Annotated in this window: 99 protein-coding genes, 1 tRNA gene and 1 riboswitch (2 of these 101 running past the window's edge); of the genes, 31 read left to right on the top strand and 69 right to left on the bottom strand. The window is 50.3% G+C overall.

Going from position 1 to position 115,343, the window contains the following annotated elements; genetic code table 11:
• A protein-coding gene (locus EZJ44_RS03430; RefSeq protein WP_131280112.1) for a TerC/Alx family metal homeostasis membrane protein crosses the window boundary here: on the top strand, positions 1-183 show its 3' end. The gene continues 819 nt to the left of window position 1, outside the view; only the last 183 of its 1,002 coding nucleotides appear in the window; its start codon lies beyond the left edge, outside the window; it ends in the stop codon at positions 181-183.
• A 66-nt stretch (positions 184-249) separates the two neighbouring features.
• Here EZJ44_RS03430 and EZJ44_RS03425 read toward each other — a convergent pair whose 3' ends face one another.
• Together EZJ44_RS03425 and EZJ44_RS03420 are read right to left on the bottom strand one after the other, a co-directional pair.
• Positions 250-1,239 carry a bile acid:sodium symporter family protein gene (locus EZJ44_RS03425; protein WP_131280110.1) on the bottom strand — a complete coding sequence of 330 codons (990 nt, stop codon included), beginning with the start codon at positions 1,237-1,239 and terminating at the stop codon, positions 250-252.
• Between the two features lie 75 nt (positions 1,240-1,314).
• Positions 1,315-1,602 (bottom strand): YciI family protein, encoded by a 288-nt coding sequence (locus EZJ44_RS03420; RefSeq protein ID WP_206661836.1) that lies wholly within the window; start codon positions 1,600-1,602, stop codon positions 1,315-1,317.
• 95 nt (positions 1,603-1,697) lie between these two features.
• Between EZJ44_RS03420 and uvrA the strand changes: the two genes are divergently transcribed.
• From uvrA to secG, 9 genes are all read left to right on the top strand, one after another.
• On the top strand, positions 1,698-4,589 hold the full coding sequence (uvrA, locus tag EZJ44_RS03415) for an excinuclease ABC subunit UvrA (RefSeq protein WP_131280359.1): 2,892 nt from the start codon (positions 1,698-1,700) through the stop codon (positions 4,587-4,589).
• A gap of 2 nt (positions 4,590-4,591) precedes the next feature.
• Positions 4,592-6,595, top strand: coding sequence for an excinuclease ABC subunit UvrC (gene uvrC, locus EZJ44_RS03410; RefSeq protein ID WP_131280107.1), 2,004 nt, complete (start codon positions 4,592-4,594; stop codon positions 6,593-6,595).
• A gap of 86 nt (positions 6,596-6,681) precedes the next feature.
• Positions 6,682-7,626 carry an RNase adapter RapZ gene (rapZ, locus tag EZJ44_RS03405; protein ID WP_131280105.1) on the top strand — a complete coding sequence of 315 codons (945 nt, stop codon included), beginning with the start codon at positions 6,682-6,684 and terminating at the stop codon, positions 7,624-7,626.
• 4 nt (positions 7,627-7,630) lie between these two features.
• Positions 7,631-8,590 (top strand): gluconeogenesis factor YvcK family protein, encoded by a 960-nt coding sequence (locus EZJ44_RS03400; protein WP_131280103.1) that lies wholly within the window; start codon positions 7,631-7,633, stop codon positions 8,588-8,590.
• A gap of 83 nt (positions 8,591-8,673) precedes the next feature.
• Entirely contained in the window at positions 8,674-9,663 is a 990-nt protein-coding gene (gene whiA, locus EZJ44_RS03395) for a DNA-binding protein WhiA (RefSeq protein WP_131280101.1), read from the top strand.
• Positions 9,664-9,940: 277 nt separating this feature from the next.
• Positions 9,941-10,945, top strand: coding sequence for a type I glyceraldehyde-3-phosphate dehydrogenase (gene gap / locus EZJ44_RS03390; protein WP_131280099.1), 1,005 nt, complete (start codon positions 9,941-9,943; stop codon positions 10,943-10,945).
• Between the two features lie 88 nt (positions 10,946-11,033).
• Positions 11,034-12,227, top strand: coding sequence for a phosphoglycerate kinase (locus EZJ44_RS03385; protein ID WP_131280097.1), 1,194 nt, complete (start codon positions 11,034-11,036; stop codon positions 12,225-12,227).
• A gap of 1 nt (position 12,228) precedes the next feature.
• Complete coding sequence (gene tpiA, locus EZJ44_RS03380) at positions 12,229-13,005, top strand: triose-phosphate isomerase (RefSeq protein WP_131280095.1); 777 nt, start codon at positions 12,229-12,231, stop codon at positions 13,003-13,005.
• Between the two features lie 110 nt (positions 13,006-13,115).
• Positions 13,116-13,361 carry a preprotein translocase subunit SecG gene (gene secG / locus EZJ44_RS03375; RefSeq protein WP_131280093.1) on the top strand — a complete coding sequence of 82 codons (246 nt, stop codon included), beginning with the start codon at positions 13,116-13,118 and terminating at the stop codon, positions 13,359-13,361.
• Positions 13,362-13,485: 124 nt separating this feature from the next.
• On the opposite strand, the gene tal is transcribed toward secG, so the two are convergent.
• Entirely contained in the window at positions 13,486-14,583 is a 1,098-nt protein-coding gene (tal, locus tag EZJ44_RS03370; RefSeq protein ID WP_131280091.1) for a transaldolase, read from the bottom strand.
• A 15-nt stretch (positions 14,584-14,598) separates the two neighbouring features.
• The gene (tkt, locus tag EZJ44_RS03365) at positions 14,599-16,674 is read right to left on the bottom strand and encodes a transketolase (RefSeq protein ID WP_131280089.1); all 2,076 of its coding nucleotides are present in this window, start codon (positions 16,672-16,674) and stop codon (positions 14,599-14,601) included.
• Between the two features lie 129 nt (positions 16,675-16,803).
• Between tkt and xerD the strand changes: the two genes are divergently transcribed.
• Genes xerD through der form a run of 7 tightly spaced genes read left to right on the top strand, consistent with a single transcriptional unit; the run spans position 16,804 to position 24,141 of the window.
• Positions 16,804-17,748 (top strand): site-specific tyrosine recombinase XerD, encoded by a 945-nt coding sequence (gene xerD, locus EZJ44_RS03360; protein WP_191088399.1) that lies wholly within the window; start codon positions 16,804-16,806, stop codon positions 17,746-17,748.
• 31 nt (positions 17,749-17,779) lie between these two features.
• Positions 17,780-18,637 carry a ParA family protein gene (locus EZJ44_RS03355; RefSeq protein WP_131280087.1) on the top strand — a complete coding sequence of 286 codons (858 nt, stop codon included), beginning with the start codon at positions 17,780-17,782 and terminating at the stop codon, positions 18,635-18,637.
• Entirely contained in the window at positions 18,621-19,532 is a 912-nt protein-coding gene (locus EZJ44_RS03350; RefSeq protein WP_131280085.1) for a segregation and condensation protein A, read from the top strand. Before EZJ44_RS03355 ends, EZJ44_RS03350 begins: the two co-directional genes overlap by 17 nt.
• Positions 19,529-20,095, top strand: coding sequence for an SMC-Scp complex subunit ScpB (scpB, locus tag EZJ44_RS03345; protein ID WP_131280083.1), 567 nt, complete (start codon positions 19,529-19,531; stop codon positions 20,093-20,095). Before EZJ44_RS03350 ends, scpB begins: the two co-directional genes overlap by 4 nt.
• Positions 20,092-20,847, top strand: coding sequence for a pseudouridine synthase (locus EZJ44_RS03340; protein WP_131280081.1), 756 nt, complete (start codon positions 20,092-20,094; stop codon positions 20,845-20,847). Before scpB ends, EZJ44_RS03340 begins: the two co-directional genes overlap by 4 nt.
• Entirely contained in the window at positions 20,847-22,640 is a 1,794-nt protein-coding gene (locus tag EZJ44_RS08990) for a prephenate dehydrogenase (RefSeq protein WP_165496094.1), read from the top strand. Before EZJ44_RS03340 ends, EZJ44_RS08990 begins: the two co-directional genes overlap by 1 nt.
• 25 nt (positions 22,641-22,665) lie before the next feature.
• Complete coding sequence (gene der / locus EZJ44_RS03325) at positions 22,666-24,141, top strand: ribosome biogenesis GTPase Der (protein WP_131280352.1); 1,476 nt, start codon at positions 22,666-22,668, stop codon at positions 24,139-24,141.
• 104 nt (positions 24,142-24,245) lie between these two features.
• Here the strand turns inward: der and EZJ44_RS03320 are convergent.
• Positions 24,246-24,319, bottom strand: a tRNA-Pro gene (locus EZJ44_RS03320).
• A gap of 121 nt (positions 24,320-24,440) precedes the next feature.
• On the opposite strand from EZJ44_RS03320, the gene pepN reads away from it, so the two are divergent.
• From pepN to EZJ44_RS03295, 5 genes are all read left to right on the top strand, one after another.
• Positions 24,441-26,981, top strand: coding sequence for an aminopeptidase N (gene pepN / locus EZJ44_RS03315; protein WP_131280079.1), 2,541 nt, complete (start codon positions 24,441-24,443; stop codon positions 26,979-26,981).
• Between the two features lie 111 nt (positions 26,982-27,092).
• Positions 27,093-27,551 (top strand): FHA domain-containing protein, encoded by a 459-nt coding sequence (locus EZJ44_RS03310; RefSeq protein WP_131280076.1) that lies wholly within the window; start codon positions 27,093-27,095, stop codon positions 27,549-27,551.
• Positions 27,548-28,297, top strand: a complete 750-nt coding sequence (gene ftsR / locus EZJ44_RS03305; RefSeq protein WP_131280074.1) for a transcriptional regulator FtsR — start codon at positions 27,548-27,550, stop codon at positions 28,295-28,297. The genes EZJ44_RS03310 and ftsR overlap by 4 nt, the downstream gene beginning before the upstream one ends.
• A 238-nt stretch (positions 28,298-28,535) precedes the next feature.
• Entirely contained in the window at positions 28,536-29,057 is a 522-nt protein-coding gene (locus tag EZJ44_RS03300) for a MerR family transcriptional regulator (RefSeq protein WP_131280350.1), read from the top strand.
• Between the two features lie 249 nt (positions 29,058-29,306).
• Entirely contained in the window at positions 29,307-29,666 is a 360-nt protein-coding gene (locus tag EZJ44_RS03295) for an RNA polymerase-binding protein RbpA (protein ID WP_131280071.1), read from the top strand.
• 90 nt (positions 29,667-29,756) lie between these two features.
• Here the strand turns inward: EZJ44_RS03295 and lnt are convergent, their stop codons facing one another.
• The 6 genes from lnt to EZJ44_RS03265 form a co-directional block, all read right to left on the bottom strand.
• Positions 29,757-31,343 (bottom strand): apolipoprotein N-acyltransferase, encoded by a 1,587-nt coding sequence (gene lnt, locus EZJ44_RS03290; RefSeq protein ID WP_131280069.1) that lies wholly within the window; start codon positions 31,341-31,343, stop codon positions 29,757-29,759.
• Between the two features lie 254 nt (positions 31,344-31,597).
• Positions 31,598-34,210 (bottom strand): DEAD/DEAH box helicase, encoded by a 2,613-nt coding sequence (locus EZJ44_RS03285; protein ID WP_131280067.1) that lies wholly within the window; start codon positions 34,208-34,210, stop codon positions 31,598-31,600.
• A gap of 7 nt (positions 34,211-34,217) precedes the next feature.
• Positions 34,218-35,129 (bottom strand): diacylglycerol/lipid kinase family protein, encoded by a 912-nt coding sequence (locus EZJ44_RS03280; RefSeq protein ID WP_131280065.1) that lies wholly within the window; start codon positions 35,127-35,129, stop codon positions 34,218-34,220.
• Positions 35,126-35,497 (bottom strand): hypothetical protein, encoded by a 372-nt coding sequence (locus EZJ44_RS03275; RefSeq protein WP_131280063.1) that lies wholly within the window; start codon positions 35,495-35,497, stop codon positions 35,126-35,128. Before EZJ44_RS03275 ends, EZJ44_RS03280 begins: the two co-directional genes overlap by 4 nt.
• On the bottom strand, positions 35,494-36,471 hold the full coding sequence (locus EZJ44_RS03270; protein WP_131280061.1) for a helix-turn-helix transcriptional regulator: 978 nt from the start codon (positions 36,469-36,471) through the stop codon (positions 35,494-35,496). Before EZJ44_RS03270 ends, EZJ44_RS03275 begins: the two co-directional genes overlap by 4 nt.
• Positions 36,471-37,478, bottom strand: coding sequence for a WYL domain-containing protein (locus tag EZJ44_RS03265; protein ID WP_131280060.1), 1,008 nt, complete (start codon positions 37,476-37,478; stop codon positions 36,471-36,473). The genes EZJ44_RS03270 and EZJ44_RS03265 overlap by 1 nt, the downstream gene beginning before the upstream one ends.
• Positions 37,479-37,509: 31 nt before the next feature.
• Here EZJ44_RS03265 and EZJ44_RS03260 point away from each other — a divergent pair, with 31 nt between their 5' ends.
• Positions 37,510-38,607: a DUF3866 family protein gene (locus EZJ44_RS03260; protein ID WP_131280058.1), complete on the top strand. Its 1,098-nt coding sequence runs from the start codon at positions 37,510-37,512 to the stop codon at positions 38,605-38,607.
• Between the two features lie 114 nt (positions 38,608-38,721).
• On the opposite strand, the gene hisG is transcribed toward EZJ44_RS03260, so the two are convergent.
• From hisG to EZJ44_RS03090, 34 genes are all read right to left on the bottom strand, one after another.
• Complete coding sequence (hisG, locus tag EZJ44_RS03255) at positions 38,722-39,567, bottom strand: ATP phosphoribosyltransferase (RefSeq protein WP_131280056.1); 846 nt, start codon at positions 39,565-39,567, stop codon at positions 38,722-38,724.
• 17 nt (positions 39,568-39,584) lie between these two features.
• Positions 39,585-39,848 carry a phosphoribosyl-ATP diphosphatase gene (locus EZJ44_RS03250; protein WP_131280054.1) on the bottom strand — a complete coding sequence of 88 codons (264 nt, stop codon included), beginning with the start codon at positions 39,846-39,848 and terminating at the stop codon, positions 39,585-39,587.
• A gap of 34 nt (positions 39,849-39,882) precedes the next feature.
• Positions 39,883-40,887: an ABC transporter substrate-binding protein gene (locus EZJ44_RS03245; protein ID WP_131280052.1), complete on the bottom strand. Its 1,005-nt coding sequence runs from the start codon at positions 40,885-40,887 to the stop codon at positions 39,883-39,885.
• A gap of 8 nt (positions 40,888-40,895) precedes the next feature.
• On the bottom strand, positions 40,896-41,666 hold the full coding sequence (locus EZJ44_RS03240; protein WP_241658568.1) for an ABC transporter permease: 771 nt from the start codon (positions 41,664-41,666) through the stop codon (positions 40,896-40,898).
• A gap of 64 nt (positions 41,667-41,730) precedes the next feature.
• Positions 41,731-41,859: riboswitch (FMN riboswitch) on the bottom strand.
• 94 nt (positions 41,860-41,953) lie between these two features.
• Complete coding sequence (gene rpe / locus EZJ44_RS03235) at positions 41,954-42,619, bottom strand: ribulose-phosphate 3-epimerase (RefSeq protein WP_131280050.1); 666 nt, start codon at positions 42,617-42,619, stop codon at positions 41,954-41,956.
• 27 nt (positions 42,620-42,646) lie between these two features.
• Positions 42,647-44,086, bottom strand: coding sequence for an RsmB/NOP family class I SAM-dependent RNA methyltransferase (locus EZJ44_RS03230; RefSeq protein ID WP_131280048.1), 1,440 nt, complete (start codon positions 44,084-44,086; stop codon positions 42,647-42,649).
• 5 nt (positions 44,087-44,091) lie between these two features.
• On the bottom strand, positions 44,092-45,021 hold the full coding sequence (gene fmt / locus EZJ44_RS03225) for a methionyl-tRNA formyltransferase (protein WP_131280046.1): 930 nt from the start codon (positions 45,019-45,021) through the stop codon (positions 44,092-44,094).
• 108 nt (positions 45,022-45,129) lie between these two features.
• A complete protein-coding gene (locus tag EZJ44_RS03220) occupies positions 45,130-47,226 on the bottom strand; it encodes a primosomal protein N' family DNA-binding protein (protein ID WP_131280044.1) in 2,097 nt (698 codons plus the stop codon).
• Between the two features lie 57 nt (positions 47,227-47,283).
• Complete coding sequence (gene metK, locus EZJ44_RS03215) at positions 47,284-48,477, bottom strand: methionine adenosyltransferase (RefSeq protein WP_131280042.1); 1,194 nt, start codon at positions 48,475-48,477, stop codon at positions 47,284-47,286.
• A gap of 60 nt (positions 48,478-48,537) precedes the next feature.
• Positions 48,538-49,932, bottom strand: a complete 1,395-nt coding sequence (locus tag EZJ44_RS03210; RefSeq protein ID WP_241658567.1) for a bifunctional phosphopantothenoylcysteine decarboxylase/phosphopantothenate synthase — start codon at positions 49,930-49,932, stop codon at positions 48,538-48,540.
• Positions 49,932-50,198 carry a DNA-directed RNA polymerase subunit omega gene (gene rpoZ, locus EZJ44_RS03205; protein WP_131280040.1) on the bottom strand — a complete coding sequence of 89 codons (267 nt, stop codon included), beginning with the start codon at positions 50,196-50,198 and terminating at the stop codon, positions 49,932-49,934. The genes EZJ44_RS03210 and rpoZ overlap by 1 nt, the downstream gene beginning before the upstream one ends.
• Before the next feature lie 52 nt (positions 50,199-50,250).
• Positions 50,251-50,817 carry a guanylate kinase gene (gmk, locus tag EZJ44_RS03200; RefSeq protein WP_131280037.1) on the bottom strand — a complete coding sequence of 189 codons (567 nt, stop codon included), beginning with the start codon at positions 50,815-50,817 and terminating at the stop codon, positions 50,251-50,253.
• An 81-nt stretch (positions 50,818-50,898) separates the two neighbouring features.
• Positions 50,899-51,210: an integration host factor, actinobacterial type gene (mihF, locus tag EZJ44_RS03195; RefSeq protein WP_131280035.1), complete on the bottom strand. Its 312-nt coding sequence runs from the start codon at positions 51,208-51,210 to the stop codon at positions 50,899-50,901.
• Between the two features lie 225 nt (positions 51,211-51,435).
• On the bottom strand, positions 51,436-51,930 hold the full coding sequence (gene nusB / locus EZJ44_RS03190) for a transcription antitermination factor NusB (protein WP_165496093.1): 495 nt from the start codon (positions 51,928-51,930) through the stop codon (positions 51,436-51,438).
• Positions 51,931-51,950: 20 nt separating this feature from the next.
• Complete coding sequence (efp, locus tag EZJ44_RS03185) at positions 51,951-52,508, bottom strand: elongation factor P (RefSeq protein WP_131280031.1); 558 nt, start codon at positions 52,506-52,508, stop codon at positions 51,951-51,953.
• 190 nt (positions 52,509-52,698) lie between these two features.
• Entirely contained in the window at positions 52,699-53,274 is a 576-nt protein-coding gene (locus EZJ44_RS03180; protein WP_131280029.1) for a hypothetical protein, read from the bottom strand.
• Positions 53,271-54,851 carry a 3-dehydroquinate synthase gene (aroB, locus tag EZJ44_RS03175; RefSeq protein ID WP_206661835.1) on the bottom strand — a complete coding sequence of 527 codons (1,581 nt, stop codon included), beginning with the start codon at positions 54,849-54,851 and terminating at the stop codon, positions 53,271-53,273. Before aroB ends, EZJ44_RS03180 begins: the two co-directional genes overlap by 4 nt.
• Positions 54,851-56,065, bottom strand: a complete 1,215-nt coding sequence (gene aroC, locus EZJ44_RS03170; RefSeq protein WP_131280024.1) for a chorismate synthase — start codon at positions 56,063-56,065, stop codon at positions 54,851-54,853. The genes aroB and aroC overlap by 1 nt, the downstream gene beginning before the upstream one ends.
• 45 nt (positions 56,066-56,110) lie before the next feature.
• Positions 56,111-56,770 carry a hypothetical protein gene (locus tag EZJ44_RS03165; RefSeq protein ID WP_131280022.1) on the bottom strand — a complete coding sequence of 220 codons (660 nt, stop codon included), beginning with the start codon at positions 56,768-56,770 and terminating at the stop codon, positions 56,111-56,113.
• A 205-nt stretch (positions 56,771-56,975) separates the two neighbouring features.
• Positions 56,976-57,824, bottom strand: a complete 849-nt coding sequence (locus tag EZJ44_RS03160; protein ID WP_131280020.1) for a shikimate dehydrogenase family protein — start codon at positions 57,822-57,824, stop codon at positions 56,976-56,978.
• 9 nt (positions 57,825-57,833) lie between these two features.
• The gene (mltG, locus tag EZJ44_RS03155; RefSeq protein WP_131280018.1) at positions 57,834-58,958 is read right to left on the bottom strand and encodes an endolytic transglycosylase MltG; all 1,125 of its coding nucleotides are present in this window, start codon (positions 58,956-58,958) and stop codon (positions 57,834-57,836) included.
• Entirely contained in the window at positions 58,951-59,451 is a 501-nt protein-coding gene (ruvX, locus tag EZJ44_RS03150) for a Holliday junction resolvase RuvX (RefSeq protein WP_241658566.1), read from the bottom strand. The genes mltG and ruvX overlap by 8 nt, the downstream gene beginning before the upstream one ends.
• On the bottom strand, positions 59,448-62,120 hold the full coding sequence (gene alaS / locus EZJ44_RS03145) for an alanine--tRNA ligase (RefSeq protein ID WP_131280017.1): 2,673 nt from the start codon (positions 62,118-62,120) through the stop codon (positions 59,448-59,450). The genes ruvX and alaS overlap by 4 nt, the downstream gene beginning before the upstream one ends.
• 54 nt (positions 62,121-62,174) lie before the next feature.
• On the bottom strand, positions 62,175-62,615 hold the full coding sequence (locus EZJ44_RS03140; RefSeq protein WP_131280015.1) for a DUF948 domain-containing protein: 441 nt from the start codon (positions 62,613-62,615) through the stop codon (positions 62,175-62,177).
• A 72-nt stretch (positions 62,616-62,687) separates the two neighbouring features.
• On the bottom strand, positions 62,688-63,308 hold the full coding sequence (gene rpsD / locus EZJ44_RS03135) for a 30S ribosomal protein S4 (RefSeq protein ID WP_131280013.1): 621 nt from the start codon (positions 63,306-63,308) through the stop codon (positions 62,688-62,690).
• A gap of 113 nt (positions 63,309-63,421) precedes the next feature.
• Complete coding sequence (locus EZJ44_RS03130; protein ID WP_131280012.1) at positions 63,422-64,762, bottom strand: replication-associated recombination protein A; 1,341 nt, start codon at positions 64,760-64,762, stop codon at positions 63,422-63,424.
• A 102-nt stretch (positions 64,763-64,864) separates the two neighbouring features.
• Complete coding sequence (locus EZJ44_RS03125; protein ID WP_131280010.1) at positions 64,865-65,293, bottom strand: type II toxin-antitoxin system VapC family toxin; 429 nt, start codon at positions 65,291-65,293, stop codon at positions 64,865-64,867.
• On the bottom strand, positions 65,293-65,541 hold the full coding sequence (locus EZJ44_RS03120) for a type II toxin-antitoxin system Phd/YefM family antitoxin (protein WP_131280008.1): 249 nt from the start codon (positions 65,539-65,541) through the stop codon (positions 65,293-65,295). Before EZJ44_RS03120 ends, EZJ44_RS03125 begins: the two co-directional genes overlap by 1 nt.
• A 96-nt stretch (positions 65,542-65,637) precedes the next feature.
• Complete coding sequence (locus EZJ44_RS03115) at positions 65,638-66,126, bottom strand: hypothetical protein (protein WP_131280006.1); 489 nt, start codon at positions 66,124-66,126, stop codon at positions 65,638-65,640.
• 32 nt (positions 66,127-66,158) lie between these two features.
• Positions 66,159-69,281: a type I restriction endonuclease subunit R gene (locus tag EZJ44_RS03110; RefSeq protein ID WP_131280004.1), complete on the bottom strand. Its 3,123-nt coding sequence runs from the start codon at positions 69,279-69,281 to the stop codon at positions 66,159-66,161.
• Positions 69,278-70,450, bottom strand: coding sequence for a restriction endonuclease subunit S (locus EZJ44_RS03105; RefSeq protein WP_131280002.1), 1,173 nt, complete (start codon positions 70,448-70,450; stop codon positions 69,278-69,280). Before EZJ44_RS03105 ends, EZJ44_RS03110 begins: the two co-directional genes overlap by 4 nt.
• Complete coding sequence (locus EZJ44_RS03100) at positions 70,447-72,012, bottom strand: type I restriction-modification system subunit M (RefSeq protein WP_131280000.1); 1,566 nt, start codon at positions 72,010-72,012, stop codon at positions 70,447-70,449. Before EZJ44_RS03100 ends, EZJ44_RS03105 begins: the two co-directional genes overlap by 4 nt.
• 135 nt (positions 72,013-72,147) lie before the next feature.
• Positions 72,148-72,552, bottom strand: a complete 405-nt coding sequence (locus EZJ44_RS03095) for a type II toxin-antitoxin system VapC family toxin (protein ID WP_131279998.1) — start codon at positions 72,550-72,552, stop codon at positions 72,148-72,150.
• Complete coding sequence (locus EZJ44_RS03090) at positions 72,549-72,788, bottom strand: FitA-like ribbon-helix-helix domain-containing protein (RefSeq protein ID WP_131279996.1); 240 nt, start codon at positions 72,786-72,788, stop codon at positions 72,549-72,551. Before EZJ44_RS03090 ends, EZJ44_RS03095 begins: the two co-directional genes overlap by 4 nt.
• 240 nt (positions 72,789-73,028) lie before the next feature.
• Between EZJ44_RS03090 and EZJ44_RS03085 the strand changes: the two genes are divergently transcribed.
• On the top strand, positions 73,029-75,419 hold the full coding sequence (locus EZJ44_RS03085) for an MMPL family transporter (RefSeq protein WP_165496092.1): 2,391 nt from the start codon (positions 73,029-73,031) through the stop codon (positions 75,417-75,419).
• A gap of 64 nt (positions 75,420-75,483) precedes the next feature.
• On the opposite strand, the gene EZJ44_RS03080 is transcribed toward EZJ44_RS03085, so the two are convergent.
• Both EZJ44_RS03080 and aspS read right to left on the bottom strand, forming a co-directional pair.
• Positions 75,484-76,317 carry a GNAT family N-acetyltransferase gene (locus EZJ44_RS03080; protein WP_131279992.1) on the bottom strand — a complete coding sequence of 278 codons (834 nt, stop codon included), beginning with the start codon at positions 76,315-76,317 and terminating at the stop codon, positions 75,484-75,486.
• Between the two features lie 87 nt (positions 76,318-76,404).
• Positions 76,405-78,198: an aspartate--tRNA ligase gene (gene aspS / locus EZJ44_RS03075; RefSeq protein ID WP_131279991.1), complete on the bottom strand. Its 1,794-nt coding sequence runs from the start codon at positions 78,196-78,198 to the stop codon at positions 76,405-76,407.
• 196 nt (positions 78,199-78,394) lie between these two features.
• Here aspS and EZJ44_RS03070 point away from each other — a divergent pair, with 196 nt between their 5' ends.
• A complete protein-coding gene (locus EZJ44_RS03070) occupies positions 78,395-79,876 on the top strand; it encodes an MFS transporter (RefSeq protein ID WP_131279990.1) in 1,482 nt (493 codons plus the stop codon).
• Between the two features lie 240 nt (positions 79,877-80,116).
• On the top strand, positions 80,117-82,087 hold the full coding sequence (locus tag EZJ44_RS03065; RefSeq protein ID WP_241658565.1) for a DEAD/DEAH box helicase: 1,971 nt from the start codon (positions 80,117-80,119) through the stop codon (positions 82,085-82,087).
• Positions 82,088-82,187: 100 nt separating this feature from the next.
• Here the strand turns inward: EZJ44_RS03065 and EZJ44_RS03060 are convergent, their stop codons facing one another.
• From EZJ44_RS03060 to EZJ44_RS03045, 4 genes are all read right to left on the bottom strand, one after another.
• Positions 82,188-83,855 carry a GTPase gene (locus tag EZJ44_RS03060; RefSeq protein ID WP_131279989.1) on the bottom strand — a complete coding sequence of 556 codons (1,668 nt, stop codon included), beginning with the start codon at positions 83,853-83,855 and terminating at the stop codon, positions 82,188-82,190.
• Between the two features lie 3 nt (positions 83,856-83,858).
• Positions 83,859-85,625, bottom strand: a complete 1,767-nt coding sequence (locus EZJ44_RS03055; protein WP_131279988.1) for a dynamin family protein — start codon at positions 85,623-85,625, stop codon at positions 83,859-83,861.
• Positions 85,625-86,962, bottom strand: a complete 1,338-nt coding sequence (hisS, locus tag EZJ44_RS03050) for a histidine--tRNA ligase (protein WP_131279987.1) — start codon at positions 86,960-86,962, stop codon at positions 85,625-85,627. Before hisS ends, EZJ44_RS03055 begins: the two co-directional genes overlap by 1 nt.
• 174 nt (positions 86,963-87,136) lie before the next feature.
• Positions 87,137-87,859: an MBL fold metallo-hydrolase gene (locus EZJ44_RS03045; RefSeq protein WP_131279986.1), complete on the bottom strand. Its 723-nt coding sequence runs from the start codon at positions 87,857-87,859 to the stop codon at positions 87,137-87,139.
• Between the two features lie 124 nt (positions 87,860-87,983).
• On the opposite strand from EZJ44_RS03045, the gene EZJ44_RS03040 reads away from it, so the two are divergent.
• A complete protein-coding gene (locus EZJ44_RS03040; RefSeq protein ID WP_131279985.1) occupies positions 87,984-89,327 on the top strand; it encodes a DUF349 domain-containing protein in 1,344 nt (447 codons plus the stop codon).
• 146 nt (positions 89,328-89,473) lie between these two features.
• On the top strand, positions 89,474-90,073 hold the full coding sequence (locus tag EZJ44_RS03035; protein ID WP_131279983.1) for a hypothetical protein: 600 nt from the start codon (positions 89,474-89,476) through the stop codon (positions 90,071-90,073).
• On the opposite strand, the gene EZJ44_RS03030 is transcribed toward EZJ44_RS03035, so the two are convergent.
• From EZJ44_RS03030 to thrS, 16 genes are all read right to left on the bottom strand, one after another.
• On the bottom strand, positions 90,030-92,336 hold the full coding sequence (locus EZJ44_RS03030; RefSeq protein ID WP_241658564.1) for a RelA/SpoT family protein: 2,307 nt from the start codon (positions 92,334-92,336) through the stop codon (positions 90,030-90,032). The genes EZJ44_RS03035 and EZJ44_RS03030 overlap by 44 nt on opposite strands.
• Before the next feature lie 178 nt (positions 92,337-92,514).
• Complete coding sequence (locus tag EZJ44_RS03025; RefSeq protein ID WP_131279981.1) at positions 92,515-93,063, bottom strand: adenine phosphoribosyltransferase; 549 nt, start codon at positions 93,061-93,063, stop codon at positions 92,515-92,517.
• Positions 93,063-94,184, bottom strand: a complete 1,122-nt coding sequence (gene secF / locus EZJ44_RS03020) for a protein translocase subunit SecF (protein ID WP_131279979.1) — start codon at positions 94,182-94,184, stop codon at positions 93,063-93,065. The genes EZJ44_RS03025 and secF overlap by 1 nt, the downstream gene beginning before the upstream one ends.
• Positions 94,184-96,112: a protein translocase subunit SecD gene (gene secD / locus EZJ44_RS03015; RefSeq protein ID WP_131279977.1), complete on the bottom strand. Its 1,929-nt coding sequence runs from the start codon at positions 96,110-96,112 to the stop codon at positions 94,184-94,186. The genes secF and secD overlap by 1 nt, the downstream gene beginning before the upstream one ends.
• An 81-nt stretch (positions 96,113-96,193) precedes the next feature.
• On the bottom strand, positions 96,194-96,580 hold the full coding sequence (locus tag EZJ44_RS03010) for a preprotein translocase subunit YajC (protein ID WP_131279975.1): 387 nt from the start codon (positions 96,578-96,580) through the stop codon (positions 96,194-96,196).
• Positions 96,581-96,638: 58 nt separating this feature from the next.
• The gene (ruvB, locus tag EZJ44_RS03005) at positions 96,639-97,655 is read right to left on the bottom strand and encodes a Holliday junction branch migration DNA helicase RuvB (protein ID WP_241658563.1); all 1,017 of its coding nucleotides are present in this window, start codon (positions 97,653-97,655) and stop codon (positions 96,639-96,641) included.
• 2 nt (positions 97,656-97,657) lie between these two features.
• Positions 97,658-98,245 carry a Holliday junction branch migration protein RuvA gene (gene ruvA, locus EZJ44_RS03000; RefSeq protein WP_131279971.1) on the bottom strand — a complete coding sequence of 196 codons (588 nt, stop codon included), beginning with the start codon at positions 98,243-98,245 and terminating at the stop codon, positions 97,658-97,660.
• Between the two features lie 77 nt (positions 98,246-98,322).
• Positions 98,323-98,952 (bottom strand): crossover junction endodeoxyribonuclease RuvC, encoded by a 630-nt coding sequence (ruvC, locus tag EZJ44_RS02995; RefSeq protein WP_131279969.1) that lies wholly within the window; start codon positions 98,950-98,952, stop codon positions 98,323-98,325.
• A 6-nt stretch (positions 98,953-98,958) separates the two neighbouring features.
• Positions 98,959-99,720 (bottom strand): YebC/PmpR family DNA-binding transcriptional regulator, encoded by a 762-nt coding sequence (locus tag EZJ44_RS02990; RefSeq protein ID WP_131279967.1) that lies wholly within the window; start codon positions 99,718-99,720, stop codon positions 98,959-98,961.
• Positions 99,721-99,867: 147 nt separating this feature from the next.
• Complete coding sequence (locus tag EZJ44_RS02985) at positions 99,868-100,491, bottom strand: NUDIX hydrolase (RefSeq protein ID WP_241658562.1); 624 nt, start codon at positions 100,489-100,491, stop codon at positions 99,868-99,870.
• On the bottom strand, positions 100,472-101,623 hold the full coding sequence (locus EZJ44_RS02980) for a PrsW family intramembrane metalloprotease (protein WP_131279965.1): 1,152 nt from the start codon (positions 101,621-101,623) through the stop codon (positions 100,472-100,474). The genes EZJ44_RS02985 and EZJ44_RS02980 overlap by 20 nt, the downstream gene beginning before the upstream one ends.
• A 5-nt stretch (positions 101,624-101,628) precedes the next feature.
• Positions 101,629-102,261 (bottom strand): hypothetical protein, encoded by a 633-nt coding sequence (locus tag EZJ44_RS02975; RefSeq protein WP_131279963.1) that lies wholly within the window; start codon positions 102,259-102,261, stop codon positions 101,629-101,631.
• A 12-nt stretch (positions 102,262-102,273) separates the two neighbouring features.
• Positions 102,274-103,398 carry a glycosyltransferase family 4 protein gene (locus EZJ44_RS02970; RefSeq protein ID WP_131279961.1) on the bottom strand — a complete coding sequence of 375 codons (1,125 nt, stop codon included), beginning with the start codon at positions 103,396-103,398 and terminating at the stop codon, positions 102,274-102,276.
• 5 nt (positions 103,399-103,403) lie between these two features.
• Complete coding sequence (locus tag EZJ44_RS02965; RefSeq protein WP_131279959.1) at positions 103,404-104,378, bottom strand: phosphatidylinositol mannoside acyltransferase; 975 nt, start codon at positions 104,376-104,378, stop codon at positions 103,404-103,406.
• A 13-nt stretch (positions 104,379-104,391) separates the two neighbouring features.
• Positions 104,392-105,021 carry a phosphatidylinositol phosphate synthase gene (gene pgsA, locus EZJ44_RS02960; protein WP_131279957.1) on the bottom strand — a complete coding sequence of 210 codons (630 nt, stop codon included), beginning with the start codon at positions 105,019-105,021 and terminating at the stop codon, positions 104,392-104,394.
• Positions 105,022-105,095: 74 nt separating this feature from the next.
• A complete protein-coding gene (gene thrS / locus EZJ44_RS02955) occupies positions 105,096-107,099 on the bottom strand; it encodes a threonine--tRNA ligase (protein ID WP_131279956.1) in 2,004 nt (667 codons plus the stop codon).
• A 281-nt stretch (positions 107,100-107,380) separates the two neighbouring features.
• Between thrS and EZJ44_RS02950 the strand changes: the two genes are divergently transcribed.
• The 3 genes from EZJ44_RS02950 to carB all read left to right on the top strand — a co-directional run bounded on the left by EZJ44_RS02950 (position 107,381) and on the right by carB (position 113,296).
• The gene (locus tag EZJ44_RS02950) at positions 107,381-108,748 is read left to right on the top strand and encodes an L-serine ammonia-lyase (protein ID WP_131279954.1); all 1,368 of its coding nucleotides are present in this window, start codon (positions 107,381-107,383) and stop codon (positions 108,746-108,748) included.
• A gap of 87 nt (positions 108,749-108,835) precedes the next feature.
• Positions 108,836-109,966 carry a glutamine-hydrolyzing carbamoyl-phosphate synthase small subunit gene (gene carA / locus EZJ44_RS02945; RefSeq protein ID WP_131279952.1) on the top strand — a complete coding sequence of 377 codons (1,131 nt, stop codon included), beginning with the start codon at positions 108,836-108,838 and terminating at the stop codon, positions 109,964-109,966.
• 81 nt (positions 109,967-110,047) lie between these two features.
• Positions 110,048-113,296: a carbamoyl-phosphate synthase large subunit gene (gene carB, locus EZJ44_RS02940; RefSeq protein WP_131279950.1), complete on the top strand. Its 3,249-nt coding sequence runs from the start codon at positions 110,048-110,050 to the stop codon at positions 113,294-113,296.
• 117 nt (positions 113,297-113,413) lie between these two features.
• Here the strand turns inward: carB and EZJ44_RS02935 are convergent, their stop codons facing one another.
• Together EZJ44_RS02935 and EZJ44_RS02930 are read right to left on the bottom strand one after the other, a co-directional pair.
• The gene (locus EZJ44_RS02935) at positions 113,414-114,541 is read right to left on the bottom strand and encodes a hypothetical protein (protein ID WP_131279948.1); all 1,128 of its coding nucleotides are present in this window, start codon (positions 114,539-114,541) and stop codon (positions 113,414-113,416) included.
• An 85-nt stretch (positions 114,542-114,626) separates the two neighbouring features.
• A protein-coding gene (locus tag EZJ44_RS02930; protein WP_131279946.1) for a DUF6531 domain-containing protein crosses the window boundary here: on the bottom strand, positions 114,627-115,343 show its 3' end. It continues 4,695 nt past the right edge of the window; the window shows 717 of its 5,412 coding nt (coding positions 4,696-5,412); its start codon lies beyond the right edge, outside the window; the stop codon is at positions 114,627-114,629.

The following is a 115,343-nucleotide window of genomic DNA, read 5'->3' as shown; positions in this document are numbered from 1 at the left end:
GGCTTTATCGCCTTGAAGCTTGTGCTTCATGCTTCACACGGTTACGGATACCTTGAAGCCATCCCTGAACCGTCGATTATCTTCTCGGTAGCATTTATTATTGTGGCAATTCTGATCACGGTGATTGTGTCTGTGCTTGGAGCGAAACGTATCGAAGCTCGTAGTTCTAACACTGCGGAATAAGAACCTTATTCCCACAGCAGTAGAGGACTGAAACGTATTCAGTAGTTTTCTGAGGTGCTACGTTCCCTAGAACGTAGTGCTTTGAGCAAGACGGCGAGCAATAATTGCGCACACGAACAACTGAATTTGGTGGAAGAGAATTACTGGGACTACCAGTGTAGCAACGGCTGGACCTGCGAAGAGAGCTTTGGCAATCGGCAGGCCACTGGCTAGAGACTTCTTCGAGCCGCACATGAGCAACACCACGCGCTGTGGATATGCGAACTTCAGTGTTTTTCCACCAAGCCAAGTAATCAACAGCATCAGTGCAAGTAACACAGCGAGGATTGCAACAAGGTATATCAGTTGTACGGCGGTTATTGCCGTCCACACACCTTCATTACTTGCGCTGGTAACAGCCGAAAAAACTACGATAATAATGGCGAGATTGTCCGTTACCTTGGTAATCGCACGGTGTTTACGCATCAGCTCACCCAAGAAGGGCTGGAGCAGCTGCCCCACAGCGAAGGGCAATAACAGCTTGATAAGCACCGAAGAAAAACCTTGTGTGCTTGCGGCTTGCGTACCCATGAATACAAACACCAAGAATGGAGTTAGGAATATTCCTAAAATATTCGAGATGGTAGCAGCGCACACCGCGCCTGCGACGTCACCACGTGCGATCGAAACAAATGTAACGGAGGACTGCACCGTAGAGGGAAGCAGACTCAAAAAGAAAATTCCGAGCGCGAAACTTTCGCCAATAATTGGGGAAAGCAACCAATACGCCGTCATACCGCAGATAGGAAAAACGACGTACGTACTGGCCAGCACTGAAAGCTGCAGTTTGAGATCCCGCAAGCCGCGTAGCACTTCCGCCGAATGCAGACGCATACCGTAAAACAGGAAAACGAGGGCAACGGCGGCGTCGCCCACGCGCGATAGAACGGTCTCATATCCTGCACTTACCGGAAAAACGATACCGATAATAAATGCAACAATTATACCACTAACGAGGAAATCGAACTTAAACTTCACAAGAATTTCGCCAAGAGAGTCTCCGCGTAGCTTACACATAGCACATGGCACACATGCCTATATGCGGTGTGTGCCAGCTATATGCAAGCAGACGCAGGAACAGCAAAAACCAGATTAGGATGCCCAAGGCCCCAAAACTGGATCCCATAGCAATGCTTTGCGTTCGATAATAATTCCCTCAATATTGAGTGGATCGTTTTCCAGCAAAGCGAGCGCTGCATCGGCGTCTTCGGCACGAACGATCAAGAGAGCACCGCCGTCTACAAACGGACCCGAAGCCAAGAGCTCACCGTTGTTGAGCAGCCCTCGCAAAAACTCGCGGTGCGCCGGGCGGGCATGGGTAAGATCCTCAGGGCGGGCAGGGTCATAAGTGTAAAATACTGCTGCAATATTCATAGCCATGTTGCTATTTTAGTGCCTTTACGCCAATTGGGAAAGAGGAATGTGATATCGGCATTATCGCTCTCGAACGTTTGTTTGTATTGCGCGAGAAGATTATGCTCAATGTTGTGCATGATTCGATTCATATTCAAGGCGCCCGTGAGAACAACCTAAAAAATATTACGGTTGATATCCCGCGCGATCAGCTCGTCGTTATTACTGGCCTGTCCGGCTCAGGAAAGTCGTCTATTGCTTTTGACACGATCTTCGCTGAGGGGCAGCGCCGATATGTTGAGTCTTTGAGCTCTTATGCACGCCAGTTTCTTGGGCAAATGGACAAGCCCGACGTCGATTTCATCGAAGGCCTCTCACCTGCGGTATCGATTGACCAAAAATCCACCAACCGCAATCCACGTTCTACGGTCGGAACAATCACCGAAGTATATGATTACCTGCGATTACTATATGCCCGTGCTGGTACACAGTACTGCCCGGTGTGCGACGAGAAAATTGAAGCACAATCGGCAGAGCAAATCGTCAATCGGCTCGAAAAGATTGCGCAGGGAACCAAGTTTCAGATTCTTGCACCAGTAATTCGTGGGCAAAAAGGTGAGCACGCAGACGCGCTTGCGGAGTTAATCAAAGATGGCTATTCGCGCGTCGTCATTGACGGCGAGGCCGTGCGATTAAGCGACGTTCCGAAACTTGCCAAAACAAAGAAACACTCAATCGACGTCGTAGTAGACAGAATCGCTATGAAAGATGGGATTCGTTCGCGACTAACCGATTCTATTGAAACCACCTTGCATCTCTCGGGAGGTATCGCCGTCATTGAATTCGTCGATAAGGACGACGACGATCCCGCACGTTATATTCGTTTTTCTGAAAAGCGTGCCTGCCCAAACGATCATGCGCTTGAACTCGATGAAATCGAACCACGTACTTTTTCGTTTAATGCGCCTTATGGAGCATGCCCCGATTGCGAAGGCATTGGCTACAAATCGCAGGTATCTGAAGATCTAGTGATTCAAGATCCGCAGCTTTCTATCACTGACGGAGCGATAGTGCCTTGGACCGTTACCGCATCGGCGTCGGCGAAGGAATACCATATGCGTCAGCTTGAGTCTTTGGGCGAAGATCTTGGTTTCGACCTCACAACTCCGTGGCAAGACATTCCCGCCCCTGCACGCAAAGCAATCTTGCATGGTCATGACTTCAAAGTGAAGATGAAGTACCGAAATCGCTGGGGTAGAGAGAAGACGTATTCCTCCGGTTTTGAGGGCGTTTTACACTTCGTAGAACGCAAATTTACCGAAACCGATTCAGAGTATGCAAAAGAGCGTTACGCAGGCTTTATGCGCGATATTCCGTGCAAAACCTGTGGTGGAGCGCGCCTGAAGGCGGAAGTGTTGGCAGTGCGCGTTGGCTCTGCGAATATTTCGGAATTGACCAATATGCCGATATCCGAATCACTCGACTACGTGCGCAATCTTGAGTTAGGCCAACGCGAACACAAAATCGCAGAGCAAATCTTGCGTGAAATTCTCGAACGTTTGAATTTTTTGGTGACGGTCGGGCTAGGATATCTGACTTTAGCGCGTTCTGCCGGCAGTTTGTCGGGAGGTGAAGCACAGCGAATCCGACTCGCAACTCAGATCGGTTCTGGCTTAGTCGGCGTACTCTATGTGCTTGACGAACCTTCTATCGGCCTCCACCAACGTGATAACGATAAACTTCTCGAGGCCTTGTTCCGCCTGCGCGACCTTGGCAACACGCTCGTCGTCGTCGAACATGACGAAGACACGATCCGACGCTCAGATTGGCTGCTCGATATCGGACCTTACGCCGGCGAACATGGCGGCGAGGTAGTCTACTCTGGGCCACCTGAAGGGATAGTTGACGCTCCACGCTCGATAACCGGCGCATATTTGAGCGGCAAGCGTGAAATAAGTGTGCCGAAAAAACGTCGTAAAATTGATAAAAAGCGACAAATCACGGTAGAAGGAGCCGAGGAAAACAATCTTCGCAACGTCACCGTAAAATTCCCTATAGGCGTGTTTACTGCGGTTACCGGCGTTTCTGGCTCTGGTAAATCTTCACTCGTTAATTCAATTCTCTATCAGGTATTGGCAAATAAGCTCAATCGCGCGCGTCATTTGCCTGGTAAGCACCGTCGCGTTACAGGTCTTGAAGAACTCGATAAAATCGTTCATGTCGATCAATCGCCGATTGGTCGCACGCCACGCTCAAATGCCGCGACTTACACAGGCATGTGGGATCAGATCCGTACGCTCTTTGCCCAAACTCCTGATGCGAAAATTCGCGGCTACGGTCCTGGTCGCTTTTCGTTCAACGTAAAAGGCGGCCGTTGCGAGGCATGCCACGGTGACGGCACGCTCAAGATTGAAATGAACTTTTTGCCCGATGTGTACGTACCGTGCGAGGTTTGCCACGGCGCGCGCTACAATCGTGAAACCTTGGAAGTGCAGTACAAAGGTAAGAATGTTGCCCAAGTGCTCAATATGACGATTTCCGAAGCCAAAGAGTTTTTCACATCTGTTCCGCGAATCACGAAATACCTTGAATTGCTCGAATCCGTGGGGCTCGGTTATATCCGCCTTGGTCAGCCCGCGCCTACGCTTTCAGGAGGCGAAGCGCAGCGTGTGAAGCTCGCATCGGAATTGCATAAACGATCTACCGGCAAAACCGTGTATTTGCTCGATGAACCCACGACGGGTCTGCATTTTGAGGACGTGCGCAAACTTCTGCAAGTTCTGCAAGGTCTTACCGACAAAGGCAATACTGTAATCGTGATTGAGCACAATCTTGACGTTATCAAAACGGCTGATTGGGTGATTGATCTCGGTCCAGAAGGCGGCAAAGGGGGAGGCCTCGTCGTCGCAGAAGGAACACCTGAACACGTCGCGGGTATTGCAGATTCATTTACTGGCAAGTATCTCAAGCCCATGCTCGATAAGGCAGGTACCTTAGGAACGAAAGCGCGCTGACAATGGCTGATCCGCAGTCGTATCGCCCGCGCACGCAGGATATTCCGGAAAATCCGGGAGTCTATCGTTTTATTGACGACGACGGTCGGGTCATTTACGTTGGCAAGGCGAAGAATCTTCGCAAACGTTTAGTTTCGTATTTCCGCGATCCAATAGTATTGCATCCACGTACCCGACAGATGGTATTCACTGCGGTGCGTGTGGTTTGGGTGGTCGTCCAGTCGGAGCTAGAAGCCCTTACCTTGGAATACGCATGGATCAAAGAATACGATCCACGTTTTAACGTGATGTATCGCGACGATAAATCCTATCCGTACCTCGCTATTACCGTCAGTGAAGAGTATCCACGTTTGATGGTTACCCGCGATTCTCGTCGAAAAGGTATCAGATATTACGGGCCATACACACAAACGTGGGCAGTGCGTGAATCTCTCGATCTGCTTTTGAGAGTTTTTCCAGTACGATCTTGCACCAAAGGAGTTTTCAATAATGCTCACAGGGCGGGACGGCCCTGTTTGAATGGATATATCGATCGGTGTAGTGCACCATGTATAGGCAGAATTTCCGCAGCTGAGCACCGTGAACTTATCAGCGCTGTCGTGAAGTTTCTCGATGGCACCGGCGATGACCTAATTAAGCTCAAAAGCTCCCAAATGAAAGAGGCAGCGCAGTGCCTCGACTTTGAACTTGCAGCTAAACTTCGAGATCAGGTACAAGCACTGCAAACAATTTCAGAGAAAAATACCGTGGTGCTCGATTCTGATGTTGATGCGGATGTTTTTGGACTCGAATTTGACGAAATCGAAGCCAGCGTACAGGTGTTTTATGTCCGAGGTGGCAGGATCCGTGGCCAACGAGGATGGGTGAGCGAAACCGCTGGTGTGGATGCAGATGAGCTACTATCTGATCTCTTGCTTCAAGTTTATGGAGCGTACGCTCCCACGAGTAATCCGCGAATAAAGGAAGACGCGAAATCCGTAGACGACGTAGCACATACCGCAACGACGGCGATCCCACGCGAAATTTGGCTACCGCAGATTCCTGCTGAATGGCAAACTTTAAGCGATTGGCTTTCCTCGCTTAGGGGAGCGAATGTGCACATCAAGAATCCGCAAAAAGGTCTGAAAGCAAATCTTATGCGCACAGTGCATCTCAATGCTGTACAAGCACTTCAGCGCCACAAATTGCACCGTTCGGGCGATATTACCGAGCGCTCTCAAGCTCTCGAAGAACTGCGCGTTGGCTTGAACTTAGAGCGTGCTCCTTTGCGCATCGAATGTTACGACGTCTCGCATACGCAGGGAACTCACCAAGTTGCCTCAATGGTAGTGTTCGAAGACGGTTTAGCAAAGAAACAAGACTACCGGCACTTTATTGTGCGAGGTCCCGATGGCCACGGTACCCGCGACGATACGGCGGCTATGGACGAAGTGTTGCGGCGTCGTCTGTTGCGTTTGGCAAGCGGTGCGGACGCTAACGATGCATCGGATGATGAACCGCTATCTGGTCCTGATTCAGAGGATATCCAGCGCCCACGGAAGTTCGCCTACCGACCTGATCTCATCGTCGTCGACGGCGGTTTGCCACAGGTAAATGCGGCGCAGCGAGTTGTCGATGAACTCAATGCCGATGTGACTGTGATCGGATTGGCTAAACGTCTTGAGGAAGTGTGGATTCCGGGTCAAGATTTTCCACTGATTTTGCCGCGAACGTCGCCAGCTTTGCGGTTATTGCAGTATTTGCGAGATGAATCGCATCGCTTCGCAATTACTTTTCATCGTAAGAAACGCTCCAAGGCCATGACTCGTTCGATTCTCGACGATATTCCCGGTCTTGGGCCGAGCCGTCAAAAGGCGTTGCTTAAACACTTCGGTTCGGTGGCGCGGATCCGGCAAGCTTCTCTGACAGAGCTATGCGAAGTTCCCGGAATCGGCTCGGCTTTTGCACAGACTATTCACGATGCGCTCCGTCCAGATTCCGACGCCGATTCACCCGTTTCAAAGTGACCTCCGCCTTATTTTTTGAGAACGTCTCATGAGCTGGCTACAAATCCGCCTAGGCATGATGCGCCACTACATGGCACGATAGAGGTATGAGCGAAACTTTCGACATCAACGACACCGGCAGAATCCCAGTCGGTATTGCCAAACTTGATTTGCAATCAGAACTCCCTGCCGCAGATGTACCAGAAATCATCATTATCACTGGTATGTCTGGTGCTGGGCGAACTCGCGCTGGCGCTACCCTTGAGGATCTCGACTGGTATGTAATCGACAACCTTCCGCCAAGCCTTTTGCCTGCAATGGCGCGATTAGTGACTGCGCAGAGTGGTGTAAAGAAGCTCGCCTGCGTTGTTGATGTGCGAACACGAGAGTTTTTCCAAGAGCTCATGGGCGTGTTGAAAGAACTGGACGATTCCAATACGAACTATCGCATACTGTTCTTGGACGCGAGCAACGAAGAATTGGTGCGACGCTACGAATCGGTACGCCGTCCACACCCGTTGCAAGGCAAAGGCCGGTTATTGGATGGAATCGTGCACGAGCGCAACGTGATCGAAGGCTTGCGCCTCCGCTCCGACGTCGTCATCGACACTACAACTCTCTCCGTACACGATCTCGCCCGTAAAGTTCGCGAACTCGTGAGTTCAGAACAAGAGGCACGCGTACACCTAACGGTGATGTCATTCGGATTCAAATATGGCTTGCCAGTGGATGCCGATCATGTGGTGGACGTACGATTTTTGCCAAATCCTTATTGGGTGACAGAGCTTCGGCATCTCACCGGAAAAGATGAGCCAGTACGAGATTTTGTACTATCGATTGATGGCGCACAGAGCTTTGCAGACAAGTACGTCGATCTGCTTGCAGATATTGTCCACGGCTACGAACGCGAACTCAAACCCTATGTCACAATTGCAGTAGGATGCACCGGCGGAAAACATCGTTCAGTGGCAATGGCTGAGGAAATTTCTGCTCAGTTCAGTGCACGAGGCTTACCTGTGCGAACGCTCCACCGTGATTTGGGTCGGGAGTAAACTCATGCCTAGCTCTGCTATTGGTTCGCGCGGACAAAAGGTTGTGGCACTCGGCGGTGGGCATGGTCTATACGCTTCGCTCTCAGCACTAAAAATTTTGACACGCAATATCACCGCTATCGTCACTGTGGCTGACGACGGCGGATCGTCTGGTCGCTTACGCGAGGAACTTGGCGTCTTGCCTCCAGGCGATTTACGTATGGCGCTTTCGGCGTTGTGTGACGACGGCGAATGGGGTCAGACTTGGCGCGACGTGCTGCAACATCGTTTTTCCTCGCAAGGGCCACTGAATGGTCACTCTCTTGGCAATCTTTTGATTACTGGACTATGGGAACTTTTGGATGATTCCATGGCCGGTTTGGATTGGGTTGGGCGGTTGCTCGACGTGAAGGGTCGAGTTGTGCCGATGGCGGCTGTTCCGATCGATATTGAGGCTGATGTCCGCACAAAAAACGGATTGGAAACGATTCACGGACAGGTTTCTATTGCGCGCTCGCACGCTGATATTGAGGCAATTCGTATCTCACCAACCAATCCACCGGCAGTGTCCGAAGCTCTAGAAGCGATTTCGGCCGCTGACTGGGTGATTTTCGGGCCCGGGTCGTGGTACACGTCCGTGATTCCACATTTGATGGTGCCAGAAATCCATCGCGCTCTTATTGAATCACCTGCTCGTAAAGCCTTGGTTATTAATCTCGTGGCTGACGCAGAAACAGTAACGATGACTCCCGCAGATCATGTGCGTAGTTTCCACGATCATGCCCCTGATTTGCGCCTTGATGCAGTCATTATGGATGCCAGTGCAAAATGTGACTGGAATGAACTCGATTCTGCCGCGGCATTGTGCGGTGCAAAAGTATTTGCGCACCATGTAGCGGACGTAAAACATCGAGGCTGCCACGATCATCTCAACCTTGCCGCCGCTTATCGACAACTGTTTGTAGATTTCGCTGTGAGTGACTAGTCTACATTTAGTATTTTGCAATTTATGGAACATATTGATTATTCGGCAATCACACAGAATTGCACGGAGGGAAAGTTAGAACAATGCCAGCATTAACTCAGCCTGTTAAGGATGAAATCGCAGGTGTGTATCCACAGCTTGCGTCGTCGATGGTGGCTGAAATTTCTACGATGTTTCGATTTGCAGGCGGACTGCACATCAATTCTGGAATTGTCACTTTACAAGCAGAACTAACTCATCCTGGCGCTGCTCGGCATCTGTGGGAGCTCATCCACAAGATCTATCGCATTGAAGCTGAGCTCATTGCGGTAAAAAATTCCATGAAAAACGGCAACCACTACATTTTAAGAATTGCACAAAATGGCGAGCGTATTGCCCGTAGACTTGGACTTCTCGATCCGAAAGGACGCCCGGTGCGGGGGTTACCGCCACAAATTGTTGGTGGTTCGAAAGCCGATGCTGCCGCTGCTTGGCGAGGCGCATTTTTGGCTCGTGGCACGCTTTTAGAGCCAGGTCGCAATGCAGCTTTGGAAGTTACCTGTCCTTCACTTGAAGCGGCGTATGCTATTGGTGGGCTCGCGCGCCGCCTAGATATTCCATACCGCGCACGCGAATCGCGAGGTGCTCATCGCGTAGATATCCGCGAGGGCGATGCCATCTCGGCGATGCTTGCGCGGATGGGGGCCAGCGATGCCGTATTGCGTTGGGAAGAACTGCGCACAGAACGAGAAGTAAATGGCAATGCAAACCGTTTGGCGAACTTCGACGACGCCAATATGCGTCGGAGTGCTGATGCAGCGGTAGTTGCAGTCATTCGCGTCAAACGCGCCTTTGAAATTTTGGGCGACGACGTTCCCGCCAATTTGCGTGAAGCAGGCGAGTATCGCATCAAGTATCCCGAAGATTCTTTGAATTTGTTGGGGGAGCGCCTCAACCCACCTGCCACGAAAGACGCCGTTGCTGGACGGCTTCGCCGTCTGAACACGATGGCAGATAAACGCGCAACTGAGCTAGGAATCCCGACGACGCTCGATGTCGTATCTGAATCAGGTGCCAACTCTTACTTGGATTAGGCCGCTTCAAGTCAATTCTGATCGGCCGAGATTATTGGTCTTGTACCCAATGTTTCAAGGCATATCGACGGTAATATGCTTTCGGTGAAAGTCGTACGTAAAAATTCCCTTTGGTCCTGTGAAATAGTTAAAGATCACGGTAGTATTAAGGACGGATCGGGAACGTTCGACGTTTACAGATATCATCGGTAAACGCAAGCGTTTTCGTGAGATCGCGGAATCAGTCCGCGATGCAATCTCATACTACGTACACATCTGTGTACAAGGAGGATTAAGAGTGACTATTCGCGTTGGAATCAACGGATTTGGCCGCATTGGCCGCAACTTCACCCGTGCAGCATTGGCTGCAGGTGCAGATTTCGAGATCGTGGCAGTAAACGATCTTACTGACAACAAGACTCTTGCACACTTGCTCAAGTACGACTCAATCCTCGGCAAGCTTGACGAAGAGGTAACCTACACCGATGACTCCATCTCCATTGGTGGCAAGGAAATCAAGGCTCTTGCTGAGCGCAACCCAGCTGATCTTCCTTGGGGCGAGCTCGGCGTGGACATCGTTATCGAGTCCACCGGTCGTTTCACCAACGCTGAGGACGCTAAGGCTCACATCGAAGCTGGAGCTAAGAAGGTTATCATTTCCGCTCCTGCAAAGAACGAAGACGCAACGTTCGTTCTCGGTGTAAACGACAAGGACTACGACGCAGAGAAGCACAACATCATCTCGAACGCTTCTTGCACCACCAACTGCCTCGCACCTTTGGCTAAGGTTCTCCATGAGGAGTTCGGTATTGTGAAGGGTCTCATGACCACCGTTCACGCTTACACCGCTGATCAGAACCTACAGGATGGTCCTCACTCGGATCTTCGCCGCTCGCGCGCTGCTGCACTGAACATCGTTCCTACCAAGACCGGTGCTGCACAGGCTGTTGCTCTCGTACTTCCAGAACTCAAGGGCAAGTTCGATGGCTACGCACTTCGCGTTCCAACACCAACCGGTTCCGCAACCGACCTCACCTTCGAGGCTGCACGCGAAGTGACCGTTGAAGAGGTTAACGCTGCAGTTAAGAAGGCTGCTGAAGGCGAGCTCAAGGGAATCTTGGCTTACACCGAGGATCCAATCGTTTCGAAGGACATCGAAACCGATCCACACTCCTCGATCTTCGACGCAGGTCTCACCAAGGTTATTGGCAACCAGGTTAAGGTTGTTTCTTGGTACGACAACGAGTGGGGTTACTCCAACCGCCTCGTTGATCTTACGTCGCTCGTTGCTTCGAAGCTCTGATCTGACGTGTCATGAAAATTGGTTGAGTGCCCGTGCATCTGTGTGCGGGCACTCGCCATCTCAAGCCACAACCTATTAAGGATTTTTTATGCGGACTATCGATACACTCGGCGATCTCGCCGGCAAGACTGTGTTTGTACGCTCAGATTTCAACGTTCCACTTGATGCACAGAAGAATATCACCGACGACGGTCGTATTCGTGCTGCACTTCCTACCATTAACAAGTTGCTTGCTGCCCAAGCAAAGGTTGTTGTAGCTGCCCACCTCGGACGTCCAAAGGGCGAAGTTAATCCTGAGTTCTCACTCGCGCCTGTTGTTGGACGTCTGTCTGAACTTCTCGGTGTAGACGTTAAGCTCGCGCAGGACACCGTTGGCGACAGTGCACACAAGCTCGTGGCCGAAATGAAACCAGGCGACGTCGTTCTTTTGGAGAACGTGCGTTTCGACAAGCGTGAGACCTCAAAGGACGACGCCGAGCGCGAGGCTCTCGCCAAAGAATACGCCTCGCTGGCAGATGTTTTCGTGTCTGATGGTTTCGGTGTTGTACACCGCAAGCAAGCTTCGGTTTATGACATCGCGAAGGAGCTTCCATCAGCAGCAGGCGAGCTCGTTTTCAAGGAAATTGATTCCCTCTCGAAGGCAACCAACAATCCTGAGCGTCCTTACACGGTAGTACTTGGCGGTTCGAAGGTATCGGATAAACTCGGCGTCATCAATAACCTCATTGAAAAAGCTGATCGCCTTCTTATCGGCGGCGGAATGGCATACACATTCCTCAAGGCTAAGGGCTACGAAGTCGGCACGTCGTTGTTGGAAGAAGATCAGGTTGAGACCGCTAAGCAGTACATCGAAAAGGCAGCTGCAAACGGCGTTGAGCTTCTCCTTCCTGTAGATAACGTAACTGCTAAGGAGTTCAAGGCAGATGCAACGCCATCTGTGCACGACTCTGAGTCGATTCCTGCTGACGAAATGGGCCTCGATATTGGTCCAAAGTCTGCTGAGCTATACTCACAGGCTGTGGCTGATTCCAAGACAATTGTGTGGAATGGCCCAATGGGTGTATTCGAGTTTGAGAACTTCTCAGCTGGAACTCGCGCAGTAGCGCAAGCGATGCAGGATGCCGACGGATTTACGATTGTCGGCGGTGGCGATTCAGCAGCAGCTGTTCGCACCCTAGGCTTCGACGAATCAAAGTTTAACCATATTTCAACTGGCGGCGGCGCTTCCCTCGAATACCTCGAGGGCAAGGTACTGCCAGGCATCTCAGTTTTGGAGGACTGAAATGACACGTACACCACTGATGGCCGGTAACTGGAAGATGAATCTCGATCATCTTGAGGCTACCGCGCTCGTACAAAAGCTGGCTTGGACGCTCAAGGATCTCAAGCACGACTTCGCCGCTGTTGAAGGTGCCGTTATTGTGCCTTTCACTGATATCCGTTCAGTACAGACGCTGATCGAAGCCGACGAGTTCGAAATCAAGTACGGAGCTCAGGACGTTTCCGTTCACGATGCAGGTGCTTACACTGGCGAAATCTCGACCGCTATGCTCACGAAGCTCGGCGTTTCGTACGTGGTTGTTGGACACTCCGAGCGTCGTGAATACCATGGCGAAACGAGTGCTCTCGTTGGACAGAAGGCAAAGAAAGCTCTCGACGCAGGCATTATCCCGATCATGTGCTGTGGTGAGGCTCTCGATATCCGCAAGGAAGGCACCCACGTTGAATACGTGCTTGGCCAGATCGAAGAGATGCTCGCTCCACTTTCTGCCGAAGAAGTAGCTAAGTCGGTCATTGCTTATGAACCAATCTGGGCAATTGGCACTGGCGAAGTAGCAACTCCTGAGAATGCTCAAGAAGTCTGTGGTGCAATCCGTTCCAAGATTGCTGAGCTTTTCGATGCTCCTACCGCAGAAGCTGTTCGTATTCAATACGGCGGTTCAGTGAAGTCTTCGAACGTTCAGGAAATCATGGCTCAGCCTGATGTCGATGGTGCACTCGTTGGTGGTGCTTCATTGCAGGCTGATGAATTCGCGAAGATTGTTACATATCAGGCGTGATTGTCTTGTTTGTGGGTTACGAATAGATTTTCGTAACCCACAAACATCTTGTAAGATGTGGCTAGTGCCATCAGACAGCGCATACACATTATTCTGAAAGTAGTGGACTGTTGAAAACCATTTTGATTATTTGCTCGGTTCTTCTTGTAATCACCAGCCTTTTGCTTATTGCAACCGTGCTTTTGCATAAGGGTCGTGGTGGCGGTATTTCAGATATGTTTGGCGGTGGGCTTTCCACCTCAATGCGATCGTCTGGTGTAGCAGAACGCAACTTGAATCGAATCACTATCGGTGTGGCAATCACCTGGTTCATCGTCATTGCGTTGATCGGATTGATCACCAAGTTTGGTGGCTGAAATATATAGCTGATCTCGCAGTATCGACTTATAGTGGTGGGGCGGTTTCTAACGCTGTAACGCGTGTTAGAAACCGCCCCACCAGTCTACTCAGGCAATGCCCGATTTAGGCTCAAATGCCCAATTATCTCATTGCCTTCTCAACAGTTTCGATAAGTTCATTCCAGGCAATTTCAAACTTTTCAACACCGTCATTCTTGAGCTTGATCATTGCTTTATCGAAATCAACACCCAAGCGGATAATCTTCTCGATAGTGCGCTGTCCAGCATAAACGGAGTCGCGAATAGTGTCACCTGTAATGTTGGCAGACTCGATAGTGGCATGTAGCGTCGCCTCCGGCATTGTATTAACCACATGCTTTGATACAAGTTGATCAACATACATCGTAGGGGAGTAGTTCGGATTTTTTACCCCAGTGGATGCCCAGAGCGGTCTTTGTACATTTGCACCCAGCTCATGCAACTTGCTAAATTCTTCGGATTCTTCGAAGATCTCCATAAACGCTCCATAAGCCACCCGAGCATTAGCTAAACCAGCGCGACCTCGCATGGCCAGTGCATCTGGCGATCCCATGGCTTCTAGCTGAGCGTCAATCTCTGAATCAACGCGCGAAATAAAGAACGAAGCAACAGAATGAATCTTTGATAGATCTAGACCGACCTCATGTGCCTGGCGTAAACCGGCAATATAAGCGTTGGCAACCTCACGGTAGCGCTTTTCTGAGAAAATCAGCGTCACGTTTACCGAAATTCCTTCGGAAATTGCCCGAGTGATCGCAGGCAAACCCTCCTTAGTGGCTGGAATCTTGATCATCAAATTTGGACGATCAACAATCTCCCAAAGTTTCTTGGCTTGCAAGTATGTTTGCTCGCCCTTTCGCGCCAAACGCGGATCAACTTCAATTGAGACGCGACCATCCACGCCACCAGATTCTGCGTAAATCTGGGCGAAAACATCGCAAGCCTGACGCACGTCGTCGGTAGTAAGTTGAAAAATCACGTCTTCAACATTCTTGCCTTGAGAAGCAAGCTCCTCAATCGCGCTACCGTAGCCATGACCATGAGAAATCGCAGCTTGGAAAATTGCTGGATTGGTAGTGACACCAACCACACCGGCAGTCTCAATAAGATGAGACAAGTTACCGCTATTCAAGCGTTCGCGTGAGAGGTCATCGAGCCAAACAGATACGCCTTCGTGGCGAAGTTCATCAATTTTTCCCATGTCGTGCTCCTGTGATTACATGTTTACTGATGCAAGCGAATCTTTTGCTGCCGCAACTACCGCTTGAGCAGTGATTCCATATTTTTCAAACAGGCGGTTGCCAGCAGCGGATTCTCCAAAATGATCCACGCCAACGCTACGACCAGCATCTCCGACGATGCCTGCCCAGCCGAACGTGGAACCTGCTTCGACCGAAACTCGCGCTTTGATCGTCGTCGGAATTACTTCCTCCTGGTATTCCTTCGATTCCTGCCGGAACCACTCGAGGGACGGCATCGAAACGACGCGAGCTGAGATGCCTTCAGCAGCAAGCGCTTCACGAGCTTCCAGCGCAACTGGCACCTCCGAGCCGGTGGCGATGAGTACGACGTCGGAACCATCAGCGAGCACATACGCACCACGCAACGTTCCTTCTGCCGAAGCGTACTCCGCATCACCACGCTCAATCACTGGGAGATTCTGGCGCGTAAGCACGAGTCCTGCTGGACGGTCCGTGCGCTCCAAAATACCGCGCCATGCATACGCAGTTTCATTAGCATCAGCTGGGCGCACCACATCGAAATTCGGAATCGCACGATATGCCCACAGATGTTCAATTGGCTGGTGGGTTGGACCATCCTCGCCAACTCCAATAGAGTCATGAGTCCATACGAAGATCGAAGGAACGTTCATGATCGCCGCAAGGCGCACAGCTGGGCGCAGATAATCTGCAAACACAAAGAATGTTCCACCATAAACACGGGTTAGACCGTGCAAGGTAATTCCATTGAGAATAGAACCCATGGCGTGCTCGCGAATACCGAAGTGCAAGGTACGTCCATATTCATTTCCTGAGAACGCAGCCGACGAACGCTCTGCCGGCAAGAATGAAGGCTCACCTTTCATTGTGGTGTTGTTTGACCCAGCGAGATCGGCCGAGCCACCCCACAGCTCTGGTAGCACGTCTTTGATTGCCGAAAGCACTTCGCCAGATGCCGCGCGTGTTGCTATCGACTTACCCGCTTCAAATACGGGGAGTTCAGCCTCCCAGCCTTGCGGTAATTCATGCTTGAGCAATCGCTCCAGCAATGCAGCGCGCTCAGGATTTGCCGATTTCCATGCGTCAAACTTTGCGTCCCAAGCTGTGCGAGCTACTTGGGCGTTGTGTGCTGCTTGAGCGCGAGTGTGCTCAACAACCTCTGGCGCAACGCCAAAATCAACATCCGGATCAAGGCCGATGATCTCCTTGAGAGCGCGGATTTCTTCTGCACCAAGGGCATTGCCGTGGGCGCTTGCAGTGTTTTGCTTAGTTGGTGCAGGCCAACCAATGATCGTCGAAAGCTTAATAATAGACGGCTTGTCAGTGACCGACTTCGCCTCTTGAATCGCTGCGTAAAGCGCATCTAGGTCTTCTTCGTAACCGCCCTCTTTGCGCCAGTTCACAGCCTGAGTGTGCCAACCATAAGCTTCGTATCGCTTCAAAACGTCTTCGGAGAACGCGATCTTCGTATCGTCTTCAATCGAAATTTGATTCTCGTCGAAAATTAGGATCAGATTTCCAAGATTCTGCGTACCTGCCAAGGAGCAGGCTTCCGAAGTCACGCCTTCCTGGAGACATCCCTCGCCAGAGACCACATAAACAAAGTGGTCAAAGGGGCTTTCGCCCGCAGGAGCGTCTGGGTCAAGCAAGCCGCGTTCTCTGCGTGCAGCCATTGCCATACCGACGGCGGAGGCGAGACCTTGTCCCAAGGGACCGGTCGTCATTTCCACGCCCTTCGTGTGCTTGTACTCTGGGTGTCCAGGTGTAAGCGAACCTTCAGTGCGCAGAGCTTCAAGATCAGTGAGTTCCAAACCATAGCCGGCAAAATACAGTTGGTTGTACAGCGTAAGCGAGGAATGTCCTGCAGAAAGCACGAAACGATCGCGACCCAGCCATTCGGCGTCGGCAGGATCGTGACGCATCACTTTTTGAAACAACATGTAAGCCAGCGGTGAGAGTGAGATTGCTGTACCAGGGTGTCCATTGCCCACCTTTTGCACAGCATCAGCCGCCAAGGCGCGACCAGTTTCAACTGCGCGCTGATCAAGTTCTGTCCAGTTTAGCTTTTCCATGTATTGGCTCCTGACAACCATGCGAATACGCAGGTTAAATTGGCTTATAATGAATGTCTTCCACTAATAAGGATATAGTCTTGTCGGGGAATATGCGTAGGACTTTAAGAAATTCGAAAGGTGTGTCTGATGCCAACAGCTAGCGATGTACCTTCGACTGCATTGACCAAGCCAGTGAGCCAATATATCGCCCATTTACGGGTTGAACGCGCCTTATCAAAGCACACAGTTGCGGCTTATTCGGCCGATCTCAAGCTCTATCTCGATTTTGTGCATGCACGGCGAATATCGAGCTTTGTTGACGTATCTGAATCAGATGTTGAGTCCTTCCTCGAAGGCTTGCAAACCGGATTTTCCGGTAAAACGCTTTCGGCAGCAAGCGTCAATCGTGTTCTTGCTTCGGTGAGAAATTTTCATAAGTTCTTGGTGCTTGATGGAATTAGTCCACATAATCCGGCCAAGGACGTGCACCCACCCAAAATGCCGAGCCGCTTACCGAAAGCGATCTCCATCGCTCAGATGCAAAAACTCATTGATGCCACAATGATTGGCGACGACGCAATTTCCCTACGCGACCACGCTCTCTTTGAGCTCTTGTACGGTACTGGCGCACGTATCTCAGAAATAACTGCTTTGAGCATTGACGACATCGATTTCGACCAAGCGGCTATTCGTCTCTTCGGCAAAGGGCGCAAAGAGCGAATCCTGCCTTTAGGCTCCTATGCACTCGACGCGATAAAGCAGTATTTGGTGAGGTCACGTCCAATCCTGGCGAACAAAGGAAAAGGAGCCTCCGCCGTCTTCCTGAACAAACGAGGTCAGCCACTCTCACGCCAATCTGCATGGGGGATTATCCAAGAAGTTGCGCAGCGTGTTGATATCACGGGTATCTCTCCTCACACTTTCCGCCACTCGTTTGCAACTCATCTGCTACAAGGCGGAGCAGATGTAAGAATCGTCCAAGAAATGCTCGGTCACTCCTCGGTCACAACCACACAGATTTACACAAAAGTCAGCCTCGATACCGTGCAAGAAGTCTATGCCAATGCGCATCCACGGGCTCGGCATAAATGAGTATTCGAAAAATTTCGGGTAGATTATTACTGTGAGTTCAGAACAGACATCTTTTCTAGACGAGATTAATCAGGAGCGAGATTTCCCATTGCCACCTGATATTAACGGGCACGGTCCTGCCCGCATTATTGCCATGTGCAATCAGAAGGGCGGCGTTGGAAAAACGACCACCTCGATTAATCTAGCTGCTGCATTGGCAGGTTATGGCCGCAAAGTGCTTCTCGTTGACTTCGATCCACAAGGGGCTGCTTCAGCAGGCCTTGGGATTAACGCAAATGCTCTCGAACGCACGATCTACAACGAAATGATTGCTGCGAAGCCGAATGTACGCGAAGTTATCTGCCAAACATCGGTTCCAAGTCTCGATATTGTTCCGGCAAATATTGAACTCTCAGCTGCAGAAATCCAACTTATCAACGAAGTGGCGCGCGAGCAATCGCTCACTCGGGTGTTGCGTCCGGTGCTTGACGAATACGACGTCATCATTGTCGATTGCCAACCATCCTTAGGTCTGCTCACGGTCAATGCTCTTACTGCCGCACACGGCGTCCTTATCCCGCTTGAAGCAGAATTTTTTGCTATGCGCGGTGTGGCGCTTTTGGTTGACCAAATTGAGCGCGTCCAAGATCGCCTCAACCCACGGCTGAAGATCGACGGCGTACTGCTCACGATGGTCGATACCCGCACGATCCACGCGCGTGAGGTTATCCAGCTGGTCGAAGAGCGGTTTGGCGAGCTCGTTTTCGATACCAAGATCGCACGCACCGTGAAATTCCCAGATGCGACTATCGCCGCCGAGCCAATCACGACTTTTGCACCGTCACATCCAGGCTCACTCGCATACAAGCGGCTGGCACGAGAGCTGATCGCTCGTGGTGCCAGCGCCTAGTAACGCACCTGTTCAGGAAGATCTCTTCACTGAAACTAAAGATACTTTTGCCGTTGATCTGGATGTTTTTCAAGGTCCATTTGACGTGCTTCTTTCGCTGATCGCTCGACATCGGCTCGATATTACGGATGTGGCGCTCGCACAGGTAACGGACGAATTTTTGGCATTCGTGGCAAAACAAGAGGAACTTGATTTATCAGGTGCTTCCGAATTTCTGGTAGTCGCGGCTACTTTGTTGGATCTGAAAGCTGCCCGTCTCCTTCCGCACGAAGAGGACGACGCCGAGACAATCGAGCTACTTGAGGCGCGCGATTTATTATTTGCAAAGTTACTCCAATATCGAGCCTTTAAAGAAGTTGCTGTTGATATCGCGGTGAGGTTCCAGCAGCAATCACTATCCTTTCCGCGAATTGTTGATCTTGAGCCACATTTTCGGAGTATGCTGCCGGAACTAGAATTCAACGTGGATGCTACAGATTTAGCTATATACGCAGCTCAGGCACTAACACGAAAATCTGCTGGGGTAACATTAGATCATCTGCACGATCCCTTGGTTCCGGTAGATTCTCAGGTGATACTGTTGCGTGAACGGTTACTTATCGGCGATAGAATTTCCTTTACACAGGTGTGCGCCGACGCGCGAAATATCCCAACTGTCGTATCTCGTTTTCTGGCAGTATTAGAGCTCATCCGTGCTGGTGAGCTTGCCATTGAACAAGATTCTCCACTTGGCACTTTGGTGTTGACCCGCATTGAGCCTGCCATGAGTGGAACCCAAATATCGCCTGACGGCGCAGACACACCGATTTCACAGGCGTCCCGTTCCGCTTCATATCCAGCAGATTCATATCCAGCAGACGCAGTAGACTCACACGACATAGCGGAGGTTCCATGAGCGATAGTTCGTTCCTCAAAGGCGCACTTGAAGCAATCTTGATGGTTGCTCAAGAACCAATCACAACATCCGCATTGGCACAGGCATTGGGCATTACCGAGGCGGAAACCGACACTTTACTTCGTGCACTTGCTCACGAATATGAGTCAGATTCCGCAGTCGCTCGTGGCTTTATTTTGCGCGAAGTCGGGGGAGGCTGGCGCTATTATTCACACCCGCGATACGCGGACATCGTGGGAAACTTTGTAACGGCGGGGCAATCCAATAAACTTTCAGTACAGGCATTGGAAACCCTCGCAGTAATTGCTTATCGGCAACCGGTAACACGTGCACAGATTGCGGCAATTCGCGGAGTTGAGGTAGATTCGGTAGTTCGAACATTGCAAACTCGCGGGCTTGTTGAGCAAGTTGGCACAACAGCTGCAACTGGTGCCAGCCTGTATGGAACTACTGATTACTTTTTGGAACGAATGGGTATGAATTCTTTGGCGGAATTAGCACCTCTCGCACCTTATTTGCCCGACAACGAAGACTTAGAAGACGTCGAAAAGGAAATACGATGAGCCGATTTACGCAAAATTTACATGATCCTGAGGGGGAGCGTCTCCAGAAAGTCTTAGCGCATGCCGGAGTTGGTTCGCGGCGCGCCTGTGAAGAACTTATTGAAGAAGGTCGCGTGAGCGTTGATGGACATATCGTAACGCAGCTCGGTATCCGTGTTGATCCAAGCCGTGTAGCGATCCATGTAGACGGAAACCGCATACAAGTTGACGAATCAAAACTTACGGTAGCACTGTACAAGCCACCGGGCGTAGTCTCAACCATGCAAGACGATCAGGGACGCAAGACCTTGCAAGATTTTGTACAAGACCGAGCCGAACGTCTTTTTCACGTTGGACGCCTTGACGTCGATACCGAAGGTTTGATTTTGCTGTCGAACGACGGCGAGTTGACGCATCGTTTGACGCACCCTTCCTTCGAAGTGCCAAAGACGTACATCGCTCGAGTAGAGGGCACTGTTACCCGAGGTCTCGGTAAAGTTCTCGAGAAGGGAATTACGCTTGAAGATGGTCCAGTTAAAGTTGATGAATTCGTCCTGCGCGAATCTGCACGTAAGAACTCTATTATTGAGGTCACGTTGCATTCGGGAAGAAACCGTATCGTGCGCCGCATTATGGACGAAGTGGGGCATCCAGTAATGGAATTGGTGCGCACCTGCTTTGGCAACATCACAATTGGTCGTCTCAAGCCTGGGCAAACCCGCGTGATTGGCGGGTCGGAGCTCAGCGCTTTGATGAATCTGGTGGATCTCTAATGGATTTCACATCCCCTGCGCTTACCAACTCACCAGTGCTTATTATCGGCACTGGTCTTTTGGGTACCTCAATCGGTCTGAGATTGCGGACGCAGGGTGTAAACGTCCACCTCGAAGATGCTTCGCCAATTGCCGCGAATCTTGCACAAGACCTTGGGGCCGGCTCAACCAAACCTGTTAACGATCCGAGCATTGTAGTAGTAGCAGTACCACCTGATGTCACGATTTCGGTAGTTTCCGCAGCACTAGATAGATTCCCGGATGCGATAATCACAGATGTTTCCTCAGTGAAGTCAAAAATTGCATCGGGCTTGAGCTCTCATCCACAAGCACATCGCTGGGTTGGCTCGCACCCTATGGCTGGCAAAGAACGCTCAGGCGCTATCGCGGCGGATGCGGACCTTTTCATTGGCAGACCGTGGGTAGTTGTTCCAGGGGAGAAATCCTCGTCGGTAGCGATCGGTGCCGTGCGAGATTTAGCTGTTGATATGGGCGGAGCGCTCATCACTATGAGTGCAATCGAGCATGACAGAGCCGTGGCAGTTGTCTCGCACGTTCCGCAGATCATGAGCTCGTTACTTGCTAGTTCACTGGTGAGTGAGCAATCGTCGTCACTTGAACTTTCGGGCCAAGGTCTACGCGACGTCACCCGTATCGCGCAATCGGATCCGCTGTTATGGACGTCGATTATTTCGGAAAATCGGACAGAAATTTCGCGGATTTTACAAGACATTCGCCAAGATTTATCGGCACTCATCTGCGCTATTGATTCAGGTTCAGGTCTTGACGTTATTTCACGTACCATCGCCAATGGAAATGCTGGCGTGGCACGAATTCCTGGTAAACACGGAGGGGCGCCAACCCGTTACGCCGAAGTTATTGTTTTGGTGCCAGATAAACCGGCTGAGCTTGGCCGACTCTTCTCTGAAGTGGGCGAAATTGGCGTCAATATTGAAGACTTTAGTTTGGAGCATTCGCCTCAACAACCAGCTGGTCGCGCATTGCTGTCGGTAATACCAGCTAAAGCTCATGAACTCGAAGTTGGCCTCGAACAAAGAGGTTGGCAAATCATAAATATGTCAAGGAAGGATGCCATGCCTCTCGTAGTAGCTATTGATGGCCCATCAGGATCCGGAAAATCTACCGTGTCACGAATGCTCGCGAAGAAGCTACGCTTGGCGTATCTCGATACAGGCGCAATGTACCGTGCCGCAACGTGGTGGGCACTGCATGAAGGTATTGATCTCGACGATCAGCAGGCTGTATACGAGGCAACTCTCGCGATGCCGCTCGAGATTAGTCTCGATCCTGAAAATCCACGCTTTGTTTGTGGTGGTACCGATATCTCGTCCGATATCCGCACTTCGGACTTGTCTAAAGTAGTGTCCAAAGTGGCCACCAATCTCGATGTGCGCGCCAATATGAAAGAGCGGCAGCGCGATATCATCTCCCAAGCTCAGGATCCGAACAGCTTTTCTAACGGCAGGGGAATCGTGGCAGAAGGACGCGACATCACCACCGTCGTCGCCCCAGATGCGCATGTGCGCGTGTTGCTTACCGCTTCGGAGGACGCACGGCTACGTCGTCGTGCTTTGGAAGTGCGGGGGAGCGACGACGAAAGCTCGCTCGCAGCCACCCGTGACGAAGTATTGCGACGGGACCGCGATGATTCGACTGTGTCTGAATTTATGACTGCGCAGGACGGCGTGACCACTATCGATTCTTCGGAATTGACGATTGATCAAGTAGTTTCTGCAATCGAAACGCTTACAACGGAGGTATCCCGTGGCTGAACAAGATTTTATTGAAGACGACGATATGGTGAGTGCGCCAAGTTTTGAGGACTTCGATTCAGAAGACGATGCCCAACGCGCCGAAATGATGCGGTCGTTCCTCACTGAATACGAGCTCGACGACGAAGATCTCGCCTATCTTGAAGAGGATTTTCAATTCTCATCGCAAGACGAAGATCCAGGTTATCCGGTTCTTGCTGTTGTTGGACGTCCGAACGTCGGAAAGTCCACTCTTGTGAATCGTATCGTTGGTAAGCGTGTTGCTGTCGTACAGGACGAACCGGGAGTGACGCGTGATCGCGTGCGCTATGACGCTCAATGGAATGGCAAAACATTCACCCTCGTTGACACTGGTGGCTGGGAACTTGATGTAGCCGGTATCGATAAATCAGTTGCACAACAATCAGAATTTGCCATCGAACAAGCCGATGCCGTGCTATTCGTTGTGGATGCGACTGTTGGCGCTACTGACACCGATGAACAAATTGTGCGGTTATTGCGTCGTAGTGGAAAACCAGTAATTCTTGCTGCTAACAAGGTTGATGCTCCGAACCAAGAAGCTGACGCCGCGTATCTGTGGTCGCTGGGATTGGGCGAGCCCTATCCGATTTCAGCACTTCATGGTCGTGGCACCGGCGATATTCTCGACGCCGTTCTCGACGTCTTGCCTGAAGTCTCAGCAACTGCGAAATTGCGTCCAAAGCACGGTCCACGGCGCATTGCGCTGATTGGGCGTCCGAACGTTGGGAAATCCTCGTTGCTTAACCGTCTAGCAGGGGAGAACCGGGTAGTGGTTGATCCTTTGGCAGGCACAACTCGTGACCCAGTCGATGAGATCATTGAGCTTGATGGCGAGCAGTGGATGTTTGTGGACACCGCAGGTATTCGCCGTCGTGTCCACCTCACTCATGGTGCCGACTACTATGCCTCATTGCGCACTCAAGGTGCACTTGAAAAGGCTGAGCTCGGACTCGTGCTTATTGATGCGTCCCAAGAGCTTACTGAGCAAGATATTCGTGTCATGCAGCAGGTGATTGATTCGGGCCGCGCCATGGTTGTGGTGTGCAATAAATGGGATCTTGTGGATGAAGAGCGCCGGCTCATGCTCGACCGTGAGATTGAACGCGAGCTCGTACAGATGCCTTGGGTTGAGCGAGTGAACCTTTCTGCTGCAACTGGTTGGCATACAAATAGGCTGACCCGTGCTATGCACACCGCACTTGAATCGTGGGACAAACGCGTTTCCACCGGCAAGCTCAATTCTTTCCTAGGTGAGATTGCAGCAGCTAATCCACATCCAGTACGCGGCGGTAAACAGCCTCGAATCTTGTTCGGTACCCAAGTAGCGAACCGTCCACCGAAATTCGTACTGTTCGCTTCAGGTTTCATCGAACACGGCTACCGACGGTTCTTGGAGCGCCGTTTGCGCGAAGAGTTTGGATTCGAGGGAAGCCCAGTTCAAATTTCGGTGCGGGTGCGCGAAAAGAGAAAACGCAAGTAGTTGTGATCGTAGCTACCAAGACGAACTCAGTAGACTTTCAAGCTCCTTTTGCCGTTTCAAAACAAAACCCCGAGATACCAATCGTTGATATCTCGGGGTTTTCGTCGGGCTAGCGGGATTTGAACCCACGACCCCTTGACCCCCAGTCAAGTGCGCTACCAAACTGCGCCATAGCCCGTCGTCGCTCGGCAACCTCACGACACCGTCTTTCGACTCAACGATAATAGCCCGTATTTACCTATTCGTGGTAATCGACAGGGGAATTTGCACCGCACAGTAAAACAGTATTCAATTATTATATGTCTGAAAATCTCTCCCGTATCGAAGCACAATTTCGCAGCTCTGCACTGTTTATCAACTCTTATCAAATCAATCTTGATGTGTCGGAAGCTACTAGTGATTCCACAACTTTTCAGACTCACTCACGCATTACATTTTCCCAAAACAAAAGTTGCGCGATCTTCGTCGATTTCATCGGCGATTCGGTGCAGTCAGTTACGCTAGACGGCACAGCTCTTGACTTCCAGTTTGACGGCGCGCGTATCCACCTGGGTGAAGTTGACGCAGGGGAGCACATCGTCGAAGTAACAGCCACTGGTATCTATTCAACGTCAGGCGAGGGTCTTCACCGTTTCAAAGACCCACTTGACCAGCAAACATACCTCTACACTCAATTTGAACCCGCCGACGCACGCCGAGTTTTTCCAAACTTTGAACAGCCCGATCTCAAGGCAACATTCGATATTTCTATCAGTGCCCCGGTTTCGTGGACTGTGCTGTCCAATGGCGAACAGATAAGTTCTAGCGAAATATTTACCAACAGCGACGGCGAGGAGTGCTGCACGAGAAGTTTTGCGACGACGCCGCGCATGTCCACCTATCTGACGGCTTTCATTGCTGGTCCTTACGTCGCTTTTCACGACGAAGTCACGCACGATTCACAGCGCACCAAACTTGGTTTTTATTGCCGCGCCACTCTAGCTCAGTATTTCGCTCTCGAGGATATTTCAACAGTTACGAAGCAAGGTCTTGGCTTATTCCCATCAGCCTTTGGTGTTTCTTATCCATGGGGAAAGTACGATTCGGTATTCGTTCCCGAATACAATCTTGGGGCGATGGAAAATCCCGGCTGCGTGACGTTCAATGAAGCAGCATATATTCATCGTGGTCAATCGACTCGTGCCCAACGCGAAGGCCGGGCCAATACGATTCTTCACGAGATGTCTCATATGTGGTTTGGCGATTACACCACCCCACGATGGTGGGATGATCTATGGCTCAAAGAATCCTTTGCTGAATTTATGGGCGCATGGGGCTGTGCGCAAGCAACGCAATACACCGAGGCGTGGCAAAGTTTCGCGGGGCGGCGTCTCGCTTGGGCACTCCAAAACGACCAATACCCAACAACGCACCCAATTGTCGCAGATGTACCGGATCTCGAAGCAGCCGATCAGGTCTTTGACGGTATCACTTATGCCAAAGGAGCTGCCGTTCTACGGCAGTTGGTGGCATGGGTTGGCGAAGAAGCGTTCTTCGCTGGAGCACGCGCATATTTCGCTGCTCACCCTTTCGGCAACGCCACGCTTGACGATCTGTTAATTGCCCTCGAACAGGCTTCTGGTAAGGACGTTCGCTTTTGGGCACAGCAGTGGTTACAAACAGCGGGTGTCTCTACGCTCGCCGTTGAACGCCACGAAGACGGCGTCATGATTCGCCAAGAAGGAATTGAGCCGCTGACTGGTGAAAAGATCATCAGGCCCCATCGGATTAAGGTTTCTGCTTGGAAAGCCAGTGAAGAAAAGTTGCACCGCGTTGCTGCGCTCGACATCGAGCTCACTACCGACGTCGTCATTCCTTGGGATCAGCTTGGGGGAGCAGAGATCGATGCAATTTTGCCAAACGATGCCTCCCTTACTTATGCCAAAATCGCGTTCGATCCCAAGTCGCTTCGTGCGTTCTTAACCATGGATGTCGACGACGATTTGTCGCGTTCGGTAATTAGCACGGCGCTGTGGCAAGCTGTTCGGGATGCTGCAATCACTCCTCGCGAATACCTCGCTTATGTCGCTGCGATGCCTCAACTGGCAGACTCAGCCTTGCTTTCCCAACGCACACAAACGCTCTTATTTTCTATCAAGAATTTCGAGCCAGCCACTACGCGCAACGAACTGCTCGAACAACTCTTTATGCTGGCACACGAGCAAATCCGTAGCTATGGCGATATTCAAAACGATCAAAGCCTGATTTGGATGCGTACCCTTGCAGCTGTAGGCGGTTTATTGCCCAATAACAGCGACATCGTGAAGGAATGCTTAGCGAGAATCAGGGATCAAGATTTGCGTTGGCAACTACTGATAGCGCTCGCTGCCCATTCGCACGTTACAGTAGAAGAACTCGATGCAGAACTAGCTAAGAGCGCAAGCGCCACAGACGAAGTCGCGTACCGTCAAGCGCGTGCGAGCATGCCCAACACCCGCGCTCATACGGCAAGCTTGCTAGTCAATAGCGCTAACGAGCTGTCGAACACTCATGTGCAAGCTCTCGTTGACGGTTTCTCACACCCGCTTCATGACGACGAGGCTCGAGCGGCATTGCCACATTATTTTGACTGCATAGAAGACATCTGGAATCGCTATTCGCAGGAGATAGCCGAACGTATAGTTTATGGCTTGTATCCTGCCTCTGACCTCGATTCTCCGCACGCGGAACTGGATTTAGAGCATGCAGATAAATGGTTGAACAAGGAAGGCACTCCGGCAGCTCTGCGAAAGGTAATCTTGGATTGCCGCGATGATCATTGCCGCAAACTCCGAGCACAAACTGCGGCTCAAACGCAATAACGAGCGACGTAGCATGGACTTGCGACAAAAGAAAATTGCGTACGAAGATGCATTACAAAGAGTGTGCAATCTAAGATAAGATTAGGTAATTACAAAGGTAAGGGGAGTGAAATGTCAAACGAAGAGTTTAACTTACAACAGCCTGCTGGTTCGCAAGATCCTTCGTCTACGTCACGTTTCACTATTGCTGGTGCATCTAACGCATTCGGCGAGATCAAGGGTATCGACGCAGACGACCGCGCCGCGATAGAAGCCTTGCCGTCGTCGTCCGCTCTCCTTATCGTGCGACGTGGTCCGAATTTTGGTGCCCGCTTCTTGCTTAACGACGACGAAACGGTTGCTGGACGTCACCCGAAGTCGGATATTTTTCTCGACGACGTAACAGTTTCACGCCGTCATGCTACATTCGTACGCGAAGGCAACCGATTCTACGTGCGTGATGCAAATTCGCTCAACGGAACCTACGTGAACCAGAAACTCGTTGAGGAAGCGTTGCTGGCTAACGGTGATGAGGTACGTATTGGGAAGTATCAGCTCACTTTCTTTGCTTCTCCTAAGGTGGCTCAATGAGTTCTGAAGTCAAAGCAGAACTTTATCAAGAGGAAAAGCTGACTTGGCCACAAGATGTTTCGCACGAACCAACGTTGAAAATGGGGGAAGTGCTTGCGGCTCTGAACAGCGAGTTTCCCTTTTTAGCCTCATCGAAGATTCGGTACTTTGAGCAGGTTGATCTAATCCAACCTCATCGCACTGACTCGAATCAGCGTAGGTTTTCCCATGCGGACATCGAGCGGCTACGTTTTATCCTGGTGGAGCAACGTGACCGCTACACGGCACTTCCGCAGATTAAAGAGATGCTGAAGCAACTCGATTCAGGTGAAGTTGAGTCGGAGCATCCAAGCAAAATGCGTATTGTGCGCGATAACGATATACATACGCCGCGTCCCGGAACTCGCCTTCATAAAGATGAACTAGCAGCTCTTACCGGTGCATCAACTGCTGATATCGAAAGTTTTGTAGCAGCTGGCTTACTTACCCAAGACTCGCGGGGGAGACTCACTGCTCAGGCTGTTGACATCGTTCGCTATGCACTAATGCTTAAAGACGTAGGTGTAGATATGCGAAGCCTGCGATCAGTACGCACTTCTGCACACGCACATGCCGTAAATCTAGTAAATCTCCTCGCCAATGAACGCGCCAAGAAGAATGCCGTCGCCAAAGAGCGCGTAATCATGGAAACAGGGGAGTTGAGCACGATGCTCACCAACTTTTACCGTGCCCTTTTGCTTGAAAGTATTGACGTCGAACTTCGTTAATTTCCGGCAAACTAAGTGCGGATTCAAGTTACGGCTGGATTTTCTTCACGACCGCACCAAAACAACTTCTTAAAGTATGACTTTAGACATTCCGGTGCGACACGCCAACATTACTTAGAGTGTCAGCGTTGAAATCGAGACAATTCCGGTCTAACCTTGAAGTCAGACGGAAACAAGGAGGGCTGACGTGAATAGTGACGCAACCGCGCATGGCGTCCATCCGCAGCGAGCACAACAAATGTTGTTCGGAGATGGTTTGCCAGATCTTGATATGGAAACAGGATATCGAGGTCCGGCTGTTTGTCGCGCCGTTGGTATTACATACCGCCAGCTCGATTACTGGGATCGTACCGGTCTTGTAGAACCAACGATTCGTTCAGCACAGGGCTCAGGATCACAGCGCCTCTATTCGTTCCGCGATATTTTAGTACTTAAAGTTGTAAAACGATTGCTCGATACGGGCGTTTCGCTACAACAAATCCGCACCGCAGTGGAACAGCTTTCAAGCCACGGAGTTGATGATCTCGCTGGAATCACGTTAATGTCCGACGGCGCGTCAGTATATTTGTGCACGTCGAATGATGAGGTAATTGACCTCATCAATGTTGGCCAAGGCGTATTTGGTATTGCATTGAGCCGTGTGTGGCGTGAAGTTGAAGGATCATTGTCTGAACTACCTACAGAGCGACTTGACGGTTCTGGCAATTCCGGAGTTGTGGACGAGCTTGCAGCTCGCCGTGCCGCACGCAACGCAATGTGAGATATTTTCTCTGCGCACACCCAGAAACTTGGGAGTAGTGGAGTGCAGGACATCTTTCAATACATTTACAGTGTAAATTTTTGTCCCAATCAGCAAATTTGACATAATATATATTATCGGCTTTTCACTATCGTCGTTGTCCGCGCGTACTTGTGTATATTGGCACGTTTTCGAGCGTCCCAGAAATACGGTAGACTAGCTCTAGATCAGTTAAAGCTAATATTTCGTAAAAGAGAGAAACATAGACTTATGGTGGAACGTTCACTACGCGGCATGAAAATTGGTGCGAATTCTTTAGAGTCGGATATCGGCGTCGCACTTGTAGACCGTCGTGAAGTCACATACGAATGCCTAGACAATCAGCAGCGTTTTGTTGTGACGCTCGCTGCAGACGCAGAAGCACCGGCTGTATGGGAATGCCGCTGTGGTTCAGAAGCTAAACTAATCGGCGCACAGGTAGAAGATGACGACGAAGAAAAGACGCAGAAGCCTGTTCGTACACACTGGGATATGTTGCTCGAGCGGCGCTCGAAAGAAGAATTACAAGAACTTCTTGATGAGCGCTTGGCGCTGCTTCGCGAAGGAAAGCTCTACAAGCGCATGCGATGATACTCAGTTATCTGTATGTAATTAACCTTTAAACCTGATTTTGGGTGTTGCCTTTTTGCAAGGCAACACCCAAAGCTATATCAGCCACCATCAAGATTTGCGTTTTGATTTAGGTTGCGACTGGGTCGAACGAGAAAGCTTCGCCTGCCGAAGAAGCAGATAAGTCGGCATAAGAAGGCATAAAACGCCCAGAGCGAAGCACAAATACTCGAGCAATTCAGCGGTACGAGTGGCCACCGTTTGTGTCGAAATCAAGGGAACATCAATTACCGTGGCTGATTGCTCAAATAGATCCGTCTGGTAACGCACTACTCCCCTTGCCGAGATAACCGCCGACGTACCGGATGTAGACACTTGAATAGCTGATTTACCGTGTTCAATCGCCCGAAAGCGAGTCATAGCGAGTTGCTGCAACGGTTCGCCAGATCTGCCAAATGAGGCATTATTTGTTGGTACTACCAGCAAATTAGCGCCCAACGCCCCCTGTGCAACGATCCGCGAATAGGCAACTTCGAAACAAATCGGCACGGCGGCAACGATATCTGTTTTGCCTGCCCTTACTTTCAGCTGAGCAGCACTGTTTCCAGGCACCATATCAACCGAAATCTTCTTCGCTTCGGGAACTATGCGTTCGATCGTCGTCCGAAAAGGCAGATACTCGCCGAAAGGTACCGGATGCTGTTTGGAATAGGTTCCCACGACGCCGTCGCCATTAATCGCTACGTAGTCATTAGTACGCGTGTCTCCCACGTATTTTTGAGTGCCAAGCATAATCGGCACTCCCCCTGAGTCCTTCATGAGTGTGTCCACAATATTTTTCGCCTCCGGATCTTGGCGAATATCTCGATCCGAAGCGGACTCTGGCCAAAGAATTATATCCGGGCGCTGCGAAAGAATCTTTCGCGTGGCTTGAGCATGATGTTGTGTGACAATAAGTGCGCGAGATTCTCCTGGTCCCAGCTTAGATTCGTCCGGCACATTACCTTGTACTACGCCGATTCGTACACTCGCAGAGCCAGGAACGGCATTCCCGATAAAACTTGGAAGAATCAGCACAACAAGCGGTACAGTCAATGCTGTAATCGCACTGAACACGGCGCGTGCACGCAAGGCGCAGATAACATTGGCAGCGAGTACGGCACAAAATACAGCTACAAAATCAACAAGTTGAATAGATCCCCATGGGCTGAGATTGACCAGAGGTGAGTCAACCAAAGAATATCCCAAACTCCCCCATGGCATTCCTCCAAATGGGACCATGCCGCGGCATTGCTCAACCAGCACCCATAACACTGAATCAGTGGTTGCAACAAGGAAAATCCCTGCCAAGGGTTTGCGCGCTAAGAAATCTTTGTACCCGCGATGCGAATACGTCCAAGCGATGAGGAGCACGCCGAAAAACACACCTTGACTTAGTGCCAGTGCCAAGCGTGCAAGTTCAGTACGAGCAGCTAGAGCAGCCCAATCACACAGTAAATAAAAATAAACAAATCCGGCAAGTGTTCCCAAACAAAAGCGCGTAAATAGCCCGCCACTGCTCACTAACCACAGGCACGCAACTCCCAGAAATGCCAACGGCCACCAATTCAGCGGTGGCGCGGCACAATATAGTGCCACGCCTGCGCAGATACTCAGCAAGGTAGCTGGCATCCAGTTCAATACACGCGGAAAGCTCACTCCAAAATTCTAACGTTTAGCATGCTAATTCAAAAAGGCATCCATACGAACGATCACAGCGCTTTCCGATATCGTAACTGTGGCGAGATTACGCCGTCGTTGCCCAGGAAATGACACAAGCTCCCATGCATCCCCTCGGACCGCATAAGCGTTTTCTATCGGGATACATCGGAGCTTGCAAACACATTTTTCATTTCTGCGTCTAGACATATACGCTAAAGAACTCACCGGCTCAATGCAAGTCAGATCCGCTTTTAGAGCCATTCCCAACGCCGGATTTTTGTGATAGCTTCTGCCGCGAGATCACCCAACCAAAAATCCGATCCAACTACTTTGAGCTGGCCTAATAGATCCAACAACCGACGCGAAGCACTAATAAAATCCCCCACATCGATATGAGACTTTAGTAATACGGCGTCAAGTTTTTCACCATTTGCCCAATCGACAAATGCCTCTACCCCACCTGGATCTGGCTCGAGAGTTCGTTGAATTCCGAATCGTGATTCAACATCGTTGATATAATCAAAATTCCGCTCAACCGCCGCCCAGGCTGCGCGTAACTTTGCCTTTCGTGGGAAACCTTTTCCGAGCCTCCGGTCACCCAAAAATGCAGAACAAATACCGGCAAATTCACTCGCCGTTAATTCTTTGATACTCGGTTCGTTCAAACACATCGAGATCAGCAAATCTGATTCGTTATGGATTCCTCGCAGCAGATGTGCTCCCCCAGCTAGCGAGTAATCTTGTAGGTATCCCAGATAGTTCAAAATATCTGCTGTGGCATCGAATTCTTTCGCCACGGAATCTTCAAAACTTTCAACTAATACATTGAGCTCAGAAAGTCTGCTCTCCAGCGACATATACTCAGTGGCGTCCGCAAGGATTTCTTTGCGTTTGCTATGCTGGTGCACGCTGTGCGCCACGAGCTGTGGATTTTCCCTCACTGCAAAACGATCCCACGAATCAACCAAATCTCGATCCGTACCTAATTCAGACCGCTCGTCTACTGCATCCAGAATCGACTGAGCGATGTCTTCGCGCACAGCTGGATCTTTGGGCGAAATTCCGAAAGGCATCTCAATCGTGCCTAAATCGCGCAGTTCAGATGATAACTCATAAGAGTTCAGCCATACCATTTCAGCGAAAACATTCACTAACCGAATCTTTGTTTTGGAAACCGACAGCGCTACGCCGTATTCGAGCTCGCCGTCACGGGCATAAGCATACAAATGCCCAGTTTTGGCTCCGCGCCAACTTTGCTCAACAACACGCCGATACTCTTCTTTCGCCGTCCGCCGCTGCGCCTTGGAAGCACGACCTGCCTGCTGGCGCAGTTGCACATAATCAACCACGTCAAGATGAGGATACTTTGCCGCTAACTCAGTTTCTAGTTCGCGAATACGGCGCTGGATACGCTGAATCCTGCCTTGAATCTGGCCCAAATCGGCATTCTTTTGAAACTGCGCAAATGAAGTTCCCATAATCGCACGGGCTTCTTCACGGCCGTGAATTGCCAATAAGCTAACAACCGTGTTGTAAGAAGGGAAAAACGCCGACTCAAGCGGCTCCATCGCGCCTTGTGCAAGTCGTTCCAAGGTATTGAGATCTATATCAGCAGATGCCAGCACAAACGCATAGCCTTTGTCGTCTTTACCTCGCCTTCCAGCGCGTCCGATAAGCTGCGTGTATTCAGTTGCAGTCAGATCCGAAAAGCCTGTTCCGTCCCATTTATGCAAGTCTTCGACGACGACGGCGCGCACAGGCATGTCTATACCGAGAGACAATGTGCCCGTAGCGTACACAATCTTCAACAGACCTTGTACCATCAAACTCTCAGTGAGTTCCTTGATCGCTGGGAACATTCCCGCATGATGTGCACTAAAGCCCCGCACTAATGCCTTAGACCAGAGGCCAAAACGAACCGCCCGCGCGTCGTCATCAGATAGCGTCTCGCGCAAGGCTTTGACCTGTGCACGAATTGCTTTCTGCTGATGTGCGTCGGTCAAAACGATATCTGCATCCAGTAAGTCTTTTACGGCGTTGTCACAGCCTTTTCGAGAAAAGATAAACTCGATAGCCGGTAGATATTTATGTTCATCGAGAGTGGCGATGACTCGTTTGCGCTGCGCAATCGATACCTTCCGCGCACGACGTCGCCCCTCGTTGCGTACAGCGCCTCTGTCGAGGTGGGAGATCAGCTTTGCTGCTTGATCAGTGAGCTCGCCCTGCGCATCCAAAATTGGGGTGACCTTCGATTTATGAAGTAAAGCCTGCTCCAAAGGCACAGGACGGTGAAAACTGGTAACCGTCGTCGTTCTACCTCGCACGGAACGCAACCAATGAGAGAATTCCTCGATGTTGGCGATGGTAGCCGAAAGTGAAACGAGACGAATATGGCTGGGCAACTGGAGGATAATTTCTTCCCACACCGGTCCACGCACTTTATCTGAGAGATAATGTACCTCGTCAAGCACCACGTAACCGATATCGGCAATTCCGTTGTCACGCAAAAACAACATATTGCGTAAAACTTCGGTGGTGACAACCAACACCTGCGCATCACGGTTGATCGTGGTATCGCCGGTAAGCAAGCCCACGGTATCGCCACCTAAGCTCTGGGCAAATTCGCGGTACTTCTGATTCGAAAGCGCTTTAATCGGCGCGGTATAAATGCAGCGCACGCCCTTCGCTAAGGCCAATTCAATGGCATACTGCGCAACAACCGTCTTGCCAGAACCAGTTGGGGCGCATACGAGAACATCCGAATCGCCAGCCAGCGCCGCCATTGCTTCTTTTTGAAAATCATCAAGTTCAATGCCACGACTGCGAAAGTTATCGAGGAAATTTTCAGTAATGAAATCGCGCATTATTGCCTTACAATGCTAGTTTGATCGCTCGTGGTCGAACGCGAATCGTGGCCGGAAGCTTGCAGATGTACTCGCCGTCAGCCATCACGGCAGGCGGATGCTCGCCATAACAAGTATCCGCTTCTACCGTAATTTCAGAAGTTCGGAAACAGTGCACACGTTCATCTGCCGTGTGCTTTGCCACAGCAAGCTTTGGCAATAGCGAGCCAAATTCGGCTAGCGTAAGGCCTCGCGCAATCACCACATCGAGAAGTCCATCGTTTGGTTTAGCCCTTGGCGCAAGTGCAAAACCTCCGCCCGCATAACGCGTATTCGCCACGCAAAGAAGGGTCATGGAACCGACGCCGGTATGCCCATTAGCCGAAATTTTCACGCCATACGGTTGATAGTTTCGAACGCTTTGACCAATAGCTCGTACGTAACGCAGATTTCCGCGCGGCCATTTCATCCTGTTCGTGCGCTCATTAACATCTGCATCGAGACCAAGACTCACAATCGCCATAGCACGCTTAATGCCCTCTGCCGACTCAATCTCAAGCGCATCGACTTCATAATATCTGCGCGCAAACAGCGAGGTAATAACCTGATGGAGCGAGTCTTCCATATTATGAATTGGCAGCTTAAACTCGCGCGCGATATCGTTTCCAGATCCTGCCGCCACGATTCCAAGCGGAATCCCTGAGTCGCCAACCGCCTCGACGCCAAAGTGTATCATTCCATCGCCACCAACGACGACGAGCGCATCAAGTTCGCCGCTCATCACCGCGGAACGCATTTTCGTCAATGCTTCCTCAGCATTTTCAGCAGCCAGCCAAACGACGTCGATCGGATACTCTTCAACCACTTTAAGCAACTGAGAGCGATATTTTTCCGCTCGTCCTGCTCCTGATTCAGGATTTAGCGCAATTCCAATAATCACTTTCGGTTTTCCTCCCGAATTTTCCTAGCTGCTTCGCGCCGTTGCGCGCTGAATCTGGTTTCAAAATCTTCGGGTTGATCCCAGCGTCGCACCGCGCGATCAAGTTTGTGCGCGCGAATCTCTCGTCGTTCTTCCACGACTTCTCTGTGTTTTACTGCCGCAAGGCTACGCCGATCTGGTGATTCAAAAACGGAGCGAGAGCGAACGTAGTGTCGGATATGCGGAAGCGCATGAGTTGAAAATGCTGCTGCAAATCCGCTCCCCGCGGCAAAAAGCTCGCGCACCGACGTCCACAATCCGATAAGCAAGATGATCAAATATGTGCTCAGAGCACCAAGCCCAATAAACAAAATCCAAAATATAATCATCGTGCTTCCATGTTCTCATAATATTGAAGAAGCTCGCGTATATGAGCGAAGTCCTGTGCGAAAAACGACCGTGGTTCGAGGCTGTGCACTGCGCTGCCAAGCTGCACTAGCACAGATCGTAACCACCCACGATTCGCAATTGGTAGCGTAATTACTAATTCGCCGTCGTCAGCAGCCGAGCGAACATTGGGAACTGATTCCGCAAGCCATCGTGCGCTAGGTGCGCACCGAATGACCACATCATGCCCGGTAAATTCCATTGTTTCGTTCTTCGCCATTCGTTGGGCATGCTGAAATGCCTTCGCAGGAAGTACATCGTTTGAAATCGAGACATCGGCAATGCGATCCAAACGATACGAGTGAATCGCTGCATGTTCATCATCAAATACATCAACAAGCGGATGGTGACCCGAATCGATTGCCACTGGAAATCCGCAAACCGTAACTGACTCTGCTCTCATGCCTCGGTTAGCTTTCCAATAGCGGAACGAAACTTTTTGGCGTTGCGAAATTGCTTGGTCGAATAATCCCGTGACTTCTTGGGAATAAACGATGCTGGGAGCAGGCCAAAGCGCCGAGCCAAAACCTGCCTGTTGTGCGGCATCAACTAGTATTGCACGCAGATGCAGCAAGGAACGTCGCTGCATTTCTTGAGCGGCGCTGAGCAAATAATCGATCGCTCCCAGTAACGCGATAATTTCCGCCAGCGTGAAAAGCGGTGGCGCTAGCTCCTCCAGTTGTGACACTGAAACGATTCCGTCCGGATCTGGCTCAAGTTCAATTGAAATCGGCACCGACGAAACAAACCCGCCCTCAGAATCGACGAGTTCCACCACGAAAAGTTCTTTGAGTTCCTTGTGCATTTGCGACACAGATCGATGAAAATGCGCAGCTAACTCACCTAGCGTAATCGGACCATGGCTTTGCACATACGAAAGAACTGAAACCTTGAGGGCAAGGGAGAGATCCACCATCAGCAATCACCTTCTGCACTACCAAGAGTGACCAAATAACGCATACGATCTATAAACTCTTGACGCAAAACTACTGGTGCTTCAAGGTAGGCATCCGTTCCGTAAAATATCAGGTAATCAAAGAGTTCATGCTTATCAATGTCACTAAATTCTAAGCGCTGATATCCTGCGGGTGCTTCCAACTCTTCACTTGCCATCGCTGCAAAGGGAGCACACGTTCCATCCTTGATAAGAACTGTGGCTTGCACCGCGCTAAAAGCTGCCGACGCATCTGCCGAGGTGTCCGCTACCGAATCTAATAGCTGATCCGTGTTATTGCTGTATTTGCTACCTAAAGCAGCACCGCCGTCTTTCAACAATTTGGGAGTACTTTGTATGCGCGAAACTTTATAAACGCGCTGAGCGCCGGTAGCAACGCCGTCTACACTCACTTCCCAGCCTGAAAAATAAAACGATTCAAAGTGAACATGAATTTTCTGCGGTTGCACTACATACAATGCTTGCGCATTTTTCGTGGTGGACTGATAGCGAAATTCGATCAGCTGATGGTACTGCAACGCATTGGCTATCTCGGTGATAAACTCTCCTCGCGGCATATTTGCGCGAAATACACTTGATTGCTCAGCGCTGGCAGTATCGGCGAGCAGTTTGTGCACGCCCATCTGCATAAATTGTTCGGCATCGCTCCGTCCTTTGTGCCCGAGCACGCCGTACAGTACGCTCAGATCCGATCCGTGGGCATCAACTCGAATACCAGCAGAATTGTTGATCCAATATTTATATTCGCCCTGTTTATTAAGCGCCTGTTCGACGACGTAGCTAGAATCGCGTAAAACCTTGATGTCTTTTTCCACCATGTCGCGGAAGGCATCGTAAGATTTCCCTTCGAAAAGCTCACGGTAGACGGGCAAAGCACGAATATCTTCGAACGAAGCCTTGCGTTCCATCAGGTATAGCGCGAGCGTGATTCTGCGCTCTCCTGTACGATTTTCTTCGTTGTTTGCCATATTGCCTATTTTAGTGCACTAAACTAAATATGTGATTATTTGGCGGCAAGGCAAAATTACTCAGTTCGTCCATTCGTGGGGCGATGCAGGTGAGTACCATATTCTTCTCGACGACGGCACCACCGGAAAAGCACTCGCATATTATCTGATGGTAGGCACTCCTGAAATCGGCGATACAGTGCTCGTTTCAGCTGCTGCAGTTAAACGCGGTCTTGGCACGGGTGGATATATGTTTGTGGTGGCAATTCCAGATCGTCTGCCTGCCGATCCACCTCCACATCCTGGACACATAGTGAAGAATCGTTATTCGCCCACTCAGTACATGGTACAAGGCGTTGACGAACAAGAATCTGCCTATCATCATATCCTTGCTGATGCCCAGCATATCGACGGTATGCATGTAATTGGAGCAGACCTTCATTCAGCACTGCCTGCCATTGTTGGCGCGATCAGAGAAAAAGCACCGCATGCGCGAATCGCATATGTGATGGGCGACGGCGGGGCCTTACCTGCGTGGTTTTCCCAACTCGCATACCGGATGCGTGAAAACGGCGATATCCTCGGCACAATTTCCTGTGGACAAGCCTTCGGCGGCGATCTAGAAGCAGTCAATATTTACACAGGTCTGCTTGCTGCCAAACACGTGTGGGACGCCGATGTTGCAGTTATCGCGCAAGGTCCAGGCAACCTTGGCACTGGCACCCGATGGGGATTTTCCGGTACTTCTATCGGTGAAGCACTGAATGCCGCCGGAATCCTTGGTGGCACACCAGTTGCCGCACTACGAATGTCTGAAGCGGATCAACGAGATCGACACTTTGGAATTTCACACCACAGTATGCGGATTTTGCAAGATATAGTCACCCACCCTTGTATTGTGCCAACACCAGCACTCGATGCATGTTACGTCGAAACCAAACTCGGCGAGCTCATTGACTCACAGCTCGAGGAACTCAAAGCATATTCTCACTTGAACATTAAAGAGATTGATTCCCACGGCTTATGTGAAATGCTTGAGAACTCGCCCTATTCGCTGCGCACAATGGGCCGTAATCTTTCTCAGGACACAATCAACTTCATAGCAGCGGCAGCTGCCGGCCGATACGTCGGTGAAGAACTCATGAAATAGTTACGTTGGGGGTGGTTTGAGTACAAGCCAAATGCTTGTACTCAAACCACCCCCAACGTGCGACCAAGTAACTCAACATTAACTATCAAGTATCTTGGTAGCACAGCTAAGTCCCTAAATTCGCGATGTCAATAGCGGCGTGACGATGATCCCACGTGCACCAGCCGCATATAGCTCATCCATCACCCGGTTCATGTCCTTTTTGGGAACCATAGATCGAACCGCTACCCAACCGTCGTCGTGCAAGGGAGAGATCGTTGGCGACTGGAAACCCGGTGTAAGCTTCACAGCTTCACTGAGTATTTCTTCTTTGCAGTCATAGTCAATGAGCACATAGCCACGGGCAACAATCACGCCTTCGAGACGTCCGTCAAGAATCTTTAGCTCGCGAGAAATCTCAGCATTTGCATTACGAATAAGTACAGCCTCTGAGCGCAACAATGGCTCTCCAAACACGTGCAATCCTGCTGCGCGGAGTGTCGAACCTGTTTCAACTACATCTGCAATCGCGTCGGCAATACCCAATCGCACCGAGGACTCCACTGCCCCATCAAGATGAACGACATGAGCCTGAACGCCGTGCTCCTCGAGGTAAGTTTTCAGCAAAAAATCGTATGAGGTAGCAATCCGTTTTCCTGCCAGATCTGCAATCTGCATGGCTTCACCGCCTGGCGCTGCAAAACGGAAAGTCGAGCGTGCAAATCCCAAGCAACGATGTTCAACAGCATTAGCCCCAGAATCCAATAGCAGATCGCGACCGGTGATCCCGACGTCTACAGTTCCTGCTCCCACATAAACCGCAACGTCACGCGGACGAATAAAGAAAAACTCAACATCGTTTTCTTCGTCAAATAACACGAGTTCGCGTGACTCTCGCCGCTGGCGATACCCAGCCTCTTTAAGCATTTGAGATGCTGGTTCCGATAATGCGCCCTTATTGGGCACTGCAATACGCAACATCGTTTTCGCCTCTTTCTTTAGAGATACCGATAAATATCGTTCGGAGTTATTCCCCTAGCAATCATCATGACCTGTGCGTGGTAGATCAGTTGCGAGATCTCTTCAGCGAGCTCGTCGTCGGATTGATATTCTGCCGCGATCCACACTTCCCCAGCTTCTTCAGCAATCTTCTTTCCGATGAAATGAACGCCCTTATCGAGTTCTTTCACCGTTCCTGACTGCGGATCAGCCCTGTTAGCTTTCTCTTGTAGCTCAGCGTAGAGCTCGTCAAAATTCTTCATGTCTACCACCATACTCTGCCGTTGAAATCTTCAACTACTTGTTTCGTTTGTTAAGAACGTCCTCGGTATAAGCCTTTTTCGCTTCCACAGATGTCTTCACGATGCCCGCGCTTTCCATGAACGTAGACATAGCGCTCCACATTTGAGGATTCTGAGCGCCAAAATCACTTGTGTTTCCATACAATTTCACGGTCGCTTCGAGTACCTTCTGAGCTAAAGCACGTTGCTTTGCATCTTGCAAAGACGGCACATACTCGCGCACAATATCGAGAGCTGCCTGTGGATCCTCAGCGGCAAAAGCAACGCCACGCTGGATCGCATCAAGGAATTTCGCGTATGCATCGACGTTTATCTTTCCAGCAAGGGAGCCAAACCCGACGCCTACCAACGGAGGCTCACCGCCGTCGACAATAGAAAATGAAGTAATATTGACGCCCGCGTTTTGTAGTGCAACCGTATCGTTATTCGAGAATCCGACGACGGCGTCAACTTTCTTTTCTTTGAGAGCAGCAGCCTGCGTATAGCCGATGTATTCAATCTTTACTTTGTTCTTCAAACCGTTCTTTTCAAGTCCAGCTAAAAGCGCAAAATAATTTTCTCCATAAGGCCCAGGTAGTCCAATCGATTTCCCTGTCAAATCAGACCATTTGCTTATTCCTGACTCTTTTGGCGCAATCACTACCACTGGGTACTTTTGATACATTGTGGCCCAATTGACCACGTCAATTCCGGTGGAACGAGCCTGCATCATTTCATCGCCACCAGCAAATACGACGTCTTCCTCCCCCGATTGCAATGCTCCGAAAAGGCTTTCTTGTGCTCCGTGATGGCGCAAGGTGACGTTGAGGCCAGCTTCCTTGAAATATCCCTTTTTCTCGGCGATGTACACTGGTGCGAATTGAACATCAGGGATGTAGGTCAAGCCCACCGTGAATGCTGTTCCTTGAGCATCACTCGTTTGCGTTGTATTTTGTGTGGTCTGAGAGCATCCCACCATCGCAAAGATGAGTACCACGATAGCTGCAACTAGTCTTTTCATTTCTGATCCTATCTTTCAGAAACTGCGCGAACGATACGTGTTTCGGCAGTTCTAAGGGTTAAGTACAAGCCCACAGCCACAATCGACAGTAGAAAAATCGTGGCGAACATTGCCGGAGTATCGTTCAAATGCTGCGCGGTCACGAGTTCTATCCCGAGTCCTCGCTGTCCGCCGATAACCATCTCTCCTACAACCGCACCTGTCATTGCGAGTGTGAACCCTGTACGAAGTCCTGCCATAATGTAGGGCGCTGCCAGCGGAAGCTCGATTCTCAACAAGAGAGTCCAACCGCTACAACCGTCGAGACGGGCAGCTCCGATAAGATCTGGATCCAAGGATCGCACACCAACCGCAGTATTAATGATAATTGGGAATATCACCATAACCGCGCACAATGTAATAATCGGTGCGCTACCGTAGCCGATCCACGAGACCAATAATGGAGCCACTGCCACAGCGGGTATTGCCTGTGATGCAGCCAAATAGGGCTCTATAGTTCTACTGAGAATATCGAAGTGCGCAATCGCAAGACCAAGCGGAACACCGCATACCGCAGCAGCAAGGCATCCGAGCAAAGCTTCCCGTAGCGTTTGCCACAGTGAACTTGCTAGATGTCCGTTACTAAAACCACCGAAAAAGCTGTCGAATACCGCCTGTGGACTAGGCAAAAGATATTCGGCAACGACGTTGGTTTGCGTCAATACCGCCCACAATATCAGCAGCAGTAAACCGAACACGACTGGTGCGATCCACCGATGTTTGCCCATTCCAGATTCCATTTCTCAATTTTCCATAGAGCACCAGGAATGAACCACAAAATAAGCGAAATAAAATTTCGCTAAAATCGTGCGCCTCCCATCCGGACTTTTACCGTCGGTAAAGGAATTTCACCTTTTCAACCGTATATCTGACGATATACGGGTCGCGGACTATCACCGCCGGTTCAGACTTTCACTGACCCTGGAGCACTTCTGTACAGTTTCAACTAATATCACAAAACTACTGAAAAAGAAATCTTGCCACGTTCAAGGCAACCGTTACATCGGTGTCTGTGCGCCTCTGCCCCTCAGCTATGGTGGTGTTGCTTCGCCAAATTTCGCAACTGCTCTACTTCCGCATATGCATCCTCAGCAGCATATACAGCCGAACCTGCCACGAATGTATCGGCACCCGCTTCGGCTGCAATCTCGATTGTTTGGCGCGAAATGCCGCCATCAACCTGTATCCAAACGTCAAGACCAGTTTTGTCGACGGCTTCGCGAGTCTTACGCAACTTATTCATCATTGATGAAATGAATTTTTGCCCGCCAAAGCCAGGTTCTACAGTCATGATGAGGATCATGTCGAATTCATCGAGGATGTCGAGATAAGGCTCAATCGGCGTAGCCGGACGCAGAGCGATACCAGCCCGAGTATTGAGTTTTCGCAGTTCGCGGGCCAACCTCAGTGGCGCCGTAGCTGCCTCGGCATGAAAAGTTACCGATTTCGCACCTGCCTCAGCATATTTCGGTGCCCACACATCAGGATTTTCAATCATCAGATGGCAATCCACTGGTATTGGTGAAACACCAACAATTGACTCAACAACCGGCAAACCAAGCGAAAGATTAGGCACAAAATGATTGTCCATCACGTCAACATGCACCCAATCGGCGTTACGAATCTTGTTCAGTTCACCTTTGAGATCTGAAAAATCGCAATTCAAAATTGAGGGGCTGATTCTCGTTTCCACAGTTATATCCTAGCGTGTAAGAAGGCGTTACGAAGCAGTTTCAGATTTACGGATGATCGCCATATACATGGCATCCGAAAAGTGCAGGTCAGGCCACAATTGTATTTGCTTTTCATGTCCCAGATTATCCAGCTTTGCTTCTCTGGCAGCGATAGCAGGTCCGTCGAGAAGCTCAGCGTCTGCGTGCTGGTCAAGAAAATTCTTCACAATATCCCGAGTCTCTGCCAAATGAGGAGAACAAGTTGAATACGCCACGATTCCGCCACTGCGCACAGCTTTCCAAGCGGATTCCAATAGCTCCGACTGTAGATGCGTCAGATCAACTGCATCTCCGGCAGCTTTGCGCCACCGCGCTTCGGGACGACGCCGGAGTGCGCCGATTCCCGTGCATGGCGCATCAACCAAAATACGATCGTAACATTGAGGCTCAAGATCGCCGATTTCGCGTCCGTCTCCGAGTCGCAGAGCCACGATATCGTCCCAAGGCTCAATAGCCGATTGAACGAGATCCAAACGGTGTTCGTGAGGTTCGTTGGCATGGATCTTGACCCCGCGTTGTGCTGCTATTGCGGCAAGCGTAGCTGTTTTGCCACCAGGCCCAGCACACATATCCAGCCACAGCTCATCTTTTCCATCAATTGGTGTCGCCGCAAAAGCGCGCGCAACCAGTTGTGATCCTTCGTCTTGCACGCCCGCTTGTAAATCTTGAACTGCAAAAACTCTATGTGGATCACCGCCGCGCAACAGCACAGCTGAATCTACAAGTTTGCCTTGATCGCATTGCATTCGTCCACGTTCAATATCTCGACAAAGCTCGTCTGTTGAAATCTCCCGCGCCACTAAAGCCACATCAGCTGGTGCATTGTCTGCCTTGAGTACCGAAATAATGTCTTTCTTTGAGCGCCCGTTTGCTAAGAGAGACTTCGCAAGCACTCGTACGATCCATTCCGGATGGGAAAACCACGTAGCTATAAATCCGAGCGACGACGTCTTCCCCCCGAAGTCTTCGCGTAGCACCGCCTGCCATTGGGCGAGGCTGCGTTCTGACACTCGCCTCAGCACCGCGTTTATGAATCCAGAGGCACCCGAACCGAGAGTGTTGCGCGCCAGTTTCACTGTCTCATAAATTGCTGCATGCGCTGGCGTATCGAATTCCAAGAGCTGATGCGTTCCCATTCTCAGCAATACGAGAACAGGAAGATCTAAAGTGTCAATCGCGCGCCCCGCTGTGCCATGCGCGATGATTGCATCCCAGCGACCTTGAAATCGCAAAGTGCCGTAACACAAGTTCGTAGCATAGGCTGCATCTTGCTTATTAAGTCGAGCACGACGAATCGATTTTGGCAACTCCAGATTCGCATACGCGTCGTCTTCCGCAACTGCTAAAAGCGTCTCAAATACAACTTCTCGCGCAGGATCGGAAGAACTCCGACCGGGACGCCAGTTCTTTGGTTGTGTATTACTCATTGATCTCATTCTTCAATCTGTGAATAAGCATCGAACTCGAGACGGTCGCCTTTGAGTCCACGTCCCCATGCTTGTGCATCCATCGGTCGTTTACCTGCTGGCGCTACTATGTCCAGTTCGAGAGCCTTAGTAGCGGTGCCAACGCGAACTACTTTGCCAGGCACAATAACTCCCGGCTCAATCGCTGATTCCGATATTGTTGCGCCAAGAATCTTGATTCGTTGGCCCCCCAATGTAGACCACGTGCCAGGCTCGGGATTCATACCGCGAATCTGGTTGTAAATCTCAATAGCAGTTCGATGCCAATTAATTTCGCCGTCACGGGCTCGCAACAAACCAGCATAACTAGGCTCACCAACTTGCTCGTAAAGCGATACGTCACCTTGAGCTAGTTGCGCGAATACTTCAGCAAGATGCTGTGCTCCTTCTTGAGCTAGAATCTCGAGCAGATCTTGTGCATTGGCAGCTGGTGGTATCGGGCGTTCTTTACTTGCCACTATTGGGCCAGTGTCCAAGCCAGCGTCAATCTTGAAAATTGTTGTTCCGGTAGACTCATCCCCCGCAGCTAAGGCTGCTTGCACGGGTGAAGCTCCTCGCCATCGCGGCAACAAAGAAAAATGCAGGTTAAACCATCCCAAGCGAGGAAGCTCAAGAAGTTTCTTGGGAATGAGCAAGCCATACGCGACGACGGCGATCGCATCAGGCGCATAGTTTGCAAGCATTTCTTCCACTTGCTCATCTTTTAACGAGGCCGGCGTATATACGGGCAGTCCGAGTTCCTCGGCGGCTTCGTGTACGGCAGATTTTCGCAACTCACGCTTGCGTCCAACTTTTGCTGGTGCCCGCGTCAAAACGGCGAGCACTTCATGTTCGGAATGAAGCTTTTCTAGGGACGGAACGGCGGTATCTGGCGTTCCAGCAAACAATATACGCACGGTATTAGTCTATTTCCTTCTCTACTATTCACCAAAGACACTGACATAAGAGTCAATCACCACAAGGACATTACTTGCCCTAAGCCTATTTCTCACAGCTCCATACTCTCATAATTGCGGATGTGTATTGATATGAAGCCCCTTCACAGTTCCGTTTACCGAACCTTCTCGCAATACGGTGCGTATTGCCTGGTAAGCCGTTTCTTCGTGCCCTTTGGCAATTCGCAAAAATATTTGTGATGTGTTTTGGTCGATGCGATTTGGACCCACTATTGCGATACCCGGAATCAAATCGGTAATTCCGCCCAGTAACAATGAATCTAGCGGTGGTGGAGAATCACGGTGTTCATTGCGTTGCCAAGCACGAAGTAAAGACAGGAATACCCGAATCTCTTCCCAAATTCCGCGCACTTCAACCCAAGGAGACGCAGGTGGCAGTAGTAGTTCTTGGCGTTCAACAAGAGTTTGGTCTTCCCAACCTTCAAAATCCCATTTTCCGATGGTGTCGATCAGTTCATTGCTCACATCGCCAACCATGAGCAGCTTGCCACCGTCACGCCGAGTCCGCACGCGAGTAGTGATGCGCGCCATCGTACGCAAAAAAGACGACTCGGATTCGAGTTTGCGAGAACGTAACAAATAACCAGAGTCCAACACCACTGCGGCAGAAAAGCCATTGTCTGCAGTTGGTTCGTATCCAGGAGTACACACCACAATTTTTGCTCCAGCCGAAACCTTTTGCGTGTGGTTGTTCATGCCAATCAGATTGATCGATACACGTGGAAACGCTTTTCCAATTTCTTGAGCGGTGCGATGAGATCCAATCCTAATCGGCTTCATTTTTGTAAATCCACAACTGGCGCATGTGAATTCAGAAAATTCTTTTGCACATCGAGCACACTTAAGCGAAGAATCAGGCGCAGGAATTTCTAAATTTCCATCACAGTCCGGGCACCGAGGAATCTCGGCACACCGAGCACAGGCTAAGAGTGGAAGGTACCCTGTTTGGGGCACTACCACAAGAACTGGCCCATGCTCCAATCCCTCACGAATCACCTTGAAAACTGAATCAGGCATGCGCGACCATGGAGCGCCTTCAAAAGCAAACTGATTAGCTGCAAGGATCTGGGCACCCATGTTACGTCGAGCTTTAAGCGTTCCAGATATTGCATACCCCTGACTGTCCATCGTAGCACGCATAGCAATGCTCGGCCCATGATCCAACACCAAAAGTGAAGCGCCTTCTTGCTCGCTTCTTTGCATCAACACATCACGAGCATGTACGTATGGGCTGCGCTTTTCAATATAAGCAGCGTGCAAATCATCCATCATCACCATTAGTCCGAGATTGGCGATGGGCGTCCATACAGCGCTCCTCGTTCCAATAAAAATCCGCGTTTTACCATACAAAGCAGCTAGAAAATGCTTGTACCTGATCTCATGGCTGTCCTCTGATGTGGACACAGCTACGGGCTCACCTGGTAGACATTGCGAAATGAGTTGGGCGAGATTGTGTGCTTGGCGCGGAGTAGGTACCACTAGCAAAACACTCTTATTTTTGTTGAGCATCAATTTAATCGCATACTCAAGCACGTCCATTTCACGGTGAGTAGCAAGCAGATGCATCAGCGCCACGATACGCCGATCTCCTAGCAGCTCTAATTGGTTGCTGTGCTCGTAATAAGCCAAAACCTCTGGGATCTCAGGACGAGCCCAATGAGGAAACGGCACCTCATCAATGCCAAAAAAATCATGCTCGCCTCGTGCATGGCGCTGTGGGATCGCTAAACGCAATACGTCGTTGAGTGAAGCAAGATGAGAGTGAGCAACCTTGCGTGCGAGTTCAAGAATCTGCGGTTGCAGAACAGGCACATTTGACACCACCCGCTGAATTGGTCGCAGTTGACTCATATGCGCAGTGTATTTTGAGCGTCCGACGACGAAACCGTCAACTTTACGCGCACCAATTTCAACCACCACGCGCGCACCAACTTGAAGATCAGAAAACCGCTGGGGAATCTCGTAATCAAATATCCGGTCCATATGCAACACCGGCACATCCACTACAACCTGCGCCACTGGATTTTCAAAATCACGTTTGAGCAATTTGGATTCTGGCAAGATAGAAAGAAGCGCCTCTTGACGACCAAGTTCAGACAACCCTAACGATTGCCCTTCCCCCACATTGAGCTCTTCTCTATCCATAAACTAATTGAACCACATCGCTCCGGCCAAAAAACATTGCCAGTGCCGTTGAGCACACTAGAACGCTGCGAGGAGATCAGATACGCGATCCGTCTTTTCCCAACTAAATTCGTCGAGTTCTCTACCAAAGTGTCCGTAAGCCGAGGTCGTCGAATAAATCGGGCGAAGCAAATCGAGATCACGAATAATCGCAGCTGGACGCAAATCAAAGACTTTCTTCACTGCCCGAGTAATCGCCTGTACATCGGCTTGCTCAGTACCGAAAGTTTCAAGGCGAACCGAAACAGGGTGCGCCCGACCAATTGCATAAGCAACCTGCAGTTCACAACGGTCAGCCAAACCGGCAGCAACCACATTCTTTGCCACCCAACGTGCAGCGTATGCAGCCGAACGATCCACCTTCGATGGATCTTTACCCGAGAAAGCGCCACCACCATGACGCGCCACACCACCGTATGTATCGACGATGATCTTCCGACCAGTCAAGCCGGCGTCCCCCATTGGCCCGCCCACCACGAACCGCCCTGATGGATTAACCAACACCCTTGTGTCGCCAGTAAATAATTCTCCAGCTTCTTCCTTCAAAACTGGCGCAATCACGTGCTCGGTCACCAGATCATGCAAATCAGCCTGATCGACGTCTTCATCATGCTGGGAAGAGACGACGACGGTATCAATACCAACTGGCACCCCGGCGTCGTCGTAATTAATCGTGACCTGCGTCTTGCCGTCCGGACGCAAACCTGCCACGAGGCCACTCTTACGTACTAAAGCCAAACGCTGCGCTAGCCGGTGGGATAAATGAATGGGAAGCGGCATAAAAACGCTGGTCTCGTTGGAAGCATAGCCAAACATGAGCCCCTGATCCCCAGCGCCTTGCCGATCAAGTGGATCAGTATCATGCGCGGTGCGCACTTCCAGAGATGTGTCCACAGAATCGGCAATATCCGGCGACTGTGAACCAATAGAGATCGAAATTCCACACGAATCAGCATCAAAGCCAATACGCGACGACGTATACCCAATGTCCTTCAACGTGTCGCGTACCAGCTGTGGGATTTCCACGTAGGCATGCGTAGTTACTTCACCCAGAACATGCACTAGACCCGTGGTAACAGCAGTCTCTACCGCCACGCGCGCGTGCGGATCTTGCTGCAAAATCGCGTCCAAAATCGTATCCGAGATACGATCGCACACCTTATCAGGATGACCTTCTGTTACTGATTCCGAAGTAAAGGGTTGGTACACCACAGCTATCTCTGTTTCTATCCACTCAATATTTCTGATCTAATTTTACGGGCTGCCGAGCGATTATTCGCCATTGGCTAGTGAGGCAATGACCACGATTAATTCGTGCGCCACCTGTACCTTGTCACCCGAAAACTCGCCTTGCACAGCACCATCACGGTCGACGACGGTGAGCATCGTTGCAACGTCGCCAAAACCACGCGTCTCCCCCACGAGGTTAATCGCCAACAGATCCGCATTCTTCCGACGCGCCTTCTCTTTGCCGAAAGTCAAGTAATCTGTGGTGTCATCTCCCGTTTCAGCCGCGAATCCCACGATGATTTGTCCACTGCGTTGCCTGTTCTGGGCAAGCTCAGCCAAGATATCGGGATTCTTTACGAGTTCGAGAGTGAGCGTATCACTTGAGCGTTTAATCTTCGCGCTACTTGGGTTTTCAATCCGATAGTCGCTCACTGCTGCCGCCATCATTATGACGTCCGCTCTACCAGCAAGATCTTTCATCTGCGCTTCAAGCTCACGAGCGGTACTAACGTTGCGCACTGTCACAACCGGTGCGAGATCTCGCAATCGGAAATCTTCGATATTCGCCGCTACTAGGATAACCTGCGCTCCTGCCGCCGCCGCAGCATTGGCCAAGGCCACAGCCATAGCGCCAGAAGACTTATTCGAAATATAACGCACTGAATCAATCGGCTCGCGGGTTCCTCCCCCGCTTATCGCCACAGTTTTGCCACGGAGCGAATTATTTTCAGCTACTTCATACGACGCCGAGCGTCCGTCTGTTCCACGTAACGCCGTATCTCCGTCTGTTTCGCTTCGCTGCTCAGCCTTGCCGCTCACACCATGAGTATCATGGACCAATTGCGGCTGAGTCTCAGTGAGAATCTCATGGCAGACATCGAAAATCTCTTCGGGCTCACTCATCCGGCCAATACCCGAATCAGGACCCGTCAACGCACCTTCTACTGGGCCAACAAAGCGAAATCCACGCTCAGCCAGCACCGATATATTCTTTTGGGTAGCTGCATTATTCCACATTTCGGTGTGCATTGCAGGCGCTACCACTATCGGGCACGTTGCAACGAGCGCAGTGGCAGTCAATAAGTTATCCGCCAAGCCCGTTGCGAGTTTTGCCAAGGTGTGAGCTGTAGCTGGCGCAATAACCACCAAATCTGCTTGTTGACCGGTATTGACGTGCACGACGTCGTATGCACATTCTTCAACGTCCACATAAACAGGATTTCCGCTCAAGGCTTCGAAGGTAGTTTTACCCACCATCTTAAGAGCTGCGTGTGTTGGCACCACACGCACATTGTGACCGGCTTTTTTGAACAAGCGCACCAAATGTGCCGATTTATAGGCAGCGATGCCTCCAGTCACGCCAACAACAATATTCTTGCTACGGATATGGCTCAGGCCTCCCATCTGGTTATGAGAGGCCTGTGAAAGATTGCTCATCATTCGCCGTACGTGAGGTTAAGCTTGTCTTCTGCGATCTCTTCAAGTGCCAAAGACAGCGGCTTATCTTCAGGAGCCGACGGTACAAGCGGACCCACCTCGGTGATATTTCCATCGCCAGACTTCATTTCCTGACGATATGAGTTAATCTGGCGGGCGCGCAAAGCTCCAAATACCGCGAGAGTGTACTTCGAGTCCACCTTGCTCAACAGATCGTCGATCGCAGGCTTGGTGATTCCCTCGGGATTTGGCTTAGTTCCGAACATGTAGACCTCTCATACGTTCATTGTTCACGCACACAATGTGCACTGGATTATTCTACTCTGAAATTCCCAAAATATGCAGTATTTGTTCGGTGGCATCTGCCACTGAATCATTTACGACGACGACGTCGAACTCCCCTTGCGCATCCAGTTCAGTTTTCGCCGTCTCAAGCCGCCTCGCCTGTTCTTCAGCACATTCTGTTGCGCGTCCAATAAGTCTCGCCTTAAGTTCTTCCCATGACGGCGGCGCGATAAAAATTTGCTTTACCTCAGGCATTGTTTTGCGGATTTGCCGCGCACCATCCAAATCGACTTCGAGGATTACCGTCTTGCCTGCCTCCATAGCCCGCTCTACAGGTTTACGAGGTGTTCCATATCGGTGGACTTTATGGACAACCGCCCATTCGAGCATGTCGCCTGCCGCAACGAGCGCATCAAATTCCTCATTGCTCACAAAAAAATAATCTCGACCATCGATCTCGCCAGGACGAGCCGGACGAGTAGTTGCTGATACCGAATACCAAAGATTGGTGCCGCGCCGAAAAACTTCTTTGAGTACTGTACCCTTACCAACTGCGGTTGGCCCACACACGACGAACACCGATCCTTGATTATTTGCCATGTTTCAATTTTCGCGTGGAATAAAAATAAGTCAAGCTCAGAAAACATTTTCTGAGCTTGACTTATTTAGATGGGGTTCACATCACTTGAAAAGTTCGATAAGAGCTTCTGCCTGGTGTGGTCCAAGACCCGCAACGCGGCGGGATTCCGAAATGCCGATCTGATCCATGATTGCCTTGGCCTTTGCTTGACCAATGCCTGGCATCGACATAAGCAGAGCAGATACCTTCAGCTTGCCAGCAATATCGTCTGACTTAGCCTTCTTGATAACATCGGAAAGCTTTACTGAGCCATCTTTAAGATTCTTCTTGAGCTCAGCACGCTTCTGCCGTACGACAGCTGCCTTTTCTAGTGCTGCCTTGCGCTGCTCTGCAGTTAGGGTTGGAAGGGCCATCACTACCTCCTTGATAGTGCATCAACTAATAGTCGGTCCGACTCTAACCGTGATGTGCGGCTATGAATCGTACTTTGCGGCTAGTCCCATCAACACCCAAGTTTCTAACACTTTGAGTACCAACAGGGCTTGTGCAACTTTATTATTGCACAAGCCCTGCTCACAGGTGCGTTATTTTCAGTGTTTTTTCGCGATTTCTAGGAAAATTTCAAAATTTGAGCCTATTTATTCGACATTTTCATCGAAATTGTCAATTTCATTGGAGTCTAAACCGGATCTTTCGAGATTATGAATCTCAGCGATACGGTTGAGCACACCCATAATAAAGCCCACAGCCTTATCAGTTGAAAAGTCTCGCGCAAGCGCCGTCATCTCGTGTACCACAACCGGAACATCAACATCGAGGTACATAATCTCGGCTGCACCCAAACGCAAGAGATTTCGATCCACGCCACTCATCCGATCCAAAGACCACGCGGGCGAAGCGGCGTCGATAATCGAATCAATCTCATCTGCCCACTCGATATATGTCTCTACGAGAGTAACTCCATAATCACCAATAGGCTGTTGAGCAGTGGAAAGAACTTTGCGCTCGGCAAGCAACTGTGCCAAATCTGAAACTGCTACTGCCCGTGTATCTGCTTCAAAAAGGACGTCCAGCGCTCGTTGCCGCTGTAAGGATCGCCCTTTACGCTTTGGATTCACATGCTTTTTTGCCACGTAAGTCAACTACTCCCGGCTCACGCGCGGTTGATGTATTCACCGCTACGGGTGTCAACCTTGATTTTTACGCCTTCTTCAACAAACAGTGGCACCTGAATCTCGTATCCAGTTTCCAAGGTTGCTGGCTTCGTACCTGCGTTGGAGCGATCGCCCTGCAGACCTGGTTCGGTATGTGCAATCTCCAAGATCACCGACGACGGCAATTCGATGAACAGAACTACGCCTTCGTTGGTAGCAACCACAACATTCTGATTTTCGAGCATAAAGTTCTTCGCATCGCCTACCACATCGGCAGAAATCGGCAGCTGCTCGTAAGATTCGAGATCCATAAAAATGTAGTCGGTACCATCGTTGTAGAGGTACTGCATATCGCGGCGATCAACCGTTGCAGTCTCAACCTTTACGCCTGCGTTGAAAGTCTTGTCAACGTTCTTTCCCGACAGTACGTTCTTGAGCTTCGTACGCACGAAAGCAGGGCCTTTGCCTGGCTTAACATGCTGGAATTCGACAACCTGCCAAAGCTGGTTATCGATCTTGAGCACCATGCCATTCTTGAGATCATTGGTTGTAGCCATGTGATTCCTTACTGTTATGCGCATGTGCGCAAGCTGAAAAAATTCCTTTTCTAGAATACCTGTTTCCCAATCAAATATGGCATAAAGATCTAAAAATGAGTGGCGAATAACGTCATCATCTCTGCCAAACGTTAATTCCACCAACAAGAGAAAATAGCATTTTGCCGTCCAGATGCATCCTCAAAATGGCTCACTTTTCAAGCAGCCGACCACAAATGCGTTCAATATCTGCTACCACATCAGCAATCGCGATATCAGATGTGTCGATGATATCGGCTGTGAGCACCTGCATCATCACTTCAAATCGCGAATTCAATTCACGCAAAGTTTTTCTTGGCAGTACTGGATTCACTCCTCGGTTTCCCATCAAGCCATTTCTTAGCATGAGTTTTGAGATATTAGCGATTAAGCCAACGACGTACACGTTTCCCTGTGTGTATTCAGCCGCTCGTAGCTGTTCAAGTGTCCGTGACACAACAGGATCAATTGATGTACCGTCGTCGTCACAGATCAATTGGCTTGGCAACGCTAGTGCGTAATCCGCCGTCGGAAAACGCTCAATATCGCGAACCAACTGCATAAAGATATCCCGATAGATGCCGCGAAGCGAGGCAAGATCGTCGTCGAGAATGTATTGCTCGGGCGTGCGCCCAGTGCTATGAACTATCGAATCAATATCCGCCACAATCCAGCCGCGTTTATCCAGTTCACGCACTGCGGCACTTTTACCAGTACCCGGTGCACCAATGAGAAAAACTACCGTCATGCCGTTATACCGATCTTTGCAAAAGCAAATTCCAATGATTGTTCGCTCGGCTCGACCAAAATCTGCGGCTGAGCAATATCAGCCAAAACAACAAAACGAAGCTGATTTGCCCGAACTTTCTTATCCGAATACATAGAAGCTAACAACTCTTTGGCATCGGTATGTGAATACTCCACCGGCAATCCCACACTTGCGAAGGCATTGCGGTGAAAATCAGTGAATCCAGGGGCTGCGATACCCTCAGCCTCAGCCAAAGCAGCTGCAAAAACGCATCCGATTGCCACGGCATAACCGTGTCGATACCGGTAATTTTCTGCCAATTCGATGGAATGCGCCAGAGTGTGGCCATAATTGAGAATTTCGCGCAAACCTGACTCTTTCAAGTCTTCGCCCACGACGCGTGCCTTGACTGCTACCGCCATCTCAATGAGCGAAATGAGAGCTGGGTGCTGCGCACTTACAACAGTTTTTCCAAACTTCGCAATAGTATTGAGGATCTCAATGTCTGCAATAAAACCACACTTAATGATTTCGCCAAACCCTGCTAAGAGATCTTGATAAGGCAACGTATCAAGGCACTCGACATCACACAGCACCGAATACGGCGGGTAGAACGAGCCCACCAAATTTTTGCCATGCCGCGTATTGATGCCGGTTTTGCCGCCGACTGCGGCATCGACCATAGCAAGCAACGTGGTAGGCATATGGATGACCGCCACGCCTCGCAGCCAGGTAGCGGCGATAAACCCGGCCAGATCCGTCGTCGCGCCCCCACCGATGCCGACGACGACGCCGTCACGCCCGATATGATTCTCACCTGCAAAATCCCACGCCTTCGCAAGCACATCAATCTCTTTTGCGTCCTCTGCACGCGGAACTTCAAATAAACAAGCAGGCGTTCCCATGTCTTGTAGTGTGTGGCAAACTTTTTTCCCAAGAATAATCACATCTGGAGCACATACGACCATCACCGAAGCAAAACTACTTGCTTGACTCAATAACCGTGGTACGAGGTGTGCGCCAATATGAACATCGTAGGGATGCTCCCCTGCCACCTGCACAATCCGCTCTGGCTCGGTCAGCACACGATAAACTTCATCAACCACGTGAGCCACTGGCTTAGAATCAGAACAAAATGTATGCGAAGCCAAACTCTGATAAATAGCCATCCGATCTTTACGAAGCCGCCGAATTCCCGCTACCGGATCGCTTTGCAGGAGTGGTCGTACCGTGCGTGAATTGGTGATTCGTTCAATGAGAACATCGTCAGAAGCATCAATCAAAAGCACAGACATCGAGGCAAGTGCTTGCCGTGTGGTGGCATCGAGCACTGCACCGCCGCCAAGCGACAATACGCCGGTGAAGTCCTGGAGCGCATTTTGTATGATACGTGCTTCAATCTGACGGAATACTATCTCACCGTCTTCGGTAAAAATATCGCTAATATTGCGTTTCGTTTCTTTTCGAATAAGCGCATCCGAATCGACAAATGGAACTCGCAAGCGCTCGGCAAGTAGCCTGCCTACCGTCGATTTGCCAGCTCCTGGCATTCCAATGAGTATCGCACGAGGTGCCACTATCTACGGACCTCCGGAATCGATTCTTGCCATGCCTTGAGATTACGCTGCGTTTCCGCTACAGAATCTCCACCAAATTTCTCATGGAGAGCCTTCGCCAGCACTAATGCAAGCATTGATTCAGCAATAGGTGCTGCCGGCACTACAGCTGTGGTATCAGAACGCTGATGTAAAGCTTTTGCAGCTTGTCCAGTTCGTGTATCAATAGTTTGTAGGGCATGTGGAACGGTCGAAATTGGCTTCAAAGCCACACGAACCACCACGGGTTGCCCATTGGACATTCCGCCTTCGATACCGCCAGCTCTGTTCGAGAGTCGAGTGAGTTCTTCGCCCTCACGGACAATCTCGTCGTGCGCGTAGCTCCCCCGCCTACCCGCGGACTCAAAGCCATCACCGATTTCAACACCTTTAACCGATTGAATCGACATCATCGCACCAGCTATCTGTGCATCAAGCCGCTGATCTGCAATGCAGTATGTGCCTAAGGCTTGGGGAACACCATAGGCTATTACTTCAACTACACCACCAAGGGTATCTCCATCTGCCTGAGCTGCATCAATTTCGGAGCGGAATCTCTGTGCTAAGTCAGGATCTAAGGTTCGCACATCCGATAAGTCCAGGGTTTGGGTATCGCCTGCTTGCGGCACGTAACTGCCGCGCACAGCTTTTTGAGAACCAATTTGTACCACGTGCGATACGATGTCGATTCCGGCAACTTGCTTCAAATAGCTCGTAGCCAAGCACCCCAAAGCAACACGAGCAGCTGTTTCACGAGCCGAAGCACGCTCAAGAACAGGTCGAGCATCATCAAAGCCAAATTTGTTCATGCCAACAAGATCAGCATGACCTGGACGCGGTGTGGTTAGCTTCTTATTGCGTGCGAGTTCTCGTTCATCGCCAGTACCAGCATCAATGAGCAGATCGCTCGGATCCACTGGATCAGCACTCATCACTGTTTGCCATTTCGGCCACTCAGAATTTCCTATTTCAAGTGCAATGGGCGAACCAATAGTCATTCCGTGCCGAATCCCCGAAACAATGCGAAGCGAGTCTTGTTCGAATTTCTGGCGAGTGCCACGTCCGTAACCACTCCGGCGTCGTTCTAAGGCGTACTCGATTTCTTGAGAAGAAACGTACACTCCCGCCGGCATGCCTTCAAAAAGGGCGATTAATGCCGGGCCATGTGATTCACCTGCAGTACTCCAACGCATCATGATAAATATTGTGCCATGTTGGCAAACATAATACGTCTTCAATCGTCACGTGAGACGTTGCACCGGAATCAATATGAGCTCTACTGTCCATGCGATTGCAACGATAAAAGGTCCGAATGCAATATGGCGTGCTAGTTTTCCACCACTTTCCGTACATGGCACTCCCCCGCATATTCCTTGCGTTGCACCAATTCTTCGCGCTAAAAATGCTGCCAACGCTAGTAATGAGGAAATCAGCAGCACCGCTAGAATCCACTGAAATCCATCAGTAGCTACAATCAGCGCCACTAGAAAGAGCAATCTCATGTCACCGGTACCTAAATAGAGCCGTGATTGAGCATCCTCGCGTGTATTTCGCAAAACTGCAGGCAAGCATACGAGCAGAACGCATGCTATTCCAGCTAGTAAAGAATAAATGATCGTTCCTATGTCTGCACCTAAATACACTTCATAAGAGATCCGCATCAAGGTGGCGATACCCGCAAGTTGCGTCCATCCCACAATTAAACAGAAAGTACGCATATCAATCACGGCATTGACAAACAATGGCACGAAGATTGCAGCTAAAATGCTTGCTTCGGTCGCTGACCAGCCGGCAACTGTTCCGATTCCTACCGATACGGCATAAACGATGAAGCAGAAGGCTACAAGCGAAATCGGACTAAATACGCCCAAGGTGGAGCTCATGCGGTAACTACTAAACATTCTTCAACGTTAACGAGATCGTCACTAAGCGCACCGTGTACAATCTGAGTCCGTGGAAAAACACTGCACTTCACGCGCACTGTGGACAACCGCCGTCAAAAGTATTTCTACCGAGCGCGCGTTCCACACCTTACCGCGGATAGACCAGTCTTAGCACCAAGCAATTTCAGCAATGCCAAAGGTCAACGGCATCACTACACAGATTCTAAACGATTCCTCGAGCACTCAATTGTGTCTCAAGTGCCTCTCGCATAGCCTTTTCATCGGCTAATTCGCCAGTAAACAATCGAACTTGATCAACGGCTTGGTGCAACAGCATTAGCCAACCCGGAACAATCGTCGCGCCCAATGGTTGTGCGGTAGAAAGCAGCGCACTTGGATAGGGATCATAGGCAACATCCAGCACCACATTATGTAACGTGCTTTCACGTTTCCCAAGCTCAGCCGCTATAGGATCAGCAGCATGAGCAGGCAACGTCGAAATAACCAAATCCGCAGCTTCTATTTCGGTAGCGCTTTGAGCTAATGGAATAGCGTCCACATCGAGATTGAGCCGGTGTGCAGCGGTGAATACACCAGGACCCGCCAATCGGCGAGCACATACCGCAAGCGAATCTGCACCGAGCTCGATTGCAGCAGCAAGCGCGGAACTCGCCGTCGCCCCCGAACCGAGAATCACAACGCGAGAAAAATTCGTTTTCTCACCAGCACATTCACGAACTGCACGAACAATTCCTGCAACGTCAGTATTGAATCCAACTCGCATCGATGTGCTGCCAGTAGGTTGGAATACCACAGTATTTACTGAACCTACCGCTTTTGCCAGCCCGTCGACGACGTCGCAAACACCGAGTGCTTCTTGTTTAAGTGGCATCGTCACCGCGATGCCTGCCCATCGCCCACTAATACCGTCGAGAAAATTCCGTAATTGACCTTTTTCTACACGATACCGATCAAAACTCGCATATCTTGATCCTGCACCGTGCAAAATCGGAGACATGGAGTGCTCGATGGGGTCGCCAACTACACCTGCATGTTTAAGCTCGGAGCTCATAATTGCCAACTATTTTTTATTGGCGGCATACCACTGGCGGAACTCTTGAACATTCTTATTATGTTCTTCAAGTGAATTCGAAAACTTTGTTTCGCCAGTATCGAGATTGACCGTCACAAAATACAACCAATCTCCAGCCGGTGGATTGACAGTAGCCTTAATCACGTCAATAGATGGGCTTGAGATCGGTCCAGCAGGCAAACCAGGATGTTTGTAGGTGTTGTACGGGTTGTCGTTTTGAATATCGGCATTCGTTGGAATTCCAGAAGTCTTACCAACTCCATACATCACGGTTGAATCCATTTGGAGATAGCCATGCACTTGCGACTTATCGTTGAGACGATTCTCAATAACCCGCGCTACCTGCGCATAGTGATCTGACCAGCTCACTTCACGTTGCACGATTGAAGCAACAATAATTTGGCGCTCCCATTGATCACGCGCAATACCCGAAGATTCGAGTTCCTTCACGCGCTTGGCAACCATCTGCTTAAGAGCTTCTTGAGCATTAGTTCCTGGAGCAAAAGTGTACGTCAGCGGCGGGATCCAACCTTCGAGATTGCCCTTGGCTTCAGCAGGCAAGCCTAAGCTCGCAGTGTCAGATGCTGCTTTATCAACCGCCGCCTGTTCAACGCCAAGCACATTTACCAGCCGATCCTTGACCTGTTTAACAGTGAATCCTTCCGGAATCGTCACTTTGATCTCTGCTTTACTAGCAGGATCGAGCAAGGCCGCCACAGCGTCGGCACCAGATATCTTTTTCTTAAGTGCGTAACTGCCCGGTTGAATCGAACCGGAACGCGGATTAGCATTGAACGCTTCCACAAAAGCCGATTGTGAAGCAACAACACCTTTTTCTTCAAGAATCTTGCCGATTGCGCTACCTGACGCGCCCTTTGGAATCGTAATAACCACCGACTCAGTTCCAGACCCGGTGAAATCTTCTTCTGACGTACTCGAAAACATCGAGCTGACGTATGGCCACGACACCACAGCTGCGAAAACAACGAGTCCCGTAACAAGTGCTAAAAACGCAGCAGAGCGAATTTGCCGACGACGGCGCCTGCTTCTCTTTCTAGCGTTCCGGCTGCTATCGTTGACGCGATTCTCGTCACCAGCGAAGAAATCAGTCATTACACTCTCCGTTCAGAGCTATTCCGGGAGTTCTGCCGGTATTGCGCTCGAAATCCATTGCATTTTCCAAAATAATAACCGCTGACACTTGATCTACAACAGTTCGATGAGAATTTTCACGCCTGCCCGCTTCGTGCAGCTGTCGATGCGCGCTCACCGTAGTAAGCCTCTCATCAATCAAACGCACCTCAACTGGCGCGATACGACGCGAAATCCAGCGCGCCCATTTACGTGCGTCTCGAGCTGTCTTTCCCTCAGTTCCGTCCATATTTTTCGGTAGTCCCACATACACCTCAAGCACGTCGTTGTTTTTAACAAGTTCGACGACGGCGTCAAGGTCGTTGCGTCCACGCTGAAAGGTGCCCACCGGCGTCGCTAAAATACCCGCCGAATCAGTTTTTGCCACCCCAACGCGCACGCCACCGACATCTACTGCGATCCTGACTCCGGATCGCAGCTCATGGCGCGAGACTTCCTGCAGATCACTGGTCACGAATGAGCCAATCTTTCTTCGATGGCAGCGATCGCCTGCGAAATCTTCGTCGCGTCTGTGCCGCCGCCTTGGGCGAGATCGTCCTTGCCACCTCCGCCGCCACCGAGAATCTTTGCAGCTACACCCACTAATGCGCCTGCTTTGACGCCAGCAGCTGCCGCACTTGGTGTGGTTGCAACAACAACTACTGGCCGATCTTTCAACACTCCAAACAGCGCAACCGCTGCCTTACGCGAGCTCAGTTGATTACGTAAATCCGTTGCCGCATTGCGGATTTCATCGGCAGACGAAAGCTCGCCAAAGTTGTGGCTAGCAAGTTCGACATCGCCGAAGGAAGAAACATTATTAAGAATCGTCTGATACGAACTCATCATTTGATCCTTACGCAAGCTCGCAATCTGCTTTTCTGCAGCCTTGAGCTTGTTCAATAACGAATCAACATGTTCGGGGAGCTCTTCGGGGCGCACATGCGCCAACGTACTGAGCTGGGAAAGCAATGCGCGTTCCTTAGCACCTGCAGCATAAGCTTCACGTCCAACCAAAGCTTCAATGCGTCGCACTCCCGAACCAATTGAGGACTCACCGAGCACGGTGACCATACCAATTTCACCAGCACTCTTAACATGCGTGCCCGCACACAATTCGCGCGACCAATCTCCGCCAACCGAAACAACGCGCACAACTTTTCCGTATTTCTCGCCGAAAAGTGCCATTGCTCCTAGTTCACGGGCAGCGTCGATATCCATCTCTTGATCGGTAACTTCAAGATTGTTCTGCAACTGTGAATTTACGCGTGCCTCGATAGATTCCATAACGTCTACCGGAATTTGGGAGCCGTGGCGGAAGTCAAATCGCAGGCGAGATGGTGCATTTTCTGATCCCGCTTGAGTAGCTTGCTCACCAAGGTGCTCATGGAGAGCCTTGTGAATCATGTGGGTTGCAGTGTGTGCACGCGCAATCTGCCCACGTCGGTCCGTATTGATTTGTGCAAATACCGTATCGTCAAGCGCAATTTTGCCTTCGGTAAGCGTTCCGCGATGCACATGCAGACCTTTAACCGGCATTTGCACGTCGTCAACGGTCATCAATCCGCCGCCAGCAATGGAGATTTCACCACGGTCCGCGAGCTGACCACCCTGTTCCGCCCAGAATGGCGTACGATCAAGCACCACATCAATTTCTGCCGGTCCCTCGACAGCAGGTACTGGCTTGCCATCTTGCAAAATGCCCAAAACACGCGCTTCAGCAGCGTACTCACTGTAGCCAAGAAACTCGGTATCTCCACCAGATTTTTCCTGAATCTCGTGATAAACGGTGGCATCAACATGACCACTCTTCTTAGCCTGAGCATCGGCGCGAGCACGGTCTTTCTGCTCTTGCATCAGTGCACGGAAGCCTTGCTCATCAACCTTAATGCCCTTTTCTGCTGCCATTTCCAGCGTCAGATCAATCGGGAATCCGTAGGTGTCGTGCAACGTGAAAGCATCCGATCCTGGCAGGCTAATTCCAGCGCTCTTGGCTTTATCTACTGCCACATCGAATATCTGTATGCCCGATGTGAGCGTGCGGCGGAAAGCGTCTTCCTCAGCGTAAGCAACTTGCGAGATCCGATCGAAATCGGTACCCACCTCTGGGTAGCTCTCCTTCATTGCATTCATTGACGCTGGAAGCAGGTGTGGAAGTGCAACCTCGTCAACGCCCAAAAGGCGCACCGAACGCACAGCCCGGCGAATCAGACGACGCAAAACGTAACCGCGACCGTCGTTACCTGGCCGAACGCCGTCACCAATCAGCATCAGCGAAGAACGTACGTGATCAGCGATAATACGCATGCGCACGTCGTCTTCCTCATTGGCACCGTACTTCTTTCCAGTCATCTCTTCGGTAGCAGCGATAACCGGATAAACCTGATCGGTCTCGTACATATTTCGCTTGCCTTGCAACAAATATGCGATACGTTCCAGACCTGCACCAGTATCAATAGCTGTCTGATCGAGGTTTCCAAGGAGAGGGAAATTCTTGCCTTCGCCCTCGCCACGCAAGAATTCGTCGAAAACTAGATTCCAGATTTCGAGGTAGCGATCGCCACCTGGATCGACCGTGCCTCCCACTGCTTCAGGGCCAAATTCAGGTCCGCGATCATAATGAATCTCAGCGCAAGGTCCAGCTGGACCAGGCTGTCCGGTAGACCAGAAGATTTCTTCTCGCTTGAGCTTCACGATGTGCTTCGGATCCATACCAATCGTCTTTGTCAGCGCGTCGAAAGAAACTTGATCCTCTTCCCAGATCGTCACCCAAAGACGATCTCCATCAAGCCCGTATCCACCTTCCGAAATTGGTGCTGTTAGCAATCCAAAAGCGAGGTCAATGGCGCCTTCTTTGAAATAATCGCCAAAAGAGAAGTTTCCACACATCTGGAAGAAGGTACCGTGTCGGGTGGTGCGCCCAACGTTGTCGATATCGTTGGTACGAATACACTTCTGAACTGACGCAACGCGCGGAAATGGTGCAGGTTCGGTGCCAATGATGTACGGGATAAAAGGAACCATTCCAGCGATCGTGAACAGAATCGAAGGATCAGGCGACACCAACGGAACACTATCGACTATCTCATGGTCGTGGTTACGGAAGTAATCGAGCCAACGATCACGAATTTCTGCACTGCGCATATCAATCCTCAAATCTTCTCAAGTCTATAATTGTCAAAACTCAAACTAATATTATTACGACGACGATCCAGACGTTTCGTTCGTCTCAGGCGCGTTATATGGTTTCGATCCCAAATCTGGAACATTCGCAGCGGCATTTGAATTCGACATTCCAAACGCACCTTTAACCTTTTCGGCTCCCCTACGAACTGCCAAAAATGGAGCACCGACAGTTGACGTTACCAAGGTGGTCATCGCCGAAATGTCTTCCGACGTACGAGCAGCTGCGTCCGTAATAGCATCAAGTTTCTTCACTTGATAGTTTGCTTCCGCCACAGTTTTTGCAGCTTCGTCAATAGCAGGCAGAGTGTGCTCGGTCAGCTCACGCAGAGATTCAGCCATGCGATCAAGCACGCGTCCGAGCTTCATAAGCGGACGAATTGAAAAATATACAAGTACTAGGAAAGCGAGTGCGGCAATTATTCCTGCAATCTGACCAAGCGTTATAGGTTCCATATCCCTATCTTATATCCTCCAGATATGAAACAGCGCGCTACGGCGACTCCGTAGCGCGCTGTACCAAAGAGATTATCGCGAGTAGTGCTCGACGACCATCTGAACGTCACACGTAACTGGCACTTCAGCACGCTTTGGACGGCGAACGAGCTCGAAGCGAAGCTTCTCAAGCTCAACCTTGAGGTAATCAGGAACAATTGGCAGAACATCTGCGTGCTGACCTTGAGCAGCAACCATGAACTGCGAGGAAGCCTGCGAACGTGGCTTCACCTGAACTACCTGACCTGGCTTTACGCGGAACGATGGGCGATCAACAAGCTGACCGTCAACGAGAATGTGACGGTGTACAACTACCTGACGAGCCTGCGCAATGGTGCGAGCAAATCCAGCGCGAAGAACAAGTGCATCGAGACGCATTTCGAGCAACTCAATGAGGTTCTCACCGGACATACCCTCAGCGCGACGTGCTTCTTCCCAAACCTTACGCATCTGAGCTTCACGAATACCGTACTGAGCGCGAAGACGCTGCTTTTCCTTCAAACGTACCGAGTAGTCAGATTCCTTAACACGGCCACGACCATGCTCACCTGGACGGTATGGACGACGCTGCATGTACTTCTCAGCCTTAGGGGTGAGAGCAATGCCCAGCGCACGTGACTGACGAACAGCCTTGCGGGAACGATTTCCAGCCATTTTTATCTCCTGTCGACTTTTGGCGCAGCTTTAAGCTGCGGGATCAACCTTGTTTGGCTAAGATCCCAGGTCTATTGCTCCTCATGACGATGAGCAACTCAGCTAGTTTAGCACTATTCTTTGCCCAGAGCTTTATTAATTCTCTCCAATCGCGCGGTGACGTTTGCCTCATATCCGCGATCACTGGGTTCATAATAGACAGTGCCCAGTAGCTCTTCGGGAAGATAGGTCTGGCGCGCGATTGCTCCTGGCTCATCATGCGCATAAATATAGTCACGGTCTTTACCGCTCTGCTTAGCAGCGATACGCGAAGCCTTGACCGATTTATCACGCAAATGCATCGGAACTGGTCCGATCTTGCCTTCGCGAACATCTGCGATTGCGCTGTTTATCGCGTTATATGCACGGTTTGATTTAGGCGCAGTGGCAAGGTGAACCACCGCTTCGGCAAGAATAATTCGAGCCTCTGGCATTCCCACGAGCGCAACCGATTGGGCGGCCGCCGTCGCCGTCTGTAGCGCAGAAGGATCGGCCATTCCGACGTCTTCCGCAGCGGAAATCATCAGCCTGCGCGCAACAAAACGAGGGTCTTCCCCAGCTTCGAGCATACGAGCCAAATAATGAATCGCCGCGTCCGCGTCCGAGCCACGAATAGATTTAATGAACGCGGAGATCACGTCGTAATGCTGGTCTCCGTCGCGATCGTAACGTACGGCGTAGGAGTCAACTGAGGCTTCGACGTCGGCCAATTCGATTGTGCTATCTGCTCGCGCCGCGGCAGCTTCGAGAATCGTTAGCGACCGACGTGCATCTTGACCCGCAAATCTTACAATCGCTTCGAGCGCGTCTGGCGAAATCTCATATTTACCGTCTAACCCGCGCTCATCAGTTAAAGCTCGTTGAATTAAGGTTTCGATATCTTGAGGCGAGAGCGGATGTAAGGTGAGAAGTAGTGATCTCGATAGCAGCGGAGAAATCACTGAAAACGACGGATTTTCAGTGGTGGCAGCTACCAAAATCACCCATCGATTTTCGACGGCGGGCAGCAGGGCATCCTGTTGGGTTTTGGAGAATCGATGGACCTCATCGACAAAAAGGATTGTTTCTTTGCCGTCGATGAAGAGTCGATGTTTTGCCTCGTCAATGACTGCGCGCAGTTCTTTAACTCCCGCAGATACCGCAGAAACTTCGGTAAATATTCGTCCAGAAGCCCCCGCACAAAGGTACGCGAGCGTCGTCTTCCCGATGCCCGGTGGTCCCCACAAGAAGATCGACGACGGCGCTCCGTTCCCGTTCCCTTCGATCAGCCGGCGCAGTGGTTGCCCAGGTTTCAACAGATGATCTTGCCCGAGGACTTCGCCGATAGCGCGCGGACGCATACGTACCGCGAGCGGGGCATGCTCGTGTTTGGGCGTGCCGGAATCATCAAGTGTTGCGTCTGAAAAAAGGTCCACGGTTCAATAGTAGCGGGCTTGAGATGTTTAGGTACTTTGGAAATGGCTATTTAATAGAAGGCGTCAGTTAGCCGAATCCTCATCGATACCTGAGAATCTGTTTTACTCAGCTGATGTGATATTCCATGGATTCACCAGCGGAATCGGCATTGTTTCAAAGTCCGCCGTATTGCGCGTAACCATCGTTAAGCCGTTTACTAATGCTGTAGCCCCAATGATGCAGTCACGGTACGGTAAGATTCTGCGTTTTTGGAGATTCGCTGCTGCACGCGCCACCGCAGTATCCATTGGCAGTATTCGATTTTCGAAAGCCGTGAGTACATGGTTTTCCAACCAATCCCGCAAAACCCCTGCTTGACGCCTATCTTTTCGGTATATCTGGACGATACCCACTTCGATTTCATAAATAGTTGTCGAGGAGAGGTAGCATTCAAGCGGTGACTTATCCGCAAACCATTGCTTCACATTTGCATCAATGCGCGATTGTGGTTTCCTAATCTCGCTAATTACGTTCGTATCTAACAGGAACATCAGAACTCGGGAACTTTCAAATCGAGCTGAGCCTTTTCAAATTCAAATTCGATTTCCGAAGCCTCACGCATAGAAAGCAAAGAAATGAGGTTATCCTCAACTACAGACAATTTCTTATAGTCGTCAATCGACATCAAAACGAAAGCAGGATTCCCACGATCAGTAATCACAACTGGCCCATCAGCAGCAGCGCGCTTAGCAGCACTCACGTCTTGATTAAATTCCCGTGCCGAAAGGGTAACCGCCATATCGAGCCTCCTTATTGTAGGTACGTTTCTACAATAAGGTGTATTTGGCTTAAAAACAAGGGTTTAGCGAATGCAACTATTGTCGATCACCGTTCATTATTTACGACGCCGTGCATCACGCGCCATCCTTGTCATTTTTCGATTTCGCGATACGGGTTTTTGATTTGGGTTATTTAACAGGTATTGGTTCACTAGTTCCAGTACAGAATCCCAAGGAAAATATTCACGTACAATTTTACAACGCGCACGGTGATCAGTAACTTCACCAGCGGCATGAGCAGCTTCTTTTACACGTTCGCGATCAGCACCCAGCGCCTCGTTTATCCAAAGTATCGATCCAGAATTCGATAGTCGGTTATAGGTTCGTTTTGCCGAACGGTTTGGATTATCACGAGTATATGAACCGCCTCCATTTGTTGCCTGACTCAAAAACCAATCAACCATATGCTCACGTTCACAGCTATATGTCCAGTTTGAGATTGTTCCGGGAGCGAAATGATACGCTTTAGAAATCGGCATCCAGTCTGGCAATTGATTTAAAATCATGGCGAAATCTCTTACGTCATAGTCTTGCGGCTCAGCCATATTTCCGATCCTTCACATTGTTCTGCAAAATTTCAGCTCTCACTCAACCCAAAGAACCGGTTGAAGTAATCCGAAAGCACACTAACTACGCGGCGTTTCTTCTCGCTCGCGCTTTCACCTAAAGTATTTCCAAAACGTGAAACGGGAGGCAGAATCTTCATGATTTCCGTTCCGCGTGTTTGCAGCTCTCCATACGTAAAAGCTTGATTCATAAAGTCCCGAGTCTGTTGGGATTTCAAATTCTCTCGATCGATAATCTCTTCAAGTTCAGCGACTTTACGGGCAGCAATATAAGCAGCCCATTCGGTGTCCACATCACTCTTTGCAGATATGGAATCGACGAATTCTTCCACCAAGTCACGTTTGTTACGAAGCGACGGGCTAGAAGCCAATGCTCTGGAGATTTCGGCTCGGATTTCTTTATCTTCTCCGTTGCCTTTCTTTGCACGATATTTTTCGACCAGTAACAAGATGTAATCAACGTTTACTTCAACTTGTTTAACGAGCTCGATTTCGAAAACTACGTCATCGTTAACGATTTCTTTTTCGATTCGAGGGCGCATCTCCGCGTAGATATCCAAGTAAATACTGCGATAGTCTTGGAAGTCACGTTCGCTAAGTTGGTTCTTTTCGGCGAATTCGTCAAAGGATGTCAAAATATTGTTGAGCCGCAGAATAGCTCCAAATTGATTTATGAATTCTTTTGCTGCTTCTTCCCCAATGATCTGCTCTCCCAGTGGGAATTGCTCAGTGAATTCGGCAAGCTTGTGCGAATACTGTTCGTAATATTCCGCAAACGGTTTCAAAAGAACGATTCCTCGAGCATCTTTATTTCCAAAAAGTTCGAGGGCCGAATTTGTTTCGGGTTCTAGGTTCCTAAACGCAACGATATTTCCGCATGTCTTAACCGAGTTCAGGATTCGATTGGTTCGTGAGAATGCCTGGATGAGTCCGTGTGCTCGCAGGTTCTTGTCCACAAAAAGTGTGTTTAGTGTTGTTGCGTCAAAGCCTGTTAAGAACATGTTCACAACAATTACTAAATCAAGTTCGCGGTTCTTGAGCCGCATCGATAAGTCTTTGTAATAGTTTTGGAATTTATCGGCGCTGGTGTCGTAGGAGGTTCCAAACATTGCGTTGTAATCCGCAATTGCGTTGTCTAAAAATACTCGTGCATCGGGCGTTAATTCTTCAGCATCAAAGGCTTCATCTTCAAGCAGTCCATCAACTTCATCATTCACTCCGTACGAGTAAATCATGCCGATTTTTAAACGTTTGTCGTCGGGTCGGTTGGCTTGTTGCCGCGCAAATTCTTCGTAGTATTTCTTCGCAGCGTGAATAGAAGCGGTTGCAAATATAGCGTTAAAGCCATATACGCGTTTCTTTTGGCTAATTGCTTCTTGTTGCTTTCTATTACGCGTGGACTCAGGAACATTTACCACAACGGAATGTTGGTACGATGTTTCCCGTTTAGTCTTTTGATCGAAATGCTCCAGCGTGTACTGAACGATTTGGCTGATTCGTTCAGGCGAAAGCAATACTTTTTCAGTATCGATAGCCGAAATTTGTTTGTCTTCCACCAAGCCGGATTTAACGGTATTGATGTAATCGATTTTGAATGGAAGAACGTTCTTATCAGTAATCGCGTCTACGATCGTGTAGGTATGCAGCTTATCGCCAAAAGCTTGTTCGGTAGTTCGGAGGTTTGCTCCTCCCCCGCTACCCGCATTTGCTGCGAAAATCGGTGTACCGGTGAAGCCGAACATATTGTATTTTTTAAACGATTTGGTGATTGCTACGTGCATATCACCAAATTGCGAACGATGGCATTCGTCAAAAATGATGACCACGTGTTTTCCAAAAACGTCATGGTTTTTATTGCTCTTGATAAATCCCGATAGCTTTTGGATAGTAGTAATGATGATTCGAGCTTTGGGATCTTCTAGCTGGCGTTTTAAGACGGCGGTGTTCGCGTTTGAGTTTGCTGCTCCAGGCTCGAATCGCTCATATTCACGCATGGTTTGGTAGTCGAGGTCTTTTCTGTCGACGACGAAAAGCACCTTGTCTACGCTGGAAACCTTTGTTGCTAGTTGCGCTGTTTTGAAGGATGTTAGCGTCTTTCCTGATCCGGTGGTATGCCAAATGTATCCACCTGCATCTGGGGTGCCCAGCTTTTTTGGATAATTCACTGAGATTTTGATCTTTTGCAGGATTCGTTCTGCAGCAACTATTTGGTATGGACGCATCACGAGAAGCGTCTGATCAGCTGTAAGCACACAATATTTGGTGAGAATGTTAAGGATTGTGTGTTTTGCGAAGAAGGTTTTTGCAAAATCAGTCAATTCTTGGATGGGTTTGTTACTTGCATCTGCCCACCATGAAGTGAATTCGAAACTATTGGACGTTTTGCGGCCAGAACCGCGCTTTTGGTTCTCTTTAATGTGACTATTGCGAGTCGTGTTTGAGTAGTATTTGGTGAGCGTACCGTTAGAGATGACGAAAAGTTGAATATATTCGAATAATCCTGAACCAGCCCAAAAGCTATCGCGCTGGTAGCGGTTAATTTGGTTGAACGCTTCGCGTAGGTCTACACCACGACGCTTTAATTCAACGTGGACGACGGGCAATCCGTTTACCAATATCGTTACGTCATATCTGTTTGTATAACGACCGCCACGAAGAGTATCTTCCACTGCACTAGGAACTTCGTATTGGTTAATAATTTGAAGCCGATTGTTGTGAATATTTTCTGTGTCAATGAGCGAGATATTTTTAATCGTTCCATCTTCACGTTCAAGAATCTTCACACGGTCTTCTTGAATAGTATGTGTTTTTTCTTCGATTCCTTCGCTGGCGCAAGCGATTGACTTTTGAAAGAACTGAGTCCATTCAGTGTCAGAAAATGTGATGCCATTTAAGATTTCGAGTTGTTTGCGAAGATTGGCAATCAGATCTGATTCCGAAGTAATCACAAGACGCTCATATGCTTGGCTCTCAAGAATCTTAATAAATTCCGACTCTAGTTGGGCTTCACTTTGATAGGTTTTCTCAGACTTGGAATCAGGTACGTATTCAGCAACAATGGTCGATTCGTCGCTCGAAGCAATCGGATCATATTTTCTTGCAGTACCAGGGATTTGCTGGACTTCTTCAATCATGCCGGGAGCTCCTCAAAGCTTAGTAACTTATCTCGATAATACTCGTATTGTTTGCGGCGCGCCTCGATTTCCACAGGTAGACCAGACGAAATGTCATTCGCTAAAGCATCAAACATATCGAGGATATCAGCGATGCGCTTCTGTTCGTCCAGGGGTGGGACTGGTATGTCAATCTTCATCAATGACTGCGCTGAGATTCGTCGCACCTTTGTCCCCGTAAGGAACTTCTTTTTTTGGTTTTGGAAATTATCTGATCGGATGAAGTAAGAAAAATATCTTGGCTCGAGTTTGTCTGAGCGGTAGATGAGCGCATCGTTGCTGATGACAATTCTTTCCGATCCAAGCCACGCAACAGCCTTTGCGACATCTTCATCATTCTCACTTGTAGTTGCCAAAATTACATCACCCGGCCAAGCAGTTCTTTTTTTTGCAAATCTTTCCGGAGCAACAAATGAACGCGTTTTGTTTGCCTGTGAACCATAATACGTGAAGATTTCTCCGTAATGAATGGCAGGAATTCCGTAATCTTGAATATGAATCTTCTGAAAAGAAGTTCCTCTTCGAAAATCACCCATCTCGCCTAAAGATTTTTCTTGTATCTTCTCTGTAGAAAATGCATGGTTGCAATAGTGCGTAAATTGGTGTTTTCGGGCTTCTAGCTCCGCTTCCAGCTCCGCTTCCAGCTGCGTGAAAGAGTCGAGAATTCGGACGATTTCTTCTTGGACTTCCAATGGCGGTACTGGAATCCTAAAGTTTGAATAAGTTCCGATCCATTGCCTTGCATGGTTTTGAGGAGAATATTGGATCGTCTGAAGCAGATGAAAAAGAAATCGCAATGTCGTAGAATCACCTGTTTTTGGCGTAAGCATCTTCATGGCAGAAGACTTTGCTTTGAATGGAAAGTCAACCCACTGAAAAGCAGTGGTGAAGTCATCAAAGATAATGACTGGGTCTTCCTTACTCGCTTCATATATACCTTCAGTCTCGCGAGTGTAACCCAGTATAAAGGTTTGTCCAGCTGTCAGAACAGGTATAGGAGCGTCGCTGAAATAATCGTTGCTCTTAACCAAATACCTTGTTGGTTGTTCGTAATTTAAAAGATTTCCAAGCTGATCGTACGGCACACCATCGGGACACAACTGAGCGATCAATTTTTCTATTTTATTCACTTTGCTCCCTCTAAGTCCGCAACAATGGCATCAATCGCAGTCCGAAGTTCCGTTTGTCGTGCAACAATCTGCTCGATATCCGCATTTAATTTATCGATATCAATAACTTCGCGGGTGTCTTCTTTTTCAACGTAAGAAGACACCGAAATGTTGTAGTCGTTATCGGCAATGTCCGCGTTCGAAACAAGCTTCGAAATGTAATCGACGTCGTCACGCGAAAAATAACGTTCCACAATCGCATCGCGATGCTCGGCTAACAGCTTGTTCTTATTCCCTACCCTTGAGAACATATCTGCAGCATCAATAAACAAAACCGAGTTGTCCGTTTTAGACTTACGCAACACAATAATGCAGGTACCGATCGTGGTTCCAAAGAACAAATCAGGCGGAAGCTGAATAACGGCGTCAACATAGTTATGCTCGATAAGGTATTTACGAATCTTGCGCTCTGCACCACCGCGATAAAGTACCCCTGGAAATTCAACGATGGCTGCGGTACCGTCTACCGCGAGCCACTTCAAAATATGCATTGTAAATGCAAGGTCGGCCTTAGATTTTGGAGCAAGAACACCTGCCGGGGCAAATCGTTCGTCGTTAATCAAAAGCGGATTTGCATCGCCAGCCCATTTAATCGAGTACGGAGGGTTCGAAACGATCGCATCGAAAGGTTGATAGTCCCAATGATGAGGATCGATAAGCGTATCACCCAATGCAATATTGAACTTTTCGAAGTTTACGTTGTGCAAGAACATGTTGATACGAGCAAGGTTATAGGTGGTCAAGTTAATTTCTTGGCCATAAAATCCACGCACATTTTCAACACCAAGAAGCTTCGCGAACTGAAGTAACAAAGAAGCGCTACCAGCAGCTGGATCATAAACCTTATTCAATTGTTTTCTACCGTGGCTAGCAATACGCGCTAGCACTTCAGAAACTTCTTGCGAGGTGAAGAACTCACCACCAGACTTGCCGGCGCTCGAGGCATACATTTGCATCAGGTACTCATAGGCATCGCCAAACAAGTCAATTGCATTATCCTGCAAATTCCCAAGCGGAAGATCACCAATCGCATCAAGAATATTGGCAAGCTTCGCATTCCGTCGATCTACTGTATTTCCAAGCTTGGCTGAGTTTACGTCAATGTCGTCAAAGAGACCTTTAAGGTCACTTTCCGAACTCGTACCGAGTGCGGATCCTTCGATACTCTTAAATACTTTCGACAGAGTTTCGTTGAGATTTGGGTTGTGGTGTGCAGACTTACGCACATTCTCAAACAACTGCGAAGGGAGGATAAAGAAGCCTTTTTCTTCAACCGTGTCTTTTCGTACCTGCTCGGCAAGTTCATCTGGTAGTTCTGCATACTTGAAAGATGTATCTCCTGCCTCGTGCTCGAGTTTCTCCTGGTATTGGGTCATATCTTCGGAGATAAAGCGGTAGAACAGCATACCGAGCACGTAACTCTTAAAGTCCCAACCGTCAACGCTTCCCCTTAAATCATTAGCAATTCGCCAAATCATTTTGTGGAGTTCGGCGCGTTGTGCCTCAGGGGTGGTCGGAACCATAGTGCAACCTTTTCGTCATCGGTATCAAAGTAAGAATCAAACAATCTTTAGAAACAGAGCTTATCGCCTATCACAGCTCTTAGCTCCACGTTCGACTAAATAATACCAACTAGTTTCGATAAAACCCGTATAAACTCACGGGCTTACAACATCAATCCCGAGCGGCAAGAAGTGTTTCGTATTTCTTGAAACAACAGTTAACCCATGTGCTTGTGCAATTGCCGCAATATAGGCATCGTCAATTGGAGCTTTTGCCGGAACCTCAAAATTACGAAATATCAAGGCCGCATCAAGATCAAAACTAAGTATCCTACCCGAAAATGCTGGTAAAACCTGACCTTCGAACCATTGAGTTAGTACTCGGGCTTGCAATTCGTCCTTTGCCGCAATAGCTTTAATTCCCCTACCGATTTCTGCCGCAGTTAACGAACAAATATATGTATCTTCTGGAGGAATATTTTTCGCCCAGTCAAACACCGATTGATTTTTCTCAGGCCGACGCAGAGCAGAAATTACGTTGGTATCAAGAAGATACTTCACAGATCCACCTCACGTGAGCCAATACCAAGCCGCGGTGGATCAAAATCGAAATCCGTCTCGCTACTAGTAATTTCTTGCGCAAGTAATGAAGCAATAGATGGGCGTTCAGCACACAAAACCGAAGACAAAATCTTCCTTGCTTCACTTTCCATCGAGGTGTGATTTTGCCGAGCACGAGTCTTTAGCGCCTGCTTCGTACCTGTTGGAAGATCACGTATCAACAATTGTTCAGCCATCAGAACTACCTCCGTTCACCACCCACTATAACGATATCATCAAACTGATAGCACCAAAAGCAGATCCGAAACCGCAAGAATCGGTGCCTGCATCTAATCTTTTGACCAGTATGCAAGCATTTGTCCGCCAAATGAGCTGTTAGCTTAGCGTCACACAAACGATGGCAAAATTTGGGAAAATAAGCTATGTTCACTGCGTTAGGGAAATCTATTTCTGCACGTCCTAGGCTTGTCATAATCGTGTGGCTCATCTTATTCGGACTTGGCTTCAGCGCCGCCGTCACAGGTTTCGGGCAAGGTACGCTCTTTTCACGAATGGAATCAAGCAGGTCGATGGTGCCTGGTTCGGAATCCGATCTGGTGATGCGAGCAGTAGAAGACGCCGGCGAAAGTGAAGCAGTAACGTCTATTGTCACCGGCGTCAAAGCCGACGACGTTCAAAGCGATCTCGCCGCCTTACGGCGCACCCTCGCTTCCATTGACGGCGTACGAGGAGTTAATGATCCGATATCCGTTCGCGATAAAGCACAAAATGAACTCGCAAAACAAAAGGAATCTGCAACTCAAAAAGCAATTTCTGAAGCAGAACCTCAAATCAGCCAAGCCATAAATGCTGCCTTGGCATCTCAAAATTCCCGCCTCGCACTTGTGCCACCAGTTCAACGCGAACAAATACAGCAACAGGTTGCCAGCGACGTGCGCAAGCAATTCGAAAGCCAAATTCGTACCCGAGTTTCCCAAGAGGTTGACACTCAATTTGCGAAGTTACCTGCGCCAGATTCGGCATTGACATCGAAAAATAGCTTTGCGGTTGTTGTACAACTGAACAAAGATGCCAGCGAAAGCACACACTCTCAAGTAGATGAGGCGATAAGCGACTTTAAAGCGGCAGTTGCCGCTTCCCATCCTGACGTGCGGGTTGATTCAATTTCGCATCAGATTGCCAAGAATCTCATTCTCGGTCAAGTCGCGAAAGACCTAGTCCGCGGCGAAACTATCGGTTTGCCTATGGCACTATTGTTCCTCGTAATCGTATTTGGCGGCGTCATTGCAGCTGGTCTGCCGCTCTCGGCGGCCCTCGTATCAATTGGAATTGCATCTGGTTTAACGTGGTTCGTCACGTTCTTCACCAATGTCGATTCATTTATCCTCAATATTTTGACGATTATTGGTCTGGCACTGTCGATCGATTACGGATTGCTCGTCGTTTCGCGTTATCGAGAAGAAATTGGAAGGCGACTCCAAGAGCTTGGATACCCCGCCGATGGTTCAAAGGTTCCGGCAGACATTCGCGATCTCATTAACTCCTCCGTTACAGCAATCGTCAAAACTGCCGGACGCACGGTGTTTTTCTCCGCACTCACAATTGCAGTATCCATTGCTGGCCTGCTTGTTATGAAAGCACCAATGCTCAAAATGATTGCGATGGGCGGCATGATCGTCACAATTTTGGCAGTGCTTACGGCAGTCACTTTCGTCCCAGCGCTGATCAAAGTGCTCGGTGTGCGAATGCTCAAGCCCTCTGTCCTCACCCGTTTCACATTCTTCGACAAGTTGGTGAAGCGTTTTGGTGATGCCACCACCGAAACTGGTATATTTTCTCGACTCGCACAGTGGGTACATCGCCATCCTTGGCCAGTATTGATTGGCGTAACTTCGCTCCTAGTAGCCTCAACTCTGCCCTTGCAAGACTTTGAAATGCGTTCGAACTTCACCGACTATGTTCCGCAGCAAACTAGTGCAAAATATGCACTCGACGCGATTAATTCCGATTTTCCAGCTTTGCGCACGCCCACAGGCACGGTAATTGCAGACACCAACGTTGAGAATACCGCTGGACTCATTGCAGATATCAAAAATATCGCCGGAATTGATTCAGTTTCTCAAGCAGAAAAGCTCAACGATAGCCAAACGATCATTACCTTCCATGTGGATACGAACGATCAAGTCGGACATGAAGCAACTCAGGCCGTCATGGCAGTACGGGAACTCACAGCAGATTATTCCTTCAAAGTCGGAGGCAGCGCAGCGCTCCAATACGACTTCAACCGTTCGATTATGGCTGGAGCACCCTACGCCGCACTCGTTATTGTTGTGGCAGTGCTGTTGTTGCTATTCCTCATGACGGGATCCGTTGTAGCAGCACTCAAAGCATTAATCATCAACTCATTGTCGCTCATTGCCGGGCTCGGACTAACAGTGCTGGTGTTTCATTATGGACTCTTCGGATTACCGAAAACGGCAGGACTAGAGACTTTCGTAGTGGCTTGTTCAGTAGCTTTCGGCTTCGGACTCGCAATGGATTACGAAGTATTCCTGCTCGCCCGAATAAAAGAATACTGGGATTCGATACACGATAACGACCTCGCAGTTGAGCGCGGTTTGCAGCGCTCTGGCCGCATCATTACAGCCGCAGCAGTCATTATCATTGCTGTTTTTGTTGGCTTCATTTTTGGCGAGTTGCTTCCGATTCGCCAAATCGGCGTTGCGCTGGCAATTATCGTGCTTGTAGATGCTTCATTAGTTCGTATGCTACTCGTACCTGCCTTTATGACGCTCATGGGCCGGTGGAATTGGTGGTCACCACGATTCTTGCGGTCATTCTACGAGAAGTTCAAGATCACCCATTAATCGCCATTCAGCAGGCATACGAATGTGTCCTGCGACCTCCTCCGGCCAGCAGGACACATCTGCATTATTTCGCGTAAGTGGAATAGTCTTTGAAAGGTTGTGGTCCGCAAAAAATTAGATGCGGACCAGGTGTTATGCCGAGCCGAAGATACAATTTCCGCGCTTTATGATTCCACGCCCACATGCCAAAAAACACCGTTTTGTCCAATGAGAGCCAATAATTTACCGACGCTACCATCACAGCACTAGCAAAACCTTTGCCCCGATAGTCGGGATCGGTAGCCAAACCGGCAAAATGAATTTTGCCGCCACGCTCACTAGCTCCCATCACACACGCTAGCCTGCCGTTATCGCCCGGAATCACGAACCAATCGAGGGTATCGATATCATCGACTGCCTCCGAGATAGGATTTGCTTTTTGCAAAACTTCCATGATTTCGTCTCTACGCTCGCGAAAACCATGGCTACCTGCGCGAAGAACGACGACGGCGTCGTCGCCCTGCACAGAAGGAATCGGTTCCGTGGCAAAGAAAAACTCCCACTCGTGACCCCAATGCGCTCCGCAACGCTCGCGCAACTCGTGAGGCATATGCTCGTAGACCTCACGATTCATCATGATCTCGCACTTCGATAGCACCGCATCATCAAGGCTGGTAAGCAGTTCGATAACGCGATCAGGATGTCCAAATGCCTTGCCTTCGTAGTCAACGCCGGCATATGCCATATCTGAGGAGCGCAGAATTACTACCGCGGCGCGATCATCACCTTCGTAGAACACGATCCGGTCTTTTTGCGATTCCAACCAAGGCGCAATCTCATGCTGCCAAAAGAAACTCGAAATACCGCCGAGCAAATCCATTCTTTCCTCTGTTTTCTTGTACAACTTTTCTTGTGCCATGTGCCAGTAAGTAGGGCTTTCTAGCCGATATGCACTAGTGCATTCCAAGCTAGAAAGCCCTACTTTGTCAGTTCAGTTTATGCGAATTTACTTCGCTGTTTCTGAGGCTTCCTTCTGCTTTGGCTTAGCATCAATACCTGCTTCTTTACGCTGCAAGGCAGTAATCGGCGCAGGAGCATCAGTCATCGGATCCCAGCCGTTTCCGATCTTCGGGAAAGCAATCACGTCGCGGATCGAAGGAGCCTTGGTCAACAAAGCAACGATACGATCCCAACCAAAAGCGATTCCGCCGTGTGGTGGCGCACCGTACTTGAATGCATCAAGCAAGAAGCCGAATTTCTCTTGTGCAGCTTCCTGATCCAAGCCCATCACCTTGAAAACGCGCTCTTGCACGTCACGACGATGAATACGGATAGATCCGCCTCCAATTTCATTACCGTTACACACGATATCGTAGGCATACGCAAGTGCATTACCAGGATCAGTATCGAAGTTTTCGATCCACTCAGGCTTTGGCGAAGTAAAGGCGTGGTGAACTGCCGTCCATGCGCCTCCTGCCACTGCAACGTCACCTTCAGCTTCGGCGTCTTTAGTAGGCTTAAACAGTGGCGCGTCCACAACCCACACAAAAGCCCAAGCATCAGGATCGATGAGGTTGCATCGCTTGCCAATCTCAAGGCGGGCAGCGCCGAGCAGCTCTCGGGAAGCAGTTGGCTCACCAGCAGCGAAGAAGATGCAGTCTCCTGGCTTGGCACCAGTAGCCTCAGCAAGGCCTGCGCGCTCCTCTTCGGAAATATTCTTGGATACTGGGCCGCCCAAGGTACCATCTTCAGCAATCGTCACATAAGCCAAGCCCTTCGCACCGCGAGCCTTTGCCCACTCTTGCCACTTATCGAAGGTGCGGCGTGGCTGCGACCCGCCACCTGGCATAACAACTGCACCAACATAAGGATTTTGGAACACCCTAAACGGCGTATTTGCAAAGTATTCGGTGAGATCAACGAGTTCATAGCCGAAACGAAGATCTGGTTTATCTGAGCCGAAGCGCTCCATCGCTTCACGGAACGGCATCCGCGGAATAGGAGTTGTGAGCTCAACGCCAATCAGCGACCAAATATTCTTTAATACATCTTCGGCAATCGCCATCACGTCGTCTTGATCCACAAACGACATCTCGACGTCGAGCTGTGTAAACTCTGGCTGGCGATCTGCACGGAAATCCTCGTCACGGTAGCAACGAGCAATTTGGTAATAGCGCTCCATACCTGCAACCATCAACAGCTGCTTAAACAGCTGCGGAGACTGCGGCAGTGCGTACCATGAACCAGGCGCCAAGCGGGCAGGAACAATGAAGTCACGCGCTCCTTCAGGTGTGGAACGGATAAGAGTTGGAGTTTCAATTTCCACAAAATCGTGACCATCGAGTATACGACGTGCAGCTTGCGATACCTTGGCGCGCAAGCGAATTGCGTTCTGCTCATAGGAACGACGCAAATCAAGATAACGGTACTTCAAGCGGGTTTCTTCGTTAACTGAGCCGGCGTCTTCAGCGTGATCCGAAATCTGGAAAGGCAAGGGAGCAGCGCTGTTGAGCACCTCAATCTCCGAGGCTTCCACTTCAACATCGCCAGTCGGAAGCGCCGCGTTTGCATTACCTTCAGGTCGCTCGTTCACAACGCCAACAACTTTAATAACGTACTCCGAGCGCAGCTCGTGAGCTACCTCTGCACGAATCGTAATCTGCGCGATTCCAGAAGCATCACGCAAGTCGATGAAAGCAATTCCGCCGTGATCTCGGCGTCGATCAACCCAACCAGTGAGCGTTACGGTAGATCCAATGTCTTCTTTACGCAGGGAACCTGCCATTCGTGTGCGCAGCACAGCGACCTCTTTTCAGTTGTTGGAATCACCCGCGAGACGAGCGGGCTACAGCACGTGACGAGACGGGAAACGTGCACGTCAATAACTCTACCGCGCGCCCGATCCAAGCCAAAACTTCAACGCCGCGCTCATGCCGAGCCATATGTCACAGCCGTAGCCTTTGCGAAGCGTTCACTTTTATAAAGACAATGGTAGTGTGACAAATCCTCAAGCACCCGATCCGCATTCCGTTCCACAATCGCAACCGACTCAGCGCTCCGAAACGCGCCCACGACGTCGTCTTAAAGCGCGCCCTCGCATACGCACAACGCCGCTCGGTGAAAATTTAGAGTTGTGGTTGCGCATTATTGCCGTTTCGCTCATCTCGCTTGTAGCTTTTGAGGTAATTGCGGTGGCGACGGCGATGCCATACGTTGTCGCAGATCTCGGCGGAATTCGCTACTACGCCCTCGCTTCAGGAATCGCTCTCGCTGCACAGGTAGTGACGACGGCGATTGCGGGCGTTTGGTGCGATGCCCAAGGTCCGAAGAAAGTTCTCTATACGGGAATTATCTTATTTGTTGCCGGCTTGGTAATTACGACTTTCGCCACAAACACAGCGATATTGGTTGTTGGACGGGCGATTCAAGGTCTGGGGTCAGGGCTTCTGATCGTGCCGCTCTATGTGATGGTAAGCGGTTATATTCCCAAGCAAAAACAACCTGCAGTGTTTGCATCTTTTGCTGCAGCGTGGATTCTTCCTTCCCTGATCGGCCCTGTTATCGCTGGAATTTTCGTCGATTATCTCCACTGGCGCTGGGTATTTGGCATTACGCCAGTGCTGATTGTAATTGCTGCTCCTTTTGGGTATTCAAAAATCAAACAGTTCCCGCCTTTGGCTGAACCAGTCAAAGTTGGGAGCCTGCATCGGCTATTGTTTTTCGCGCTCGCTGCGGGGATCTCGGTAGCTTGTTTGCAGATTCTTTCAGGCACGCAACGAGGCCATTTTACGCCCATTACCTATATACTTATCGCTCTCAGCTCCGTAGCGTGCTTCGCTTTCATGAGGCCGCTCCTTCCGGCAGGTACACTGAGCGGCAAACGCGGCCTGCCTGCATCGATATTTTTCCGTGGTCTTATCAACGGAACTTATATTACGGTGGAGCTTTTTCTGCCCTTGCTCCTCAAAGAGGTGCATTCCTTCTCCCCTACGTCTGCCGGATTCGTCATGACCGTTGGCTCAATCACCTGGGCTGCCGGATCGTGGTGGCAAGGACGCGTCACTAATGCACGCATACGTGCGAAGTTCCCGCTGATCGGCACACTGATGCAGCTTGGCGGCATGCTTTTGACAGTTTTGGGAGCATTCCCGAGTCTGCCAGGCGAAACTGTATTCATCGGCTGGCTCATTGCCAGCACTGGATTAGGAATTTCCTACCCGGCAATGACGGTACACGCTCTCGCATTGACCGAGCGGAAATTGCACGGCAAGACGTCGTCAGCCCTACAAATATCCGACACGCTCGGATCAGCAATGCTCATCGCGTATGCTGGTATTTTGTTCTCCGTGACGCGCAGCTTCGAGCATCATGCATTCACGTGGGTGATCGGCTTCTCTTGCGCAGTTCTTATTGTGGCGCTGGTGCTGGTAAGGCGGATCACTGCCGGTGAGAACGAATCAGCAGATTGCACATACTAGCAGGCATTTAAGGCTTTTTAGAACGATTTTTGCGGCACGAACAAGCTCAACGTGCCCCATCTCACCGCGGCGTTTATCGCGAATCGAGATCTGAACCTTATATGCTTGAAGAGCGTCAAGAAGTGGCGCATGGCCTTTGCCGACTGCGTGTGTATATGTGTGTATTTTTCGGCAAGGTGGAGAGTTTGGACCTCAATTCCGCCAAGGCCCGAAGAATCAACAACGTTTGGACGTAGTTTAATGTCGGATAATTCCGTAACTTTTGCTGACCTCAATCTGCCTGAAACCATTTTGCAGGCAATCACCGAAATGGGATACGAAGTCCCAACAGCTATTCAACAGCAAGCAATTCCACACTTGGTAGAAGGGCGCGACGTCGTAGGCGTGGCGCAAACCGGTACAGGAAAAACTGCTGCTTTTGCCCTCCCAATGCTCGGTCACGTCGATCCTGACGTACGCGAAGTACAAGCTCTTGTGCTCGCGCCAACGCGCGAATTGGCAATGCAAGGCGCAGAAGCCATCGAAACTTTTGCCTCCAAAACCGGCGGCTTAGACGTCGTCGCCGTTTACGGTGGCACTTCCTATGGTCCACAACTCGGTGCGCTAAAAAATGGTGCACAGGTTGTCGTGGGCACGCCTGGCCGCGTTATGGATCTCATTGAGCGCGGCGCGCTTAAACTCGAAACGGTTCGTTATTTCGTGCTTGACGAAGCAGACGAAATGCTACGAATGGGCTTCGCTGAAGACGTTGAAACTATCGCCGCGGGTCTTCCAGAAGAACGTATTTCTGCACTGTTCTCTGCAACCATGCCCGCAACGATCCGCAACGTTGCCCAAACTCATCTCAAAGATCCAGTCGAAGTGACAGTCTCACGGCAAGCTTCAACGGTTGACACCATCACCCAGACTTTTGCAGTGGTACCGATGCGTCACAAGATCGGCGCATTAGCACGCGTGTTGGCTACCACCAACGCCGATGCTGCGCTCGTATTCGTGCGTACCCGCGCCACGGCTGAGGAACTTTCCCTCGAGCTCACAGCGCGCGGCGTCATGACCGCTGCGCTTTCGGGCGACGTACAGCAAAAAGACCGCGAAAAGCTCGTCGAGCGTCTGCGCTCTGGCACCATTGATGTACTCGTAGCCACCGACGTCGCAGCGCGCGGTTTGGATGTTGAGCGTATTGGTCTTGTGGTCAATTTCGACGTACCACGTGAAATCGACACCTACGTGCACCGCATCGGACGCACTGGTCGCGCTGGTCGTGAAGGCACTGCGCTAACTTTCGTTACTCCCAAAGAACGCACTCGTTTGCGCCGTATCGAGAAAGTTACCGGCGCGCGCATGACTGAAGTTGATCTTCCAACTCCAGCCCAAGTTTCCTCACTGCGTGCACAACGGGTGATTGACCAGGCAATTGAGCGCTTCGGAGTAGGGCGCCTCCATGTTTATGATGAAGTCCTCGCAACTTTTAAAGAAGCTCAAGGCGAATCCGAATCACCACTGTCTACCGAGGATTTGGTTTTGGCGCTCCTCGCGCTAGCTGTACGCGATCCAGGTCCACAAGCCAATGACGAGCCCGAGTTCCTCACGGCAAAGTTTGACGACGGCGGCCGCGAACGCGGTTCTCGTGCTGGTCGTGAGCGTGGCGAGCGCGGTGAACGCGGTGAACGACGTCGTGAATCACGCAAACCAACTTTCGAAGGCACAGGCACAACGTATCGTATCGAAGTTGGCCGTCGCGACGGCGTTTCACCTGGTCACATCGTAGGTGCGATCACTGGTGAAGGCGGAATTGCCGGTTCACAATTGGGCAAGATTGACATCTTCCCTTCCTTCTCGCTGGTTGAGCTACAGCATGAGCTGGACGAAAGTACACGTCGGAGAATCGGTCGAGCACGCGTTGCGGGTCGTACATTGAATATTTCCGAAGATCGTGGTCCTGGTCATCGCCCTGCCGGCGGTTTTAATGACGACGATCCAGAGTTCCGCAAGTACCGCGCTGATCGCAAATTTGGCGATGATCGCCGCAAGTTAAAGTCCTCGGCACGTGGAGACCACGGCACTGATCGCCGTGCCAGCCGTGGATTCCGCCATGACGATCGCGCTGATCGCGGCTTTGGTGGGCGCTCCGAACGACGCGGCGGACGCTTCAATGATCGCTTCGCAGATCGCGGCGCGCGCCGTCCCTCCCGAGACAGCGACCGCTGGTAAAATGTGCCACTCTGCGTGACGATAACGACTGAATAAATTACTCCCTGAAAGGCGAGCTTAATCTAGCTCCTGCTTTCAGGGAGTAATTGTATGCTCAGCCTCAAGCTTTAACGTTCTGCAAGGATTCAACAAGGCGCACGTATTGCACATAGTCACGCATATCGGCCGTCAAAGGAGCAAAAAGTTCAGCAGCTAATTCCTTGGAAATACTCCGCTTAAGATCGCGCATCACAGCTCTTTGCAATCGACGCGCACGCCAACGATTTGCCATGCCGCCTACACCAGATATCAGCAAAGATCCGAGTATTGCGCCGAGAATAAGTATCAGCGGCAGACCGATAGCAACAACTCCCCCGATATTCACGGCTGGAGGGGAAACAAGTTGTATCTGAACCAAGTAACCGAAATTCAGAAATAGCAACCACAGGCCGCCGATGACGGCGCTAGCAGCACAAAGCCATTGCAAAACGTTGATCGCTCTCCACCATAGCGGAATCCTACGAATCGGTAAGGAGATATTGTGCAATGCACGCGCCACGGTACTCAATAGTGCCATCGCGCGTGGGCGATTGCGCTGTTTTACATCATGCGCCCATAGCTTTGGCATTTGATTAATATAACGGTCAAGAACGCGGTCAAGGAGAATTTCATAACGAGCTTCATAGGCAGGATCGACGCCGATAAGGTCCGTTATCGTCACGAACTCCCCTAAGCTCTTGCTTGGATTCTCTTTGCTCGTTTTGTTCGTGGTTTCGCTATCAACCCGGTATCTCTTAAGCGGATCAATTTTCGCACGCCATAGCCACCTAGTAACTAATGACGTCGTGCGGTTCTTGCCTCGATAAATCGCCGAGTCATAAACCATTTTGGCGATATGCTTCCCACCGATCGCACCTAACAATGCACCTGTGAGCTCGTCATCAGGGGACGGTTCCCTTCGCGCTAGGCTTTCCAGCTCCCCAATATTGGTTTCGGTTGTGAGATCCTGGGCAATGTTTTTTAACTGTGCACACAAGTGAACATAAGCTGCGTTGCGCCTCGAGACTATGCTTGAAATTCGCGCACGCAGTTGAGAAATCCCCATCCCTGAGATTGCCGACGTTGCCAGAACTGGAATGTCAATACCGTGAGTTTTCAAAAGTTTTTGTGCGTCAGCAAGCACCGCCGCTTGAATCTCTTCTGGAAGAGTATCTGCTTGGTTGAGCACAACAATCGTTACCTCAGCATGATGTCGCATATGGGCAAGGTAATCGTCATGCACAATGGCATCGGCATATTTTTGCGGGTCAAGCACCCAAATCAGCACATCAACCTTTTCGGAAAGACGCCGAGCTATCGCCCGGTTGCGATTATTCGTTGAGTCGATATCAGGAAGGTCTAACATGATGACTGAGGCTCGTGTGTTCTGCGAGCTCAGTTCTAAGGTTTGCGTGAGCTTTGGTTCGATATGTCGACGCTGTACATCAAGCCAATCGAGCATTTCGGTAGCCGGCGCACTACAAACAGCTTGCGCCTCAGATGTCGTTGGTCGAGTTGGTGCTACCTGCGCAATCTCAGATCCCACCACCGAATTAAACAGTGAAGACTTTCCTGCGCCTGTTCCCCCTGCAAATGCCACCACAGTATGATCCACCCCGTGCTGACGCCGCTGCGAACTGTATGCCAAAAATTCGTCAATTTTATTCAAAAGGTCTGGATCAATTCGATTCTTAGCAAGGCGCGAGATTTCTTCCAGATTAGTGATTGCTTCAGCAAACGAGATACCCATTGCTCATCGCCCGTCCGCTAATGCTGCACGTAAATCAGCTGATCGGCACTTAAGCTGGCGTAAAAGTTCTTCATTAATCTGCAATGACTCCAAATTTCGTTCAAATACCTCACGGTCGGTTGCCAAGAACTGTTCCAAACGCTGTTCAAAGTCAACGCGAGCCTCCCGAGCCATCCGGCGCACGGCGTCGTCGCCAAAAATTGCCTCTAAAACGCGTTGTGCCACTATCGCTGTGCCTCCAGCAATAGCGATTTCACCGCCAACAAGACCACCAGTTGAAGCAAACACCACGATAATGAGCGCCACGCCCACAGCGTTGATACCAAATGCAGCAATTCTCGCCATTGCTTTCTTTGAATCGCCATGCGTGCGAATCATATCGATCAAAGACCTATGCCAATCATGAACTAACTCTTGGGCTGCTTGTTCACGCTTCGCCTCGGTACGCAACTGTGAACGCACCTGCGGCACAATCTGTGCCAGTTCCTCACGACTTTGCCATAGTCGAAGTGTATTAGTCACTACTAGCTGTGACTGTGCCACAACCATTGCGAAGGTCATTTCTCCAACGGCCTCTTCAACCGTATTGACGTGCGGTTTGCGCGCAGTAAAAATACTCGTCAGCCTATCTCGCACAAGCGATACTTGGGATTCGAGTTTACGCGCCCACTGGCTTGTGCCAATGAGATCTTGCCAACTGCGTAGCACTTCGCCTTTAAGCAAGCTTCCATCCGATAACCGAGCGGCAATCGCGCTATGTGCGTCGTTAAAGGCTTTCGTCAATTCGGCGTCATATTGAGTGCGATACTTGACTTGTTCCGCATACGAAGACTCAATATGCTCCAGTTTGCCGATCATCGCCTTCACCACGCCCATAAGCGTTTGCTTGGCAACCAGCGAACGGCTGGAACTATCCCGAGCAATCCCCCAAATCCATCCGCGGATGGCGTCAACATCAGCTTCAGGCAACCGAGCATTAGCGCCAAGATCTGTTTCTGACACCACGAACAACGGCGCGTGTTCCAAATCGTGTTCTTTGAGTTTGCGCACAAGATCGGCGCGAACTTCAATACCTACGCCAATCGGAACTCGGTTAAGCAAAACGCCAATAACGAGATCTCGTTGGGCAGCGTCGTCGAGCATCGCCCACGGAATTGCGTCGGCATAGCGATGTGCGGTGGTCACGAAAATCCACAGATCAGCGGCTGCCATCAGCTGCGCCGCAAGCACTCGATTTTCTTTGACCAAGGAATCGATATCTGGCGAATCGATGATCGCTAAACCGCGCGGTATCTGAGGTGACGTTTTGAGAGCGATTTCGGTTCCCGCCGTCTCACTGTGTGTCTGAACAAAATCGTGTTGAGTAGCGCCATCTGCGTCCGAACCAGTAACACGAGCCAGACTCGGCAAAATACGATCAGTTTCAAACCAAGTACGATCCTGCGGATGGCAGATGAGAGTCGGAATGCGCGTGGTAGGACGAAGCGCAGATGCGTGGGTCAGATTCTCGCCAACCAGCGAATTGACGAACGTCGATTTTCCGGCACCGGTAGAACCACCCACGACTGCGAGTAGCGGAGCGTCAAGCGATTCAAAGCGAGGTAGAACGTAGTCATCTAGTTGCTGACAAAGGTCAGATTGCACCTCAGCAGCCAAAGCGCTATGCGAAAGATGGATCGGAAAATGTACCAAATCCAGTGTGCTGCGCAGTTCACGCAACACACTAAAAACCGGATTGCCGGAATTGTCTGGTACAGCTACATTCACCATTAATTCTCCGGATTGAGCAATCTCGGCTGTAGATCTTCCACTGCCGGCATCCAAGCGTGCGGATCAGCGCTAACTTGCTCACCCGAACGGATGTCCTTGACTTGTTCACCGTCGTCGGTGGTAAACCAAACGAACGGAATACCACGCTTATCAGCATATTTGATCTGCTTGCCGAATTTGGCAGAATTTGGTGAAACCTCCGTCGAAATTCCACGCGAACGCAAGGCCATCGCCGTCTTTTCAGCATGACGCCGTTCGCTTTCGTCGTTCACTGCGATCAGAACTGCAGTGGGAACCTTGCGGCTCGGTACCACGACGTCGCGACCAATCACGCGAGCCAAAATGCGCGAAACACCAATCGAAAGTCCAACACCAGGGAATACACGCTTGCCATCGCTGGCCAAGGAATCATAGCGTCCACCAGAACAGACCGAGCCCAAGTCTTCGTGACCCACCAGCACTGATTCGTAGACGGAACCGGTGTAGTAATCAAGACCGCGCGCAATCTTCAGATCAGCTTCGATTGCCCCTGGCATCAGCTCATTAGCACCATCAACCAAATTCACCAGCTCTTCGAGTCCTGCTTCAAGCAATGCACTGGTGTGACCTAAGGCCAAAACTTCATCAGCAAATCCGCCATTTGTACCGCGGATATCTGCCAGTTTGAGCGCGAGTTTGGCTTGTGCTTCCGAGGCGCCAACGCGTTCGGCGAGCAAATCAATCACCACATCTGGGCCGACTTTATCCAGTTTATCGAGAATACGGAGAGTTTCTTCGACGTCTTCGATACCGATTGCCTCGTAGAAACCTTGCGCAAGCTTGCGGTTCGAAGCTTTGATAATCACGCGTGGAATCGGCAATTTGCTCAAAGCATCGACCATGACCAGCGGCAATTCAATTTCGTGATGGAAAGCTAGGGTGTCTTGACCCACCACGTCTACGTCGGCTTGCACAAATTCACGGAAGCGACCGTCTTGCGGGCGCTCCCCTCGCCATACCTTCTGAATCTGGTAGCGGCGGAATGGGAAATCGAGGTGTCCGGCATGTTCAAGAACATAACGTGAGAGCGGCACAGTGAGATCGAAATGGAGACCAAGTTGAGCGTCACGATCGCTTTTCTCATCCCCTGCAGCCTGCAAGCGGTTGAGAAGATAGATTTCTTTTGATGTTTCGCCCTTGCTCAAAAGTTGCGAGACGGGTTCCACCGCGCGCGTTTCGATGCCTGAAAAGCCATGCAACTCGAAAGTAGAGCGCAGTGTGTCAAGAACTTCTTGCTCAACGATACGACCAGCTGGAAGCCACTCTGGGAAACCTGATAAAGGTGCAATTTTTGCCATGATTCTATTATTTCACTTCTCGATACGATTCGCGGAATTTGCCCTATTACGCTTTGTACGTATTATACGTATCTGCTCACCTAGATGGCTATTTCGGTGCATTGAGACGAATCTACTTTTCCACGTGGTCGGCCAATTCGCCTACCAAAATCCATTAACTTAACCCATCGCCGGTTAACTCATCGCCGCATGAAGATACTGCGAATGACGTGTTTCATGGAACATGGTAGTTTGCGGGCCGTGACCCGGGAAGATAATTGTTTCTGGCTTTATTACCTGCACCAAGAAGCGCAAAGACGCGGCCATTTTCTGATCGTCGCCACCGGGTAGGTCGGTGCGTCCAATTCCGTTGTTGAAGATAACATCTCCCGAAAGCATGAATTGCTCGTCCCGGCCGGTATCTCCAATACTGTGCGGCCCAGCAGCAATGGCGCGTCCTGCGAAAAGAAACACCGATGATCCTTCCGTATGCCCCGGCGTCGCAATGGCACGCAAAATGATGCCAGGCACGATCTCCACCGAATCTTCATAGAATTGCCCGGGCAAGGCCTGGAGATTACTCGGCACGCGCCACTCATCAATGCCCATTCGCCCAAACGCGATAGCGAATTGCGGCATCCCCAGGTGCTCTAGTGGATTACCGAGCCGGTATAGGTCTGGTTCAGGAACATAAACCTGTTCGTCCTCAACAACACCAGACACGTCCCACACGTGATCAGCATGTCCGTGCGTGAGCAAGACTGCCCCAAGTTTCAGACCGTGTTCTGCCAAAGTTTCCTTGATCCATTGGCAAGAACCTGCCCCAGTATCCACTACTAATGCAACTTTTTTCTCCTCGTTCGCCAAGATATAAGTATTGGCTTCGAGGAAGGTTTGGCTATATCGCAAGATGATCATAAATATAACCGTACCTGATATGCATGGTTTACTGCATTTACACGAAAATCTGCGTACAATATTATGTGAATATTACGCGCACGGTGTGGCACCCGCCTACCCCGTCCTCAAAGGAGCATCAAAGATGACCGAATCCACAGAAAATGCCCGTCCAAAGATTCCCGTTCCACTGCCACGCGCAGAAGCCAAAGTTGCGTTGCCGGTGCCTCATATTGACGACGCCGATGCCGCAGCAGCAGCCAAGTGGGGACGTGTAGACGATGAAGGCAACGTTTGGTTGCGTTCGGCAGGATCGGAGCCAGAACGTATTGTTGGACAATACGCTGCTGGTGGTACTGAAACTGATGCTCTTGGTCTGTATGTACGTCGCTACCTCGATATTAAAGCGCAGGTTGTACTATTAGAGTCACGCGTTTCCAAGATTTCACCGGAAGAGGCTCGCAAGTCGCTTAAGTCACTCAACGAACAGCTAGTTGAGCCTGCTGTTGTTGGCGACGTAGAGGAACTTCGCAACCGTGTGAAGGTTCTCGAGACGAAGATTGACGAGCGCGCAGCACAAGTTGCGGTTGAACGTGAAGAAGCTAAGGCTAAGGCTCTTGCTGACCGCACCACAATTGTCGAGCGTGTAGAAGCAATCGCAGCTCAGGATCCAGCGAAAACGCACTGGCGCAATTCGCGTGATGAGCTCAATCAACTGCTTGACCAGTGGAAGAATGCACAGCGCCACGGTGCACGTCTCGACCGCGCCACTGAAGATGAATTGTGGAAGCGTTTTTCTGCAGCTCGTACGCAGTTCGACCGGCATCGTCGGCAGCATTTCTCGGATCTAGAGGCACAGCACAAGGAGACAATCCGCACGAAAGAAGCGCTTATTGCGCAGGCTCAGGCGCTTCAGACCTCAACTGATTGGAATGAAACCGCTGCACAATACCGCAATCTCATGGATCAATGGAAGCGAGCAGGCCGTTCCACTCGCAAAGACGACGATCGACTCTGGGAGCAGTTCCGAGCAGCACAGCAGGTATTCTTCGACGCACGCAATTCGCATAATGCTGCGCTTGACGAAGAGTTTGGTTCGAACCTCGAAAAGAAGCTCGCTCTTCTTGAGCAAGCTGAGAATATCCTGCCAGTAGATGATATCGCCAGCGCCAAGGAGCAGTTGCGTGCGATTGGCGAGCAGTGGGATGCTATTGGCAGAGTTCCTCGCGCTGACGTTGCCCGAACCGAAGGCCGACTGCGCGAAATCGAGCGAATCATTCGCGATGCTGAAAATGAGCAATGGGCAAAGACTGATCCTGATAAGGAAGAGCGCACCTCAGGCATGGCTCAGCAGCTTCAGCAGCTCATCACGGAGTTAGAAGCCCAACTTGCCCAGGCACAAGCTGAGGGTGATGCGAAGAAGGTTAAAGAGTACGAAGAGGCATTGAAAGCTCGCAAAGAGTGGCTCAAAGCCGTGCTTGACGACTAACTAGAGCTAACTAGATATTTATATGGTGGGTTGGCGAACAGGGCATTTTCCCTGTTCACCAACCCACCGAAGTCGGGCTTGGGGGTGGTTTCCACAGCTGTGGAAACCACCCCCAAGCCAATGGCGGATTTTGATATACCTGCTTCATGATCACATTCCCGCTTATCGAAGCCAAAAACCTAGCACAGCTCAATGAATGTCGACTCAGCGACGATCAATATCTTGAGCTTTTACCTGGAATCTTTGCAGATCTAAATTATTGCATCACTCCAACATTGCGCGCTTATGCGCATCAGTCCATCACTCACGAAGGAGATATCCTCAGCGCACGCTCGGCGCTGTGGATACATACTGGCATTGCTCCTGTTACTCTCGTGCGTGGCCCTCGTACCGTACGTTTAGACTCGAAATATCGCAACACTGGCCCACGCCGCAGGATTCAATCCCACAATATTCTCAAGTTAGGCAATGTGTTCGTCACAGACTGCGATCGAACTGCCGTTGATCTCCTTCTTGAAGACTTAGAGTCGGGAATCGGGTATTTACCTTCACTTCTACGCGCAGGCGCTCGTTACGAACGAATGCTCGATTGCCTTGAACGCATCCGTTCAGTGGCAGGCAAGAAACGGGTGCAAGCGGTACTCTCCCAGCTCCCAAGCGACATATTCTCCTATAATCGCCCCAACCACAGCGACACATCGCTTATGGCAAGACCCGCCGGTGTGCATCCTTCTTCGACGCCGTAACACGATAGGCGTCGTAAACACCCTCAATCTTGCGCAGTTCCTTCAGCACCCGATCAAGATGGCGTGGATCAGAGATCTCAAAAATGAAATTCGACCGAGCGAGTCGCTCACTTGAGGTATTAATTGATCCAGAAATCATATTAATATCGTGCTCACTCAAAGCCTTCGTGATGTCAGCCAACAGGCCTTTCCTATCGAGAGCTTCGATCTGCACTTGCACAAGGAATATGCCTTCTGGCGTGCCGTCCCAAGCAATATCAATAAAGCGATCAGGCTCACGGCGCAAGGAGTCCACATTCGGGCAGTCGGCACGATGAACAGAAATCCCTTTTCCACGCGTCACGAAACCAACGATGGCGTCCGGAGGCACTGGCGTACAGCACTTTGCAAGCTTGACGAGCACATCGACGTCGTCAAGATTCGATACGACGACGGCAGACGAGGCGTTACCCTCGCGGCGGTGTTGGATACGCGTAGGCGTTACAGCTTCCGACATCGTCTCTTCGACGCCGGCTTGGCCACCTTGCGAGGAAATAATTCGGCGCACCACTGTTTCAGCAGAAATCGATCCTTCACCAATTGCCGAATACAGATCCGAAACATCAGTTCGCGAGAAATCTTGCGCCACAGCCTTTAACGTCTCATGGGACATCAGACGCTGAACAGGCTCGTTCTTCCGACGAATCGTTTTAGCAAGCTTCTCTTTGCCAATCTCTATCGCTTCATCGCGGCGGTTTCGAGTGAACCACGATTTGATCTTCGCACGGGCACGTGGAGTGGCAACGAAATCCATCCATCCTTGTGATGGACCAGCGTCATCAGACTTAGCCGTGATGATCTCAACCGTATCGCCAGATTCAAGCCGATGGTCAAGAGTCACGAGACGATCATTGACTTTCGCACCAACTGTTTTGTGCCCGACTTCGGTGTGAACAGCATAAGCGAAATCGACCGGCGTCGCTCCCGCTGCCAGCTCCATTACTTCACCCTTGGGCGTGAACACATATACTTGATGCCCGGACATCTCATAACGGAGCGAATCGAGGAACTCCGCAGGATCAGCTGTGTCGCGCTGCCAATCCACCAGCTGACGAAGCCATTCAAGCTGAGTGTCTTCAGCGCTAGTTTCAACGTTTCCGCTCTTCTTGTTGGGATTCTCTTTGTAACGCCAGTGCGCAGCGACGCCAAACTCGGCGCGTCGGTGCATATCGTAGGTGCGAATCTGAATCTCTACAGTTTTGCCATTCGGCCCGATCACCGAGGTGTGGATTGATTGATAGAAGTTAAATTTAGGGCTGGCAATATAATCCTTAATACGCCCCTGAATCGGGGTAAAAATAGAGTTCGCAACGCCCAAAGCTGTGTAGCAGTCCTGCACTTCATTGACGAGCACACGCACACCGATGAGATCATAAATATCTTCAAAATCGCGCCCGCGCAAGATCATTTTCTGATAAATCGAATAGTAGTGCTTCGGCCTACCAGAGATTGTACACTCGACCTTTGCACGTGCCAGCTCCGATTCCAGTGCTTTCTTAATATTTTCAATATAGGCGACTCGTTCTGGACTACGATCTACCACCATGCGCTCGATTTCCGAATATACCGCTGGGTAGAGAGTCTTAAATGAAAGATCTTCCAGTTCCCATTTAATGGAGTTCATGCCAAGCCGATGTGCAAGAGGCGCGTAGATCTCCAAAGTCTCGCGAGCTTTCTTGGCTGCCGATGAGGACTCAACATAGCCCCACGTGCGAGCATTGTGGAGGCGATCTCCCAATTTAATGAGCAATACACGAATGTCTTTAGCCATAGCCACGACCATTTTTCGCACAGTCTCGGCTTGGGCCGCCTCGCCAAATTCCACTTTGTCGAGCTTCGTCACTCCGTCAACAAGCAATGCTACTGTTTCGCCAAATTCTTTTGTGACTTCTTTGAGCGTATAACCGGTATCCTCAACGGTATCGTGAAGGAGCGCTGCGACGAGGGTGTCCTCGTCCATTCCTAGCTCGGCAAGGATTTCGCAAACCGCAATGGGATGAGTGATATAAGGTTCGCCCGATTTGCGCTTTTGGCCTTCATGGCAGTGTTTTGCGACCTCATAAGCATGAATAATGCGTTCAGAGTTTAGCGATCGATCAGAAATGGCTTCAAAAATATCGGACAGGGCATCAGGAATCACGATTGATTCGCGCTTACTCAACCATGAATACTTGGATCGAAATCGCGATCCCCCGTGATTCTCCGACATATTTCCACCTACCATGCTGTGATTTTACGGGAATTTCTCCCCGAATAAAATTTCAAACTTAAGAGTTTCATCAACCAAGACTCCGGCATTGACTCATCGGCAATACAATCACTGGCATAAAGGCCGAATACTCCCAAGAGATCACCTGCCTAAATACAGAGCACGGGCAGTCCCCTGCCCGTGCTCTGTATTTTCAGTAACTAAGAACTGATTCGATTGGAATCTTTTCACCCAGTCGTTCACGTCCGCCCAAGTCAGTTAGCTCGAGCAGAACACACAACGCAGCTGGAACGCCACCTGCTTGTTCGATGAGATCAAATGCGGCAGCAGCAGTACCGCCAGTTGCCAACACGTCGTCAATTACGAGCACGCGCATTCCGTCTTCGACTGTGAATGGTTGCAACTCCATGCGAGCCGAACCGTATTCAAGATCGTAGTCCACTCCAACTACTGGTCCAGGCAATCGGCCTGCCTTACGAATCGTCAGCATTCCAACGCCCATGGCAACCGCCAATGGAGCGCCGAGGATAAAACCTCTCGATTCAAGACCAGCAACCGCATCAACCTTGCCGCGGTAACGATCAGCAAGAATTTCAATCAACTGTCCGAATGCATGTGCATCGGCAATCAGAGGAGTGATGTCTCGGAAAAGAACACCTGGAGCGGGAAAATCACTCACTTCACGCACGTGTGATTCAACGAGTTCAACAGTGTCCTTGGGAAAAATCAGGTTCTCACCCATCATCGATTCCTCTTCTTTCGCTTTTTCGGCTGAGCAGAATTGCCTTTGTGTTGCCCGGCCACGCGGTCGTCCAAATGCGCACCAGTAATCATATCCGATTCTTCCGATGCTCCGTCTACTGATTCCAAATCCTTAGACGTTTCATGTCCAAGCTCACCTCGCGATGCCAATACGCTACGGGTATGGGCAGCAATATCGTCGTTGCGCAAAGCCAAAGCAACAGCCAATGGCGCAGCGATGAAGATCGACGAAAGAGTCGAGAGCAACATTCCAACGAACATCACCAATGCGAGATCACGGAGTGTTTCAGCACCGAAAATACCAACACCAATGAACAGCACTGCCATAACCGGCAAAAGTCCGGTAATCGAAGTGTTGATCGAACGGATCAAAGTCTGGTTGATAGCCAAGTTTGCTGACTCTTCATAGGTAATCTTGCGTTGCTTGCGCAGTTCAAGGGTGTTTTCACGCACCTTATCGAACACCACAACGGTATCGTAAAGCGAATAGCCCAAAATCGTGAGAATACCGATGATAGTGGCCGGAGTAATCTCCAAACCAAGAATCCAATAGATACCCAATGTGACAACGAAATCATGAAGTAGTGCTCCGATAGCGCCAACCGCGATAGTCCATGAACGGAAGTACGCAATCAACACGATCGATACGGCAACCAAGAACACGATCATGGCTCGGATAGCCTTGTCCATGATATCCTTGCCCCACGATGGACCAATGAACGTAGAAGTTACTTCCTTTTCCGGAACTTGATAAGCCTTCGCTAGTTCTTCTTTGACCTTCTGTGTCGATTGATCGTCCAAAGAGGTGGTCTGAACACGAATCGAATTCGACCCCAACGAAGAAACGCGCGGAGCGTCGTCTTTACCAACTTGAGCGATTACCTTGTAAGCGCCGTCGTGCGAATCAATTTTCGTATTCGACACTGTGAACTGCGATCCGCCTCGGAACTCAATTCCAAGATTTGGCTCCTTTACGAACACCGATGTAATCGACGCCAAAATAGCCAAAATGATGATACCGAACCAGATTTTGCGCAAACCAATAACGTTGAAGGATTTGCGACCGGAGTAAAGATCATTACCAATGGAGTAAACAGACATCAGTTCTCCTCCCCTTCCGATGCGCTATTGGTATCGCTCATTTCTTGAGCCTGCGCTTTCTTCTTTTCTCGCCGTTCTCGAGCGCGGCGTTCAGCCAGCGTTTCACCTGGTTTTCCGGCAGGTAGTTTTATAGGGGCTTCCTCAGTCTCAACTGCCGACGGCGTCAACTCGCTTTCCCCCGTAGCCTGAGCCAGAGCCACCTCATCGGAAGACGCCGTCGCTTTGGAATTCGCGCCGAAATTGCCGCGTCCACGATATAGCGGAACATGGCGCAAACGCTCAATGTCCAGACCAGAGAAACGCTTGCCCTTTCCAAAGAATGCCGTTCGAATCACGAGTAGCATCAACGGATAGGTGAACATCATGACGACGATCAGATCGAGCAGCGTGGTGATTCCAAGTGTGAATGCGAAACCTCGCACCGAGCCAACGGTAAGAATGTAAAGCACAACCGACGCAATTAGGTTCACACAGTCGGAAATAATGATCGTGCGCTTGGCGCGATCCCAGCCGTATTCAATTGCAGAGTGGATATTGCGTCCATCGCGAATTTCATCTCGAATACGTTCGAAGTACACGATGAAGGAATCGGCTGTGACGCCAATCGAAATAATCACACCGAGCACGCCTGCCATAGACAACCGGTATCCCATGCCCCACGACAACGCGCAAATGACGAGATAGGACAAACCTGTCGAGAGAACAATAGACGCAACAGCAATAATGCCCAGACCGTGGTATTGCCAAAGCATATACAAAACGATCAGCAACAAACCAATAAAGCCAGCAATCAGACCTGCTTGGAGCTGCTCGGCACCGAGTGTTGCCGAAATCTGTTCCTCAGATTGCACATTGAAGTTCAAAGGCAAAGAACCAAAGTTGAGCTGGTTAGCCAATGCCGCAGCTTCGTCGGCTTTGAAATGCCCTGTGATTTGCGCCTGTCCACCAGAAATCGGACCATTCGGAACTGGAGCAGAAAGTACCTGACCGTCAAGCACGATAGCGAACTGGTTCTTTGGCGACTGCATTTGGTAGATGCGCCCTGTTACGTCCGCAAAAGCTTTAGCGCCCGCCGAATCGAACTGCATGTTCACAGCCCAACCACCAGTTGGAGTACCCTTTTGATCGGTAGCCATCGACGACGATGCCTTCGTCAAGTTCGTGCCTTCAATTTCTGCCGGACCAAGAATGTACTTTTGCTCGCCAGTTATGGAACAAGCTACCGAAGCCTTTTTGGGATCGTCAGCTGTAGCACGCAAACGAGCATCTTCTGAGCCACATTCAAGCTTGAAAGCATCGTAGAGCGCCTTTTCAGTTACCCAAAGATCATCCGAATAGTCTTTCGGAGTGCTTTGTGGAGCATCCTCAATTTTTCCATCCTTATTGGAATCAGCTAAGGCAACAATCTCTTGTTCAAGCTGTTCAGGAGTCAAATTGGGAGCAGGAGTTTCAGGAGCCGGAGCAGCTTGCCCATTCGCAGCACCACCATTGGCCTGCGCTTGTTTCATTTTCGCGATATCATCTGCAGTTAAAGCCTTTGGCGCCATGACCGAGAGCACCGGACGCAAGCGCAAAACTGCAGATGTACGAACCAAATCTAAGGTTTCCTTGCTCGGGTTTCCTGGCAAAGCAACCACGATATTTTTTCCGCCCTGAGCACTGATTTCTGCTTCTGCAACACCCGACGCATCCACACGCTGGCGAATAATTTCGATTGCCTGAGACACATCAGATTCGGTAACTTCCGAGCCATCTGTTGCCACTGGGGTCAAAATGATCTGGGTTCCACCTTCGAGGTCAAGTGCCAAGGAAGGCGTGAACCGCGATTGCGTTCCCTTAAGTGTGCCCGCAAAAAGTGAACCAATGAGGGCAATCATTAATACGAAAAGCACCAACAGTCGCTTGTTACGCGATGTCTGCCTCTCCATTACTCTATTTTTCGACACGAAATTGTCTTTTCTCTTGTTCAGATTTGTTCTGATGGAAATCTTTTAGTTTTGTCAGAATTTTCAGTTATCAGTGCGTTCCACCGGAGTATCAGCCACTGGCTTTTCAATAACTGCGTCGTTATCCGCAGGCATTTCCTCAGCTGATTCGTCAATGAGCGCTGCATCTTCTTCGCTAATTTCTGCAACCGGTATATTCATTTCCGCCATAATTGACGTTCTGAGCCAAACCGTCTCGTCGCCACTGGGCGACTCAAGCGTTACGGCGTCACCATCTATATCAACGATGCGCCCAAAGAATCCCGATGTGGTCACAACATTGTTTCCCACTGCGATAGCTTTGTCGCGCTGTTCCAGCTGAGCACGCTGTGCTTTCTTGGCACCTGCGTTCATGAACCAGATAAATCCGACCATGATCACAAGCAAGATTAAGATTTCAATTCCTGGCATAGATGTGTCTCCGTAGAATGTTCAAAATTATCATTGATCACTTTACTCGTTTTTTCCATCAACTAAAAAGTGTTTCTTCTGGTGGTATCAGTCCCAAATGTTTCCATGCCAACGCCGTCGCCATTCGTCCTCGCGGTGTGCGCACCAAGAAGCCCTCACGCACCAAGTATGGCTCGGCAACCGTCTCCACAGTCTCGGGTTCCTCCCCTACAGAAACAGCTAAAGTGGTTAGCCCAACTGGTCCGCCATTAAAACGTAAACACACTGCTTCGAGCATTGAACGATCAAGACGATCAAGACCGCGGGCATCAACTTCAAATACGTCGAGAGCCGCTCGCGCCGCCTCCAAATCGAGAATGCCGTTTCCACGCACTTGCGCCCAATCTTGCACGCGGCGCAACAACCGGTTCGCAATACGCGGCGTGCCGCGTGAGCGTGAGGCAATTTCTTGGGCTGCGTCGTCGTTCAAAACAGCATCCAGTTTGATCGCATTAGCAGAAACTATTTGCGCTAATTCTGAATTTTGGTAGTAATCAAGATGAGCCGTAAAACCAAATCGATCGCGCAAAGGTGCAGGCAACAAACCTGCTCGAGTGGTTGCACCAACCACGGTAAATGACGGCAATGGCAGCGGAATTGATGTAGCACCTGGACCTTTGCCAACCATCACATCAACTCGGAAATCTTCCATTGCCAAGTACAGCATTTCCTCAGCGGTGCGTGCCAAACGATGAATCTCGTCGATGAAGAGCACGTCACCTTCTTGAAGCGAGGATAATACTGCAGCTAAATCACCAGGATGCTGAATTGCTGGGCCAGATGTCAGCCGCAAAGATCCGTTGACTTCGGCGGCAATAATCATTGCCAAAGTAGTCTTTCCTAGCCCTGGAGGCCCAGAAAGCAACACGTGATCAGGAGCGTTTCCACGGGCAATTGCTGCATCTAAAACGAGCGAGAGCTGATTTCGCACGACTTCTTGCCCCACGAATTCCACCAGCCGTTTCGGGCGTAGCGCTGCTTCTTGGGCACGTTCAGTATCACTGGCATCTAAATTGGTAATATCCCACTGGCTCACTGTTATCGCCGACTTCCCAAAATTTGTAATGCACTACGCAGCAGTTGCGCGACGGTAGCATCAGGGCTGACCGCTTTCGCTTCTTCGATTGCGCTGCTCGCATCCTTTTCTTGCCAACCGAGATTCACCAGAGCCTCCAAAACATCTGGTGAGGCATTCGATTGCGCAGGTTCACTCATCACCGTGCGACTTGGGCCGAGCTTGTCACCAATCTCGAGAATCATCCGCTGAGCACCCTTTTTACCGATGCCAGAAACACGAGTGAGCGCTGCTTCATCTTTATTTTGTACCGCACGGCGCAGATCATCAGGGCTATGCACACTCAGCACTACCAGAGCGGTGCGTGGGCCTATACCCGAAACCCCGTTGAGCACCTCGAAAACCGCGCGTTCGTCGTCGTCCATAAAACCAAAAAGCGTGAGCGAATCTTCCTTGACAACGAGAGACGTGAATAGGGTCGCCTCTGCACCGATACGTAGCGACGATAGTGTGCTGGGCGTAGCGTAAACCAGCATCCCTACCCCGCCCACGTCAATGACGACGGTTGAGATGGTCATGGAGAGCACAGTTCCACGCAAGGAAGCAATCACTATTTCACCTTTCGAACAAACGTTTCATAAACAGAGTACCGTATTGTTACGAAAATACGCGGCACAAATCACCACCGTTATTGTTTGTCTTTTGGCGCAACGGCGCCGTGACGCGCCTGCAAACGTTGTGCCTGCGCCCACATTTTTTGCGCCGGCGTAAGATCGGCTCCTTCGGCGCGCGGCAACATTCCTGCGCCGCCGTGCTGAGCCCGATCTGTATCTTGAAAATCCATTGCCCCGCCCCGCCATGCGTGACAAATTGCAATCGCTAACGCATCGGCCGCATCTTTGGGCCGCGGGAGTTCATCCAGCCGCAATATTCTTTGCACCATTGCCTGTACCTGCGCTTTTTCAGCACGCCCGCTGCCGGTTACCGCAGCTTTCACCTCGGAAGGTGTATGGAAGGCGATGGGCAATCCCCTGCGCGCAGCAGCGAGCATAACAATTCCCGCAACCTGCGCTGTACTCGTCACTGACCTCACGTTTTCTTGAGCAAACACACGTTCAATAGCGACGACGTCGGGACGAAATATTGCGAGCGTTTCTTCGAGTTTGTTCGAAATCAGCAATAATCGCTGGTGAGGAGGCAATTCTGGTGCGGATCGGGCCACGTCCACGTCAATGAGCTTCACTTGACGCCCACCCCGAGCATCAATGACGCCCAAGCCGCATCGAGTCAGACCCGGATCCACACCTAGAATACGCAATGAGAATTAGCCCTCTGCCTCAATCTGAGCCATAACATCATCCGGAATATCCACATTGGAGTAGACATTCTGAATATCGTCAAGATCGTCAAGCGCATCAAGCACCTTGAGAACCTTCAAAGCGCCTTCTTTGTCCACGGCTACCTTCATCGACGGCACAAACTGCACTTCAGCAGAGTTGTAGTCGATTCCGTTCTCCTGCAACGCGGTACGAACGGCGACGACGTCGTTCGGCTCCGAGAGCACTTCAAATACGTCGCCTTCGTCAGAAACTTCCTCTGCACCAGCATCGAGCACTGCCATGAGCAGCGAATCTTCATCTACGCCGTCAGCCTTTGGCACCTCAATAACGCCTTTACGCGCGAACATGTAGGCAACCGAACCTGGATCTGCCAGTGTTCCACCGTTACGGGTGAGCGCAACGCGGACTTCCGAAGCTGCACGGTTGCGGTTGTCGGTCAAACATTCGATCAGCACTGCGACGCCGCCCGATGCGTAACCTTCGTACATAATCGATTCGTAGGTAACGCCGTCTTGACCTTCGCCTGAGGCACGCTTAAGAGCGCGATCAATGTTATCTGACGGAACCGAATTCTTCTTTGCCTTCTGGATCGCGTCGAAAAGTGTTGGATTTCCTTCGGGATCAGGTCCACCTGTACGCGCAGCTACTTCAATATTCTTGATCAGGCGCGCAAAAAGCTTGCCACGCTTCGCATCGATCGCAGCTTTCTTGTGCTTTGTGGTTGCCCACTTAGAGTGTCCGGACACTAGATCTCCTTATTCTTCGAAACCTTTACCAAGCAATTCTACATTGCAAAACAAAAAACGCTCACATTTATCTTTGCGAGTGCGCTCACGCCGCAGGCTCAGTGCTCGGTTTTTCAGCACGCAGCGTCGACGACGCAGGCTCAGTGCTCAGTGCTCAACCACGGTGAGAAGTTGCCCATCCCAACCCTCAGCCCAGCGCTGTGCCATGGTTACAAAATTCAGTGGATAAACAGTTTCGCCGCCGTCTTCTGCTCGCGCCAAATCCTCAAGATTCCACCAGCGGTGCTCATCTAATACTTCTTTTTCTAGCGCCGTGAGCGAACGATTCACTCCGCCGTCGATAATTGCCTTTTCTTCGTCCGAAACGTGCAATACAAAGAAATATTCGTCTTGTTTCGAGGTCTTATTAACAAAACGGAAAGTAGATTCACGGTATAGAACTGGCCCCACAAAGCGATTTATATCAGCTATAAGCCCAGTTTCTTCGGCGAGTTCACGAGCCGCAGCTTCTGCACCGGTCTCGCCGCTCATTTTGCCGCCACCCACCGTGAACCACCAGGCATGATTCACATCGGCGTAATCATGCCCCTTGATGAGGTACACCTCCTGGCGAGGATTAAAGATGACCACTCGCGCAGCCTCGCGATGCGGAAATCCTTGTTCGTCTAGCGGCCACTCTTGCTCAAGCTGATCAGAAATCTCGCATTCGAGGTCTTTGCTTGCACCGTTATTACGCACCGTATTTGAAGGCTCAACCCGGGATTGTTTCACTCGTCGCCTCGTTTCCTAAAAACATCGTACGCAAACGTACAATTTCATTGAGCAAATATCGCTCACGCTCACGATTTTCAGCTGTCTGAACTTGGCCGATCCGCAGCGCAGTGGTGCGAAAATATCCCAGCTCAATAAGCGCATTTTGATAATCTTTCATCGTTTCAGTGCCGCGGCCTTTGGGTGAACCACGCCGAAGCATCCGCACTTCCGACCAATGCTGAGCCGAGAGCCGGCGTGCAAGCGATAAAATCATGTCGATATCAGATGAAAGGAGCCAGCCAGCATCAACGTAGTCCTGCAAGCCTTGCACCACGAAACGTTTTTGCTGCCAACGTGCGTAAATCGCCAAAGCCGTCATCACAATAACGATTGGCACATTACTCCACACTACATAACGTTCATACGTCATGCCTGGAAAACTCAGCGCAGCGTTATTGAACCAATGCCCTGCTATTGCACTGGCAAAAGCAGGTACCAGCCACAGTGCACGCGCAATTCTCCCCTTGGTAAACACCGCGAATCCGAGGAAAAATCCAAATGCTGCCGTCCATGCTTCGTGGTTGAGCGGTCCGTCGAGAAAACGCACTTTGAAAACCTGCTCAATCACCTCGTAATTGCGCACAAAGTACAAAATATTTTCTGTGAAGGCAAACCCAGATCCAACTAAAGCTCCGTACACGATGCCATCTACAGGACCGTTAAAATACGAGCGCAAGAGCTTATAGATGAGAATGACGCCGAGTCCCTTGCTAAATTCCTCCGTCAATGGAGCAATGTAAGCACTGAGATAGAATTTCACATCCGATTGTGAGCCCGCCCCAATCAGTGCGTTGTGGGCAATATATTCACCTGCGTAATCGTTTAGCGTAATCGCCAAAATAATCGAAGAACCTGCTCCCCAAGCAAATGCCGCAGCATACATCCACATTGGCTCAGGTTCCCAGCTGTCGATGAGCCACACAAAGAAACCGATAGCAACCACTGGGATAATGGCATACAAAGCCGCACCAAAAACTCCATGTACACCTTGAGGGCGAGACAGTTCGGGCAATATTGCCCAGAAGCCAAAAGCGCCGATCATCGTCATAAGGATCGCAATAATATACGCAGAAGCACGCCGTCGTTTCATCGCTATCAATCCACCAAATCCACAGTCTGCGGCATAGGCGCACGCCCAGCTAAGCGCAACGAACGTGTAAAACGACTCCGGCGCACGCGGCGGGCTTGGGAGACGTGGGTATTGTGAAAACGCCGCGTCATACGCACATCGCGCCGATCGCGCTCAAGTTTACTCAGTAGCAGCTTTTCATGCGTGTCAAGCTCATCTCGATCTAATTCATCGACCGTGAGCTGCAATACCCGACTCAATTCCGACTCCACACTCAAGCGATCTTCCGCGGCAAGGTTCTCGTTGCGCTCCTTAGAATAGGCAACCAGCTCAGAATACGTAGCATCGATCGTACCGGCTGGAATCTTAAGCGAAAGCGAATCGAGACCGTCGTCCACCAGCGGCAAATCAACCGCATGAGCAGCATCTTGAGCCGCAGATTTAAGCAAAACTGCCGAGGCAATATCGAGCGCACCGCTATCGGCAAATTCTTGTGCATGTTGCGCACGCGAGAAGAGTGCATTTTCCAGCAATCGACGCGATTTCACGGCATTGATATGCAAAGTGTTGAGTTTGCGTGCCCTAATAACGGCCGCGACTACGATAAACACACTCAGTATACAAGCACCAAGCGTGAGCGCGATGAGAAATGATGGCATGAGAAGTTCCCGTCATCCGATTCCGGCATTTTGCATTTTAATCGCCGTTTCATACACAGCAAAAATTTGCGATGCCACAGTTCCCCAATCATATTTCCACGCAGACACTGCGCCTGCCTGCGCTTTTTGTGCGCGCAGTTGAGGATCACTCAAAGCCTGTAGAATCACTCGACTTAGATCATCGGCGTTTTCGTTTTCAAAATGAAATCCGCAACCTCCGTTTTCCAGTACTGCCCGAAAAGCTGGAATATCGGACGCCACGATACACGCCTGTGCGCTCATTGCCTCAACCAAAATAATTCCAAACGACTCGCCACCCGTATTTGGCGCGATATACACGTCAGCAGAACCAAGCAAAGCAGCTTTATCCTCGTCCGTCACTCCGCCCAAAAACTCAACGTTGGATACGGCGTCACCAAACAGAGCCTGCGCCTTTTCGATATCCCCACGTCCTGCCACAAATAGGCGCGCGTCTGGATACTCGTGCAAAATATGCGGCATCGCTTCAGCCACCAAATGCAAACCTTTACGCGGCTCGTCTAATCTGCCCAAGAACGCCAAAGTCGGCTGTTGCGGTGTGCCGACGAAACGTTCGTCGCGCTCCTTTATTTGCATCTGTGAGACTTTCACGCCATTTGGGATCACCCACGCGTCCCCGCCCAGGTGCTGCACCGCCGTCCTTCTCGCCTCTTCTGATACAGCAATTCGCGCCTGAATCTTATCAAGCATTGGCACCAATATCGGAGCAGAAAGCGTCATTGCCCGCGAGCGATCCATAGCGGTGTGAAAAGTCGAAACAATTGGACAATGAGCGCTCATCAGCGCCAACATGGACACCGACGGCGTAAAAGGCTCGTGAACGTGCAAAACGTCTAGGTTCTCGTCTCGCAACCAAGCGCGCACCTGGCGATTTACTTTCGGCCCGAAGGCTAGCCGCGCCACCGAGCCGTTGTAACGAATCGGCACAGCTGCTCCAACGGGAACCACATATGGTTCGAGTCCTTCAGTTTTTTCCGACGGCGCAATGACCGTTACCTCATGACCGCGCGAAATTAGTTCCTCAGCCAGATCACGAATATGAATCTGCACGCCACCGGCGACATCCCAAGAATATCCACACGCAATTCCGATCTTCATGGGCCTCACTCGTCTCGTGGTTCAGCATCGAGCGCGCGTTGCAATCGAGCCAAATCTAAATCGTCAACAAACAACTTTTGCAGCATGTGCCAATCAGTCAAATGCGCTCGCAAAATAGGCAGAATCTGATCCATCCACTGTTGGTTCATCTCGATGAGAAGCTCTGCAGGAATAGTCTCCCCCACCGGAATATGGCGAGGTGGCAATATTGGTTCGCCGATAATGAGTTTGATCCCCCACGACGATCCAGCTTTCTTTACTCGCCGGCGATCCTTGCCGAAGTAATCGCACACCACCATTACCGGAATCATCGGAAGATTAGTACGAATCGCAAGAATCGCTGCCCCCGGTGCCACGCGCGCGCGATGCCCACCCAGCTCCACCTCAACACCGCGAGCACTCAAATCACGGTCACACAGCAGCGGCGTAAAACAAATAGCAGAATCCATATCCGCAGCTAACTTGCCTATCGAATTGCTGCCACGCACAGCTTGATAGATACTCATCCCCAAAGACTCACGAAAATCTAAAAACTGCTGCGCGAGTTCAGGCGGTTCAAGCTTCTCCGCAATCGTATGAACTGGTGCAAGATCGAGAGTTGCCCAAGCGCCTGCCAAATCCCAATTTCCGCTGTGTAAGAGCGCCCCAGAGCATGAATTTTTCGACAAGATGTCGACGAGCACGTCGAGGTTTTCGCCGCTCACACGCGCGCGAATTTGCTCCGGTGAGAGGTATTTGAGCCGAAAAACTTCCTGGTAATACCGCATATAGGAACGCATTGCCTGCGCACTTCGCCAGCGTTGGGCAAGCTTGGAATCGAGCGTCACAATTCTTTGCTGATTCTTACGAAGCTGGCGCACGCCGCCCGTATTGCTAAGGCCGACGACGAAGCCCACCGCCTCAAATACACGGCGCGAAACGCCGTCGGGCACCTTCGCCACGAAGCGATCACAGAGGGAAACCAGCCTGAGAATATCCATAAGGTCTGCTCAATTACTGGTTATTTGGCGCAAGCTTGCACTGCTGATACACCACGTGCATGCGTTGAATAACAGTGATAAATGCGAGCAAGGCGAGTATCCACATTCCTACCGCCATAATCCAGTGACTCAAACCGAAACCTACCAAAAGAACACAAATTCCGGCGAATACTAGGCGATCTGCTCGCTCTGCGATTCCGACGCTGGCGCTCAGCCCCACGCCTTCGGCGCGCGCACGAGCATAGGGAACAATAGAGCCAAAAATGAGAGCAGCCAAAGCTCCGGTCATCACCCAAATCCGCGTAGGCTCGCTGGCAGAGGTGTATCCCCACGCCACAAAACTTGCGAATATCGCAGCATCTGCGAAGCGATCCATGGTGGAATCGAGAAATGCACCCCAAATGCTTGAGGTATTGGTCAAACGCGCTACTTGACCATCAAGATTGTCGAATATGACGAGAATCGTCACTATCAAAGTGCCAATAAGTAAATGATTCCTAGGGAAGAAATAGAGCGAAGCGGCGATCGTCATGACAGTGCCCACGACTGTAATCGTATTGGCGCTGACACCAAGCTTGACGCATGCTCGCGCAATCGGCCCAAAAATAATCTGAGCCAGCGGTCTACCCGATCGACTGAGCATCTATCCTCCCCACGAAAATCAATTTCAGGTGCTGGTTTGGTGCAGGCGCCTCAAAAACGCCTGCACCAAACACTCTACTGGTTTACGTGATTTTTGATCTGATCGACAATGCGTGTGATGGCTTCCTCTACCGGAACGCCGTTATCTTGGGAACCGTCACGCATGCGGAACGACACAGCTCCTGCTTCCACGTCCTCTCCACCAGCGATCAACGTAAATGGAATCTTGTCTTTAGATGCGTTGCGAATCTTCTTCGGGAACCGATCATCGGACTTATCCACTTCCACACGCACGCCGTGCTCGCGAAGCTTGGCAGCGACGTCGTCCAGATATGAATCAAAGGCATCCGCCACTGGAACGCACCGCACCTGAACAGGAGCCAACCAAGCAGGGAATGAACCCGCATAGTGCTCTGTTAGCACACCGAAGAAACGCTCGATCGAGCCAAACAGTGCACGATGAATCATCACTGGCTGCTGACGCGAGCCATCAGACGCAGTGTATTCGAGGTTGAAACGCTGTGGGAGGTTAAAGTCGAGCTGGATAGTAGACATCTGCCAGGTGCGGCCAAGTGCGTCTTTTGCCTGCACCGAAATCTTCGGTCCGTAGAAAGCCGCACCTTCTGGGTCAGGAACGAGCTCCAAGCCCGACTCATGCGCCACTTCTTCGAGTGTGCGGGTGGCCTCTTCCCAGATATCGTCGTCACCAACGAATTTCTTCGGATCCTTGGTGGAAAGTTCGAGGTAGAAATCGTCAAGACCATAGTCTTTGAGCAGATCAAGCACAAATGTGAGGAGCTCGGAAAGCTCATCTTTCATCTGCTCGCGGGTGCAGTAGATATGCGCGTCGTCTTGCGTGAAGCCTCGAGCGCGCGTCAATCCGTGAATAACACCAGACTTCTCGTTTCGATACACGGTACCGAATTCAAAGAGACGCAACGGCAGCTCACGGTAAGAACGCCCACGGGCACGGTAAATGAGATTGTGCATTGGGCAGTTCATTGGCTTGAGGTAGTAATCGGCGCCCTGTTTGGTGATGTTTCCATCGGCGTCGCGCTCCTCGTCCATCTGCATGGGCGGGTACATACCCTCGGCGTAGAAATCGAGGTGCCCGGAAAGCTCATAGAGGTTCGACTTCGTAATATGCGGAGTATTGACGAACTCATAACCACCTTTGAGATGCTTTTCGCGTGAATAATTTTCCATCTCCATGCGGATAATTCCGCCCTTAGGATGGAACACTGCGAGTCCAGAACCAATTTCGTCCGGGAATGAGAACAGGTCGAGCTCACTACCAAGCTTGCGGTGATCGCGACGTTCGGCCTCAGCGATACGCTCCTGGTAAGCGAGCAGATCCTCTTTAGATGCCCAAGCTGTACCGTAGATTCGCTGGAGCGAATCCTTGCTTTGATCGCCGCGCCAATATGCGGCCGACGCGCGGGTAAGGGAAAAACCGTTCCCGATCAGTTTGGTATTGGGAAGGTGCGGACCACGGCACAGATCGCCCCATGCCACTTCCCCATTGCGGCGCACGTTCTCATAGTACGTGAGCGTTTCGCCACCCACCTCAATGGAAGCACCATCAGCAATGTCGTCACCTTGGGAGCTCTTGGCATCAACAAGTTCCATTTTATAGGGCTGATCTGCAAGAAGTTCGCGTGCCTGCTCTTCAGACAGCTCACGGCGCACAAAGCGCTGCCCCTCTTTGACGATCCGCTTCATATCTTTTTCAAGTTCTTTGAGCAGCTCAGGCGTAACAGAATCGATATTGCCGAAGTCGTAGTAAAAACCATCGGTGATGAAAGGACCAATGCCGAGATTCACGTCTGGGAATTTGTTCTGTACTGCCTGAGCCAGCACATGCGTGGTGGAGTGACGCAAAATATTGAGTCCATCTGGGGAACCAATCGTCACTGTTTCAATCTGGGCATCTTCGGGAAGAGATGTGAGCTCTGTGGATAGATCCTTCAGCTCGCCGTTTACTTTCAATGCAACAATCGAACGGTTAGTAGCAAAATAGTCGATTCCATTAATCGCTTCGTCGATTGCTACGTTTTCTCCGTCAATGCTCAGTTTCACATTTGCCTCCTGGCTTGGCTGGCTGCGTTACAAGGGCACCCAGCTATTTCTTTGATCAGTATGTAGTTTACGCGTAACTGTCAAAGAATCCCTAAGTGTAGCGACGACGTGCGGAAACTAACTACCAAGCGTTCCGGCAGTACGTGGTTTCGGCGCGTCCAACCGGCGCCATCGCACATTCTCGTTAATACTCCGCCGCACATTTTCCTCAATCCCCCGTAACACAAGCGAAACCCCAGAAAGAAAGTGCATAAAGTTAAAATTTAAGATACCGTTACGCCATGGCATTAAGCGTTTTTGACCTGTTCTCAGTTGGTATTGGCCCGTCGTCGTCCCATACGGTGGGTCCAATGCGCGCAGCAAATATGTTCCTTGAAGAACTCGGCTCTGATCTCGAAAAAGTAGGCAATATTCGCTGTACGCTCCACGGTTCGCTCGGATCTACTGGCAAGGGGCATGCTACCGACGTCGCCGTCATGCTTGGTCTGCTCGGCGAGGTGCCTGAAACCGTCAATCCTCGCTCCGTGATGCCTACTATTGCGGAGGTCGAACGCAGTCACGAACTCCTGCTCGCGGGTCGAGTTCCAATCACGTTTGCTCCCGCTTCCGATATTATTTTCGACGGCGGTACCGAACTTCCTGCTCATCCGAACGGTATGATTCTCGAGGCTTTTGATGCCAACGGCGAGAGTCTTCGTCACTGCACATACTACTCGGTGGGCGGAGGCTTTGTGGTGAGCGGTGACGTTTCGCCGTCGGAACCCATCGTTCCCGATGAGACAGCAATCCCCTACCCTTATGAAACTGCAGCTGACCTTCTTGCAATTTGCCAGCGTACAGGCCTATCTATCGCCAAGGTGGCAATGGAGAACGAAAAGGTTTGGCGCTCCGAAAGCGAAGTGCGCCAAGGTTTGCTCCATATCTGGGATGTGATGAATGAATGCATCCGCAATGGAAGTGAAACCGAAGGCATGCTGCCTGGTTCTTTACGCGTATTGCGACGTGCTCCTGGCTTGTATCAAAAATTGACTTCTGAGGGTGCAAGCAATGATCCGTTGCGCGGTATGGATTGGATTACTTTCTACGCGCTGGCAGTGAATGAAGAAAATGCCGCTGGCGGGCGTGTTGTAACAGCCCCTACGAATGGAGCAGCTGGAATTATTCCGGCGGTTTTGCGCTACTATCTTGATTTTGTACCCGGTGCTTGCGACGACGCCGTGGTGCGTTTCCTGCTCACTGCAGGTGCGATTGGCATTATTTTCAAAAATACTGCGTCTATTTCTGGCGCCGAAGTGGGATGCCAAGGCGAAGTCGGTTCGGCGTGTTCAATGGCAGCAGGAGCGATGGCAGCAGTGCTCGGCGGTTCACCCGAACAGGTAGAAAACGCTGCGGAAATCGGCATGGAACATAACCTTGGGCTCACCTGTGATCCTGTTGGTGGACTCGTGCAGGTGCCGTGTATTGAGCGCAATGCGATTGCCTCGGTTAAGGCTATTGCGGCAGCTCGTACTGCATTGCGTGGTAATGGAAAGCATATCGTGTCGCTCGATTCGGTTATTAAGACTATGCGCGAAACTGGCCTCGATATGCAGTCGAAATACAAGGAGACCTCCCTCGGCGGCCTTGCCGTCAATGTGATCGAATGTTGAACCACTGTCGCAAAAATTCGTTTTAGTATCTGGACTCACATATAAATCCGCTTGGCGATCATGGACTTTCGCCCTACTATGGAAACCATGACAACTAGAGCACTGTTAGTCTTAGCTGATGGAACCTCTTTTCAGGGTTACAGCGTAGGAGCGGCAGGAACAGCCGTTGGCGAAGTTGTTTTTAATACATCAATGACTGGATACCAAGAGATTCTTACCGATCCGTCATATTATCAACAGCTCGTCACCCTCACTTATCCTCATATAGGAAATACGGGAACCAATTCGCAAGACATAGAAAGTTCACAAATATTTGCTTCGGGACTGATCGTAAGAGATGTCCCGTTTTTTGTATCCAATTACCGCGCGGAAAACGATCTTCCAAGCTATCTCAGCGAACACGGAACGGTAGCAATTGCAGGAATCGACACGCGGCGTCTTACTCGCGTACTGCGCGAAAAAGGTAGCCAAGCTGGTGCGATTCTTACGGGCGACGACGCTACGGTGGAACACGGCCAAAAGCTCGCCCAAGCTTTCGGCACGATGGCAGGGAAAGATTTAGCGCGCGAAGTAACGTGCGGTCACCTGCACATACATCGCGAAGGTACGTGGAATCCTAATGGTAAATTCGACGAACCCAATGCCCTGCCGTGGCGTGTTGTAGCTTATGACTTTGGCATGAAGACGAATATCGCCCGTATGCTCGCCGATCGTGGCTGCGAAGTGTATATCGTTCCCGCTACCACACCAGCAAGCGAAGTGCTGGCACTCAAACCGCACGGCGTATTTCTCTCCAACGGGCCTGGTGATCCCGAACCGTGCACTTATGCGGTTGCGGCTATTAGAGAGATTCTCAAAGAACGTATTCCGATTTTTGGAATCTGTTTAGGGCATCAATTACTAGCTTTGGCACTTGGCGCCGCCACTCAAAAAATGGTATTTGGACACCACGGTGCGAATCATCCGGTCAAAGACTTGCGATCCAATCGGGTGTTTATTACGAGTCAAAACCACGGATTCTGTGTTGACCCGGCCTCGTTGCCTAGCAATGTGGAAGTCACGCATATTTCGTTATTTGACGGTTCTCTCCAAGGTCTTGAATTGAACGATCAGCCAGCATTTTCGTTCCAAGGTCATCCCGAAGCTAGCCCAGGTCCTCACGACTTGGGCTTTCTTTTTGACCATTTCATTGAGCTTATGCACAAACACAATGGCTGAGTTCACGTGGCAAAAAATGACCGAAGAACAAGCGCCGAGCTGTCTGCCCTCCCCACTGCTATCGAAAGGAAATAACTGCACATGCCAAGGCGAGCAGATCTTAAAACTATTTTGATTATTGGTGCAGGTCCAATTGTGATCGGCCAAGCCTGCGAATTTGACTATTCCGGAGCTCAGGCTTGTAAAGCCCTGCGCGAGGAGGGGTACCGGATTGTGCTCGTCAATTCCAATCCGGCAACGATTATGACCGATCCTGACGTTGCAGATGCCACCTATATCGAACCGATTGAATGGCGCACGCTGGAAAAAATTATTGCCCGCGAAAGACCCGATGCCATCTTGCCTACGATGGGTGGTCAAACAGCGCTCAATTGCGCGCTTGACCTAGCAAAACATTCAGTTCTTGCCAAATATGGTGTAGAGCTTATCGGCGCTAGTGAAGAGGCGATTGCTAAAGCTGAAGACCGCGGCAAATTCAAAGCAGCTATGGAACGCATCGGTTTGAATACGCCGAAATCTTTTGTGTGCCACACACTTGATGAGGCAATACAGGCTCAGCAAGCTGTTGGTTTCCCCACCCTGATCCGCCCGTCGTTCACGATGGGCGGATCAGGAGGTGGCATTGCCTATAACCGAGATGAATTCACCGATATTTGCCTGCGTGGATTCGAAGAGTCCCCCACTCACGAACTGCTCATTGAACAGTCGATTTTGGGTTGGAAAGAGTTCGAGATGGAGGTGGTGCGAGATCGCGCTGATAACTGCATTATCGTGTGCTCAATTGAGAATTTCGATCCTTGCGGTATTCACACCGGCGATTCGATCACCGTTGCGCCAGCTCAAACGCTCACCGACAAAGAATATCAGCTCCTACGCAATGCCTCGATTGCCGTGCTTCAAGAAATCGGCGTAGATACCGGTGGTTCGAATGTTCAGTTCGCCGTTCACCCTGAAACTGGTGAAATCATTGTGATCGAGATGAACCCGCGTGTGAGCCGGTCATCTGCGCTAGCCTCAAAGGCCACCGGATTTCCGATCGCGAAAGTGGCAGCCAAACTAGCGGTGGGTTACACCCTCGACGAACTCCGCAACGATATCACCGGCGGTGCCACTCCGATTTCCTTTGAGCCAGCACTCGATTATGTTGTTACTAAAGTGCCACGCTTTGCTTTCGAAAAGTTCCCAGCTGCCGATCCTCATCTCACCACGCAGATGAAATCTGTAGGCGAAGTAATGGCAATGGGAAGAACGTTCCAAGAGTCACTCCAAAAGGCACTATGCGGTTTAGAGATAGGTTTAAGTGGCTTCGATTCGCAGCTGTACCCGGGCGCGCACGCTGCCACCGAAAACCATCCGGCATCGACATCGAATTCGGCACAGATCGCTGTTATTGAGCAAGAGCTTTCCCTTCCTAAGGCAGACAGAATCTTGTATATCGCCGACGGCTTCCGCGCCGGAATGTCGATCAAAGCAATACAGGAGCTCACCGCAATTGACCCGTGGTACCTCGCCCAGATAGAGGAACTCGTGGCGATAGAAAACCAGCTCAGCACACTCAGTTTGGAGCAATTAACTCGCGACATACTATATATTGCCAAGCAAAAAGGGTTTTCAGATACGCGGCTCGCAGCGCTACTCGGCGTTTCACACGACGACGTGCGCCGGCGTCGTCAAGAATTAAACGTAACGCCCGTGTTCAAACGGGTCGATACCTGCGCGGGCGAATTTGCGAGCGAAACCGCTTATCTTTACTCCACCTACGAGGAAGAATGCGAAGCCGATCCCACGCAGCAGCGCAAAATCATGGTTTTGGGTGGCGGCCCGAACCGGATAGGTCAAGGCATCGAATTTGATTATTGCTGCGTGCATGCGTCCCTCGCTTTGCGCGAAGCGGGCTATGAGACGATCATGGTCAATTGCAATCCCGAGACGGTTTCCACCGATTATGACACCTCCGATAAGCTCTATTTCGAGCCGCTAACATTGGAAAAAGTGCTCGATATTGTGGACGTTGAGAAGCCTGCCGGCGTCATTGTTCATTATGGCGGACAAACTCCGCTCAAATTGGCACGAGCATTGGAAGAACACGGCGTGAAAATCGTGGGAACCTCTGCTGAGGCAATCGATATTGCTGAAGACAGAGAGAGATTCCAAAAAATCGTGGACGAATGTGGGCTACTCCAGCCCGAAAATCGTATCGCGCGTTCAGTAGACGAAGCTCTCCAGATGGCGCAAGAAGTCGGGTATCCGTTGATGGTGCGTCCCTCGTACGTGTTGGGCGGTCGCGCCATGCAGGTGGTTTACGACGACGACCAGTTGCGTCACTATATGCACAAGGCGGTTGATGTGTCACCTCAGAATCCGGTGCTGCTCGACTTGTTCCTTTCTCACGCTATTGAAGTGGACGTTGACTGCATTTGCGATGGTGAGAATGCCGTTATCGCTGGAATTATGGAGCACGTGGAGCAAGCAGGCGTGCATTCAGGCGACTCAACATGTTCTTTGCCTCCACATTCGCTACCAGAATCAATACAGAGCCAGATTCGGCATCAGAGTTATCAGCTCGCCCGAGCCCTCAAAGTAAAAGGCCTAATGAACGTGCAATTCGCCGTGCAAGATGGCGAGATTTACGTGCTCGAAGTCAATCCGCGAGCCTCGCGCACCGTTCCTTTCGTGTCCAAAGCAACCGGCAGGCAAATCGCGAAGATCGCGGCGCTGGTGATGGTGGGCAAATCACTCGCCGAGCTCAACTGCACCGAGGAAATCACACCGAAGGTTTGGTCGGTGAAAGCTCCGGTATTTCCTTTCGCAAAATTTCCTGGTGTAGATACCATTCTTGGTCCCGAAATGCGTTCGACTGGTGAAGTTATGGCAAGTGGAACGTCATTTGCTCAGGCTTATCACAAGGCACAAATCGGAACTGGCGGAAGCGTACCTACGGTAGGAAAGGCATTCTTGTCCGTTCAAGATAAGGACAAACCCGGAATCGTGGAAATCGCCCGCAATTTGCAAATGCTCGGTTTCGGCTTGTGCGCCACGCGCGGAACTGCGCAGTACCTTGCTGATCATGGCGTGCATGTGCAAATCATGAACCGGCGTACCGAGGCGCGTCCACATATCATTGATGCCATGACCAACGGAGAGATCTCCTTGGTGGTTAATACTGGAAACTCTGAAGGGCAAGTGGTGGCAGACGGCGCGAAAATCCGCCAAAAAGCATTAGCTATGCGAATCCCGATTTACACCACAATCGCTGGCGGTAAGGCAATTACCTCGGCAATCGCTCATAGCGACGACGACGCCGTTGTGGAGTTACACGAGATCAGCTAACAGTGTGCTAGGGAACTAGGCTCTGCTGATCTGAATGCTTGGCTAGGCAGGTTGTGGCGGCTTCACCTTCACAACCTGCCTATTCCCTATTGTTAACGTTTCGTTTTTTCTATGGGGTTACTGTTTATGCTTGGGCTTCGCATCATCGGCATACGCCGAATACGCAAGACGTGGATTTGACTCCACGCCCGGTGGAATCAATGACACATCCAAGGTGGAAAAATACTTCTCAAAATCAACCTCATCCATGCCCTGGGAAGTCTCATAAGAATCTTTCCAATCCTTCGGAACAAGATTCCTACCCCATCCCTTCACACGGTTAGCAGTTAACGCCGGATAGATCTGAAACCACGAATCATCACACAAATCACCATTCATACAAGTAACAGTGTCCAAGTCGGCGGTTAAACTAAAAGCCATGATCGGTTCAAAAAAAGCTTTAAACTTCGTTATCGTAAACCGATCAACAACCTCAAAAAACTCATTTTCCACAACCACATCAAAACGCTTCTTGCTCACCTGACGAACCCAAATCCTCCCCATCGCACCAAAACTATTCGATTTACGAAACACCCGCTCATAAACAATACCGAAACAAGCTAGGCCACCAACAAACGCGCCGGCGCACATCGTGTACCGAATCCCAGACATCTCTTGCGGAATAGCAGACCAAATAAAATACCCCAGAATACCTGATGCCCCCCATAAAAGATAACGCTTAACATACGTCGACAAATAAGCGGCACTCGCAAAAATAACAAAATACAGATTAAAAAGCCCCAACACTGGAAAAACAGATCTGGTGCCGTACGCGATTATCGCACCAACCACATTGATACCGATAAACAACATACAGAAAGCAGCATGTCCCCACGTGAACTTCTCAACACCCGATCCCATCGGAGCACCCAAAGAATTCTTAGCCCGCCACCAATGCGTTAACTTAAACCACGCCGCCAACCCACGATCAGCACCAACCTTACCTTGAGCCAAACCCTCAAGAAACACCATCAAATCCTCAAGAGAAGCCACAAGATTCCTCGGCTGCTTCTCCTCTTCCAACAACACATCTAAACCAGCAGCAACATAATCCCGCGCACCAAGAAAATCACGAGCCTCAACAGCATCACTCGCTAAACGCAACAACGACTCAAACCGCTCCACATCATAACCACTATGCATGATATACGGCGCATACCGCCCCGAACGCTGCACCTGAAACGACTGCCGCAACACCAACCGCACACACACCCGCGCCAAACGCACCCCAGCACCAAACGACAACACCACACCCATAATTCACTCACTTTCGATTTGATTGGCAGATTATTTATTTCCGAAGCGATTTAAGTCCATCGCGAATATATTCGGCACGATCCTCAACGGATTCATATATTTTGCCAGCATCGTGACCACCATGTTTATTAATTGCTTCTTCAAAACGATCTTCTACTTTATCAAACGCAGAAGAAACATCATGCCTAACTTCCTTTGCCTGATCACGAATCCAATTTTTCACCTGTTCAGGACGATGATCGTAAACTTCAGCACCAAAATAGTTCCTGCCAAGGTGCTTGGACTGGCTGTTGAGGAAATCGCCAGTTTTGCTAGTACCATATCCGCCGAGTACTTTACTAAGAGAAGCGTTATCTGAAAGTGCTTTCGAGAAAGAATCGCCAACCCCGTGCTCGGGAATACCAAGTACAGTATCCACCGCGACACCCTGACCATAGTTTTTCGCTGTCGTGGTACCAAAATCTACAGCGAAGTTACCCATCAATTGCGCACCTTTATTATCAAGAACCGTGGTGACAGGCGGAGGTAACTTCGCCCACGCACGTGTTGCAAGATCGTTGCCCCATTTTGAAACTGTTGTCTGTGTTGATTCTATTCCAGTTACGACAGATTGAATTGTTGGTGATTTGACAAGTAATTTCTCAAATGCTTTTCCAGCGATCTTACCAAGACCAGGAGCTGCTAACGTAACGATTGTCGTAAATGCTACAGCTTTCCAATCCACACCACCGCTGCTAATAAGCTGAAAACC

The organism is Arcanobacterium bovis (genome assembly GCF_004331995.1).
GTDB lineage: Bacteria > Actinomycetota > Actinomycetes > Actinomycetales > Actinomycetaceae > Arcanobacterium_A > Arcanobacterium_A bovis.
Note: the sequence above shows the minus strand (reverse complement) of the source record. Positions and strands in the feature narration are given on the sequence as shown.

What these genes read in the sequence shown, in the direction of transcription:
- hisG (WP_131280056.1), bottom strand. Translation starts at nt 39,567, where the DNA reads ATGTTGCGTATTGCAGTGCCCAATAAGGGCGCATTATCGGAACCAGCA.
- EZJ44_RS03120 (WP_131280008.1), bottom strand. Translation starts at nt 65,541, where the DNA reads ATGGCGGTTACCCTTTCGGCACGGGAATTTAATCAAGACGTGAGTGCT.
- EZJ44_RS03210 (WP_241658567.1), bottom strand. Translation starts at nt 49,932, where the DNA reads ATGAGCAATCTTTCACAGGCCTCTCATAACCAGATGGGAGGCCTGAGC.
- mihF (WP_131280035.1), bottom strand. Translation starts at nt 51,210, where the DNA reads ATGGCCCTTCCAACCCTAACTGCAGAGCAGCGCAAGGCAGCACTAGAA.
- rpsD (WP_131280013.1), bottom strand. Translation starts at nt 63,308, where the DNA reads ATGGCTGGAAATCGTTCCCGCAAGGCTGTTCGTCAGTCACGTGCGCTG.
- EZJ44_RS03060 (WP_131279989.1), bottom strand. Translation starts at nt 83,855, where the DNA reads ATGGGTATCTCGTTTGCTGAAGCAATCACTAATCTGGAAGAAATCTCG.
- pgsA (WP_131279957.1), bottom strand. Translation starts at nt 105,021, where the DNA reads ATGCTCAGTCGATCGGGTAGACCGCTGGCTCAGATTATTTTTGGGCCG.
- uvrA (WP_131280359.1), top strand. Translation starts at nt 1,698, where the DNA reads ATGCTCAATGTTGTGCATGATTCGATTCATATTCAAGGCGCCCGTGAG.
- EZJ44_RS02980 (WP_131279965.1), bottom strand. Translation starts at nt 101,623, where the DNA reads ATGAAACGACGGCGTGCTTCTGCGTATATTATTGCGATCCTTATGACG.
- ftsR (WP_131280074.1), top strand. Translation starts at nt 27,548, where the DNA reads ATGAGTTCTGAAGTCAAAGCAGAACTTTATCAAGAGGAAAAGCTGACT.
- EZJ44_RS03160 (WP_131280020.1), bottom strand. Translation starts at nt 57,824, where the DNA reads ATGAGCTCCGAGCTTAAACATGCAGGTGTAGTTGGCGACCCCATCGAG.
- EZJ44_RS03420 (WP_206661836.1), bottom strand. Translation starts at nt 1,602, where the DNA reads ATGGCTATGAATATTGCAGCAGTATTTTACACTTATGACCCTGCCCGC.
- EZJ44_RS03400 (WP_131280103.1), top strand. Translation starts at nt 7,631, where the DNA reads ATGCCTAGCTCTGCTATTGGTTCGCGCGGACAAAAGGTTGTGGCACTC.
- EZJ44_RS03240 (WP_241658568.1), bottom strand. Translation starts at nt 41,666, where the DNA reads ATGGAATCTGGAATGGGCAAACATCGGTGGATCGCACCAGTCGTGTTC.
- EZJ44_RS03045 (WP_131279986.1), bottom strand. Translation starts at nt 87,859, where the DNA reads ATGATCATCTTGCGATATAGCCAAACCTTCCTCGAAGCCAATACTTAT.
- secF (WP_131279979.1), bottom strand. Translation starts at nt 94,184, where the DNA reads ATGTCTGTTTACTCCATTGGTAATGATCTTTACTCCGGTCGCAAATCC.
- EZJ44_RS03055 (WP_131279988.1), bottom strand. Translation starts at nt 85,625, where the DNA reads ATGGTGAATGTAGCTGTACCAGACAATTCCGGCAATCCGGTTTTTAGT.
- rapZ (WP_131280105.1), top strand. Translation starts at nt 6,682, where the DNA reads ATGAGCGAAACTTTCGACATCAACGACACCGGCAGAATCCCAGTCGGT.
- EZJ44_RS02950 (WP_131279954.1), top strand. Translation starts at nt 107,381, where the DNA reads ATGGCATTAAGCGTTTTTGACCTGTTCTCAGTTGGTATTGGCCCGTCG.
- EZJ44_RS03140 (WP_131280015.1), bottom strand. Translation starts at nt 62,615, where the DNA reads ATGGAACCTATAACGCTTGGTCAGATTGCAGGAATAATTGCCGCACTC.
- der (WP_131280352.1), top strand. Translation starts at nt 22,666, where the DNA reads ATGGTGAGTGCGCCAAGTTTTGAGGACTTCGATTCAGAAGACGATGCC.
- EZJ44_RS03040 (WP_131279985.1), top strand. Translation starts at nt 87,984, where the DNA reads ATGACCGAATCCACAGAAAATGCCCGTCCAAAGATTCCCGTTCCACTG.
- EZJ44_RS03230 (WP_131280048.1), bottom strand. Translation starts at nt 44,086, where the DNA reads ATGAGTAATACACAACCAAAGAACTGGCGTCCCGGTCGGAGTTCTTCC.
- EZJ44_RS03115 (WP_131280006.1), bottom strand. Translation starts at nt 66,126, where the DNA reads ATGGCTGAGCCGCAAGACTATGACGTAAGAGATTTCGCCATGATTTTA.
- carA (WP_131279952.1), top strand. Translation starts at nt 108,836, where the DNA reads ATGACAACTAGAGCACTGTTAGTCTTAGCTGATGGAACCTCTTTTCAG.
- EZJ44_RS03065 (WP_241658565.1), top strand. Translation starts at nt 80,117, where the DNA reads ATGTCGGATAATTCCGTAACTTTTGCTGACCTCAATCTGCCTGAAACC.
- tpiA (WP_131280095.1), top strand. Translation starts at nt 12,229, where the DNA reads ATGACACGTACACCACTGATGGCCGGTAACTGGAAGATGAATCTCGAT.
- tal (WP_131280091.1), bottom strand. Translation starts at nt 14,583, where the DNA reads ATGGGAAAAATTGATGAACTTCGCCACGAAGGCGTATCTGTTTGGCTC.
- aroC (WP_131280024.1), bottom strand. Translation starts at nt 56,065, where the DNA reads ATGATGCGTTGGAGTACTGCAGGTGAATCACATGGCCCGGCATTAATC.
- EZJ44_RS03275 (WP_131280063.1), bottom strand. Translation starts at nt 35,497, where the DNA reads ATGATTATATTTTGGATTTTGTTTATTGGGCTTGGTGCTCTGAGCACA.
- alaS (WP_131280017.1), bottom strand. Translation starts at nt 62,120, where the DNA reads ATGCGCAGTGCAGAAATTCGTGATCGTTGGCTCGATTACTTCCGTAAC.
- EZJ44_RS03250 (WP_131280054.1), bottom strand. Translation starts at nt 39,848, where the DNA reads ATGAAGAATTTTGACGAGCTCTACGCTGAGCTACAAGAGAAAGCTAAC.
- EZJ44_RS08990 (WP_165496094.1), top strand. Translation starts at nt 20,847, where the DNA reads ATGGATTTCACATCCCCTGCGCTTACCAACTCACCAGTGCTTATTATC.
- whiA (WP_131280101.1), top strand. Translation starts at nt 8,674, where the DNA reads ATGCCAGCATTAACTCAGCCTGTTAAGGATGAAATCGCAGGTGTGTAT.
- rpoZ (WP_131280040.1), bottom strand. Translation starts at nt 50,198, where the DNA reads ATGTTCGGAACTAAGCCAAATCCCGAGGGAATCACCAAGCCTGCGATC.
- scpB (WP_131280083.1), top strand. Translation starts at nt 19,529, where the DNA reads ATGAGCGATAGTTCGTTCCTCAAAGGCGCACTTGAAGCAATCTTGATG.
- EZJ44_RS03310 (WP_131280076.1), top strand. Translation starts at nt 27,093, where the DNA reads ATGTCAAACGAAGAGTTTAACTTACAACAGCCTGCTGGTTCGCAAGAT.
- gmk (WP_131280037.1), bottom strand. Translation starts at nt 50,817, where the DNA reads ATGGCAAATAATCAAGGATCGGTGTTCGTCGTGTGTGGGCCAACCGCA.
- EZJ44_RS02965 (WP_131279959.1), bottom strand. Translation starts at nt 104,378, where the DNA reads ATGGATATTCTCAGGCTGGTTTCCCTCTGTGATCGCTTCGTGGCGAAG.
- EZJ44_RS03270 (WP_131280061.1), bottom strand. Translation starts at nt 36,471, where the DNA reads ATGGTGGATCTCTCCCTTGCCCTCAAGGTTTCAGTTCTTTCGTATGTG.
- EZJ44_RS03100 (WP_131280000.1), bottom strand. Translation starts at nt 72,012, where the DNA reads ATGGTTCCGACCACCCCTGAGGCACAACGCGCCGAACTCCACAAAATG.
- EZJ44_RS02975 (WP_131279963.1), bottom strand. Translation starts at nt 102,261, where the DNA reads ATGCCATCATTTCTCATCGCGCTCACGCTTGGTGCTTGTATACTGAGT.
- EZJ44_RS02970 (WP_131279961.1), bottom strand. Translation starts at nt 103,398, where the DNA reads ATGAAGATCGGAATTGCGTGTGGATATTCTTGGGATGTCGCCGGTGGC.
- EZJ44_RS03300 (WP_131280350.1), top strand. Translation starts at nt 28,536, where the DNA reads ATGTTGTTCGGAGATGGTTTGCCAGATCTTGATATGGAAACAGGATAT.
- EZJ44_RS03220 (WP_131280044.1), bottom strand. Translation starts at nt 47,226, where the DNA reads ATGGATAGAGAAGAGCTCAATGTGGGGGAAGGGCAATCGTTAGGGTTG.
- carB (WP_131279950.1), top strand. Translation starts at nt 110,048, where the DNA reads ATGCCAAGGCGAGCAGATCTTAAAACTATTTTGATTATTGGTGCAGGT.
- EZJ44_RS03425 (WP_131280110.1), bottom strand. Translation starts at nt 1,239, where the DNA reads ATGTGTAAGCTACGCGGAGACTCTCTTGGCGAAATTCTTGTGAAGTTT.
- EZJ44_RS03295 (WP_131280071.1), top strand. Translation starts at nt 29,307, where the DNA reads ATGGTGGAACGTTCACTACGCGGCATGAAAATTGGTGCGAATTCTTTA.
- hisS (WP_131279987.1), bottom strand. Translation starts at nt 86,962, where the DNA reads ATGGCAAAAATTGCACCTTTATCAGGTTTCCCAGAGTGGCTTCCAGCT.
- EZJ44_RS03265 (WP_131280060.1), bottom strand. Translation starts at nt 37,478, where the DNA reads ATGGCAAACAACGAAGAAAATCGTACAGGAGAGCGCAGAATCACGCTC.
- EZJ44_RS03245 (WP_131280052.1), bottom strand. Translation starts at nt 40,887, where the DNA reads ATGAAAAGACTAGTTGCAGCTATCGTGGTACTCATCTTTGCGATGGTG.
- EZJ44_RS03285 (WP_131280067.1), bottom strand. Translation starts at nt 34,210, where the DNA reads ATGCGCGATTTCATTACTGAAAATTTCCTCGATAACTTTCGCAGTCGT.
- uvrC (WP_131280107.1), top strand. Translation starts at nt 4,592, where the DNA reads ATGGCTGATCCGCAGTCGTATCGCCCGCGCACGCAGGATATTCCGGAA.
- EZJ44_RS03125 (WP_131280010.1), bottom strand. Translation starts at nt 65,293, where the DNA reads ATGTTCCTGTTAGATACGAACGTAATTAGCGAGATTAGGAAACCACAA.
- secD (WP_131279977.1), bottom strand. Translation starts at nt 96,112, where the DNA reads ATGGAGAGGCAGACATCGCGTAACAAGCGACTGTTGGTGCTTTTCGTA.
- EZJ44_RS03090 (WP_131279996.1), bottom strand. Translation starts at nt 72,788, where the DNA reads ATGGCTGAACAATTGTTGATACGTGATCTTCCAACAGGTACGAAGCAG.
- EZJ44_RS03010 (WP_131279975.1), bottom strand. Translation starts at nt 96,580, where the DNA reads ATGCCAGGAATTGAAATCTTAATCTTGCTTGTGATCATGGTCGGATTT.
- pepN (WP_131280079.1), top strand. Translation starts at nt 24,441, where the DNA reads ATGTCTGAAAATCTCTCCCGTATCGAAGCACAATTTCGCAGCTCTGCA.
- EZJ44_RS03385 (WP_131280097.1), top strand. Translation starts at nt 11,034, where the DNA reads ATGCGGACTATCGATACACTCGGCGATCTCGCCGGCAAGACTGTGTTT.
- EZJ44_RS03165 (WP_131280022.1), bottom strand. Translation starts at nt 56,770, where the DNA reads ATGTTTAGTAGTTACCGCATGAGCTCCACCTTGGGCGTATTTAGTCCG.
- EZJ44_RS03025 (WP_131279981.1), bottom strand. Translation starts at nt 93,063, where the DNA reads ATGGGTGAGAACCTGATTTTTCCCAAGGACACTGTTGAACTCGTTGAA.
- EZJ44_RS03180 (WP_131280029.1), bottom strand. Translation starts at nt 53,274, where the DNA reads ATGACGGTAGTTTTTCTCATTGGTGCACCGGGTACTGGTAAAAGTGCC.
- EZJ44_RS03080 (WP_131279992.1), bottom strand. Translation starts at nt 76,317, where the DNA reads ATGGCACAAGAAAAGTTGTACAAGAAAACAGAGGAAAGAATGGATTTG.
- mltG (WP_131280018.1), bottom strand. Translation starts at nt 58,958, where the DNA reads ATGACTGATTTCTTCGCTGGTGACGAGAATCGCGTCAACGATAGCAGC.
- EZJ44_RS03340 (WP_131280081.1), top strand. Translation starts at nt 20,092, where the DNA reads ATGAGCCGATTTACGCAAAATTTACATGATCCTGAGGGGGAGCGTCTC.
- EZJ44_RS03030 (WP_241658564.1), bottom strand. Translation starts at nt 92,336, where the DNA reads ATGGTAGGTGGAAATATGTCGGAGAATCACGGGGGATCGCGATTTCGA.
- EZJ44_RS03035 (WP_131279983.1), top strand. Translation starts at nt 89,474, where the DNA reads ATGATCACATTCCCGCTTATCGAAGCCAAAAACCTAGCACAGCTCAAT.
- xerD (WP_191088399.1), top strand. Translation starts at nt 16,804, where the DNA reads ATGCCAACAGCTAGCGATGTACCTTCGACTGCATTGACCAAGCCAGTG.
- efp (WP_131280031.1), bottom strand. Translation starts at nt 52,508, where the DNA reads ATGGCTACAACCAATGATCTCAAGAATGGCATGGTGCTCAAGATCGAT.
- tkt (WP_131280089.1), bottom strand. Translation starts at nt 16,674, where the DNA reads ATGGAAAAGCTAAACTGGACAGAACTTGATCAGCGCGCAGTTGAAACT.
- EZJ44_RS03110 (WP_131280004.1), bottom strand. Translation starts at nt 69,281, where the DNA reads ATGATTGAAGAAGTCCAGCAAATCCCTGGTACTGCAAGAAAATATGAT.